This is a genomic window from Succiniclasticum sp., from assembly GCF_056977735.1.
Genome location: NZ_DBMCWA010000015.1, coordinates 1 through 84,947, shown reverse-complemented (window position 1 = coordinate 84,947; position 84,947 = coordinate 1). Strand labels below are relative to the sequence as shown.

General features: G+C 48.5%; 92 protein-coding genes, 2 tRNA genes, 1 other RNA gene and 2 pseudogenes. 20 read left to right on the top strand and 77 right to left on the bottom strand.

From position 1 onward, the window contains the following. From ACZOWY_RS09555 to ACZOWY_RS09540, 4 genes are all read left to right on the top strand, one after another. Positions 1-883, top strand: an 883-nt coding sequence (locus ACZOWY_RS09555) for an SLC13 family permease (protein WP_484396361.1), incomplete at its 5' end; no start/stop codon positions are given. 190 nt (positions 884-1,073) lie between these two features. Continuing rightward, the gene (locus tag ACZOWY_RS09550) at positions 1,074-2,207 is read left to right on the top strand and encodes a sodium ion-translocating decarboxylase subunit beta (protein WP_484396357.1); all 1,134 of its coding nucleotides are present in this window, start codon (positions 1,074-1,076) and stop codon (positions 2,205-2,207) included. Positions 2,208-2,806: 599 nt separating this feature from the next. Next, positions 2,807-4,078 carry an SLC13 family permease gene (locus ACZOWY_RS09545; RefSeq protein ID WP_484396352.1) on the top strand — a complete coding sequence of 424 codons (1,272 nt, stop codon included), beginning with the start codon at positions 2,807-2,809 and terminating at the stop codon, positions 4,076-4,078. A 273-nt stretch (positions 4,079-4,351) separates the two neighbouring features. After that, complete coding sequence (locus tag ACZOWY_RS09540) at positions 4,352-5,485, top strand: sodium ion-translocating decarboxylase subunit beta (RefSeq protein WP_484396347.1); 1,134 nt, start codon at positions 4,352-4,354, stop codon at positions 5,483-5,485. A 451-nt stretch (positions 5,486-5,936) separates the two neighbouring features. On the opposite strand, the gene ACZOWY_RS09535 is transcribed toward ACZOWY_RS09540, so the two are convergent. Continuing rightward, positions 5,937-7,352, bottom strand: coding sequence for an SLC13 family permease (locus tag ACZOWY_RS09535; RefSeq protein WP_484396343.1), 1,416 nt, complete (start codon positions 7,350-7,352; stop codon positions 5,937-5,939). 268 nt (positions 7,353-7,620) lie between these two features. On the opposite strand from ACZOWY_RS09535, the gene ACZOWY_RS09530 reads away from it, so the two are divergent. Beyond that, complete coding sequence (locus ACZOWY_RS09530; protein WP_484396337.1) at positions 7,621-8,025, top strand: CGGC domain-containing protein; 405 nt, start codon at positions 7,621-7,623, stop codon at positions 8,023-8,025. Between the two features lie 53 nt (positions 8,026-8,078). On the opposite strand, the gene ACZOWY_RS09525 is transcribed toward ACZOWY_RS09530, so the two are convergent. Both ACZOWY_RS09525 and ACZOWY_RS09520 read right to left on the bottom strand, forming a co-directional pair. Beyond that, positions 8,079-8,486 (bottom strand): DUF3842 family protein, encoded by a 408-nt coding sequence (locus ACZOWY_RS09525; RefSeq protein ID WP_484396333.1) that lies wholly within the window; start codon positions 8,484-8,486, stop codon positions 8,079-8,081. A gap of 73 nt (positions 8,487-8,559) precedes the next feature. Further along, a complete protein-coding gene (locus tag ACZOWY_RS09520; protein WP_484396388.1) occupies positions 8,560-8,925 on the bottom strand; it encodes a VOC family protein in 366 nt (121 codons plus the stop codon). A 208-nt stretch (positions 8,926-9,133) separates the two neighbouring features. Between ACZOWY_RS09520 and ACZOWY_RS09515 the strand changes: the two genes are divergently transcribed. Both ACZOWY_RS09515 and ACZOWY_RS09510 read left to right on the top strand, forming a co-directional pair. Further along, positions 9,134-9,469: a DUF4298 domain-containing protein gene (locus ACZOWY_RS09515; protein ID WP_484396328.1), complete on the top strand. Its 336-nt coding sequence runs from the start codon at positions 9,134-9,136 to the stop codon at positions 9,467-9,469. Between the two features lie 31 nt (positions 9,470-9,500). Beyond that, positions 9,501-10,370, top strand: a complete 870-nt coding sequence (locus ACZOWY_RS09510; RefSeq protein ID WP_484396323.1) for a YitT family protein — start codon at positions 9,501-9,503, stop codon at positions 10,368-10,370. Between the two features lie 57 nt (positions 10,371-10,427). Here ACZOWY_RS09510 and ACZOWY_RS09505 read toward each other — a convergent pair whose 3' ends face one another. From ACZOWY_RS09505 to ACZOWY_RS09475, 7 genes are all read right to left on the bottom strand, one after another. Then, positions 10,428-10,916: a hypothetical protein gene (locus ACZOWY_RS09505; RefSeq protein WP_484396318.1), complete on the bottom strand. Its 489-nt coding sequence runs from the start codon at positions 10,914-10,916 to the stop codon at positions 10,428-10,430. A 105-nt stretch (positions 10,917-11,021) separates the two neighbouring features. Then, complete coding sequence (gene folK / locus ACZOWY_RS09500) at positions 11,022-11,489, bottom strand: 2-amino-4-hydroxy-6-hydroxymethyldihydropteridine diphosphokinase (RefSeq protein WP_484396313.1); 468 nt, start codon at positions 11,487-11,489, stop codon at positions 11,022-11,024. A gap of 1 nt (position 11,490) precedes the next feature. Next, complete coding sequence (folP, locus tag ACZOWY_RS09495) at positions 11,491-12,687, bottom strand: dihydropteroate synthase (protein ID WP_484396308.1); 1,197 nt, start codon at positions 12,685-12,687, stop codon at positions 11,491-11,493. Beyond that, positions 12,672-13,454 carry a GTP cyclohydrolase FolE2 gene (gene folE2, locus ACZOWY_RS09490; protein ID WP_484396383.1) on the bottom strand — a complete coding sequence of 261 codons (783 nt, stop codon included), beginning with the start codon at positions 13,452-13,454 and terminating at the stop codon, positions 12,672-12,674. Before folE2 ends, folP begins: the two co-directional genes overlap by 16 nt. A 29-nt stretch (positions 13,455-13,483) precedes the next feature. Then, positions 13,484-13,861 (bottom strand): 6-carboxytetrahydropterin synthase QueD, encoded by a 378-nt coding sequence (queD, locus tag ACZOWY_RS09485; RefSeq protein WP_484396303.1) that lies wholly within the window; start codon positions 13,859-13,861, stop codon positions 13,484-13,486. A gap of 76 nt (positions 13,862-13,937) precedes the next feature. Then, complete coding sequence (locus ACZOWY_RS09480; RefSeq protein ID WP_484396299.1) at positions 13,938-14,450, bottom strand: tRNA (cytidine(34)-2'-O)-methyltransferase; 513 nt, start codon at positions 14,448-14,450, stop codon at positions 13,938-13,940. A 12-nt stretch (positions 14,451-14,462) separates the two neighbouring features. Continuing rightward, complete coding sequence (locus ACZOWY_RS09475) at positions 14,463-15,446, bottom strand: glucosaminidase domain-containing protein (protein ID WP_484396295.1); 984 nt, start codon at positions 15,444-15,446, stop codon at positions 14,463-14,465. Positions 15,447-15,670: 224 nt separating this feature from the next. On the opposite strand from ACZOWY_RS09475, the gene ACZOWY_RS09470 reads away from it, so the two are divergent. Beyond that, the gene (locus ACZOWY_RS09470) at positions 15,671-16,345 is read left to right on the top strand and encodes a metal-dependent hydrolase (protein ID WP_484396290.1); all 675 of its coding nucleotides are present in this window, start codon (positions 15,671-15,673) and stop codon (positions 16,343-16,345) included. 202 nt (positions 16,346-16,547) lie between these two features. Here ACZOWY_RS09470 and ACZOWY_RS09465 read toward each other — a convergent pair whose 3' ends face one another. The 14 genes from ACZOWY_RS09465 to ACZOWY_RS09400 form a co-directional block, all read right to left on the bottom strand. Further along, positions 16,548-18,059 (bottom strand): tripartite tricarboxylate transporter permease, encoded by a 1,512-nt coding sequence (locus tag ACZOWY_RS09465; RefSeq protein WP_484396286.1) that lies wholly within the window; start codon positions 18,057-18,059, stop codon positions 16,548-16,550. 18 nt (positions 18,060-18,077) lie between these two features. Beyond that, on the bottom strand, positions 18,078-18,536 hold the full coding sequence (locus tag ACZOWY_RS09460; RefSeq protein WP_484396283.1) for a tripartite tricarboxylate transporter TctB family protein: 459 nt from the start codon (positions 18,534-18,536) through the stop codon (positions 18,078-18,080). Positions 18,537-18,699: 163 nt separating this feature from the next. Further along, a complete protein-coding gene (locus ACZOWY_RS09455; protein WP_484396278.1) occupies positions 18,700-19,698 on the bottom strand; it encodes a tripartite tricarboxylate transporter substrate binding protein in 999 nt (332 codons plus the stop codon). A gap of 313 nt (positions 19,699-20,011) precedes the next feature. Beyond that, positions 20,012-20,782, bottom strand: a complete 771-nt coding sequence (rnc, locus tag ACZOWY_RS09450; protein ID WP_484396274.1) for a ribonuclease III — start codon at positions 20,780-20,782, stop codon at positions 20,012-20,014. Positions 20,783-20,787: 5 nt separating this feature from the next. After that, positions 20,788-22,038 carry a beta-ketoacyl-ACP synthase II gene (gene fabF, locus ACZOWY_RS09445; RefSeq protein ID WP_484396270.1) on the bottom strand — a complete coding sequence of 417 codons (1,251 nt, stop codon included), beginning with the start codon at positions 22,036-22,038 and terminating at the stop codon, positions 20,788-20,790. An 82-nt stretch (positions 22,039-22,120) separates the two neighbouring features. Continuing rightward, a complete protein-coding gene (locus ACZOWY_RS09440; protein ID WP_484396265.1) occupies positions 22,121-23,077 on the bottom strand; it encodes an NAD(P)H-dependent flavin oxidoreductase in 957 nt (318 codons plus the stop codon). A 97-nt stretch (positions 23,078-23,174) separates the two neighbouring features. Next, positions 23,175-23,411: an acyl carrier protein gene (locus tag ACZOWY_RS09435; RefSeq protein WP_093913108.1), complete on the bottom strand. Its 237-nt coding sequence runs from the start codon at positions 23,409-23,411 to the stop codon at positions 23,175-23,177. Between the two features lie 49 nt (positions 23,412-23,460). Further along, positions 23,461-24,207 (bottom strand): 3-oxoacyl-ACP reductase FabG, encoded by a 747-nt coding sequence (gene fabG / locus ACZOWY_RS09430; protein ID WP_484396261.1) that lies wholly within the window; start codon positions 24,205-24,207, stop codon positions 23,461-23,463. A 1-nt stretch (position 24,208) separates the two neighbouring features. Continuing rightward, positions 24,209-25,156 (bottom strand): ACP S-malonyltransferase, encoded by a 948-nt coding sequence (fabD, locus tag ACZOWY_RS09425; RefSeq protein ID WP_484396256.1) that lies wholly within the window; start codon positions 25,154-25,156, stop codon positions 24,209-24,211. A 90-nt stretch (positions 25,157-25,246) separates the two neighbouring features. Beyond that, positions 25,247-26,236, bottom strand: a complete 990-nt coding sequence (locus tag ACZOWY_RS09420; RefSeq protein WP_484396251.1) for a beta-ketoacyl-ACP synthase III — start codon at positions 26,234-26,236, stop codon at positions 25,247-25,249. 36 nt (positions 26,237-26,272) lie between these two features. Further along, positions 26,273-27,304: a phosphate acyltransferase PlsX gene (gene plsX, locus ACZOWY_RS09415; RefSeq protein WP_484396246.1), complete on the bottom strand. Its 1,032-nt coding sequence runs from the start codon at positions 27,302-27,304 to the stop codon at positions 26,273-26,275. Positions 27,305-27,311: 7 nt separating this feature from the next. Beyond that, entirely contained in the window at positions 27,312-27,875 is a 564-nt protein-coding gene (gene fapR, locus ACZOWY_RS09410) for a transcription factor FapR (RefSeq protein ID WP_484396243.1), read from the bottom strand. Positions 27,876-28,106: 231 nt separating this feature from the next. After that, positions 28,107-28,286 (bottom strand): 50S ribosomal protein L32, encoded by a 180-nt coding sequence (gene rpmF, locus ACZOWY_RS09405; RefSeq protein ID WP_093913103.1) that lies wholly within the window; start codon positions 28,284-28,286, stop codon positions 28,107-28,109. Positions 28,287-28,324: 38 nt separating this feature from the next. Then, positions 28,325-28,825, bottom strand: a complete 501-nt coding sequence (locus tag ACZOWY_RS09400; RefSeq protein ID WP_484396240.1) for a YceD family protein — start codon at positions 28,823-28,825, stop codon at positions 28,325-28,327. Positions 28,826-29,014: 189 nt separating this feature from the next. Between ACZOWY_RS09400 and ACZOWY_RS09395 the strand changes: the two genes are divergently transcribed. After that, on the top strand, positions 29,015-30,238 hold the full coding sequence (locus ACZOWY_RS09395; protein WP_484396235.1) for a nucleotidyltransferase family protein: 1,224 nt from the start codon (positions 29,015-29,017) through the stop codon (positions 30,236-30,238). A gap of 120 nt (positions 30,239-30,358) precedes the next feature. On the opposite strand, the gene ACZOWY_RS09390 is transcribed toward ACZOWY_RS09395, so the two are convergent. From ACZOWY_RS09390 to ACZOWY_RS09370, 5 genes are all read right to left on the bottom strand, one after another. Then, positions 30,359-31,003, bottom strand: a complete 645-nt coding sequence (locus ACZOWY_RS09390; protein ID WP_484396230.1) for a hypothetical protein — start codon at positions 31,001-31,003, stop codon at positions 30,359-30,361. 102 nt (positions 31,004-31,105) lie between these two features. Then, entirely contained in the window at positions 31,106-31,597 is a 492-nt protein-coding gene (gene coaD, locus ACZOWY_RS09385) for a pantetheine-phosphate adenylyltransferase (RefSeq protein ID WP_484396226.1), read from the bottom strand. 89 nt (positions 31,598-31,686) lie between these two features. Further along, entirely contained in the window at positions 31,687-32,244 is a 558-nt protein-coding gene (gene rsmD, locus ACZOWY_RS09380; RefSeq protein WP_484396222.1) for a 16S rRNA (guanine(966)-N(2))-methyltransferase RsmD, read from the bottom strand. Positions 32,245-32,482: 238 nt separating this feature from the next. Further along, on the bottom strand, positions 32,483-33,526 hold the full coding sequence (locus ACZOWY_RS09375; RefSeq protein ID WP_484396217.1) for a TPM domain-containing protein: 1,044 nt from the start codon (positions 33,524-33,526) through the stop codon (positions 32,483-32,485). A 60-nt stretch (positions 33,527-33,586) separates the two neighbouring features. Beyond that, a complete protein-coding gene (locus ACZOWY_RS09370) occupies positions 33,587-34,120 on the bottom strand; it encodes a LemA family protein (protein ID WP_484396378.1) in 534 nt (177 codons plus the stop codon). Between the two features lie 268 nt (positions 34,121-34,388). Between ACZOWY_RS09370 and ACZOWY_RS09365 the strand changes: the two genes are divergently transcribed. Next, entirely contained in the window at positions 34,389-35,240 is an 852-nt protein-coding gene (locus tag ACZOWY_RS09365) for a polysaccharide deacetylase family protein (protein ID WP_484396212.1), read from the top strand. A 123-nt stretch (positions 35,241-35,363) separates the two neighbouring features. Then, positions 35,364-35,440 (top strand) — tRNA-Val (locus ACZOWY_RS09360). A 135-nt stretch (positions 35,441-35,575) separates the two neighbouring features. Here ACZOWY_RS09360 and brnQ read toward each other — a convergent pair. Next, positions 35,576-36,880, bottom strand: a complete 1,305-nt coding sequence (gene brnQ, locus ACZOWY_RS09355; protein ID WP_484396207.1) for a branched-chain amino acid transport system II carrier protein — start codon at positions 36,878-36,880, stop codon at positions 35,576-35,578. A 93-nt stretch (positions 36,881-36,973) separates the two neighbouring features. After that, on the bottom strand, positions 36,974-38,194 hold the full coding sequence (gene tyrS, locus ACZOWY_RS09350; RefSeq protein ID WP_484396205.1) for a tyrosine--tRNA ligase: 1,221 nt from the start codon (positions 38,192-38,194) through the stop codon (positions 36,974-36,976). Positions 38,195-38,451: 257 nt separating this feature from the next. Between tyrS and ACZOWY_RS09345 the strand changes: the two genes are divergently transcribed. Beyond that, on the top strand, positions 38,452-38,787 hold the full coding sequence (locus ACZOWY_RS09345) for a hypothetical protein (RefSeq protein WP_484396203.1): 336 nt from the start codon (positions 38,452-38,454) through the stop codon (positions 38,785-38,787). Between the two features lie 59 nt (positions 38,788-38,846). Continuing rightward, positions 38,847-38,923 (top strand) — tRNA-Pro (locus tag ACZOWY_RS09340). Positions 38,924-39,121: 198 nt separating this feature from the next. Here the strand turns inward: ACZOWY_RS09340 and ACZOWY_RS09335 are convergent. The 5 genes and pseudogenes from ACZOWY_RS09335 to ACZOWY_RS09315 all read right to left on the bottom strand — a co-directional run. Then, positions 39,122-39,211: pseudogene (locus ACZOWY_RS09335) on the bottom strand (YjbQ family protein); the annotation flags it as partial. Positions 39,212-39,228: 17 nt separating this feature from the next. Further along, complete coding sequence (locus tag ACZOWY_RS09330; protein ID WP_484396201.1) at positions 39,229-39,642, bottom strand: hypothetical protein; 414 nt, start codon at positions 39,640-39,642, stop codon at positions 39,229-39,231. Between the two features lie 11 nt (positions 39,643-39,653). Then, positions 39,654-39,908, bottom strand: a complete 255-nt coding sequence (locus ACZOWY_RS09325) for a DUF1653 domain-containing protein (protein ID WP_484396199.1) — start codon at positions 39,906-39,908, stop codon at positions 39,654-39,656. Between the two features lie 28 nt (positions 39,909-39,936). After that, the gene (locus tag ACZOWY_RS09320; protein WP_484396194.1) at positions 39,937-40,329 is read right to left on the bottom strand and encodes a hypothetical protein; all 393 of its coding nucleotides are present in this window, start codon (positions 40,327-40,329) and stop codon (positions 39,937-39,939) included. A gap of 15 nt (positions 40,330-40,344) precedes the next feature. After that, positions 40,345-40,800 (bottom strand): hypothetical protein, encoded by a 456-nt coding sequence (locus ACZOWY_RS09315; RefSeq protein ID WP_484396189.1) that lies wholly within the window; start codon positions 40,798-40,800, stop codon positions 40,345-40,347. 455 nt (positions 40,801-41,255) lie between these two features. Here ACZOWY_RS09315 and ACZOWY_RS09310 point away from each other — a divergent pair, with 455 nt between their 5' ends. Continuing rightward, positions 41,256-42,065, top strand: a complete 810-nt coding sequence (locus ACZOWY_RS09310) for a TFIIB-type zinc ribbon-containing protein (RefSeq protein WP_484396185.1) — start codon at positions 41,256-41,258, stop codon at positions 42,063-42,065. Between the two features lie 122 nt (positions 42,066-42,187). Here ACZOWY_RS09310 and ACZOWY_RS09305 read toward each other — a convergent pair whose 3' ends face one another. The 10 genes from ACZOWY_RS09305 to ACZOWY_RS09260 form a co-directional block, all read right to left on the bottom strand. After that, positions 42,188-43,054: an alpha/beta hydrolase gene (locus tag ACZOWY_RS09305; RefSeq protein ID WP_484396180.1), complete on the bottom strand. Its 867-nt coding sequence runs from the start codon at positions 43,052-43,054 to the stop codon at positions 42,188-42,190. 77 nt (positions 43,055-43,131) lie between these two features. After that, positions 43,132-43,548 (bottom strand): MaoC family dehydratase, encoded by a 417-nt coding sequence (locus tag ACZOWY_RS09300; RefSeq protein ID WP_484396175.1) that lies wholly within the window; start codon positions 43,546-43,548, stop codon positions 43,132-43,134. 15 nt (positions 43,549-43,563) lie between these two features. Then, complete coding sequence (locus ACZOWY_RS09295; protein WP_484396170.1) at positions 43,564-43,953, bottom strand: MaoC family dehydratase; 390 nt, start codon at positions 43,951-43,953, stop codon at positions 43,564-43,566. A 15-nt stretch (positions 43,954-43,968) separates the two neighbouring features. After that, positions 43,969-44,814 carry a lecithin retinol acyltransferase family protein gene (locus ACZOWY_RS09290; protein ID WP_484396165.1) on the bottom strand — a complete coding sequence of 282 codons (846 nt, stop codon included), beginning with the start codon at positions 44,812-44,814 and terminating at the stop codon, positions 43,969-43,971. A 79-nt stretch (positions 44,815-44,893) separates the two neighbouring features. Further along, the gene (locus ACZOWY_RS09285; RefSeq protein WP_484396161.1) at positions 44,894-45,766 is read right to left on the bottom strand and encodes a DMT family transporter; all 873 of its coding nucleotides are present in this window, start codon (positions 45,764-45,766) and stop codon (positions 44,894-44,896) included. Positions 45,767-45,773: 7 nt separating this feature from the next. Beyond that, the gene (locus ACZOWY_RS09280) at positions 45,774-46,403 is read right to left on the bottom strand and encodes a flavodoxin family protein (RefSeq protein WP_484396157.1); all 630 of its coding nucleotides are present in this window, start codon (positions 46,401-46,403) and stop codon (positions 45,774-45,776) included. Positions 46,404-46,444: 41 nt separating this feature from the next. Further along, complete coding sequence (locus ACZOWY_RS09275; protein ID WP_484396154.1) at positions 46,445-46,705, bottom strand: hypothetical protein; 261 nt, start codon at positions 46,703-46,705, stop codon at positions 46,445-46,447. Between the two features lie 107 nt (positions 46,706-46,812). Continuing rightward, on the bottom strand, positions 46,813-47,406 hold the full coding sequence (locus ACZOWY_RS09270) for a nitroreductase (protein ID WP_484396374.1): 594 nt from the start codon (positions 47,404-47,406) through the stop codon (positions 46,813-46,815). Between the two features lie 223 nt (positions 47,407-47,629). Next, positions 47,630-48,637, bottom strand: a complete 1,008-nt coding sequence (locus tag ACZOWY_RS09265) for an ABC transporter substrate binding protein (RefSeq protein WP_484396148.1) — start codon at positions 48,635-48,637, stop codon at positions 47,630-47,632. Positions 48,638-48,724: 87 nt separating this feature from the next. After that, positions 48,725-49,405: an HAD family hydrolase gene (locus ACZOWY_RS09260; protein ID WP_484396145.1), complete on the bottom strand. Its 681-nt coding sequence runs from the start codon at positions 49,403-49,405 to the stop codon at positions 48,725-48,727. Positions 49,406-49,623: 218 nt separating this feature from the next. Between ACZOWY_RS09260 and ACZOWY_RS09255 the strand changes: the two genes are divergently transcribed. Then, positions 49,624-50,862, top strand: coding sequence for a 5'-nucleotidase, lipoprotein e(P4) family (locus ACZOWY_RS09255; protein WP_484396143.1), 1,239 nt, complete (start codon positions 49,624-49,626; stop codon positions 50,860-50,862). A gap of 200 nt (positions 50,863-51,062) precedes the next feature. Here ACZOWY_RS09255 and ACZOWY_RS09250 read toward each other — a convergent pair whose 3' ends face one another. From ACZOWY_RS09250 to ACZOWY_RS09240, 3 genes are all read right to left on the bottom strand, one after another. Further along, positions 51,063-51,536 carry a hypothetical protein gene (locus tag ACZOWY_RS09250; protein WP_484396139.1) on the bottom strand — a complete coding sequence of 158 codons (474 nt, stop codon included), beginning with the start codon at positions 51,534-51,536 and terminating at the stop codon, positions 51,063-51,065. Between the two features lie 187 nt (positions 51,537-51,723). Continuing rightward, positions 51,724-52,075, bottom strand: a transfer-messenger RNA (tmRNA) gene (gene ssrA, locus ACZOWY_RS09245). A 254-nt stretch (positions 52,076-52,329) separates the two neighbouring features. Then, positions 52,330-52,914 (bottom strand): SIMPL domain-containing protein, encoded by a 585-nt coding sequence (locus tag ACZOWY_RS09240; RefSeq protein ID WP_484396136.1) that lies wholly within the window; start codon positions 52,912-52,914, stop codon positions 52,330-52,332. Between ACZOWY_RS09240 and ACZOWY_RS09235 the strand changes: the two genes are divergently transcribed. Next, positions 52,913-53,098: a hypothetical protein gene (locus tag ACZOWY_RS09235; protein WP_484396130.1), complete on the top strand. Its 186-nt coding sequence runs from the start codon at positions 52,913-52,915 to the stop codon at positions 53,096-53,098. The genes ACZOWY_RS09240 and ACZOWY_RS09235 overlap by 2 nt on opposite strands. Before the next feature lie 65 nt (positions 53,099-53,163). Here the strand turns inward: ACZOWY_RS09235 and ACZOWY_RS09230 are convergent, their stop codons facing one another. Then, positions 53,164-53,544, bottom strand: a complete 381-nt coding sequence (locus tag ACZOWY_RS09230) for a RidA family protein (protein ID WP_484396125.1) — start codon at positions 53,542-53,544, stop codon at positions 53,164-53,166. A 265-nt stretch (positions 53,545-53,809) separates the two neighbouring features. On the opposite strand from ACZOWY_RS09230, the gene cuyB reads away from it, so the two are divergent. From cuyB to ACZOWY_RS09215, 3 genes are read left to right on the top strand one after another with little or no spacing between them, the layout of a single operon-like run. Then, on the top strand, positions 53,810-54,526 hold the full coding sequence (cuyB, locus tag ACZOWY_RS09225; RefSeq protein ID WP_484396121.1) for a cysteate racemase: 717 nt from the start codon (positions 53,810-53,812) through the stop codon (positions 54,524-54,526). 17 nt (positions 54,527-54,543) lie between these two features. Continuing rightward, complete coding sequence (locus tag ACZOWY_RS09220; RefSeq protein WP_484396116.1) at positions 54,544-55,302, top strand: sulfite exporter TauE/SafE family protein; 759 nt, start codon at positions 54,544-54,546, stop codon at positions 55,300-55,302. 17 nt (positions 55,303-55,319) lie between these two features. Continuing rightward, positions 55,320-56,150 carry a P-loop NTPase gene (locus ACZOWY_RS09215; protein ID WP_484396370.1) on the top strand — a complete coding sequence of 277 codons (831 nt, stop codon included), beginning with the start codon at positions 55,320-55,322 and terminating at the stop codon, positions 56,148-56,150. Between the two features lie 87 nt (positions 56,151-56,237). On the opposite strand, the gene ACZOWY_RS09210 is transcribed toward ACZOWY_RS09215, so the two are convergent. The 16 genes and pseudogenes from ACZOWY_RS09210 to ACZOWY_RS09135 all read right to left on the bottom strand — a co-directional run bounded on the left by ACZOWY_RS09210 (position 56,238) and on the right by ACZOWY_RS09135 (position 70,336). Further along, positions 56,238-57,701, bottom strand: coding sequence for a nicotinate phosphoribosyltransferase (locus ACZOWY_RS09210; RefSeq protein ID WP_484396112.1), 1,464 nt, complete (start codon positions 57,699-57,701; stop codon positions 56,238-56,240). Between the two features lie 41 nt (positions 57,702-57,742). Beyond that, positions 57,743-58,315 carry a hypothetical protein gene (locus ACZOWY_RS09205; RefSeq protein WP_484396110.1) on the bottom strand — a complete coding sequence of 191 codons (573 nt, stop codon included), beginning with the start codon at positions 58,313-58,315 and terminating at the stop codon, positions 57,743-57,745. Positions 58,316-58,422: 107 nt separating this feature from the next. Beyond that, positions 58,423-58,908 (bottom strand): DUF6935 domain-containing protein, encoded by a 486-nt coding sequence (locus tag ACZOWY_RS09200; protein WP_484396107.1) that lies wholly within the window; start codon positions 58,906-58,908, stop codon positions 58,423-58,425. 114 nt (positions 58,909-59,022) lie between these two features. Continuing rightward, complete coding sequence (gene rd / locus ACZOWY_RS09195; protein ID WP_484396103.1) at positions 59,023-59,181, bottom strand: rubredoxin; 159 nt, start codon at positions 59,179-59,181, stop codon at positions 59,023-59,025. A 162-nt stretch (positions 59,182-59,343) separates the two neighbouring features. Next, positions 59,344-60,117 carry a M48 family metallopeptidase gene (locus ACZOWY_RS09190; protein ID WP_484396099.1) on the bottom strand — a complete coding sequence of 258 codons (774 nt, stop codon included), beginning with the start codon at positions 60,115-60,117 and terminating at the stop codon, positions 59,344-59,346. A gap of 105 nt (positions 60,118-60,222) precedes the next feature. Further along, the gene (gene smpB / locus ACZOWY_RS09185; RefSeq protein WP_484396095.1) at positions 60,223-60,693 is read right to left on the bottom strand and encodes an SsrA-binding protein SmpB; all 471 of its coding nucleotides are present in this window, start codon (positions 60,691-60,693) and stop codon (positions 60,223-60,225) included. A gap of 81 nt (positions 60,694-60,774) precedes the next feature. Continuing rightward, entirely contained in the window at positions 60,775-63,297 is a 2,523-nt protein-coding gene (gene rnr / locus ACZOWY_RS09180) for a ribonuclease R (protein ID WP_484396090.1), read from the bottom strand. Between the two features lie 128 nt (positions 63,298-63,425). Further along, the gene (locus ACZOWY_RS09175) at positions 63,426-63,932 is read right to left on the bottom strand and encodes a PaaI family thioesterase (protein WP_484396085.1); all 507 of its coding nucleotides are present in this window, start codon (positions 63,930-63,932) and stop codon (positions 63,426-63,428) included. A 117-nt stretch (positions 63,933-64,049) separates the two neighbouring features. Further along, positions 64,050-64,916, bottom strand: coding sequence for an alpha/beta hydrolase (locus ACZOWY_RS09170; protein ID WP_484396081.1), 867 nt, complete (start codon positions 64,914-64,916; stop codon positions 64,050-64,052). A gap of 26 nt (positions 64,917-64,942) precedes the next feature. Next, entirely contained in the window at positions 64,943-65,731 is a 789-nt protein-coding gene (locus ACZOWY_RS09165; RefSeq protein ID WP_484396075.1) for a zinc ribbon domain-containing protein, read from the bottom strand. Between the two features lie 92 nt (positions 65,732-65,823). Continuing rightward, a complete protein-coding gene (locus tag ACZOWY_RS09160; RefSeq protein ID WP_484396070.1) occupies positions 65,824-66,420 on the bottom strand; it encodes a nucleoside 2-deoxyribosyltransferase in 597 nt (198 codons plus the stop codon). A 100-nt stretch (positions 66,421-66,520) separates the two neighbouring features. Beyond that, positions 66,521-66,748, bottom strand: coding sequence for a restriction endonuclease subunit S (locus tag ACZOWY_RS09155; protein ID WP_484396064.1), 228 nt, complete (start codon positions 66,746-66,748; stop codon positions 66,521-66,523). Positions 66,749-66,764: 16 nt separating this feature from the next. Next, positions 66,765-66,995: pseudogene (locus ACZOWY_RS09150) on the bottom strand (DUF1016 N-terminal domain-containing protein); the annotation flags it as partial. Between the two features lie 18 nt (positions 66,996-67,013). Then, positions 67,014-67,169, bottom strand: a complete 156-nt coding sequence (locus ACZOWY_RS09145; protein WP_484396059.1) for a hypothetical protein — start codon at positions 67,167-67,169, stop codon at positions 67,014-67,016. A 94-nt stretch (positions 67,170-67,263) separates the two neighbouring features. Then, positions 67,264-68,190, bottom strand: coding sequence for an MBL fold metallo-hydrolase (locus tag ACZOWY_RS09140; RefSeq protein WP_484396054.1), 927 nt, complete (start codon positions 68,188-68,190; stop codon positions 67,264-67,266). Positions 68,191-68,881: 691 nt separating this feature from the next. Beyond that, on the bottom strand, positions 68,882-70,336 hold the full coding sequence (locus tag ACZOWY_RS09135) for a hypothetical protein (RefSeq protein ID WP_484396049.1): 1,455 nt from the start codon (positions 70,334-70,336) through the stop codon (positions 68,882-68,884). A 348-nt stretch (positions 70,337-70,684) separates the two neighbouring features. On the opposite strand from ACZOWY_RS09135, the gene ACZOWY_RS09130 reads away from it, so the two are divergent. Beyond that, a complete protein-coding gene (locus ACZOWY_RS09130) occupies positions 70,685-72,130 on the top strand; it encodes an ATP-binding protein (protein ID WP_484396045.1) in 1,446 nt (481 codons plus the stop codon). Between the two features lie 120 nt (positions 72,131-72,250). Here ACZOWY_RS09130 and ACZOWY_RS09125 read toward each other — a convergent pair whose 3' ends face one another. The 11 genes from ACZOWY_RS09125 to ACZOWY_RS09075 all read right to left on the bottom strand — a co-directional run bounded on the left by ACZOWY_RS09125 (position 72,251) and on the right by ACZOWY_RS09075 (position 84,527). After that, on the bottom strand, positions 72,251-72,880 hold the full coding sequence (locus ACZOWY_RS09125; protein WP_484396041.1) for a hypothetical protein: 630 nt from the start codon (positions 72,878-72,880) through the stop codon (positions 72,251-72,253). Positions 72,881-72,945: 65 nt separating this feature from the next. After that, complete coding sequence (locus ACZOWY_RS09120; protein ID WP_484396036.1) at positions 72,946-73,341, bottom strand: hypothetical protein; 396 nt, start codon at positions 73,339-73,341, stop codon at positions 72,946-72,948. Between the two features lie 96 nt (positions 73,342-73,437). Then, positions 73,438-74,208: an alpha/beta hydrolase gene (locus tag ACZOWY_RS09115; protein ID WP_484396032.1), complete on the bottom strand. Its 771-nt coding sequence runs from the start codon at positions 74,206-74,208 to the stop codon at positions 73,438-73,440. A 212-nt stretch (positions 74,209-74,420) separates the two neighbouring features. After that, positions 74,421-76,436 (bottom strand): sodium-translocating pyrophosphatase, encoded by a 2,016-nt coding sequence (locus ACZOWY_RS09110; protein WP_484396365.1) that lies wholly within the window; start codon positions 76,434-76,436, stop codon positions 74,421-74,423. Between the two features lie 90 nt (positions 76,437-76,526). After that, positions 76,527-76,757 carry a preprotein translocase subunit SecG gene (gene secG / locus ACZOWY_RS09105; RefSeq protein WP_484396027.1) on the bottom strand — a complete coding sequence of 77 codons (231 nt, stop codon included), beginning with the start codon at positions 76,755-76,757 and terminating at the stop codon, positions 76,527-76,529. Between the two features lie 302 nt (positions 76,758-77,059). Beyond that, positions 77,060-78,343: a phosphopyruvate hydratase gene (gene eno, locus ACZOWY_RS09100; protein WP_484396022.1), complete on the bottom strand. Its 1,284-nt coding sequence runs from the start codon at positions 78,341-78,343 to the stop codon at positions 77,060-77,062. A 42-nt stretch (positions 78,344-78,385) separates the two neighbouring features. Then, a complete protein-coding gene (gpmI, locus tag ACZOWY_RS09095) occupies positions 78,386-79,933 on the bottom strand; it encodes a 2,3-bisphosphoglycerate-independent phosphoglycerate mutase (RefSeq protein ID WP_484396018.1) in 1,548 nt (515 codons plus the stop codon). A gap of 23 nt (positions 79,934-79,956) precedes the next feature. Continuing rightward, a complete protein-coding gene (gene tpiA, locus ACZOWY_RS09090; RefSeq protein WP_484396013.1) occupies positions 79,957-81,891 on the bottom strand; it encodes a triose-phosphate isomerase in 1,935 nt (644 codons plus the stop codon). A gap of 164 nt (positions 81,892-82,055) precedes the next feature. Next, positions 82,056-83,060 carry a type I glyceraldehyde-3-phosphate dehydrogenase gene (gene gap / locus ACZOWY_RS09085; protein WP_484396009.1) on the bottom strand — a complete coding sequence of 335 codons (1,005 nt, stop codon included), beginning with the start codon at positions 83,058-83,060 and terminating at the stop codon, positions 82,056-82,058. A 351-nt stretch (positions 83,061-83,411) separates the two neighbouring features. Further along, on the bottom strand, positions 83,412-83,909 hold the full coding sequence (gene queF, locus ACZOWY_RS09080; RefSeq protein WP_484396004.1) for a preQ(1) synthase: 498 nt from the start codon (positions 83,907-83,909) through the stop codon (positions 83,412-83,414). 93 nt (positions 83,910-84,002) lie between these two features. Beyond that, on the bottom strand, positions 84,003-84,527 hold the full coding sequence (locus ACZOWY_RS09075) for a QueT transporter family protein (protein WP_484396001.1): 525 nt from the start codon (positions 84,525-84,527) through the stop codon (positions 84,003-84,005). Positions 84,528-84,947: the final 420 nt, after the last annotated feature.

Genomic DNA, 84,947 nt, shown 5'->3' with positions numbered 1-84,947 from the left:
TGCTTCTACCGAATTAATGCCTTTGGCATTTGCCTGCGGTTTAGGCGGCATCATCACCCTGGTAGGTACGCCTCCCAACATCATCGCTTCCGGCGCTCTGGAACAGGCCGGCTACCGCGCTTTCGGATTCTTTGAATTCGCAAAGATCGGTATCCCCCTGACTCTGGCAGGCCTGATTTACATGATGTTCATCGGCAAACATCTGCTCCCGAAACGGGAACTGGATGCTAATCAGGAAATCGAACAGGAAGTAGAAGCGACTTCTACCTCTTCTTCGAAGATGATTGTTTCCGGCGTTATCCTGTTAGCCGTAGTTCTGACCATGGCTCTGGGTATCAAAGGTGTTACCCTGGAAATGGCCGCTATCACCGGCGCTATCATTTCCGTACTGACCGGCTGCTTAACTGAAAAACAGGCGTATGCCTCCATCGACTGGGTAACCATTTTCCTGTTCGCCGGCATGATGCCCGTATCTTCTGCTATGAGCAAAACCGGCGCCGGCAAGGTTATCGCTGAATGGGCAGTAGGTCTGATGGGCGGTTCCCCGTCTCCGATGATCGTGACCGCTGTACTGTTTATCCTGTCCTGCGGCCTGACCCAGTTCATGTCCAACACGGCATCCGCAGCGCTCTTGTGCCCCATCGGTATTGCAATTTCCAAACAGCTGGGCGCTGATCCGGCAGCCGTTCTGATGGCTATCGCCGTTGCAGCATCCTGCGCATTTGCTACCCCGGTAGGCACGCCTCCGAACACCCTGGTATTAGGCCCCGGCAAGTTTACCTTCATGGACTATGTAAAATGCGGCACCGGCCTGGTAATCGTGTGCTTCGTTCTTTCCCTGATTCTGATTCCTATGTTCTGGCCTTTCTTCCCCGGCAAATAATCTGCAGAGGATCTTCCATTACATAAGATATCAAATCATCTCAGCTTTATCCCGGCTGCCGTGGCTCACAGGCGGCAGCCGGGATCTTCCCAAAGTTTTGCAGTTGCACTTTTATTTATCCGGAAAACCTGTAGCGTTTTTCCGGAAGTTACCTGAAACAAAATTTGTTTAAAGAAACGAGGACGTATTTATGGAAGCATTAATTGTTTCTCTCCAGTCCGTATGGAATGACTCCGGCTTCGAAGGCATGACCAGCGGCAACGTAATCATGCTCCTGGTAGGCTTAGTTCTGCTCTACCTGGCTATCGGCAAAGGTTTTGAACCTCTGCTGCTGTCCAACATCGCATTCGGCTGCCTGTTGGGCAACATCCCCAAGACCGGCTTTACCACCGATCCTGGCGTAATGCAGGTAATCCTGTACGGTATCAACCACGAAGTATTCCCTCCGCTGATTTTCATGGGCGTTGGCGCCATGACCGACTTCGGTCCCCTGATCGCCAATCCGAAGACCCTGCTGCTGGGCGCTGCTGCCCAGGGCGGCGTGTTCGTAGCTTTGATCGGCGCCATGCTGCTGGGCTTTGACCTGCGTGAAGCGGCTGCCATCGGTATCATCGGCGGCGCAGACGGCCCGACGGCTATTTACCTGACCGTAAAGATGGCTCCCCATCTGCTGGGCGCTATCGCAGTAGCAGCTTACTCCTACATGTCCCTGGTTCCGCTGATCCAGCCTCCTATCATGACGCTGTGCACCAGCGAAGCGGACCGGAAGATCAAAATGGACCAGCTGCGTACGGTAACCAAGTTTGAACGTATCATTTTCCCGATTTTCTCCACAATTTTCATTTCCCTGTTGCTGCCTCCGGTATGCTCCCTGATCGGTATGCTGATGCTGGGCAACCTGTACAAGGAAGCCGGCTGCCTGGACCGTCTGAGCGACACCGCACAGAACGCTTTGATGAACATCGTAACGATTTTCCTGTCTGTAGGTACCGGTTTAACTATGGAAGCAGACAAATTCCTGAAATATGACACCATCCTGATCATCTGCTTAGGCCTGGTAGCTTTCGCAGCTGGTACCGCAATGGGTTGTATTTTCGGTCAGTTAATGAAGATCGCCTCCGGCGGCAAAGTAAATCCGCTGATCGGTTCCGCGGGTGTATCCGCTGTTCCGATGGCAGCCCGTGTATCCCAGGTAGTAGGCCAGAAAGCCAACCCGGCCAACTTCCTGCTGATGCATGCCATGGGCCCCAACGTAGCAGGCGTTATCGGTACTGCAGTAGCAGCCGGTACCATGCTGGCTATGATTGGACCTGCAGGCAAATAATCCTTCCTGCAAAACAGTAGTAAAACTTGTCTGGCAGCCATGCGCTGCCAGACATTCTAACCATATTCTCAATTATTATCCTGTTGAACAAATAACTCCATAGTATCTTGCTGAACAGAATAATAATTAACAGATTGTTTCCTTTAATAATACTCATGCCGCAGCGGGCGTGAATATTATAAAACTAACTTCACTCCTCCTCTTTCCGCAAGGACGTGAGACACCCTTACGGTATACGGTTGGTTGAGCTTCCGCCGTTAGTGAAGTTAAAAACTATGAAAACACCCTGCTCATTTCCGCTAAAACGGGAGTGCGCAGGGTGTTTGACTTTATGCGCATAGTGACAGCATGAACTCCCGGGAGCCGAAATAACTACTACCTTTAAGCAAAAACAAGTACGAAAGTATTAGAAATTCCATACTTCCGACCGTACTAATCCCTTTCTCCGAAATTATATATCTTAGGAAGTAGCATCCAGCAAGATTCTGCAAACATACTTCCTACTTTCAGCGAATGCGGAATTAGTCCGGACGTGTTAATTTGTTAATGCAACTGTGAGACTCAAAGTATGTGGGACTCAGTAAAAAGGAGGAGTTATTATGGCTCAGTCCACAAAGTGTCTTATTCTTCTTGCAGTAATTGCCTTATTCTTCGTTACCGAAATCATTCCTCTGGCAGTTACCGCTACGGCTGGCGCTATTGCCTGCGGCCTGTTGGGATTTATCCCGGCTAAGCAGGTATTCAGCGGCCTGTCCAACTCCACCGTTGTTCTGTTCGCCGGCATGTTTGTTGTAGGTGCTGCCATGTTCTACACCGGCCTGGCCCAGAAAATCGGTGAAACTGTAGTAAAAATCACCGGCACCGGTGAAAACAGCCTGATGATCGGTATCATGCTGGTTGGCGCGGGGTTATCCTCCGTTCTGTCCAACACCGGTACGGCTGCCTGCTTAATGCCTGTAGTATTGGGCGTGTGCGCAGCAGCAAAGATCCCTGCTTCTACCGAACTGATGCCTCTGGCATTCGCCTGCGGCCTCGGCGGTATCATCACCCTGGTAGGTACGCCTCCCAACATCATCGCTTCCGGCGCATTGGCTCAGGCCGGTTACCGTGCTTTCGGATTCTTCGAATTCGCAAAGATTGGTATTCCCCTGTCCATTGCAGGTCTGGTTTACATGATGTTCTTAGGCAAACACCTGATTCCGAAACGGGAACTGGATGCCGATCAGGAAATCGAACAGGAAATCGAAGCCAATGAAACTTCCAGCTCCAAGATGGTTGTATCCGGCGTTATCCTGTTAGCCGTAGTTCTGACCATGGCTCTGGGTATCAAAGGCGTGACCCTGGAAATGGCTGCCATCACCGGCGCTATCGTTTCCGTACTGACCGGTTGCTTAACTGAAAAACAGGCTTATGCTTCCATCGACTGGGTAACCATTTTCCTGTTTGCCGGTATGATGCCTGTATCCTCTGCTATGGATAAGACAGGTGCCGGTAAAGTTATCGCTGAATGGGCAGTAGGAATCATGGGCGGTTCCCCGTCCCCGATGGTAGTTACTATTGTACTGTTCATCCTGTCCTGCGGTCTGACACAGTTCATGTCCAACACGGCGTCCGCAGCGCTGCTGTGCCCCATCGGCATCGCGATTTCCAAACAGCTGGGTGCTTCCCCGCACGCAGTACTGATGGCAATTGCAGTTGCGGCATCCTGTGCATTTGCCACCCCGGTAGGCACGCCGCCTAACACCCTGGTATTAGGCCCTGGCGGCTACAAATTCATGGACTATGTAAAGGCTGGCACCGGTCTGGTAATCGTCTGCTTCATTCTTTCCGTAATCCTGATTCCTATGTTCTGGCCCTTCTTCCCCGGCTGATAACCCTGCGAAGATGTGCCTGATACAGCAGGTATCAGACCATTTCAGTTTTATCCCGGCTGCCGTGGCTCACAGGCGGCAGCCGGACAATATCTGCAGCCCGGCAGGGCAAGGCGGTACCCATTCAGAAAGCTGCCGCTGCCTTCCGGATGCGGATCCGTGTTTTACAGTTGCACTTATTTTTTAATTTCTGAATGAAACCAATTGTTTTTATCCGGGGATTCGCTAACAACGTTTCCCCCACCATTATTTTAAGAATCGAGGACATATTTTATGGAAGCATTAATTGTTTCTCTCCAGTCCGTATGGAACGACTCCGGCTTTGAAGGGTTGACCAGCGGAAACGTAATCATGCTGCTGGTAGGCTTAGTATTGCTCTACCTGGCTATCGGCAAAGGCTTTGAACCTCTGCTGCTGTCCAACATCGCCTTCGGTTGCCTGTTGGGCAATATTCCCAAGACCGGCTTCGTTGAAGAACCCGGCGTTATGCAGGTCATCCTGTACGGTATCAACCACGAAGTATTCCCTCCGCTGATTTTCATGGGCGTTGGCGCTATGACTGACTTCGGTCCCCTGATCGCCAACCCGAAGACCCTGTTACTGGGCGCTGCTGCCCAGGGCGGTGTGTTCGTAGCCCTGATCGGCGCCATGCTGTTAGGTTTCGACCTGCGTGAAGCTGCAGCCATCGGTATCATCGGTGGTGCTGACGGCCCGACCGCGATTTATCTGACCGTTAAGATGGCTCCCCATCTGCTGGGCGCTATCGCCGTTGCTGCGTATTCTTACATGTCTCTGGTTCCGCTGATCCAGCCTCCTATCATGACGCTGTGCACCAGCAAAGCCGACCGTGCCATTAAGATGGACCAGCTGCGTACGGTAACCAAGTTTGAACGTATCATTTTCCCGATCTTCTCCACGATTTTCATTTCCCTGTTACTGCCTCCGGTATGCGCCCTGATCGGTATGCTTATGTTAGGCAACCTGTATAAGGAAGCCGGCTGCTTAGACCGTCTGAGCGACACCGCACAGAACGCGCTGATGAACATCGTAACCATCTTCCTGTCCGTAGGTACCGGTCTGACCATGGAAGCTGACAAGTTCCTGAAATACGACACCATCCTGATCATCTGCTTAGGTCTGGTTGCTTTCGCAGCCGGTACAGCCATGGGCTGTATCTTCGGTCAGTTGATGAAGGTTGCCTCCGGTGGCAAGGTAAATCCGCTGATCGGTTCCGCGGGTGTATCCGCTGTTCCGATGGCAGCCCGTGTATCCCAGGTTGTAGGTCAGAAAGCCAACCCGGCCAACTTCCTGCTGATGCATGCCATGGGCCCGAACGTAGCAGGCGTTATCGGTACTGCTGTTGCAGCAGGCACCATGCTGGCTATGATTGGACCTGCCGGCAAATAACTGTTGCGGCAATTCTGCATTACAAACATTGTCTGGCAGCCCTGTGCTGCCAGACATCTTGCAAGTATTATTCTGTTGAACAAAGTATCTGGTCTGACTTTGTTGAACAGAACAACTCTTACCATCGATACTCTTTCGATAATAACCACGCCGCAGCGGGCGTGATTATTATAAGGTCAACGTGTAGGACCTGCGCAATACGGTTGTCCCACTCGGTTGTCCTTTAACTTCACTCCTCCTCTTTCCGCAAGGACGTGAGACACCCTTGTGGTATACGGTTGTAGAGCTTCCGCCGTTAGTGAAGTTAAAAACAAAGAACACCCTGTGTGTTTCCGGCAAAACGGAACATGCAGGGTGTTTTGTTTTTATCAGCCGGCTAATTGTCCGTGCGACTTGCCATCAGTTTTTGGCAGGATGGCAACCATAAACACATGGTTTTCCCCGGCAACCGCTACAGTTTTGCAAAAATCGGAATGTAATTCACGCAGATCCAGCCAATAAGCGTTACCAGCAATACATTGAGAACAGTCAGTCGCAGGCCCTGCCGGATCTGCAGCCCTGCGTCCAGCCCGTAAGACACCGGAATCGCCCGGGTAGAAACCGGCAGAACATAGGCACAATTCACCGCTACCACCGTAAGCAGTATATACGGCACCGGATTCAGCCCGATGGCGTGGGTAATGCTGATAACTACCGGCAAGGCAATGGAAGCCGCTGCCGTATTGCTGGACAGTTCGGTAAGAAAACAACCGAAAGCCGCAAACAGCACTATGGTTCCCAGTCCGCCGGAAGGTCCGCTTGCCGCAATCAGGGCCGTCAACTGCTTCACCGCCCCGGTTTCTATGAGCATACGCCCCAAAGCCATGCCGCTGGCAAAGAGGAACATCATGCCCCACATAACATGGCTTTCCGCATATTTCCAATCCAGCATCACTTCACCGTTTTCATCGCGCAGCACAAACATCAGAAGACCTAACGTCAGAAATGAATAGGCAGGCTTCAGTCCGGGTAATATATCCGCATACAGCGGGCGCAGGAATGCCAGCAACGTAGCCAGCACAAATAATATCAGTCCTGTTTTTTCGCCCCGCTTAAGCGGCCCGAACTCTTCACTCAGCTTTTTAAAATAGGATGCAGAACCGTTTAAATCCCGGGTCGTACGATTCGTTTGCCAGAGGAATAACAGATTTAAAAGAAAGACCAGGCACAAGATTGGCACGAATCGAAGCACCCAGTCCACGTACATGAACTCATGTCCCGTAAGCTGTTCCATGTAGGCAATAGCAACCAGATTCGCCGCACCGCCGATGGGAGAGCCAAAACCGCCGATACCGCTGCCCCAGCCAATCGCCAGCAGAATCGGCGCTGCCTGATGAATATCTGCCTCTCCGCCGCCATTCACAAATTTCAGCATGGCTGCCGCGATGGGGCAGAGAATCGCAGCTACCACCACATTGGGCAGAAAGACGGAGAGAATCACCGATGCTCCCAGCCACGCCATAATCTGTTGCCGCATGGAAGTCCCGATACCGCATAGCGCTTTCACCGCCACCCGCCGGTCCAGACCGGTACGGCTCCAGGTCAGACAAATCAGGTCAGCCCCCAGCAGCAGCACTACAATTTCCGAAAAGTAATTACTGATTACATGCCCGCTGGGAATCAGATTCAGTAACGCATTGACGGCAATCGGCAGCAACGCGGTCACCGCGATTCCCACCGGACGGAAGACCCACCAAAGCGCCATCCATGCCGCCATTCCCAATGCACCTGCAGCCGCGCTGCCAAATGATTGCGCCGCGAACCGCAGCAACAAAAACGCCAGCGGCCCGGAAAGTAACGCCAGATTCCGTTTCATGTACGGACTCATAAACTCGCCCCCAACACGATTATAATTTCTTCTTTTTTCAAAGGATTTGTTATAAAAAATAAAAACCGTTGGCTGTTTCTTGCCAACGCTTCCTGTTCATTTTGTTTTTAATATTATATACCCAAAGCGCACAGATTGCAAACCGAAACAAATAAGTACAACAGGCGCACTGTTTGTAATTTAGCGCCTCACTGTAATTCCATCGAAAAATAAAGCTTAATATGATATAATTTATCTACGTCATAGTGATTTACGAGGAGGGATGACCATGTCAAAATTGGCAGTAATCGTACAGTGCGAACTGGTAACCCGACGCTGTTCCGGATATAATTGCATGAAAGCATTCACCCGGCGCAGCGGAAAAATGGAAGGGTATCCGGAAGGAACCCGTTACATGACAATCAACTGCGGGGGTTGCTGCGGAGCGGGCATCGATGTGAAAATAGAAAATCTGGAAAAACGGCTGCTGGCCAACGACGAAAAGAAAGAAGATGTAGTAATCCATCTGTCCACCTGCATCTGCACGGAGAATCATCACCGCCTGCCCTGCCCCTTTAAGAATTACCTGAAAAAGACCATTGCACGCCGGGGCTTCACCGTAATTGAAGGAACCTACATTTCCCAGACAGCAGCCCGCAGAAGAGCGGAAGGAATCTATCAGCCCTTTGAATAAGAAATACCGTCAATCATCGCAGTAATGGTTGACGGTATTTTTTGCGTTTGGGACTATTCCGCTATCTTCCGTATAATGTCCACGGCGTCCTGGAGATAATCCGCAATCTTCTTTTCTTCTACGCCGGCAATGTAAGCCCGGCAGTGATTCATGGGAATCAGCACCACCTTAGCCTTGCTGGAGGAAACTGCCATGGCAATAGCCGGACTGATTTCCCCGTGCAGGGCGTTAGCCATGATGATGCCTGCCGGCCCGACAATCACATCTGCTTCCGCAGCGTTAAATATAATCGCGTTTTCACCGGTAGCCGCAAAAGACGGCCCGCCTTTCAGCATGGTTTCCGTTGCGACGGAATTTGTCCCTGTCGCCCCGACTTCCGCATCCGGGAAATTTTTAACAAGCAGCTCCACTAAAGAACGGCCGATGCCGCCGCCCTGTCCGTCAATTACAAGAATACGCATAATCTGCCTCTCTATGCTTTCAATAATTAAAAATCACCGGTTAATCTGTATTATAAACCAGCATTTGCCTGCCTCACCGTACCGGCAGGATTTCCAGCCAGTACCCGTCCGGGTCATTGATGAAATAGATGCCCATCATTGGATTTTCGTAACAGATGCAGCCCATCTTCTTGTGTTTTTCATGCAGGGCCTCATACTCGTCGGTGACAAAGGCCAGATGGAATTCATTCTCGCCCAGATTGTAGGGCTCTTTACGGTCTTTCAGCCAGGTCAGTTCCAGCGTGTGAGGCGTTTCACCGTTATCGCCTAAATAAACTAACGTAAAATCCGGTTTTTCAACCCGGCGGACTTCTTTCAGGTTTAACGCTTCCTCATAAAACTTCATGCTTTTTTCCAGATCCAACACGTTGAAATTATTGTGGGCAAATTTAATCATGATGCACTTCTCCTTCCGGTTCATTCCGTATATTATTCAGGGAATTTCTGTTTATATTATACCACATCAAATAGCGTATTAATTTTTTCCGATTTATAAAGTTATTCTAAATTTAGAAAATTTCATTCCACGGTCAATTATGTGATAACATTTCTTGTGCTGTTGTGATATAATTTAAAATATAATAACAAAGAAACAAGGAGATTATACGATGCAGAGATCAAGACAGTACGACATAACAAATGAAGATGTAAAAGAAAGTGAAACACAGATTACACGGATTTGCCGGATGGAAGAAATATTCGATAAAAGCTCCAAAGCTGTACGGGATTTACAAGAGGCGCTGGATCGTTACATTGCCCTTGAAGAAGAGATACGCGAACTGGAACTGTATTATACAGGCGGACAATGGCAAAAAGATTTTGCCGACGATGAGGCAGGCAAACTTCCGCGGGATTTAAGACGCGGCGTATTGTCAGAAGACGCCGTGTACGACTTTTTGGCTTTGCGGGATGAACTGATTTCTAAATACAAAGGACTGCTATAAATTTTAATGATTTTGAGGGAGAAGCACTGTCATGAACAAAAGCATCACCAGCAGCATTATTGCAATGTTGCTGGGCAATTTTTCCGTAGCTGCTGCCGTTATCATTTTTATCGCGCCCCAGGGCATCATCCTGGGCGGTTCCACAGGTATCGCACTGGCGCTGACGCATTATATTTCCTTTCCGCTTTCGGCCATGGTATTTGTAATCAACATGCTGTTTTTTGTAACCGGCTACCTCTGTTTGGGGAAAAAATTCGCGCTGACGACTATCGCCAATTCCATTCTCTACCCGCTGGCCATGTCGTTGCTGGAACAGCTGTCCATTGCGGGAAAACCGGTCACCGATAATATCATGCTGGCAGCCGTCTTCGGCGGCGTGCTGATGGGCGGAGGCATCGGGCTTCTGTTACGGGCCGGCGGCTCCTCCGGTGGAACAGACATTCCTGCGCTGATTCTTAATAAATACTTTCATCTTAACGTATCTGTCTTGTTATATATTATCGACGGACTTGTTTTATGCAGCCAGGCATTTTTCTCCAGTATAGAACAAATCCTGTTCGGCATTTTCGTACTGGCGCTTTTCACCATGACTATGAACAAAATCATGCTCCTGGGCAAGTCCCAGATACAGCTGTTTATCATTTCAGATGAAAGCGAGACAATCCGGCAGCAAATCCTCGCGGAAGACGCCGGCGCTACCATGTTTTACGTGGAAAAAGCCTACACAGGCAGGCAGGGAAAATGTATCATGTGCGTAATTCCCCGGCGGAAGCTGTATCCCATCACCCAGCTTATTTCCGCCACTGACCCGGATGCTTTCTTCACTGTTTCCGAAGTCAATGAAGTACGGGGCGCCGGTTTTTCCTATGCCAAACATTATCTGGATAAGACCGGAGATTGAGGGAAATGCTGTTTTTCGCCGATGCACTTACCAATGCTTATTTCGATCTTTTGCTTATCACATGGCTTCGCCTGCTTCAGGCGAAGCCGTTTTTATAAATGTACGAACATTTTTTTCCGGCTTCACTGTGTAATCAGTCCAATACAGGACGTTTTCGTCAAAGCTGTAATACAAAAGTCCCGAACCGTTGCGATACTTCACTTTGTCCTTCACCGTACCGTCTCTCTTCACTTTCCGGATCGCGAGCTGGCAGTTTTCATAATACAGACTTCCGTCTTTCTGATAGTGGGCCCGCATCATGTACACATCCGTTTTGGGAATCCTGTCGCGAACCGTGACAGTTACATCGTACCAGTCCGGTTCATCCGTCGGGGCAACGGACATAAGTAACCGCCCTCCCGCCTTTTCTTCCCAATAACCTTCGTAGCTTTCCGGTGCAATCATTTCATAATCTTTTCTTCCTGTCAGGGGCGCTGAATCAGCGAAAGCCGGCGAACAACATAAAAGCAAAACTAAAGCCAGGCAAACAGCAAATACTTTTTTCATTTTGGGTCTCCCATTCAATTCTGTTATCTTACTCCAAAAATGCGAAAACAGCAGCGTTGTCATTCATCGACACAACCGCTACACAAAACTTTCATTCTATAGCCATTACTCTTTTTCTCTTTCCTGCAATTCGTCCCATAACTGTTCTATCTTTTTCCCCAGTATCGGATGCACCGCTGCGGGTGCAATCTGCGCCAGAGGACGCAATACAAAATCCCGGTTCTGCATGTCCGGATGAGGCACCTTCAGTTCCGGCAGATCAATGACCCTGTTGTCATACAGCAGCAGGTCCAGATCGATGTTCCGTTCCCCCCAGCGTCGCAGCCGCTTCCGCCCCATTTCCTGTTCTGTCTGCAATAAAAGTTCCAGCAATTCTGTCGGGGACTTTTCTGTTCTGATTTCCGCTGCGGCGTTAAGAAAATCCGGCTGATCCGTCACGCCATACGGTTTGGTTGTAATGAAATCAGATACAGTTATAATCTTCAGGCCTTTCTTCTCCATCAGAGCAAGGGCATCCTTCAGGTTTTTCACCGTATCGCCTATATTACTTCCCAACGCAATATAAATCGCCATATCACACGCTCCGTATCGCTTCCAGCATGCGGATCAGCTGCAGGTTTTCCCTCACGTCATGCACCCGTACCATACTGGTTCCTGCATACACAGCAGAGGCTGTAACCGCCAGGGTACCCTCCAGCCGTTCTTCCGGCGGAAGCGGATTATTCTTTATTCCCAATACATTACCTATGGTAGTCTTGCGGGACGCTGCCATCAGTACGGGGTATGCGTTTACAGTAAGGGCATTCAGATTCTGCATCAGGCGCAGATTCTGTTCGTCGTTTTTGGCAAAACCGATGCCCGGGTCCAGAATAATCTTATCTGCACCGATTTTACGCTCCTGCAGAAGATCTGCCCGCTCCAGGAGATATTCCGTCACTTCCTGCACTACGTTATTATAACTGCACTGTTTCTGCATATCTCTGGAGGTTCCCCTGCGATGCATCAGAATGATAGGCGCCTTCGCCTCTGTCACCACATCAATCATAGACTTGTCTGCCGTCATGGCGCTGATATCATTAATGATATCTCCTCCGCACTGCATCGCTTCTTTTGCCAGTGCAGCCCGATACGTATCTACGGAAATGATACTGTCCGGGAACTTCTTTTTGACTGCCGTCACAACAGGCAATACCCGTTCCCTTTCTTCCTCTGCCGTAACCGGTTCGCTGCCGGGACGGGTGGATTCCCCACCGATATCCAACACAGCCGCGCCTTCTGCCAGCATCCGCTCAGCCTGTTCCAGCGCCGTATCTATACTGTTTTTCCGGGAGCCGGCGTAAAAGGAATCAGGTGTCACATTAAGGATACCCATCACCTGCACGGAATCGTAGCGCAGCGTACGTCCGTCAGCCAGCAATGTAGATTTGGCAGCCGGTGTAAGATATTGCTCCAGGTCTTCCACGATGTCCGGTATACCGAAATACGGCATCTGTTTGAGTTTATGGACCAGCGTTCTGTAATGCTTCTGACTGCCCAGCAACAGGATATCCGCATGGGATACCGCACAGGTAATGGTCGTCCCCGGCGTGGCGCAGTCTCCCCCTGCCGCCAGCATCTCCTGTTTGATAATATTAGCCGCCGGTGTCCGTACACGCAGTACTTTCAGCGGGGTGATTTTCCCTTTTCCCAGCATGATGGCAACAGCAGGTTTGTACACGCCCAAATGCTCCATCTCATAACGCAGTGCATCCTGATTTACTTCGTACAGCATTCATTCCACCCTTTTTCCACACAGGCAAACGCATTATGGTTATGGATGCTTTCATAGCTTTTTACCGTGACGCGGTACCAGATAATACGTGAATCCTCTTCCAGCCGCAAAGCAATCTCCCGCACTGCATCCTCCACAAAGCGCGGATTATCATACGCTTCTTCCGTCACAAACTTTTCGTCGGGGCGTTTCAGCAAGCCGTATACCGGGGCGCTGGCTCCCGCATCGGCAATGTCCGCCAGTTCTTCAATCCAGACAAATTCCCTGGCTTTCACTTCCAGCGACGCCGTGGCCCTTTGGTTATGAGCTCCGTAAGAACTGATTTCCTTTGAGCAGGGACATAAAGTCTGAATGGGCACCTGTACTTCCACCTTCTGCATAAACCTTTCGCCTTTTTCCACGGTATAGACACAGTTCAGGTCCATAACAGAAGAGAGCCCGCTCACCGGTGCTTCTTTTTGGATAAAATAGGGAAATTCCAATTTCAGAAAGGCCCGGTCTGCCAGCAGACTTTCTTTCAGATCGTCCAGCACTTCTTCCAGCGCCGACAGATTGACAACGTCCAGTTTCTGCAGGCACTGTACAAAGCGGCTCATATGTGTACCCCGCAGATCCTTGGGCAGATCCACTGCTACAGACACAACAGCTACTGTATGCTGTTCCCCTTTCTGCCGGTCACGCAGCACAAGAGGCCATCGCAAATCGCTGATACCCACATGTTTCAGCGGGATATTGCGGCTGTCCTGTTCCGACTGTACATCCTTCAATATCCGTTTTTTCTGTTCCAAAGACTCATTCAGCATAATTCACCTTCATAGAACTCACCCCGGTAAATGCAGCCGCTGGTCCGGGTCTCCCAGACTTCCACTTCAAACAGCCGGCGGTTTTCCGCATACAAGGGTTTCGCCAGCTGATCCCACACCCAGATTGCAATGTTTTCCGCGCTTGGATTGGGAATTACGTCATTTAACAACCTGTGGTCCAGTTTTCGCAGCACCTTTGTCTGCACGATTTTTTTTAACAGGGAGAAATCCAGCACCATTCCTTCCATATCAGGGACCCCATCAACCTTTACCACCAGTTTATAAGTGTGCCCGTGCAGGCGCTCACATTTCCCATTGTAGCTGGGAAGGTAATGGGCTGCGTCAAATTCAAATTCTTTCAGAACGATCATGGTTCCCTCCTTTGCAGGCAAGCAATCGCCTTGCAATTTCACTTTAACTGCGTTTTCAGGCATCCTTGCAGTTCTGTTATTCATACTGTGAATTCAGTTTTCCGGAATGAAAGGTAGGCGTCAGGCTTAATCCGCCAAAATCCGGTTGCTGGCGGAAGGCTTCATAGGCTACCACCGCCACAGCATTGGACAGGTTCAGGCACCGGGCTTTCGGATCCGGTATCATAGGAATACGCAAACACTGTTCCGGAAATTCTTCGTGGATCCAATCCGGCAACCCGGAAGTTTCCCTTCCGAAGACCAGCAGACTGTCTGTATCATAATGAACTTCGGTATACCCTTTAGCCGCCTTGCTCGTCAGAAAATACTTCGGATTTTCTTTGTAGGTTTCAAATAAATCGCGAATATCATCCCAGTAATCTATATCCAGCAAATGCCAATAATCCAGCCCTGCCCGTTTCAGCTGCCGGTCGTCCGTTGAAAAACCCAGTGGACGAACCAGGTGCAGGTGACAGCCGGTAACGGCACACAGGCGCACCACATTGCCGGTATTGGCCGGGATTTCCGGCTGGTATAATACGATATGCATATTCAGGCCTCTCTATTTTTTGTGTTTTTCATATTTATACTTTTCCAGTTTATTCCGCTCTTTGATTCTTTTCTCGTACAGCTTTTCCAGTTCTTTCTGTTGCTTTTTATGATCAGTCCACATGCCTTCCGGCTCTTTATCCGGACAACGCAACATCAGCTGGTGGGTGTTAACAATCTTCTCCGCATATTCACCACCCATGGCCCAGGTCCAGTTCAGGCCCGACCATTTTGTAATAAGTCCCTTCTCCAGACGCAGATTATGGGCCTTGTCATACCGTGGATCAATCAGTTTGGTCTTAGGCAGATTGTAATCTGAATAGGCCAACAGGTGCTGGATATGGGCCCTAACGCCCTCCTGGGGCGTTTTGAATGCAGCCCCCTGCACACCGCCACCGATGGTTCCCAACCCGCAGTAATTGTGCTGCCAGGGTTCCACACTGCCGCCAAAATTGAAATAACCTGTTTCCAACAGTGCCTGAGACAGGGCCATATCAGGACGGATTCCTTCCCGTTCTGCTTCTTCCCAGTACAGATCTATAATTTCGCCGATGCTGCAACCGATAGGAAGATTCCCATTATTCGCTGCAATCAGCTGGGCCGCCTGTTTTTTGGTAGCCTGAGCCTTTCCTTTGATGGTAATGTCCTTGTAACCTTTCGGCAAAATATAAATCGCATTCAGGTTGCGTTTGGCCGTTGCCGTCTTCTCTGTTTTAGCGCCAGTCTTTACAGCAGATTTGTTTACCGGAGTTGTCTGTACATCAACATTATTTTTTGTTTTCCTTTCGTTGTCTTTTTCCTTTTTACTTTTATTTTTATCGTCCGCTTTCTTATCCTGTTTTACGCCAGGAACGATCGCCCCTGGACGGTCCCCCATACTTATTACGACCGGTTTGGACTCCCGGCCGGCAGAGGATACTCTGGCTGTCTGCCCCGGGGCCGGAAACAGAAACAGTGCAACCACCACGGTGCAGGCAATCTTCTTCATAGTATCCATAGATTTGTTCTCCCCTATTTTCAGTTTTTTCTTATTTCCCGCTTATGTTTATTAATATATAATTATATGACAAACTCTGTTTATCTGTAAACCCTAAACCCATTTCAAAATGCTGTTTTGAAATGTTTCCCGGATATCTGACAGGAAGACTTATATTATGATATAATAGTAATATAAAACCATGTTTTTATGATGTCATTAAAATAATTAAAGGAGGAATCACCATGTCTGCAGAATTCAAATTTATCCACCACGCCTGCTTTACCGTTACCGCTGGCGGCGAGACGCTGATCTGCGATCCGTTTTTGGACGGCAACCCCATCCACGTCTCTATGGAAGACCTGAAGGTAAACTATATCTTCATTTCCCATGCCCACGGCGATCATCTGGGCTGTGCCTATGAACTGGCCAAACAGTGTGATGCCCTGATCATTACTACAGCGGAAATCGCCGGTCAGGCTTCGGAAAACGGATGTAAGGCACATGCCATGCACATTGGTGGCACGTACAAATTCCCCTTTGGAAAGGTACGAATCACCCCTGCCTTCCACGGCAGCGGCATTGCCGGTGGTCACGCCTGCGGGTTCATCATTGATTTTCATGGAACGAAATTCTATTTTGCCGGCGATACTTCTCTGTTTGGCGATATGCAGCTCTTACAGGAGCTGGATCCCTTCAAATATGCTTTGCTTCCTATCGGTGGCAATTTCACCATGGATCCCCACGATGCAGCCAAAGCAGCGGCCTTCTTAAAAGCTCCGGTAGTCATCCCCATCCACTACAACACCTGGCCCGTCATCGCTCAGGATCCTGAAGCCTATAAGACAGATGTGGAACAGAACGTTCCCGGCACACAGGTCGTTCTTGTTGACCCTGGCGACACGTTGGAATGGGATTAACAGATCTGGTGCAAAGAGAAAGTGTCCTTAAACATAATATACTAAGATAAAAAAGTAACGAGGGTTGCTGGTTTCAAAGAAACCGTTGCCCTCGTTTTTATATGTTTTTGTGTCTTGTATTATTTTGCTTTCGATAAAACCGGTTTCAAAAACTAATGCAACGCAGTTTCGTATTAACGGTAACAGCACTGTCACCAGTTCCTTACTTAGCTTCGCCAGCCTTTTCCCGCTTTTTCAAAGCCTTCATGAGAAGCGGCGAGAAAGAAGACAGGATACACAGGGCGATCAGTATCCAGCAGATGGGGGTGCTGAACAGAATACTGATATCGTTACTGGACAGGGTCAGGCTGCGGCGCAGGCCCCGTTCCCCGATAGGCCCTAAAATCAGCGCCAAAACAACTGCCGCTGTATTCAGATCCAGCTTTCGCATCAGATAACCGAAAAAGCCAAACAGGAACATGATCCCCACTTCCACGAAACTGTTGTTGATGGCAAAGGAACCTACCACGCACAGCACAAACACGCAGGGAATCAGGATGGCGTCGGACAGGCGGGCAATATGCGCGAACAGACGGCAGCCGCCCAGGCCGATCAGCAGCATGAAGAACTGCGTGATAACGAAGCCTGCAAAGAAAGTATAGGTCATCTCCGCATATTTGGTGAACAGCTCAGGACCGGGCTGCAGGCCCTGAATGATCAGACCGCCCATCAATACGGCTGTTACGGATTCACCGGGGATGCCCAGGGTCAGCGTAGGAATAAGAGAACCACCGGTAACCGCGTTATTGGCTGCTTCAGATGCCGCTACGCCCTCAATGGAACCCTTGCCAAACTCGTCTTTCCGTTTGGAGAATTTCTTGGCGGTATCGTAGCCCAAAAAGCAGGCAATGGAAGCGCCGGCACCGGGCAGGATACCGATGATGTTACCGATAAGCCAGGAACGGATCACGTGGGGGAAGATCTGGGCAAGCTCTTTCGCTTTCAGGAAAACAGAGTCTTCAAAATCAACGACGTTGCCCCGTTCCTTGATTGCCTTTTCAATCAGAATAAACACCTGTGACATGGAGAACAGACCGATCATGGCGCAGGTTACGTTGATACCGTTATACAGGGCGTCGATACCGAACATATACCTCTCTACACCTTCCATGGGATCCATGCCGATGGTAGACAGCACCAGACCAAAGGCGCCGGACATCAGGCCTTTGACCATAGATCCGGAAGTAACACCCGCAATAATAGTAAGCCCGAATAAGGCCAGCCAGAAATATTCCGGGCTGCCGAATTTCATGGCCAGCTGGGCCAGGGCCGGTGCAAAGAAATACAGGGAAATACAGCTGAACAGACCGCCGAAGAAAGAGGCCGTACAGGCAGTACCCAATGCTTTACCCGCTTTGCCCTTCAGGGTCAGCTGATAACCGTCAATCGCCGTAGCTGCCGAAGCCGGCGTGCCTGGCGTGTGAATCAGGATAGCGGAGATGGATCCGCCAAAAATTGCGCCGCAATAAATAGCACCTAACATGATCAGGCCTGTTTCCGGTTTCATGCCGAAGGTCAGGGGCAGAAGCAGTGCCACACCCATAGCCGCCGACAGACCCGGCATACAGCCCACCACGATACCGATGGTTACACCGAGAATCATCATTCCCATATTCATGGGGGAAAACACATGTAAAAAACCGGCGGCCATCAATCCTAATGTATTTGCATCCATTCGTAACAGCCTCCCGTCTTACAAGAACTCGCCCAATATCTCGCCTTTGGGCAGTGGCACGTTCAGGAACCAGCCAAAGGTGAAATAGGTCAGGGCCAGCATAACAATCAGCACCATGGCCACATATTTCTTAGGGATTCGGAAATAGTGCAGGCAAAACAGGATATAAACCAGAGACGCCAGATAGAATCCGAAGAAATACATCAGCACAAAAAAGCCGAGAAATGCCGCAAACATGGTCCAAAACTGTTTAGGCAGGAAACCTTTAAACGTTTCCGACACATCATTGACAACATGCCTGTCTTTCATATACTGCTTTACCATGTCGTACAGCCGGATGGTCGTAAGCAAAAACAGCAGCCCGATGACAAAATGTGGATAGTGGCGGGCGCCTTCCGGGAATTTCTGCGTCTCGTGCTGGAAAAATGCGCAGAACAGATACATGAAGACGCAAATATAAATATCGGTTCTTTTCATAAAAAGCAACCTCGCGATCAAAAGAATAAACGGCAATGAATAAAACCGGCCTGAAGCAGCCGTCCAACAGGCAGCCGCCTCAGCCGGCTTCAATTTTACAATTACACATCCGGCAGAAGAAAAGCATCCGTAACGGACATCTTTTCAGTTTGCCTGAATCCGATTATTTGTCATATAATTTGCTTACTACGTTCTTGCAGAAATCCATCTGTTCCGCAATCAGAGTGCCCAATGCCTTACTGTCTTTGTAATCGGTAGCCATGCCGGCTTTCTGATGCGCTTCTTTAACCTTAGGATCATCCATGGTCTTTTTCATAGCGGTTTCATAGAATTTAATGATGTTTTCCGGGGTTCCCTTCGGAGCTACCAGAGCACGGGCAGAGCCGTACCACTTGTTATAATAACCCAGTTCGCCCAGGGTCGGAACATCTTTCAGAGCAGGATCGCGTTTTTCAGCAAACAGACCTAATACGCGCAGTTCTGCTTTGTCGCCGTTGATCAGCTTGGCAATATCGGCAACCTTGGCACAGGAGAAATCAACTTCGCCCTGGCGCAGAGCCAGCAGCTGGTCAGCCGTGCCGCCGTAAGGAACCGCCTTGTACTGGAATTTTGCGGACTGCGCCAGCAATTGGGCAGCCGTATGGTTAGAAGCCTTTACGCCGTTAGTAGAAGCTTTTAGTTCGCCGGGTTTCGCCTGTGCGTCAGCGACCAGTTCTTTCAGGGTCTTCCATTTTGCATCTTTCTTAACTACAACAACGCCGGTCTCTGTCAGATGGTTGCAGATGGGAACGATGCTTTTATCATTAAAAGGAGCGTTCGGCTGGATAGCCAGCGTAGTATAGGTCGGGAGGTTGATGAAACCGATGGTATATCCGTCCGGTTTCGCCTTGGTCAGTTCGGTCCAGCCAATTTTTCCGTCAGCACCCGGTTTGTTTTCAATAACCATGGTCTGACCTACATACGGCTTGGCATTGTTCAGCAGCAGACGGGCGCCTGTATCAGTGCCCGAACCCGCCTTATAGGCAATGATGACCTTAACATCCTTTGTGGGTTTCCATTCTTTGTTGGCATCGGCAGCCTTTTTGTCGCCGCCACCGCACCCCGCCATCAGCACAGACGCAGCCAGCATCAGGGACCCTGCAACAGCAAGAATTTTTCTCATGAGTTTCTCCTCCTTCTTTTAATTCAATTTTACAAAATATGCAACCCATCCAAAACGATCCGGATGGGCGCAAATTTTTCTGTACAACCTATATATTAACTATACAACAACTTGAAAAAAGATTCAAGAAATATTTACTCCGCGGACAGCAGCAAAAGCTATACAAAAAGAATTGTCACACAGCCGGAAAAAAGAAAAACACACCCTCTTGCGGCGTTCATTCCGCAAACATGATGTGTTTTACAAGATACCCCGGTAACTGAAAAAATTAAGTCAGACAATTCCCGTCTTTTTCAAAAAACGAAGATGTAATTTATTTCTGCGGGAATTCTTCCCTTTTCAGTCGTTCCAGCGCTTCCCTGGCAGCTTGCTGTTCTGATTCCTTTTTGGTACGGCCCTTTCCGCTGCCATATTCTACGCCATTAATAAAAACTCCGGATGTAAAGATACGGTTATGCTCAGGGCCTTCAAATCCCAACATCTCGTATACTATTTCATATTGGGCTTTATGCTGAAGCCTTTCCTGCAGCATACTTTTATAATCCCCCATCACGAGCTGCCCGTTGCAAACTGCATTGATTTCCTTTTCCAAAAGCCCCAAAAGATACTGTTGCGCCGATGCAAAACCCTGATCCAGATAGTATGCGCCCAACACTGCCTCAAATGCATCTGCCAGAATTGAGGGCCTCTTATTACCGCCTGACGACAATTCTCCGTTCCCCATGCGCAGGTAATTACCCAAATTGATACGTCTTGCACATTGGTACAATGACATTTCACATACCACCTGAGCTCGCAGCTTTGTCATCCGCCCTTCGTCAAAGTGGGGAAAATGCTCATACATATAGGTACTGACTATAAGACCCAGTACGGAATCACCCAGGAACTCCAGCCGTTCATTGTGTTCATTGTGAGGATAATGTAAGGTTTCGTGCGCAAAGGATGTATGCGTCAGAGCCAGATTCAACAGCTCGTACCGTTGCATCGTAATGCCCAGGCTTTCACACAGCTCCTGCAGCTTTTCCCTGCGTTCCTCACTAATACGGGGCAGATCCGTATAATTACTCATGGTCTGTGTATGCATGGCGGTTACTCTTCATATTTTTTAATCACGATAACCGCATTATGTCCGCCAAAGCCGAAATTGCTGGACATGGCAGCCCGGACTTCCTGCTTCCTGGCTTCATTGGGAACATAGTCCAAGTCCATTCCATCCTCTGTATCTACTTCATGATAGTTTATGGTAGGCGGAATGATACCGTTCACAATCGTCAGTGTGGTCGCTACGGCTTCCATACCGCCAGCACCGCCTAACAGGTGGCCAGTCATGGATTTATTGGAACTCATGGGAACCTTGTAGGCCCGTTCTCCGAAAATCTTTTTGGCAGCGATGGTTTCATTCAGGTCATTACGATGGGTAGAAGTGCCATGGGCGTTGATGTAATCAATATCGTCCGGCGTAAGGCCCGCATCTTTGATTGCGGCTTCCATGCAGACAGCCGGCATCACACCTGCCGGATCAGGAGCCGTAATATGATACGCATCCGTATTCATGGCAAAACCTGCCAGTTCCGCATAGATATGGGCGCCTCGCTTTTTCGCATGTTCCAGTTCTTCCAGCACGATTACGCCGCCGCCTTCTCCCATGACAAAGCCGCTGCGAGTCTTATCGAAAGGACGGGACGCCGCCTGCGGATTCTCATTGCTGTCGGTACACAGCGCCTTCATGTTTTCAAAACCGGCAATAGCAATGGGATTTACCGCGGCTTCCACGCCGCCGGCAATCATCACGTCCGCATCGCCGTACTGGATGGTGCGCAACGCATCCCCGATGCAGTTTGTACCGGTAGCACAGGCTGTCACAATCGCCGTGTTAGGGCCTTTCCATCCCAGCGCAATGCCGATATGGGCTGCCGGCATATTAGGTATCTCCATGGGAATAAAGAAAGGGCTGATACGTCCCGGTCCTTTTTCTCCATATTTAAGAGACTGTTCCAAAAAGGTTATGATCCCACCGATACCGGTACCGACACAAACGCCCAGACGCGTAGCATCTTCCTGCGCCACATCGATTCCTGCATCCGCTACGGCCTGTTTGGCTACCGCAACGGCAAAATGAGCCACACGGTCCATTTTGCGGCCTTCCTTTTTATCTACAAACTGGGTATAATCAAAATCCCTGACTTCCCCGGCAATTTTTGTCTTCAATTCAGTTGTATCGAACGCTTTGATCGTATCAATACCGGATTTTCCGGCGATCAGATTGTTCCAGAAAGTCTTTACATCGTTACCGATAGGTGTAACCACGCCTAACCCGGTAATTACAACACGTTTCTTCAAAATTATCACCTCATGATTTCTTGATTGTTGTCCAATAAGCCGGACACACTTCCTTTCCGGCTTATTTTCCTGACTGTTCTTTTCAGTTGTTAATCGCTGCAACTTCTTCCTTGATACGGCGGAAGATTTCTTTAACCGGCAGGATTTCATGAATCTTCCACATATTGGCCCCCGTGAAAATCAGACCCGTTTCCACGTCCCCCTGCTGGGCTCTGGACAGAGCCCGGATAATACAGAACTGATGGGTGCAATGTTTCAGGCATGCGTCGCAGGTAACAGGCAAAGGAGCCTTCCCTTCCAGCGAAAGCTGTGCAAAGGGACTGCGGATTGAACGTCCTTTGTAACCTACCGGACTGTCAATTTGCACAACATCCTCTTTTGACATGCGCAGATACATTTCCTTCAGGAACCGTGCTCCGTTGGACTCCTCACTGGCGGCAAAACGGCTGCCCATCTGCACGCCGTCCGCACCCAGATTCAGCAAATCTACAATATCCTGCCCGCAGGTTGCACCGCCTGCCGCAATCACTGGAATATTCACCGCTTTCACAATATCAGGCAGGATTTCCTTGATAGACTGCTGCGTACCCAGATGGCCTCCGGCCTCGGTACCTTCTACCACAATTGCAGATGCTCCCAGCTTTTCAGAAATCTTCGCAAGTTTGACAGAAGATACAATCGGCACCACTGCTACATTGTATTCCCTGCCGACTGCAAAAATATCTCTTGAAAAACCGGCGCCGGCCACAATCAGGTCCACACCTTCCTGCGCAGCAGTCACAATTAAGTTTTTAAACGCGCGGGCAGCTACCATACAGTTAATACCAATGATACCCTTGCCGTTAGTAAGCTTACGGGCAAGGCGGATTTCCGTCCGTAATTCCTGCTCCTCCATTCCGGAAGCAGCAATCAGGCCGATACCCCCCTCACTGGCTACTGCAGCAGCCAAACGTGCCGTTGATAATCTAATTGCCATGCCACCCTGGATAATCGGGACCTGAGCAACTAAATTTCCTATTTTAAGCACTGGTAATTTCAACAGATATCCCCCATTTCAGGAAACAATTATACGATTCATAAAAATAAAATGGTTTGCAGGGATGCCCTTGCACAGGGCATCCCCAAACCAATCGGCATTAAGCCTCTTTTTCTTCGTCCAACATTTTAACTGCGTCAGCAACAGTACGGATCTTTTCAGCTTTTTCATCCGGAATTTCAACACCGAATTCCTCTTCAAAAGCCATAATCAGTTCAACAATATCCAGAGAATCAGCTCCCAGATCATCGATGAACGCAGATTCCATCTTTACTTCATCAGCGTCAACGCTTAACTGTTCAACAGTAATATCTCTTACTTTTTCGAAAGTGCCCATCACGATTCACCTCCTCTCGCAGACCATTTCACGGTCAGTCTCTTTCTCCTTAATTCATAAACATACCGCCATTAACATGCAAAGTCTGGCCAGTAATATAAGCAGCTTCATCCGATACCAGGAATGCAACCGCCTTCGCAATATCCTCCGGTTCGCCGAGACGCCCCATCGGGATACCTGCTTTCAAACCATCCACTACCTTTTCCGGCAGCACCGCTGTCATATCCGTAGCAATAAACCCGGGCGCCACGGCATTCACCGTAATCCCCCTTGCCGCGACTTCCTTGGCCGTGGCTTTAGTGAAGCCCAGAATACCTGCCTTGGCCGCAGCATAATTTGCCTGGCCGGCATTTCCCATAGCTCCTACTACGGAACTGATGCTGACAATCCGGCCACTGCGGGCTTTCATCATGTATTTAACAGCAGCTTTAGTACAGTTGAACACACTCTTCAGGTTGGTAAGCAATACCGCGTCCCAGTCTGCTTCTTTCATGCGCATCAGTAAACCATCCCGGATGATGCCTGCATTGTTTACCAGGATATCGATCTTACCAAAAGCTTTGACCACTTCGTCGATCATGGCCGCACAGGCTTCTGCATCCGCCACGTCAGTTTTCACCAGGATCGCCTTACGGCCCAGCGCTTCAATTTCCGCTCTGGTCTTCTCGGCTGCTTCCGTATTACCGGCATAGTTTATGGCAATGTCAGCGCCACGGGAAGCCAGCAGCAGAGCGATGCTTCTGCCAATCCCACGGGAAGCACCCGTTACCAGAGCTACTTTTCCTTCTAACTGCATTTTAGCGAACCTCCTTAAAATAAGCAAGTGTTTTTTCTAAACTTGCCATATCTTCAACATTTAATGCGGTCATTTCGCGGTCAATTTTACGGGTAAAACCGGTCAGGACTTTACCCGGGCCCACTTCAACAAAGGTATCGAATCCGTCTTTGATCATATTCCGCATGGACATTTCCCATTTTACAGGGCTGGCGGCCTGTTTTACCAGCAACGCACGGATTTCTTCAGCTTTGACAACCGGTTCGGCGGTTACATTGGCAACCACCGGGAATTTCGCATCGCGGAATTCGATTCTGTCCAGCACTTCCTTCAACCGGTCCGCAGCCGGTTTCATCAGGGTACTGTGGAATGGAGCGCTGACCGGCAGCGGAATTGCCCGTTTGGCTCCTGCCGCTTTTAAGGCTTCCGTTGCTTTATCTACTGCTTTTGTCGCCCCTGCGATAACCACCTGACCGGGGCAGTTAAAGTTTACAGCCTGCACCGCTTCGCCGCATTCATTTTCAACCTGCTTACAGATCGTCACGATTTCATCAGGCGTCAGCCCCATTACGGCCGCCATGGCACCTTCCCCTACCGGAACAGCTTCCTGCATGAACTGTCCACGCTTGTTGACAGCAACCACGGCATCCCGCAGATTAATCACATCTGCGGCAACCAGTGCGGAATATTCACCAAGGCTGTGCCCGCCGGCGATCTCACATTCCAGTCCGTGTTCTCGCATCACAGCCAGTGCTGCCACGCTGCAGGTCAGGATGGCAGGCTGGGTGAATTTTGTCAGACGCAACTCTTCTTCCGGTCCTTCAAAACACAGCTTTGTAATGGAAAAGCCAAGCGCTTCGTCTGCCTCATCAAACACCTTTTTCGCGCAGGCGTAATTATCGTAAAAATCCTTGCACATTCCAACTTTCTGTGAACCCTGTCCCGGGAATACAAATGCTACTTTTGCCAACGGAATCAACCTCGCTTTCATTTTTTTGAACTATCTTTTTTATCTGTAATCGAATCTGCAATCTAAAAAAACAAAGGGGGATTCTGAAAATCACTTTACCCATTTCACTAAAGCGCCGGCCCAGGTCAGTCCGGCGCCAAAGGCTACCATTATTACATTGTCGCCTTTTTTTAACCGTCCCGCTTTCCGCGCTTCTGTCAGGCAGACCGGAATGCAGGCAGCCGACATGTTGCCATGTTTGTCAATGTTGATCCAGACTTTTTCCCTGTCAATTTTCAAACGGCTTATGGCATTGTCGATAATGCGCATGTTGGCCTGATGGGGCACCAGTAATGCAATGTCATGAATGGTCATCCCTGCTTTTTCTAATACTTTTTTACAGGCTGCCGGCATCTTCCGAGCTGCAAATTTAAACACATCCTGCCCGTCCATATGGATCGTGTGGTCGTGTGCATCTACCGTCGCATGAGTCGCCGGTTTTCGGCTTCCGCCGCCGGGCTGGATCAGGTGCATACCACCGGTGCCGTCCGCCCCCAGGTCAATACTCAGCACCCCGTAGCCTTCTTCTACCCGGCCCAATACAGCAGCACCTGCGCCGTCACCAAACAGCACGCAGGTATTGCGGTCTGTCCAGTCCGTAATACGGGAAAGGGTTTCCGCTCCTACCAGCAGGATTTTATTATACAAACCGCTGATAATGCTCTGACTCCCGATACCAAGGCCATATACAAACCCGCTGCATCCTGCAGACAGGTCAAAGCAGGCTGCGTTCTTCGCCCCCAGCTTTGCCTGTAGAAGACAAGCCGTAGAGGGATATTTATAATCCGGCGTTTCCGTGGCCACGATAATCAGATCCAGTTCTTCCGGCTTTGTCTCCGCATCCGCCAGGGCACGCAGCGATGCCTCGTAGGCCAGATCGCTGGTAGCCTGTTCCGGTGCGGCAATGTGCCGGGTCCGGATCCCTGTCCGTTCTGTAATCCAGGCATCAGAGGTGTCAACCATCTTCTCCAGATCCTGGTTTGTCAATATCTTTTCAGGCAGGTAACAGCCTGTCCCGATAATTCCAGCGGCATATTTCACTGCTTTACTCCTACTATACACTTTTTGTCCGTTCGTTTATCGCAAGGTACCTACTACTTTGTCCGCTTTGGTCTGCCTTGCTATGTCTTCGGCAATACGGCTGCAGATGTTGCGTTCTACCCCATCTACCGCAGCACCGATAGCGTTTTTAATTGCCTTTGCCTTGGAAGAACCGTGGCAGATAAAGAAAGGAGCCCGCACCCCAAGCAGCAACGCACCGCCGTAGGCTTCCGGATCCAGTCGCTTTTTCAATCCGCCCAGGGCCGGTTTGATCAGAAGTCCGCCAATCTTAGCCAGAAAACCTCCGCTCAGGATGGCTTCTTTCACCATGGTCAGGATAGCTGTAGCCAGCCCTTCTGCCGCTTTCAGCACCACGTTGCCCACAAAGCCGTCACAGACCACCACGTCTACATTGCCTTTATTGATGTCCCGGCCTTCCACGTTGCCGATAAAATGAATCAGCTTCTCTTCCTTCAGCAGAGGATAGGTGGCCAGCGTCTGTTCGTTACCCTTGATTTCCTCTTCACCAATATTTAACAGTCCCACCCGGGGATTTTTAATATTCAGCATCAGTTCCGCATAAATGGAGCCCATGATAGCGTTTTGAAGCATGTGCTCCGGCTTGGCATCCACTTTGGCCCCGCTGTCCAACAGCACCGTGGTACCTGTCAGACTGGGAATCGGTGTAGCAATTGCAGGCCGGCCCACACCGCGAATCCGCCCCAGATGGAACAGTGCCGATGCCACAGCCGCACCCGTACTGCCGGAAGATACCAGTGCGTCACACTCTTTGTTACGCAACAAGTCCGTCGCTACCACAATGGAAGCATCCTTCTTTGTCTTTACCGCAATCCCCGGGTGTTCATGCATCCCAATCACTTCTGATGCATGCCGGACGGTAAGATGCGGGTCACTGTCCGCTCCGTATGTTTTTAACAATTCCTTAATGGTAGGTTCATCACCCACCAACACAACATCACATTTATATTCTTTCACCGCCATTACGGCCCCCAGAACCAATTCCTTCGGACCGTAATCAGTGCCCATCACATCCAGCGCAATTTTCATGCGTTCCTCAGCTTCCTTTCCTGACCGCAGCAATAATAAACTTAGCCCGGAACACTTCCGTATTTTCCTTTTTAATGATGACCCTGATATAATATCTGTCATCTTTGATGTTCGTCACATCTGCTTTTGCAACCAATCTGTCGCCAGGATATACCGGCACCTTATATTTTACATTGCTGACTGCTGTCAGAGCAAATTCCGTATCTACCAACGCCAGGGCCAGTGTATCAGCCATAGCGAACATGAAATAGCCTCGTCCCACACCGGTTTTTCCCAGCACCATCTCATGGGTGATGGTCATCGTGGAAATTGCGGACCGGTTTAGTTCCAGATCAATCAGTTCGCCTACAATATCCTTCTGGTCAATCGCTTTCAGACGGGTGCTGGCCGTACTTGCCATCAACCGGATCCGCTCCCGCAGTTCCGGTATATTCAAAGCCAGACGGTCCAGCCGAACCGTAGGCACACTGACCTTCAAAGTCTTTGCCAGCTGTTCGTCGGTTAAAAATGGATCCTTCTGAACCAGCTTCTGTAATTTTTCATGGCGAACCAGCTTTTTCGAAGAATTCATTTTATCACCTCACTTTTAACACCTGGTTATAACACCTGCTTGTATGCATTATACTCTTTTTTGCATTTCCATGCAAGTCCTTTGTGGTAAAAAACGAAAAAAAGTACAATATGTTGGGCTTTTTTCCCTATACATTACACAAATTGCTAAAACACGGTTCAAAACGAATTGCATTGTAAAAAGAAAAACCCCTGAAGACTTACGTCCTCAGGGCCAATTCTCAGTATGGAATTATTCCTCGGTCTTAATAACTTCTTTCCCGTTATAGTAACCACATTCCGGACACACGCGGTGCGGCATCTTCATTTCGTGGCACTGCGGGCATTCAACCAGGCCCGGAGCGGTCAGCTTCCAGTTCGCACGGCGGGAGTCGCGGCGTGCTTTGGTCATTTTTCTCTTCGGTACTGCCATTTCCCATACACCTCCTAAACAAAAATGGTATTTAAAATTTATTTGATGAACTGCTTTAATGCCGCAAGTCTTGGATCGACAGTGTCAGTATCGCAACTGCAAGGACAGACGTTCCGGTCTGTACCGCAAACAGGGCAGATTCCCAGACAATCCTCTTTGCACAAGACTTTCAGAGGTTCTGCCAACAGCAGGCCCTCACGCAGCGGCTCTGTTATATCAACTACATCCGCTTCGTAGACATAAGCATCATTTTCAACGCCCGAACTTCCTGACGGGTAATACTTCTCTACAACGTCCGCAACGGATTCTGCCTCAAACTCCTTCAGACAACGGGAACAAACACGGTTCACCGTTGCGCCGACCTGAGCTTTCAGCAGAAGCACATCCCCCACATTAGATATTTCCCCTTCAATCCGGACCTTGCCCGTAATTGACAACTCCGTTTCAATAATATCCAATTCAGCGGGTTCCGCTTCAAATTGCAGAAGTTTCTTTCCTGTCAGGTGTTTTCGTATCTCAGCGACATTTATTTTAATCATGTTTCACCAATCGTTACAATTATAGCCATACATAAAACCTTTGTCAAGAAAAAATCAGCAGAAGAAATAATCCGCCTCCCGGTTTTTGTGATAAAATAACCAAAGAAAGAACTTTTAGAAAAATCCGGAGAATTGTCTTCCTGAAACGATTGTATAACATGCTGAAAAATAATGCAAGAGGAGCTTTTTATGATTAAAAAGACCATCGGGATCACTGCAGAATATAACCCCTTCCACAATGGACATCTGTGGCAACTTAAGACATTGCGAAAAAAATTTGGCAACATACCTGTCATCGCATGTATGAGCGGCTGCTTCGTGCAGCGGGGTGAAATTGCACTGACAGACCCATGGACACGGGCTACCACAGCCGTCCGCTCCGGTGTTGACCTGGTATTGCTGCTGCCTGCCTGGTACAGCCTCCACAGCGCGGACTACTTTGCCGCAGGGGCAGTAAAAACACTGGCTGCTACCGGTATGGTAAGTTCACTGGTTTGCGGAGCGGAACATACTGCCAGCCATACTCTGGAAGAGACCGCTGCATGGGCATTGCAATCAGAAACAGAACAACAAATCAAATCATTTCTGCAGCAAGGCCTTTCTTACGGCGCTGCGTGGGAGACTGCCGCTGCCGAAAATCATGTAGATACCGGTTGGTTCAAAGGAGCAAACAATCAGCTTGCCCTTGCCTATCAGAAATCCATATTACGAAATCATCTGCCGGTTAAAATGTTGATATTGCCACGTAAAGGCAACAGTTACAATGACACAGAACTGACATCTCCGTATGCTTCGGCAACTGCAATCCGGACAGCCTTGCGCAACGGACATGCCCTCACATCCCTCACTTCTGTTCTTCCGGAAGCCTCCGCAACTTTATTAAATACAGGAGATATTGACTTTCCTGATCTCTTTACACGGCAGGAAGAAGCCCTTACTCTGCTGCTGAGCAACCTGCTTTCCCAGCACAGCAGCCAGGACTTATTCGAACATTGCAGTGCCAGCAGAAATTTATGCGATCGCTTTTATAATGCACGACAGGATTTACAACATGGTTATACCTCATTCTGTCTGAAAATCGCCAATAAGCGGGACCCTCTGCCCTCTGTCCGGCGCCTTGCCCTGCAGTTATTGCTGCAAAGAACCCGGGATTTTTGGACGGAAACACCGGCGCCCTCTTATCTCCGGGTATTGGCCTTCAATGACCGGGGACGAAGCCTTTTAAAACATATGAAAGAAACGGCGGTGCTTCCCATTATAACCAAGGCAGGCAGTGAAAAGCAGTATGTAAAGACACCCATGTACCCTCTGTTGCAACTGGACTCCGCTGCTGCTGATCTTTTTCAGCTGCTGAATGGAAACACAGGGATGTTCGGAATGTATTTTACCACATCGCCGGCATACATAAGATAAATACGCAAAGACTCCTTATGCACGATAATACCGCACATAAGGAGTCTTTTTATTTGAAAGAATCCAAAAATGAAATATAACACTCAAATAACAATACAGTAAAAAAGCACTGATTAGCTGTTATTCTTCAACAGGCTCTGTTTCTTCAGTTTCTGCAGATACCGGCGCAGTAATCTCTGCCTGGGGAGCCATATGCTGTACACGGGCAGCAATAACATCTGCCAGTCCTTTACGTTCCTCGTTCACACTGTTACGATTGTCTTCAATAGCCCGTAATGCTGACTGCAGGCTGTTTCCGAGATACCCCAGCATATCGTCTGCATACTGCAGAGAGTCGGTCTTAACCTGATCCGCGTACTGATCCGCGCCTTGCTTCACTTCATCCTCATACCGCTGGGCAGAGGCTTTGATATCCTTGGAAAGCATTTCCGCCTGCCGTACGATTTCTTCCTGACGGACCAGACGTTCCGCTTCTTCCTTGGCTGCTGTAATAATATGCTCCGCTTCCGCATTGGCCTTTTCCACAGTAGCCGCCGCTTCTTCCCGGGCAGAGTTCAGGATGTTTTTAGAATCCTCTAATACTTTTCCCGCATTTTTTACTTCCTTGGGGATTGCTTCTTTCAGGTCATCCAGAATCGCTGACAGATCGCTTTCCTCCACGATAATCTTATCCGTAAGGGGAATGCGGTTCGCTTCAGAAATCAGATTGTATAAGTCGTCAAAAATCTGATCTAACGTCACGTTTGTACTAAGTCTTTCCAGCATATCGTTATCCTCTTTCCTTTCACATTTGGCAGCCCTGCCGCCATCGATTTTATATTATTGCTGCGTTCGCATCGCCCCGGCCCGCACCGGGTTGCAACGCAATCATTTTACCTTACGTCTTTGATATTTGTGGATCAGCTCTTCCACCGACGCAGGTACCAGCTGCCCGATGTCACCGCCAAAGGCCAGCAATTCCCTCACGCCGGATGAACTGATGTAAGAATAATTGGCATTGGTCATAATGAAAACCGTTTCCAATGTCTCATTAATCTTTTTCAGCAGCAATGCCCGTTGGAATTCATATTCAAAATCAGTGAAGGCACGCAGTCCCCTTACAATAAACGATGCCTTTTCCTTTTCACAAAACTCGTTTAAAAGACCGCTGCAACTGGTTACCCGTACATTCGGCAGATGGGATGTGGCTGCTTTTAGCATCTCCACCCGTTCCTTCGGTGTAAACAGGGATGTTCCTTTTCCCGGATTGTAAAAAACACAGACTATGATTTCGTCAAACATCCGGCTGGCACGCTCGATAATATCGATATGCCCCCTGGTCACCGGGTCAAAACTGCCTGAACACACAGCCTTGCGCATGGTAGCTCCCCCTTGTGGACAAATTTGAAACATACTTAATTTAGATATGTTTCGACACAGCTTGCTAAAAACCTTTTACTTACTATGTATTATTTGGAAATTTTTATAAAGGTCAATACTGTTTCCCCATACTGCTGGCTCCGGAAAATCTCATAGCCCTCAGGCACAGCCCCGGCAACATCATCGTGTGCGGAATGTTCCGCCACCAGCCAGCCTTCCGCTGCCAAAAGCGGACTTTTTGCCAGCCTGCCCAAAATTTTCTGTACCCAGCCTTTATTATAGGGCGGATCCACAAACACCAGATCAAATCGCTGTCCCTGTCTGTACAGCAGGTCCACCGCCGCCTCTGCGTCGTACTTTAACACCCTGCAGTCCGCTTCCGCGCGACACTTTTGTATATTGCTGTCTGTCAGCTTCAGAGACGTCCGGCTATTATCCACAAACTGCACAATCTTCGCCCCGCGACTCCAGGACTCCAGTCCCAGATTGCCGCTTCCGGCGAACAGGTCCAACACCGCCGCGTCCACAACCTTGCTGCCGATAATATTAAACAGTGATTCCTTTACCCGGTCCGCCGTAGGACGCACGTCGTAATTTTTCGGCACGTTCAGGCGCAACCCCCGTGCCTTTCCGGTAATAATTCGCATTGTGTTTCAGGCCGTGCCTTTCTGTCGGTTGCTTCTGACTTCTCCCGAAAACATTATACCTGCAACTCTTCCTTTTCGAAATCCTGCAGGACATTAATTTTCTTATTTATCATACAACAAAACTGCCGTTTTGTCACTTTCCGATTGCTAAATATTGTAACAAATCTGTGAAATGCACAAAATATTGTGCTTTCTTCTCTGAAAACCATCTGCTTGCCACATCCATTGAAAAAACACCTTACCAGCTTCGGGACGAACCACCGCCCCCGCCGGAACCGCCGCCAAACCCACCGCCAGAGCTGCCGCCACCATATCCACCGCCACTGTATCCGCCGCCGGAACCACCGCCCCCGCTGAAGAAGAACGCCAGGATCCGAAAAAGCAGACGGGTCAGCACGCCATGGAGAAACATAATGTCGAGGAATATCAGGATCAACAGGAGGGGAACCCAGCCAACAGTATCAACCAGCATCTCACCTTTCATCAGCAGGAAGCCCAGAACACCCAATACTCCTGCCGCGAGGGAAGAATCTGCTCCGGAGAGACCGGGATCCCCTTCAGCAGAAGTCACATTTTTCTCTGTAACACCGGAGTTTTGATGACCTTCAGCCGGATAGGTCTGCGCAACATTTTCCTTATTCCCGTTCTGTTCCGTCATTGCCTTTTCAAACAGCTCCTCAGTGGACTGTCCTTCGGATCCTGCCCTCACCGTACCCGGTGAATGATTATTATAACCGGAAACCGCCAACTGCACATTATACTCTTTCGCAATACGAAGGGCCAGCGCCTCATAACCGTAAGCAATGCCCGGTTCATATGTGCCCTTGCGGAAATAGGGGATCATATACTGGTCCTGGATTTTCCCCGTCAGACTGTCCGTCAGGGCACCTTCCAGCCCGTAGCCTACTTCCACCCGGGATTTACGGTCTCCGGTGGAGATCAGTAGCAGGACACCGTTGTTTTTTTCCTTGTTGCCAATGCCCCAGTTGCGGAGCAGTTTCAGCGAATAGTCCTCCAAAGGGGCGCCGTCCAGACTTTTCACCGTCACTACAACCAGCTGGGCCGTGGTCTTCTGTTCCAGCTGCTGTCCCAGATCCTGCAGATAACCGCGGACAGGTGCAGAAATAATCCCCGCATAATCCTGCACATAAATGCCGGAGGATGCAGACGGTTTAGGAGGAATCTGCACGGTGTCCCCGTCAGGCACGTCATCTACACCGAACCAGATGCCGGCCAGCAAAGCAAAAACAGCCAATAAGAGTAGTCTGAACAAGTATTTCATGTTTTAAATATTCCTGCAAATGACTTTTCCCGCAACCGTTTACCCAACAACGTCATTACGTTAAAACTGTACCTTCGGAACCGTTTTGGCCGTTTCCTCCACTTTGAAATAGTCCCGGGCCGTGAAGCCTAATGCCCTGGAAAACAGGGAATACGGTAACGATTTGATTTTTGTATTATAACTCTGTACTGCGTCATTGTAATCCTTCCGGGCTACCGCAATACGGTTTTCGGTGCCGGATAATTCGTCTTGCAACTGCCGGAAGTTTTGATCCGCTTTTAACTGGGGATAGTTCTCCGCTACCGCCAGTAAACGGGACAGGGCACTGTTCAACTCCGTATTGGCCGCCATCTTGTCCCCGGCAGTCTTAGCGCCTGCCATTTTTGCCCGGGCATCGGACACTGCCTGGAACACTTCCTTCTCATGGGACGCATAACCCTTCACCGTATTTACCAGATTGGGAATCAGGTCGCTGCGGCGCTGGAGCTGATTATCTACCTGGGACCACTTGCTGTCCACATTTTCCCGCGAAGAGACCATGCCGTTATAAAACCCGAACATGGAGCCTACTGCCAGAACAACGACTAGTAACATACTTATTAAAGTGCTCACGAAAATACCCCCTGTCGTAACATGTCAATTGCCGGATACATATGTATTGATCAACAGACATCAATGTATAATTAATTATATCATATTTTCCCGCGCTTCGATGCCCGATTTAAAGTTACCCGCAGTAAATTATTATGTAAAAGAATTACGATCCCTGTCGATTGTTTATCTTAACAAGGTTGAATTTGAGAAAAAGGTATTGTACAATAGATAAAGCTTATTATCAAATGATTGCGGAGAAGGTATTACAGTGCGCTCTAAAGGGTTTAAACCGCTTATTATAATTGCAGGGTTTATTTGTTTAAGCATCTGTTCTTTTTCTTTAGCTCATTACCTGGGCTGGCTTGCGCAGGATTCCGGTTTGCTGCCTGCAATTGCCCGAGCCGTTTACGGACCAGATGTACGGCAGGAAATGACTCGCCTTAAGCGTGCAAAAGAACTCTCTCCTGAGATCCCGGTAATTACAGTCCTTTGCTATCATGAAGTGACACCCGACCGGGAAGATGATTGTATGAATGTAAAGCCGGAAGTATTCCGCCAGCATATCCGGGAATTTAAAGAAGCCGGATACTCGTTTATCGATGTAGGCGATTTGCGGCGCTATGCCAAAAGTCCTGTATCGTTCCCTGAAAAGACCTTGCTGATTACTTTCGATGATGGGTATGCAGACAACTATAAGTACGCCTATCCGATTTTACGGGAGGAACAGGTACCGGGTACGTTCTTCGTCGTGAGCAGTACTATCAACAAAGACAACCGGCTAACCGCTGACCAATTGCGCGAGATGCTGTCAAATGGTATGAAAGTCGGCTCCCATACTGTAAATCACGAAATCTTAACGAATATGAATACAGAAGAGGTTGATTTCGAATTACGGGAGTCCAAAAAATCTTTGGAAAAAATTTTGGGGGATCCGGTTTATGCTTTGGCCTATCCCACCGGTAAAACAAATGAAGCAGTGCTAAACAAGACTAAAAAGTATTACGACATGGCATTTCTGGCTACAGTTTCGGCAAATCAAAAACAGACTTTGTTCACATTACAGCGCTATGGCGTATTTAGCTGGAATAAACATATAGAATCTATTTTTAAAAACAGATAGCGTCCAAAAGGCGATACCCAATTATGTGTACTTTATAAATTGAATATAATTTTTTTAAGTTTTTCAAAAAAAACTGGTAATTCTTTAGAAACAGGTGTATAATAGCATACGTAAATTACATTTGCTCGGATAGCTCAGTTGGTTAGAGTGCTGCCCTCACATGGCAGAGGTCCAGGGTTCGAGCCCCTGTCCGAGTACCATGAAAAACTTATCCCGGAAACGCAGTCCATGCGTTTCCGGGTTTTTGTTGTACGAACATATTACGATAGATATATTGTTGGATGGTCCATTACCGCTGATCCGCAGGCACTTACGAATCCCGCACACAGACCACTTCAGCTTTTCACTTTATCCCAAATAACACCCACCGCAGCACCCATCACTGCCACGGTAAACCAGCCAAATCCTTCCTTATACAGGGGCACCGATGCCAGTATGCTTTCCATGGGAACCGGAATCGCTGCAGCCTTCAGGCCTTCCACGATGGCAAACAGGGTGACGATCCACATGGTGCAACGGAACACGCGTTTATTACCGCCGAAGCCAAACACATTCAGCATGGCCAGCGCAATCATTACCGGATATAAGAAACAGAGGATGGGGATTGCCATCTTGATGATCATATCAAGTCCGAAATTGGAAAGGGTAAAGCTAATCAATGCAATCAAAATACCTAATGTTTGTTTGGAAAGTCTTCCGTTAAAAAGAATATGGAAATAGTCGGAAATGGCTGCTATCAAACCGATACTGGTAGTAAGGCAGGCCAAAATAATGATAGCCGCCAAAATACCTGTACCGCCTGCGCCCAAATATTCATGGGCTGTTGCCACCAGAATACCGGCACCGTTAGAAAATTCCCCTGACAGATAACGGTGCGCTTCTGCCCCCGCATAGCCCAAAAAGTAATAAATTAAAGCCAACAGTCCGGCAGTGATCAATCCTGCCAGAAGGCAGATCCTGATCAGTTCTTTTTTCCCCTGAATACCGAAAGTTTTAATAGTTGTCAGTGTAGCCGCACCAAAAAGGAAAGAAGCCAGAAGATCCATGGTATTGTAACCTTCCTGAAAACCTTTCAGGAAGGGGGCCTGCAGATATTCCCCCTGGGGGGCGTCCGGTATAAAGGTCGGAGCCAACATCACTTTTACAAAAAGAATGCCCAGACAGACCAGAAGCGCCGGAGTCAGCACCTTTCCCAGCCAGTTCAACACTTTGGATGGATTGTTGGCCACATAATAACTAAACGCAAAGTAAAGCGCCGAATACATTGCCATCTGCCATGGTTCAGTTGTGCCGAACAGCGGCTTGATGCCGATTTCATAACTGAAGGCAGCCGTACGGGGAATGGCAAACAGAGGCCCGATGGACATGCTGGAAAGAAACATGATAATTTTCGCATAAGCAATATTGACCGGAGCTGCCACTTCTGTCAGGTCTGTACCGCCTGTCATAGCAATAGCCAGCACGCCCAGGATGGGAAGGCCCACGCCCGTAATGCAAAAGCCCAGCGTAGCAATATTCAGATTGCTGCCGGACAAATAGCCGAACAGCGGCGGAAACAGTAAATTGCCTGCACCGAAAAATGAAGAAAATAACACCAGGCTGACGGGAATCAGTTTACTTAACGAAAGAGAGTTGGTCATAATGTTTCACCTGCTATTATAACGAAAACGCACAAAATGTGCGTTTTCATGTAATACTATTAAGCATATCAGAGAACCTGAAACAAGAAAAAATTATTTAACAATCAGACGGTAATACTTCTTCTTACCTTTGCGGATCAGTACGCCTCCATCTTCTGTAAACAGTTCCGGTGTCAGGGCAAATTCTGCATCTTCCACAGCCGCGTTGTTCAGGTACAGTCCCCGCTGGGCAATCATCTGCCTGGCTTCCCGCTTGCTGCTGAACACCTTCTGTGCTGTCAGTACATCAACCAGCTTCGCAGTTTTATCTGCTTCTGCAATTTCCAGCGTCGGTACATGTTCCAGATTCGCGCCACCGCCAAACAGGGCTTCCGTGGCTTTCACCGCTTTGTCCGCTTCTTCCTGGCCGTGGATCAGCTTGGTCACTTCATAAGCCAGCACTTTTTTCGCTTCATTGATCTTTTCATCCTTATATGCACCCAAACGGCGTACTTCTTCCATAGGCAGGAACGTTAACAGGGCCAGACATTTTTCTACGTCAGCATCGTCCACGTTGCGCCAGTACTGGTAGAAATCGTATGGAGAACACTTTTCCGGATCCAGCCACAGGGCACCTTTTTCCGTCTTGCCCATCTTGCGGCCGTCACTGGTAGTGAGCAGCTTACAAGTAATGCAGAACGCAGGTTTCTGGTCCTTGCGGCGGATCAGCTCCACGCCGGCCAGCATATTGGACCACTGGTCGTCGCCGCCCATTTCCAATACGCAGTTATAGTTTTTATGCAGCGTATAAAAATCATACGCCTGCATAATCATATAATTGAATTCAAAAAAGGTCAGGCCCTTGTCCCATCGTTTCTTATAACACTCTGCCGCCAGCATGTGGTTGACAGTAAAATGGGTTCCCACTTCCCGCAGCAGGTTCACATAATTCAGGCTCAGCAACCAGTCACCGTTGTTCACCATCAGCGCCTTGCCATCGGAAAAATCAATGAACTTGCTCATCTGCTTCTTGAAGCATTCGATATTATGGTTAATAAATTCCGGCGTCAGCATCTTACGCATGTCATCCTTACCGCTGGGGTCGCCGATCATACCAGTGCCACCGCCCAGCAGGGCGATAGGACGGTGCCCGGCCCGCTGCATATGAGCCATAGCCATCAGTGCAATAAAGTGACCTACATGCAGACTGTCTGCCGTGGGATCAAAACCAATATAGAACGTGACTTTTTCCTTTTCCAGCATCTCACGGATCTCTTCTTCATGAGAAACCTGCGCAATAAAACCACGTTCCTGTAATACATCAAAAACCGACATTGATCTTACTTCCTCCTGAAACTTTAACCAAAAATTTGAACACACCCCACAGCACAGGGGAGTGTCCATGCGTAGATACAAATCTCAATTGTATCCGTAGTTATAAGTATATAATATTGTAACTCATTTTCCTTATTACTGCAAGGAATGTTTTCTTGACGCGGCCGCCGGAATTACATATAATATTCATATGCAAAAAAAACGTATTGCATAAGTAAGTGTGAAAAAGCAAGATGAAGATACAGGAGGATGTTAAAATGAGACCCGATTTAGTTGTTCCGGGCGAGAATGAAGAGAATTTTGTCGTGGCCCGCGATGCACGTGTTGTAACCGTACCCTTTTCCCCGATTGAAAAGAGGTTTGCCAAAGAAAAGCCCCAGCTGATGCCAGGTTTAAAGGCATTACGCGAAGAATTGGGCGATGCTGAGTTTGAACGGCTGATCACCCGTATCCACAATATCAATGTGTCCGGAGAACGCTGTCTGATCGTTGCGGAGAGCGAACTGCATCGCACCTTTATTTTACGGGATGCACTGCCTGCCATTTCCAAGGCGTTTAACGTAAGCAATATCCGCGTAGTAACCCAGGGATAAAACTATTTTTATTTTCCAGTTGACAAATCGTAATGAATCATCTATAATAAGCATGTTGTCGGGGCGTGGCGCAGTTTGGTAGCGCGCTTGTTTCGGGTACAAGAGGCCGTGAGTTCGAATCTCGCCGCCCCGACCAAAATTAAACACTCAGGAACCGCATGGTTGTGCGGTTCCTTTTATTTTTCCCCAAATAAAAAACTTTAGTTTGCGAAAGTGAAAAAAGGCAAAATCGCGATTTTTTTGCCCCACGAAAATTAATGTATTTACATTATTCGTGATATTGAACGAAATAAAATGACTAAACTGAACAAAATCAGTACATTAAACAATTAATTCAGCCCTGTATTATTTTAACATATACTTTGCGGTGCCTCGGCCTGTCATACTCGCAGAAATAGATTCCCTGCCAGGTTCCCAAAACGAGCATGCAGATTCCGTCTTTCACACTTCAGCCAGTCTCTCACCGCAGCAGCATTGATGCGCCGGTCGTTCCACTGTCAGACTGATGCCGGAGATACAGGAAGGCAGCGCATCGTAACCGGTATGTATCATCCAATACTTCTTCCCGCCTTCCGTAAAGGCAACAGCATATGAGGAATTGCCTGCATGGTTCTGCAGGTACACATCCGCGCCCGCCCGGTCATCCACAAACTCTTTCTTTTTATCGAAATACACGTTTGCGGCTATGGCTTCCACTACAGCTGTCGACAGGCAGCCCGTATGGCCGGACGGGAACTTCTCAGCCAGATCAGCCTTTACCACCGCGCGGACATACTCACAAACCGTACTTTCATCTGTTTCATACGGGTACACGGACTTGACCGTCTCATGTACCCTGCTTTCATCGTCCAGCATGCTATAACTCCTTACTCATTTTTGCTCATATCAACTTTTTCAAAGCGCCATTTCTGTTTCACGTCCGGATATTTCCCGTGATCCACTTCACTCATAAACATATCCAGCGGGCGTACGCAATCGGAATAGTCACCATACAGATGTTTATACACAACATGGGGTTCCCCGGTTTCGGAATGGCTCGCAACGGTAATGATAAGGTACAGTTTCCCTTTGAAATGACGGTACACTTCGTTAGGTTTTGGAACAGGTCTTTCCTCAATCATTTCTTCACATCTTTCTGTTACACATATATTAATTCCTTTTATCCATGGCCTCTTTCCATGCCATGTATTCGTTCTTATCCAGTTCTACAGCAAAACGCCAGCCATTGTTCAGTTCACAGAGAACCACATGTTTTTCCTGCGCAGGGTTTCCACTCAGTGCAGCACCGATGATCCCCCACACCGGGCCACCCGCAAGATACCCAGCCAATGCGCCAGTTGCCGTCCGATTGGGGGAAGAATGGATCTCGGCACTTACCTCTTCATATTTTACAATAGATTTCGCGATATCCATCTCTTGGACCTGCAACGTATCAAGTTTGTAATCGTAGTACTGTATATCAAAACCCGATGAGAAAAAATGCTGGGATATGCCTGTAATCTCAACAGTTGGATCTTCGATCCCGCCTAAATATTTCGCCATGGTACCTCCTTGATGTCAGATTGCCACATCAATCTTGGCGCTTACGCCTACTCCCTGAACACGCGTGCAATGAGAGGGGTCCACCGAATCTACCGGTATCAGCGCTTGTACCCGGAACGTCCGGTTCATGAAATCCCCTTCGAGTGCCAACGCACCTTTACATTTATCCACCATGGCCCGTGGTCCGCTGATCTGCGCCGCCCCTACGTAACCTTTGCTTCCAACCGCAATAATAGGCACTACTTTAGTTGCATATGAATCAGAAACAGGGTATTTCGCAGTCAGCTTGTTGATAAAGGTATTCAGTTCATTTCCATACCTGTCTACCAACCAGACAATACCGCCTGTTTTGACCGCTTTGCCTAATCCGCCCAATATGCCTCCTGCGTCTGCCTTTGGAACAGATACCATATTGCCTGCCATAAAACCTACAATTGTTGCAATAATGATTGCCTTATTCCCTTTCAACATCGTTTTCACCTCCGATAATTCCTACCTGATCATTCTACGATTATTGTATTGGTTTCCTTTAAACAATACTTTATATATTTATTATATCAAAAATAAATAACCTATAAACAGTCCTCTCGGTTTATTTTTTCTGTTTTTATGAAGTCCCCCCGGACGGTTTTACATTATTCTGGATTTTAGCTTATTGTTTATCAAATTACTTCCCCCAATTATCTTGTTGTTTCATTTTTCCTTATTGTATTACCGCGGTTCGGCCTGGAAATCGGGGAAATATATACAAATTTAACGATAAATGTATTGGCTTATTGACCTTTCAATAATATAATTGGTTAAAGACCGGAGATGTTAAAATGCCAACGTTAACAAGTGCAATTATAAATACGGTACCGATAACACAATTCAGCCGAGGTTTCGCGAGTAAAATCTTTAAAATTCAAGAAAGGCGGTGCCCTGTTTTGAAAATTTATAATCTGAAGTGCCCTAACTGCGGTGCTACGCTGGCAACAGACGTAAAGAACAATTATGCCCGTTGCGAATACTGCGGTAACGAGTTTTATATATCCGAAGATACAGAGAACGAAGCGAATCAAGCTGACCTCAGCAATGAGGGAGACGCTGACAAATATAAAGCAAAGCCGTTGCCGGGACAAGTTTCCGGGAAAGCCTCCGCCGATCCGGAAAAGCGCAAAAAATCCCGCGTCAGGGATTTTGTTATCATCTTCGTTTTTGTGATTATTGGAACTGCCCTTTCCCTGCTCCTGGACAAGGAAAAACCGCAGGATATCGTTCCCAAAACGGACCTGCACCGTTTTTTCACGGAACTGCGTCTGGACTGTACGCCGCAAAGCATAGAAAAATTAACACAAAAACACAAATTGCACTTTTTCCGGACGGAGAAGGCAGTCAATGCCACTTCTTCCAATATCCTGTATTACAAAGTTGCCAAAACCATGGAGACCGCGCTGGATAAACAGGGCGAACACGGTGAAACGGTAGAAATCGAATTCGATTCGGAAAAGAAAAATACGTTCCGGCTTGCCGTCTATTCCGACCCAGATCACATCGTCGGCCGCGCTCTTCTCTTTAACTATGGAACCTATTACAGCCTTTCCGCTGATAACGCAAATGCGAAAAACCTGACAGGATATTATTATTACAATAACTCACTGCGCAGTGCCGCCGGTGAACAAAAAACGCATCCGCCCTATCTGAAATGTGCCGATGCAACGGAAGCGCTTAAAATGATTTATACGTATAAAAAATAAGCCAAGGTACCAGACGGACATACACATGATCCATTTTCCCCCATCGGAAAAAGCTACCACGCATACGCAAAAAGCAGCCAGCGATTCATTTCGACCGGCTGCTTTTCTATGCCCACCAGGAGTTACTCTTCCTTCAATACCCGCATGGTCTCCTCATAATCTTCCCGTGCTTCCGGGAAAAAAACTGTCGTGCAGTAGCAATGAGGCATACCCGGCGCCATTTTCAAATGATGCGGAACCCCCGCTTTGGCCAGCATTTCATCATAAGCTTCTGCTTTGGCAGAAAGAACTTCCGAAGTTCCGTAATAAATCCATGTTTCAGGAAAGTTTGAAAAATCCGCACCGTCACAGCTCTGCATCCATTTCGGCACCGTTGTGTTGCCGTGAGCCAGTAATGGCTGTATCGTTTTCATGTACTGCGCAGACAACATTACGTCCCGGCTGTTCAACTCCTGCATCTTCGTCCACTCTTTTTCTGTAGAAGGTATTCCTCCCGGGGATATAAGCACCATTTTTTTCGGCATGGGCAGGGAGCTTTTCCTTTCATTCAGGTAGGCTCCTAACAGTAACAACAGCGCCCCGCCGGATGAATATCCGTACCAGCGCACGTCTTCGTATTCCCGGGACATGGCAGTATACACTTCGTACAGCATACGGACGCTGTCCCGTATGGTATACTCATCACACAGCGGATAATAGGGAAACCACACATCCGCCCCTGTATTGGCCGCCATCTTTTTGGCAAAGCCTATAAACATCCGGGGCGGCGCCAGCAGTAACCCCCCTCCGTACACACACAGGACAGCCCGTTTCGATTGCTCTTTATGACAGATTGCCAGACAATGGAACTCGGCGGAACATCCGCTCAACGCATCTGCTGCCCCGTCCAGATTATCAACGCGCACCTTTTTATCACGATAAACAAATTTTCCGTCACCCGGGATAAAAAACTTGTTCAGTTTATTGCGCCGGTGTATCTGTTTCAGCATCCTGTCCTTTGGCAGTCCTGTAATCCGCTTGCTTCCCGAAAGCCGAACCAGAAATTTTGTGATTATAAACTGTATGCTCATGAAACCGTTACTTCCGTCGTGCCTTTGATTACTTTTTCCATCTTATCGTTAAAGCAAAGTACCTGCATCCGCACCTGCAACTTATTTTCCTCTTCTTGCACCGGCACGACCTTCATTACTTTTGCCTCCGCCGTAACAGACTCGCCAGGACGTACCGGCTCCATAAAGCTTACTTCTATCACGCCGCTTTCTATCCAGTCTTTGCCGAACGTACGGACCATCAGTTCCTGAATAAACGCCAGACTTAGCATACCATGAGCAATAGTGCCGCCATACCTCGTAGTTTTGGCAAACTCCGGATCCACATGCAACGGATTGTGATCCTCTGCTGCATCTGCATAACGACTGATCATTCCCTGCGTCACATTTTTTGCAGGCAGTGTATATACATCACCTTTATTGATTACTTTCATACTTCTTTCTCCTATCTACGCCGGTAAAAGAATGGTAATCTCACTTATCACCGCCAGTTCCCCGGCTTCGTTAAAGGCTTTCACTTCCTGAATTACAAATTTTAAGCCACGTTTTTCCAATTTTTCTTTTACCTGTCCCCGGAGGGTCAGTGTTTCTCCCCAATGTAACGGTTTCAGATAACGAAACCCCTGCTTGGCATGAACGGTTCCGTCTTCCAGCTTTTCACCGGTCAGCGCTTCCCAACGGGTGTAGACTGCCGCATATGCAGGCGGCACCAGCCGTTTCTCCGTATACAGCAGCGTATCGTCATTCACTGTAGCCAGATATGCTTTTACCGCTTCTTCCTTGATGGTAAATTTCTTCTCAGGATAAGGCACTCCTACTTGTACTTCTGAAAATTTCATACTCATCACCTTCTCTTAGACCGAATCCCTTCCCTGTTTTATCTGTTCTTTTTCCCGTTCTTCCATATGTTTTTTTACATCCCCGGCAAAATCCACTGCAGCCTCAAGGCCTGCCTGCAGCCCTTCCCGGATCTGGCGGCCTGTCTCTGCCAAGGCGCTCATAAGATCTTCAATCTGATGTGATTCGGAGATCCCTGTTTTGCACCAGATGGCAAAATGCTCGCAGTTGTTTGTCCACAGGCTGTACTGCGTCTCCCCGATCCGTTCCCGGGCGCGGATCACCGTTTCTTCCGGCGTATACAGATGATAATTGCTGATCTTCAGTACATCCCACAATGTCTGCGCATTTTCCGGATGGGCAAACTTTTTCCGGAACTCCGCAAACGGAATCTCTTCCGTAGGACGCCCGTACACCTTTGGGAATTCACAGACACTGTAAACCAGGCTTCCATTCAGAAATTCTGCCATCGGCGCCTGATGAATGCAAATCTTGTAATGATCGGAAGGATCGATATCGTAATGAATTACCTTATCGTTGCCCACATAGATGCCGTAATGTTCAAAGCCGATGCGGTGAACACAGATCACATCGCCATATTCCGGTTCTTCCAGCAGACCCGGATCTGTTTCCAGATCCAGCGCCTGACGCACATTACTGGACAACTTATTAGCCGCCACAAAGATCGGATTGATCCGGCTTCCGATTTCGCTGCGGATTTCATTCAGTTTGTTTTCTATTCTGTTTTCTATATTATCAGGCAGTCGTTCATCAGATTCCTGCCCGTCTTTCATTCCGTCTGTTTCGTTTATGTCAAGCACGGATTTATCAAACTCCGCCATATTTTTACTATTACCTTTCATTTTGAAACTTTCTGATTCCGTCAGTCGGTCAGCCGGTTACTGTCTTGCGCTTCCTGACAATAGTTCTTCACTATGTAATTCACTGCTTTTTTCTGAAATAAATCCACAAACCTCCTAAAATAAAGAGCATTCCCAGCCCCTGCTGCAGCGTAATATTTTCACCGAAGATCAGGAACGCAAAGATAATCGTTCCCACGGGTTCACCTAAAATCCCCATGGTGACAGCGGTAGCCGGCAGATACTTCAGCAACAGGTTAAACACGCATTGCCCGCCTACGGTGGCAAACAGGGCAAGGCCCCAAAAACATCCCCATGTCTGGAAAGAGTAGCCGGTAAACGGCTGCCCCGTAACCAGTACATATGCGGCAAGACACAGGGTACTGGCTGAATAGCAGACCGTCGTATAAGGCAGCACATCCATTTCTTTTCGCAACAGCTGACCAAAAAGGAAATGCAGACTGATCACACCGGCAGATGCAAAAGAAAGCATGTCGCCCCAAAACGCCGCACCGCTGACCCGGAAATCACCCCAGCCAATGATAACGGAACCGGCGATTGCCAGAAACACGCCCATCATTCCCTGCCGGGTAACTTTTTCATGAAGTAACAGCCCGCCCCATAAAATGGCAAACAAAGGCTGCAGGGACACCAGCACGGTAGAGCTGGCAACCGACGTATACCGCAGTGATTCAAACCACATCACCCAGTGTATGGCTAAAAGAGCGCCGGATACAACAGCCAGCCTGAGTTGCCGTCTGTTAAGCTGAAGCATCTGTTCCCATTCCTTTTTCCGACACAGTAAGGCCGGAACCAGAAAACATAACGTAAACAGCAGACGGTAGAACGCAATGATTCCGGAAGGCGCTTCCGCTAATTTAACAAAGATGGCAGAGGTAGACAGGAACAGTACGCCTAACCCCAGTGAACCGTACAGAAAAAACGTTGATTGCATCGCTCACTTATTTTCCGTCAGCAAAATTGGTAAACACGTCTGCCTCTACTTTGGGAAGACCGTATTTTTCTTTTGCGTCAGCTATGGCTTTGATCATGAACGCCATATTCCGCGCCAGATTGCGCATGCACTGCAGACCTTCCAGATCCTTTTTCACATCTTCCGCCGTAAAGCCGTGCACCTGGTTCCAATAGGTGCTGGTCGCAATGGGCATGCCGCTGATGGAAAAGTATTTGTTCAAAACATCAAAGGATGCCGTATTGCCGCCTCGTCTGGCGCTGACCACAGCCGCGCCTACCTTCATATGTTTGGGAAAAGATGTGCTGAACATCAGCCGGTCCATAAACGACAACAGAGTTCCGTTGGGGGAAGCATAATACACCGGACTGCCAATAACCAGGCCGTCCGCTTCCTTCAGTTTGAGCGCCGCCTCATTCACAGGATCATTATTGAAAACACACTTGCCGTGTTCCCGGCAATATCCGCAGGCAACGCATCCGCGGATATCTTTATTGCCTACATGGATCAGTTCCGTTTCAATTCCTTCTTCTTTAAACGTGCGAATCATTTCGTCCAGCGCAGTAGCAGTACATTCGTTTGCCCGCGGGCTCCCGTTGATCAGTAAAACTTTTGCCACGATGTTCCTCCTGATATTTTTTCTAAATTATAAAGATTTATTTACAAATGGTCGATGGAGCCGCGAATGTGGGTGTATACCACTTTGGCCCCGGTCAGCGGCACAACAATCGGCTCCAGCTCACGCAGATCTTCCACGCGCCAGCCTTCGTTGCGCTCTTCCAGCAATTGCAGTGCTTCCTCCAGGGTTTCCGCTTCTACAATCGCCAGCGCGTCCAGATAGAATTCGTTCACCACGCAGGGTTCGTTGATCATGCTGTGGCTGTGATACGTCTTGTTATGACGCCAGATGAATAAGTTCACAGTGCGGCCTCCTTGTACTGAAACGATCGATACTACTTGTCCATAGCATTTGCAGTTTCCAGGCAGTTCCTGCAACATTCTTATACAGAGCGCAAGTTAATGCAGATCTATCCTATAAACGTTACCGGATTTCCCTTTCGCTCTACAACACGCCGAAGCGGCAGACTGTCCTGCGAATCAGGATAACCTAACGCCATACTTACGTACACCGTTTCCCCGTCCTGCATTCCCAGCGTTTTTAAATATGACACCATGACAGGATTCTCATTCAGCCAGTTGATCTGGTTGATCCAGCAGCTCCCCAGATCCAATGCGTTGGCCATCAGCATCATGTTCTCCACTGCGCAGCTGCAATCCGCCATGTTGTTTCCATAGCCGATGCGGTTAGCGGTCAGCACCAGTACCGGTGCGTTGTAATGAAACACATACGTTCCCTTCTTGCTGAGTTTGATAGCTGTTGCCAGCGACGCATAGGTGTCCGGCGTCAGCTCCATCTTGGCGAATTCCTCCCGGGCGATACGGGCCAGTTCTGCCAGCACGGTCTTATCCTGAATCACAAGGAAATGTGTAGTCTGGTTATTGCCGCCGCTGGGCGCAAACCTTCCTGCCTCAATGACCTGCTCCAGTTTTTCCCTTTCTACGGGTTTCTGTAAAAATTTACGCGTACTGTGGCGGGTTTTTATCAATGTCAATGCGTCCATACGTCCCCCCTTTTCTTCAAACATTTCATTCCGTCCATTTCAAAAGCTTTTAATGTATCTTTCTTCTATACATTCTATTATACACTACAAAAATAAAAAATAATAATACTATGCAGCATATTTTTTGAAAAGAAAATCCCGATTCACTGAACCGGGATTTTTCTCTGCACTTTCATTTTGAATTATCTATTGTAAATCAGTGTTACATTGCGTCTTTATGCTTTTATTTTGTAAACTTCGCCAGATCTTCGGGAATCTTCATGCCCAGTTTTTCAGCCTGTGCTTTATTAATGCTGGGGGTAAATTCTTTCTGGAAGGCAATCGGCATGTCCTGGGGTTTTGCTTTACCGTTCAGGATATCTGCCGCCATTTCACCGCTGATGACGCCTAACTGGAAGAATTCAATGTTCACACTGGCAGTGGCACCGTTCTTTAACAGAATGGCATCGGCTGCAATCACCGGAACCTTGGCTTCGTTGGTAATGGCTACCAGCGCAGGCGTAGCGGAAGCGATTACGTTATCAGTAGGAACATAGATGAAATCAACGCCTTTGCTTACAAGACCGCGGGCAATCTCCTGAATGTCGTTCACCGTGTTCACACTGCCTTCTTCATATGCAACACCTGCTTTTTTCAAATGATCTTCCGCCATTTTGATCTGCACATAGGAGTTCATTTCACTGGAAGTGAACATCAGCCCAACCTTCTTCGTACCAGGTTTCAGTTTCAGGCCCAGATCCAGCTGCGCAGCTACCGGCGCCATGTCGCTGGTACCCGTCACATTGGTTTCCGGCTTTTTGTCAGACTTCACCAGTTTTGCGCTTTCATAACTGGTAATCGCGCTGCCAACGATGGGAATCGTTTTTGTGGCATTGGCCATGGTCTGTGCAGAAGGCGTTGCAATAGCACAGATTAAATCCACCTTATTATTTACAAATCGCTGCGCAATCGTCTGCAGGTTGGACTGATCCGCCTGGGCATTCTGCACATCGTATTTTACGTTTTTTCCTTCTTCAAAGCCTTTTTTCTTCATGCCCTCGATAAAACCCTTACGGGAGTCATCCAGTGCCTGATGCTCTACCAGCTGTACGATGCCGACATTATATACTTTTGCAGCTTCCTTTTTCGGAGCTTCCGCTTTCTTGTCGCCACCGCCACAGCCTGCCACAGCAAAAGCCATCATGGACAGCAGCATGCCTACTGCCAAAATTTTTTTGCTTTTAAAAAACATTAACATAACCTTCTTTCTTTAATATAGTTACATAAATAAATGATACAAAATCAAATTGCTAAAGTCAACCGGAAATTTAAGAATAAACTACTTTGCGGACGCCTCCCGCATTTTTGCCTGCAGATATACCAGCGCGGCCGGAAGATGCTCCTTAATTACCTCTGCCAGTTCATGCATTTCTTCCGTGGGCTGCTGCATATCCGGAACCATAATGGGATGCATACCGGCCCGGGATGCTGCGCGGATGCCATTGTGAGAATCCTCCAGCACGTAACAGCCGGCAGGGTCAGCCTGCAATGCTTTTGCCGCTGCCAGGAAAATATCCGGTTCCGGCTTGCTCCGCGACACCATGTCCCCACCTAAGACCGCATCAAAATATTGCAGCAGATGCGCTTCTTCCAATTCAATTCTCACAATATCCGAGCGGGTAGAAGAAGCCACCGCCAACGGAATGCCAGCCTTCTGCAGTGCATGTAGTATCTCAACAACACCTGGTTTTAAGGGCAGACGCCCTTCCCCGTACCGCTCGCGGAACAATGCAGTAACTTCCTTTTTATACGTTTCATAGGGAAAATCGTTCCCGTATTTTTCCAGGAACCGCTTCCCCGTCTCTACCCTGTTGTTTCCCTGCACCCGCATGCATATCTCCACAATGTCAGGAATGTTATGTTTTTCGGCAATGACCTTCCAACATTCGATCACCAGCCGTTCCGAATCAAAAATGACGCCGTCCATATCAAAGATGACAGCCTGTACCTGTTTTTCCATGTTAAAAATCCCTTTGACAGTTTACCTGAATTAAGAAAACGCCTGATTAAGCAGTGCTTTCGTAAGATATTATAACACATTCCTGCCAACTGTATCTGTTTTAATGTTATAATAGTTTATCAAAAGCACTGCCCCATCCCACAAAAGACGGACACAATCCATGGTCCAAAGGAGAAATAAATATAATGAAGACGTTACAACGCATATGTTTATGCGGAATGGCAACCGGAATGCTCCTGTTCCTTCCCTTTCATCAAATCTATGCCGACAGTCCAGCCCTGAAATCTTCACCGGCAGCTAATACGAATTTTGCCACTCCGGCTTCGCAGCCTGTACCGCCAGCTCATGCGGCAGCCCCCCTGCAGGAAGAAATGCAATACCGCACCGCGTCCCAACTGGCAGAAGAAGAGAACCTGATGGCTATTTTATGGGTGCAGCGTTCCGCTGAATTCCGCGGTTTATGCTACCAGGCCTACAACCTGGCGGCCATGGAAACAGAAAAAGCCATTGCACAGCGCAACAAAAAGGAAAATGCATTGCGAAAAGCTGAAAAAAAGCAAAACGACACGGCACAATCCGACAGCATGAAGGCAAGCGGACCGGAACGCAACATGACAGAAAAAATCCCAGAAAAGAAGAAGGTACAGCAGGAACCTCTCCTTCCTCTGGCTGTCGTTCTGGATATCGACGATACCATTGTCTGCCATGCGCTCCTGCAGGCATATTACACCGAACATCCCGAAGCCAAAGCTGATTACAATGCATGGGAACAGTGGATCGCACAACACAAAACGCTCCTGCCCGGTGCCAGAGAATTTCTGCAATACGCGGACCAACACGGTGTACAGATTTTCTACGTTACAGGCCGCGGTCCTAAGGACAGATCCGTCACATCACGCTTTTTGCAGAAAGCAGGTCTCCCCTTTACGGATGAAACTCACCTGCTTATGAACGACCGCAGCGGCAGCAAAATGAACCACTTTGCAAAACTGGCGCGCCGTTACGATATCATCTGTTACCTGGGCGATAATGCCGGTGATTTTCCCATCAGCGCAATAAGGGAAGAAAACAGTATCATCTACAAGAAGAAAGCCGACGACAACAGAACCGACAGCAAAACCAGGGCAAGCGAAAACAGAACAGAACCAGGCAACGCGATTCGCACAGATTGCAGCGCCGCCAATCAATCTGAAACAGAAACCGGAAAACGCAAAACGGAAATGCCGCTGGACATCCCGGCCATGCTGAAACATGATAAAAACCCGGTACGCAATAAGACAGTAGATATACACAGAGAATCTTTTGGTACAAAATTTATCCTGCTGCCCAACCCCATGTACGGCGACTGGGAATACAACCTGGCGCAAAACTATCGCAGACTGCCCGCAGAACAGCGGATTGCTTTGCGAAAAGCTGCATTGAAATGTTTTACGTATATTCCACACACAGAACCATAGTCATTCCCGGTGCAGTTTCAGTTCCTATGCGTATATGGTAAAAGCCATGAAAAAATAATCCCCTGAAGCCTTAGCATGATAGTTATGCAGACTTCAGGGGCGTTTTTATTTATATAACATCTTTCTTACTTAAAAAACCCGTATAAAATTGTAATGCCGAAAAAACGATTGCGTTACCCTGCGGCTCCGAATGCTATGCGTCAGTCAAACGTAACACCTTTTACAGCAGGATTTTTCGTAGTCGTCAGGTTATGGGTACTGGGGAGAACAACGTTACGCAGAAGGACAGGTTCAAAACCGACCTTGAAAATAACTATGTTGCAGCCCTGCTGCGTATACTCAACTTCCACAACGCCCTTATCACTGGTCATACCGCCCATACTGCTTTTACTGATCACATGGCATTTCCCGTTTTCAATGCGATACTCAATGCCCGGTCCGATATAAGCACTGGCGTACTGAAGAGGCGCGCCGTCACAAGTTACAGTAATCGTAGCTTTCCCACCCTGTTTCACCGGTGCGGCAGGATTAACCTTTCCGGCAGAAGGCTTTTCGGTCTTTACAACCGGTTTTCCCTTTAATACGTTCCCGACATTAAACCCTGCCTCTGCAGACATCGGCAGTGCAATGGACAGCGCACAGAAAACAGCTATCAGCACAGAGAATTTCTTCATGATTTTCATCTCCTTTTTTCCCTTACGGTATTTTGGTAACTGTAATCTACTAAATGAGATGAAGAAATCTTCTCTCATTTCCTAAGATTATTATACCATCCGTTCCGTTTTCTGTATAGAAAAAAGATGTCAGCTTCCCGCTGGCATCTTCACTGTATGTTAACCTGTAAAAAATCAGGTGTCACTCTGGTGGAGGTGGAGGGAGTCGAACCCTCGTCCGAACATATTGTCATACAACTTTCTCCGAGCGCAGACAGCATACTTTATTTCGCTCCGGCACCGCCTGCCGACCGGCTGTACCTTCACTAGTTCGTAAGTTTTAATCCGGAGCTACGAACCTTGCTCTCAGACGATCCCGCCAAGTGACGTTCTTACCGCTCCTGCGGGAGCCGGATTGGCAGAACGGGTTGCTTTAATTAAGCAGCCAGTGCTAATTCGTTATCTGCGTTTAAGTTTAAACGTCCACCGTTTAACGTGCTGATGGAACCACGGCTCGCTTATCGTACACCACCTATACCCGTCGAAGCCTTTACACCCCCGGTTAAAGGCCCCTGCCCATGGCAGGAAAGAGTAACAGCGGAACGCCGGATTTTGATCCGATGCGCCACGCTGTCAGAACAGGCTGCAACTGCAACACTGTTTCCGCAGATTCTGTGCATATGAATTGTAGCACAAGTCAGTTATAAAGTCAATCAAATTAAATACGAATTTTTTATCTTTTTCTTTTTACATTTTTTGGTTTTATTTTTGGATGAATCTTTATTTTACAATTTAAAATCCATATAGTGCCGCATCATTCCAGTGCGAACTCAAGGTTCACGTTCACATCTACGGTCATGATGCCGGGATCCAGCTCTGTTGACGCGGATTCAGCCGCATCCAGACTGGCTGCTTTTGCCATCATCATGTTCCGGTTCAGGGAACGGGTCGCGTTACTGGCTGTATGGAAGCTGGCATGGACCAGATTGCCCAACGTACGTCCGCCTGCCCGGGCAACCACGGCAGCTTTGCTTCTGGCGTTGGACACTGCTTCTTCCAGCAGACGGTTCTCAAACAGGGATCGGTTATTCAGTCCGAATTCCACCCGGTCCACCGTAAAGTTGCAGCCAATGGACCTGTCAATCACCGGGCCCAGTTTTTCCAGGCTTTTGATTTTCACTTTGTAATCCGCCCTGGCAACATAACCGGTCAGTCTGCGTTTGTTCTTTTCGTAACTGTATTCGGGCTGCAGCATATAATGTACCGTCTGGATGTCTTGTCCGGCAATCATCTGTCCCAGCAGAACACGTTTAAACGCTGCCATTTCTTTTGCCAGGTTTTCCCTGGCCGTTTCTGCAACAGCAGCCCGTTTTTCCAGATTTCCGTACAGTATCGCCATGTCCGGTGAAACTTCTGCACTGGCGTTCCCGCTAACAGAAACGCTGTCCCTTTCTGCAGCAAATGCGCCACAGCAGAAACAGGAAAACACTGCCGCCATGACAAATAACAAAACGATAATCCTACGCCTCATACAAACCTCGCTTTCTGCCGCCATACCCTCACCACACAAAGCAAAAATATAAAACCGCAATTCACAAACGGTACGCACCGTTTTACAGCGCGTCAAATCGTCTCCCAGTTTGTTACGTTATGCTTCCGCAATCACTTCAATCTCTACCAGTCCGTCTTTTGGAAGAGCTGCCACTTGCACAGCAGAGCGGGCCGGGCACTCCATTTTGAAAAATTCGGCATACACTGCATTCATCGCTGCAAAGTCTTTCATGTCTTTTAAAAAGACAGTAACCTTCACCACTTTTTTCAGACACGAACCCGCAGCTTCCAGCACATTCTTTACATTAACCAGGGACTGGCGGGTCTGTCCCGTCACACCGCCTTCGGCAAACTCCCCGGTCTCCGGAACCAGTCCCAGCTGGCCGGACGCAAATACAAAACCATTTGCCTTAATTCCCTGGGAGTAAGGCCCGATTGCTCCCGGTGCGTTCGCTGTCGCTACGATTGTTCTTGCCATGTTTGTTACCTCCTCGTTACAGAATACAAAAACTTTGTGTCAGATTTATGGAAGTTTCCTTTTTCTTTTTACTTCGTTGTTTATATTATATCACACCCGGCGCACAGGTATTTCAAATTGCATAAAACTTCATCTGTTTTTATAGAAACGCTTCTTCTTTCTCTGCATTTTATGATATAATTATATTTACAGTATTTCCATACCCGTTTTATATTTTTTGCAACACACTGCGCCGTCCCAACAGCGGCAGAACGGAGAGTATTTTATGAAAACCATTGGCATTATGGGGGGCATGGGTCCCATGGCAACCGTTGACCTGATGCAGAAGGTCATCGTAGCAACGAAAGCCATTAAAGATCAGGAACATATCCATACGGTCATCGACAACAATACCAACATCCCGGACCGTTCCGAATGCATCTTCGGCAAAGGGCCGAGCCCGGTACCGGAAATGGTAAAATCAGCGGAACGTCTCACCGCCATGGGCGCGGACGTGATCATCATCGGCTGCAACACGGCCCATTTCTTTTTGCCGGAAGTGCAGAAACTGGTGAAGACACCGTTCATCAACATGATTGAGGAAACAGCAAAATTCTGCGCCGGGGAGGGCTACCGCACCCTGGGGCTTTTAGCCTCGGCGGGCACCTGCGCCTCCGGCATTTACAAAAAGGAATTTGAAAAGCTGGGCATGACCCTGCTTCACCCGGAAGAAGCGGAACAGGAAATCATCCACGAAATGATCTACGACGGCGTAAAGGCTACAAATTACAATTACGATGCCACCCCTGCCCAGAACGTACTGCGTGCCATGGAGCAGCGGGGCGTGGAAGCTTTCATTTTAGGCTGCACCGAAGTACCGGTTGCGGTACAGATGTACAAGTTGCAGGGCTGCTTTGTAGACGCCACGGAAGTGTTGGCGGAAAAAGCCGTGGCCTGGGCCGGCGGCGAAGTGATCAGCAGCCTGCCGCATAAAGAGAAATAACATTGTAACGAATTATCATGGATTCATACACTCAGTATTTAATTATCTGCCCGCTGTTATTTCTGGGCGGGTTCGTGGACTCTATCGCCGGAGGAGGCGGCCTCATTACCCTTCCCGCTTACCTTCTGGCAGGCCTGCCCCCTCATCTGGCACTGGGTACTAATAAATTCAGCTCCGCCATGGGCACCACCATTTCTACGGCGCGGCTGGCCCTGAACGGGTTCATCAAGCTGCGCCCGGCACTGATCTGTATTGCAGGCGCCTTTATCGGCTCCTCCATCGGGTCGCGGCTGGCGCTCTTACTCAGCGATGAAATTTTTAACAAACTGCTGATTGTCGTGCTGCCCATTGCCGCTTTTTACGTAATGCGCAACAAAGGGCTCAGCGAAGACCCCAGCTCCTACGTAGACAAGACGGACAACAAAACGCCGCTGCGCATCGCCGTCATTGCGTTTTTCATCGGCGGTTACGACGGATTTTACGGTCCCGGGGCCGGAACCTTCCTGCTGCTGGCGTTAACCGGCTGGGCCATGCTGGACGTGCGCAACGCCGCCGGACTGACAAAGGCTGCCAACCTGACTTCCAACATCGCCGCGCTGATCACTTTCATCCTCAGCAGTAACGTTGACTATCAGTTGGGACTGGCCGGTGCCGTATGCAACATCGCCGGCGCGTACATCGGGGCCGGCATGGTACTCACCAAAGCGAATAAAATCGTCAAACCGCTGATTATCGTAGTGCTGGTGTTGTTGTTTATCAAAATTATTACAAAATAAATTCCGGGAGATGACTCATCATGGCAAACTGTAATCACGACTGCGGAAGCTGCAGCGCCAGCTGTGGCGAACGGCAGGATCCGGCCTCCTTCAAAAAGCCGGCCCATAAAGAAAGTCATATTAAAAAAGTAATCGGTATCGTCAGCGGCAAAGGCGGCGTAGGCAAATCCATGGTCACGTCCCTTTTGGCCATGGCGCTGCGTCGCGCGGGCAAACAGGTGGCTATTCTGGACGCGGACGTAACAGGCCCTTCCATTCCCAAAACCTTTGGCCTCCACGGACAGGCGTTGATGAATGACCGGGGAATATTCCCAACGGAAACCCGTATGGGCATCAAGGTCATGTCCATCAATTTGTTGTTACAAAATGAAACGGACCCCGTCGTCTGGCGAGGTCCGGTTATTGCCGGCGCCATCCAGCAGTTCTGGACTGACGTCATCTACGGCGATGTAGATTTTATGTTAGTGGACATGCCTCCGGGAACCGGAGACGTGCCTCTCACCGTATTCCAGACCATGCCAGTGGATGGCATCATCGTCGTGGCCTCCCCTCAGGAGCTGGTTGGCATGATCGTGGAAAAAGCATGCAACATGGCCAAGATGATGGATATTCCGGTTCTTTCCATCGTGGAAAACTTCAGTTATTTCAAATGCCCGGACTGCGGCAAAGAGCATTCTCTTTTTGGCAAAAGCCGGTTGGACGAAACCGCTGCCGCCCACGGCGTCACCTGCCAGGACAGGCTGCCGGTCGACCCCGCGCTGGCCGAAGCAGTAGATAACGGAAAACTGGAAGAAGCCAACGTGCCTGCCCTGCCGCAAACGACAGAGCTTCTCTTAAAGATGCTATAATGAAAAAAACAAGTGCGCAGGGTTGAGCAAACACGTACGGTTTTGTGAAATCCTGTGCACTTGCTTTTTATTTTTAGATTTTTAGTTTTATATTCCTTTCTTCCCTGCCGCCGATAGCATATCGTGCTTCAGCGTCCACAGCTTTTTGGACAGGTCCACATTGTACTTGTGGGGATTTTCAAACCGTTTCACTTCGTCCCACAGACCGGCCACTTCCTTCGCGCAGTATTCCTGCAGCTCTTTCAGGCCCGGTTGCTTGTACACCAGCTTGCCCTTTTTGAAAACAGGTACCTGCAGTTCCCGGATCGTAAAGTCTTGCAGCGTCCGCTGTTTCCAGGTGGCTTCCGGATCAAAGATGGTATGGGGCAGCGCTTCGGACACAATTTCATCGCGCAGGCAGATTTCATCCGCGATAGCCTTGCCCGTTTTCTTATCGTAAAAACGGTACACCTTTTTAAAACCGGGGTTGGTAATCTTGGCGGTGTTCTCAGAAATTTTGATTTTGGGAACGATAGTCCCGTCATCCTTTTCTACCGCCACCAGTTTATATACGCCGCCGAACACCGGGCTGCTCTTGCTGGTGATCAGGCGCTCGCCTACGCCGAAGGAGTCGATTTTCGCACCCTGCTGCAGCAGGTCCCGGATCAGATATTCATCCAGCGAATTGGAAACCACAATTTTAGCATCGGCCAGTCCCGCTTCATCCAACATGAGGCGGGCTTTTTTCGTTAAATAGGCCAGGTCTCCGGAATCTAGCCGGATGCCGAAGTTGCCAAACTTTCTTCCTGTAGCCAGGTATTCTTTAAATACTTTAATCGCATTGGGAATGCCGCTCTTCAACGTATTGTAAGTATCTACCAGCAGCACTGCGTTGTTGGGATAGGTTTCTGCGTAAAACTTAAAAGCTTCATATTCCGTATCAAACATCTGCACCCAGGAGTGGGCCATGGTACCCGCTGCCGGAACGCTGTACAGCGCATCCGTCAGTGTACAGGCCGTGGCAACGCAGCCGCCGATATAAGCAGCCCGGGCTCCGATCACTGCGCCGGAGACACCCTGGGCCCGGCGGGAACCGAATTCCATCACCGGCCGGCCCGCAGCTGCCCGCACGATGCGGTTTGCTTTGGTAGCAATACAGGACTGGTGGTTGATGCACAGCAGAATGAACGTTTCCATCAGCTGCGCTTCCGCCGCCGGCGCTTTTACCGTAATAATGGGCTCATAGGGAAAGACCGGCGTGCCTTCCGGCACCGCGTAGATATCTCCCGTAAATTTAAACTTACGCAGATAGTTCAGAAACTTTTCATCAAAGATGCCCTTACTGCGCAAAAACGCAATATCCGCATCACTGAAATGCAGATTCTTTACATATTCAATGATGTCCGTCAGCCCACAGGCAATTGCAAAGCCCCCGTTATCGGGAACACTGCGGTAAAACACATCAAAATAAGTTTGTTTTTTATAAAATCCGTTCAGGAAATATCCGTTCCCCATTGTCAGTTCATAAAAGTCTGTCAACAGGGTCAGATTCTGTTCAGCAACTGTCGGCATTTTTTCTCCTTCACCTCTTTTAAAATATTTAAACGAAAACGTTACTCTTCAGCCTTTATAATTTCTCCGTCATGCCTGATCTGGGTTGTAATATCCTTCAGGAAGCGTTGCTTCCGTTCTGAAATCACCATACCGCCGGGCTGTCCGTTTTCCTGCAGCTCTTCCGCTTCCGGAATAAAATTAACCAACTGGATACCATGGCCGTTGCGAACCAGCATATCTATCACCGCATCCCCTTTATTGCAGAACAGCACCAGGGAACGTCCTTCAAACACTCCTTTTAATGCACCTTCCTCTTTGCGCGTTGCCGCCTTCAACACCGTCATGCGGGTCCTGGCAAAATGCGGGATAATTAAAAAGGCCTGTTCCTTTCCGGCCCGAATAATGCGATAATTCTTAAGTTCTTTCGGAATGACGACCGCATCCAGTTTATCATATACTTTCAGGTTAGCCACAGCGGCCATCACATTCTGATCGGTCATTTCCAGCGTTGCCTTATCGCCGCCCAGCATCGCCTGATAGTCCTGTGCAACTTCGGACATATCGGCATCTGCAGCTAAAACCGGAGAGCTGAACGCCAATAACATCAACAATACTGTCAGAAATTTTTTCATACCTGATTTGCCTCCTTTAAAACAAGGGCTGCGGCGACACACCGCAACCCTGATCGTTGTTTTCCGGTATCCTAAGACATTATTTCTGCACATTAAAACATATTATCTCATCTCCACGGATCGTCTTTCGCAGGGATCCGGATCCCTGCCAGCAATCCCTCGTAATCCCACAAATACCACTCGCCGGTGGACGGTTTCAACCGCATCGTAATAAAGCGCGGATTGTCCGCTCCGCCGCTCTTCAGCAGCAGACGGGCATAGCCTTCATTCTGGTATGTATAGGGATTCTCAGAAACAGTCAGCGTATACGGCAGGAATGGCGTGTAATTATTGCCGGGATTCGCCCCGTCAAAATACGACCTGGCAGTATACTCTTTTCCACGCAGCTGATCCCGCAGGAACTGTTTGTTGAAATTATTCAGGGGACGGGGACCGCGTAATACGTCCAACATGGCAATGCCGGCTTCTGCGTCTTCCGTGTAACGCACCAGTGCAGCAATAGCATAGGCAGCGGTCTGCTGCGGCGTACTTGCCGGTTTGATCTCTGCTGCCGATTTCGGCAGCGAGTTAAGAACTACTTTTTTGCTTTCCATCGCATTGACCGCCTTCCCTGAAACACATGAAAACAAAAACGTTAAAAGTAAAACGCTTAACAGGAGTTTTTTCATTTTCATGGTAACACCTCTGCTTTACAAATATCTGTCAGATCATTCTTCCGAGAAATCTTCTTTCGGAGCAGCACACAACGGGCAAACCCATTCTGCCGGAACGTCTTCCCAGGCAGTGCCTGCCGCCACGCCGTTGTCCGGATCGCCTTCTGCCGGATCATACACATAACCGCACACGTTACATACATATTTTTTCATTTGCTTACCCCTTTCTGTATTCATCTCTGATACTAATTTTAAACGAAACAACTTGTTAATTGTATTATATCATAGAAATGAACGATGGAAAATGTACTGTTCCGATTTTTACACAACAGATTGCGCTCTTTTCTTTATAATTCTGATTATCCATTTTAGTAGTTACAACATGTAGGCCAGTTTGATAATTTCCTGACGCCGTTCCCGCCACTGGGGATAATACAGATCCATCCGTGTCTTGAACGCTTCGCCATGCCCCTTTTCCCACAGATGGGTCAGTTCATGAATTACGATATAACTCAGATACTCCGGCGGAAGATGTCCCAGATTCAAATTAATGCAGATGCGTCCTGTTCTGATATTACAGGTTCCCCAGCGCGTTTTCATCTTGCGCACGTACCAGCTGGATTCCCGCTTGCCCACTAACGAACCGCAGCCCTGGAAGATAGCAGGTAAAAAAGCTTCCATCTGGCGTTTCAGCCAAAGATCCAGGCATTGTTCCCGCTTTGCTTCATCATAACCGGCAGGACAAGCCAGCAGGAGTTTCGAGTTCTCCAGCTTCACGGAAGCCATGTTATGTTTCAGCAAGGCATCCGCCGCTTCTTCCCCGCACAGTTGCCGCACCATATCCGGATCCGTAAGCACTAACAGTTCGTAAGCCTTGCCCCAGACGTATACCTGCTCCCCGGTCACGTACCGGCGGACCTGCTTCTGCTGCAACTGCCCCAGTTTATTCCGCTGCCGTTGGATCCACACAAGGTTGCTGCCGATAAAACGCTCCACCTCGTCCATCGTCGTGTGATACGGCGCTGTCACAAACACTCTCGCATCCGGCGCCTTCAGCCGCAAATACATACGACGGATTCGTTTATACTGCAGCAGATATTCAATTTCACCGATTTGATGTTCTTCTACTTCACTAGGCTTGAGTCTCAATGCTTTACCGGTCCTGTCTGAACCTTTCCCTGCAATATGTCCTGCATTTGTTTTGCTTATTTTCCCCGCTGTGCCCTGTCTGTTTTTACCGTTCTTACAACCTGACTACAGTTTATTCCGTTCCTTGATCACCCGCTGCATTTCCCGTTTTGCATCCCTGTCCGCCATGTCGCGGCGTTTGTCATAAATCTTCTTGCCGGTACAAAGCGCCAGTTCCATTTTCACAAACCCCCGCTTGAAATACAGCTTCAGGGGAATCAGGGAATAACCTTTTTCCTTCACTTTACCCAACAGCCTGTCGATCTCCCTGCGGTGCATCAGCAAACGCCGGGTACGCAACGGGTCGTGATTATTGTAATTACCGAAATCGTAGGGACTGATATGCATGTTCATCACCACCAGCTCCCCTTGTTTGGTGATCCGCACAAAACTGTCTTTTAAATTCACCTTGCCGGCCCGCAGCGACTTCACTTCCGTGCCGACCAGCTCCATACCGGCTTCCATGGCTTCCACAATGTTGTAATCGTGGCGGGCTTTCCGGTTTTCCGTAATGATTTTTATTTTTGTTTCCGTCATGGTATCTCCTGAAAAGCAACGTCAATATATACTAAAATCCTGCTGTCGGTAAAAGAATTCGCCAAAACCTCAATAATTCCTTCATCTGCGTCTCCGTTTTTTCTTATTAGTACTGTTCGCATATTTGTTGCCGCCGATGCCGCCCTTGCCCCGTTTGGCATAGGGGCGCATCACCCCGTTGACCTGCTCGTGGCTTCCGTGACGACGCTTGTTCTTTTTGCGTCCGCTGCCGGTAGCCTGGGCTTCGTCCTGGCGGATTTCTTCCAATAATACGGCCACGCTGCTGTGTCCGGATTTATATGTTTTCCCGGTTCCGTCTGTTTTTTGTCCCGCGCTTCCTCCGTATTTTTTCATTTTACCGCTTCCACGGCGGGCGATTCCGCCCCGCTGGGTTCTGCCATGATCGCCGGACCCGCTCAGTTGCGTCTTAATATAGTCGCGCATGGCGTCGTTTTCCCCGGCAATGATGAAATCGATGCTGCGGTCTTCCATGTTCACCTGCAGCACTTCAATCTTCACCGTATCGCCTAACCGGTAGGTGTTGCCGGTGTGGGTTCCCGTCAGGCAATACCGGTCTTCAATAAATTCATAGTAATCGTCCGTCAGGCTGGACATGTGGACAAGACCTTCCACCCCGTTGGGCAGTTCCACAAACATGCCAAAGGATGTTACACCGGAGATGACGCCTTCAAACTCTTCCCCGATATGGTCCAGCATGTATTCGGCTTTCTTTAAATCCACCGTCTCCCGCTCCGCTTCCGCCGCGTTGCGCTCCTGCACGGACGAATGCTCCGCCATACTTTCCAGACGGTCTTCCGAAAGGGCAGCCAGGCTGTGGGTAACATCCGGATCCTTCAGCCAGGCGTGCAATATACGGTGCACCAGCAAATCGGGATACCGTCGGATGGGCGACGTAAAGTGGCAATAATATTCCGCTGCCAGCCCGAAATGCCCGATATTCTCTGTCTGGTACACTGCCTGCCGCATACAGCGCAGGGCCACCGTGTTCACCAGCCGCTCTTCCGGACGTTCCTTCATCTCTGCCAACGCTGCCTGCACATCCTTAGGGCGCACTTCCCCGTTTTTCGGAATCCGCAGCTTCACATTGAAGCTTTGCAGCAGTTTGGCCAGTCCTTCCATCTTGTCTTCCGCCGGTGTCTCATGGACACGGTACACGCAGGGCCACTGCAGCATGGCCAGATGCCGCGCCACGGTTTCGTTGGCCGCCAGCATAAACTCTTCAATGATGGATTCCGGCAGACCATGGATGCGCTGTTTGATTTCCAACGGTTTCCCTGCGTCATCCAGAATCACTTTCTGTTCCGGCAAATCAAACTCAATGGCGCCGCGCCGGGCCCTCTTCTTTTGCAAAATGCGGCACAGTTCCCGCATTTCTTCCAGCATAGGCACGATGTCCGCGTAATCTTCTCTGGTTTTCTTGTCGCCTTCTTCCAGAATGGCACGCACCAGATTATAGCTGAGCCGGTGATGGGAATGGATTACCGCCGGGAAGATTTTGTATTTTGCGACCCGGCCCGTCTCCGCTTCGATTTCCATTTCACAGCTCATGACAAGACGGTCGACCCCTTCGTTCAGGCTGCAGATGCCGTTGCTTAACCGTTGGGGCAGCATGGGCAGTACACGATCCACCAGGTACACGCTGGTCCCGCGTTCCTGCGCCTCCTGATCCAGCAGCGTTTTTGCTTTTACATAATAACTCACATCAGCAATATATACGCCCAACAGGTAACGCCCGTTATCCAGACGACGTACATATACCGCGTCGTCCAAATCTCTGGCGTCTTCGCTGTCTACCGTCACGACAGGATAGTCCCGCCGGTCTTCCCGACCCTGCCAGTCTTTTTCCCGTATCTCATCCGGCACCCGGGCCGCCGCCCGTTTCACGTTATCGGGAAAATCCAGCGGCAGATCGTGCTGCTTGATGATAGACAGAATCTCCAGCCCCGGGTCGCCTACGTAACCCAGCACTTCTACCACCCGGCCTTCCGCGCTGCGGCGTTCCGCGTTATGTTCCTCCGTAGGCCATTCCGTAATTTCCACAACTACTTTCTGATTGTTGGCCGCGCCGCCGAAATTTTTACGCAAAATGTAAATATCGCTGCCGATCCGTTTGTCGTCAGGAATGACAAATGCAAAATCCATTGTGCGCTTGAACACGCCCACGACTCTTATATTAGCTCTTTGGATGATGCGGATGATCTCCCCTTCGGGCCGCCGCCCTGCTGTGTGGCTGTCGATACGGGCCATGACTCTGTCGTTGTTCATGGCGCCGTGCAGCTTGCGGGGCGGGATGAACACATCCGGCTTTGTTCCCTTGTTATCGGGAATGAGAAAACCGAACCCTTTGCTGCTTAACTGGAACCGTCCGGCCACCAGCCCCATCTTTTCCGGCAGGCCGTAGGTATCAAAGCGAGTTTTTACCACATAACCGTCTTTTTCCAGTTCCATGATGGCGTCCCAGAACTCGTGCATAGGCTCTTCCTTGACGGGAATGGCGAAGATCATCTCTTCCGCCGTCATGGGCGCATAGCTTTCCCGCTGCATGAATGCCATAATTTTATCTTTCAGTGAGAGTGTAGTCATAATCAATAATCCTTTTGTTGGTTTTTTGTATTCTCAACTTGTTTTATATTCTTAACTATATATTTGTTTTCTTTGCGGCAAAACGCAGACAAAAGTATGAAACGTAATCAATAACGTTCCATCCTGATTTATCTTTCCAGCATCATCGTGCTGGTCGCTTCCGCTGCAATGCTGCCGTCCGGGTTGGTGATGATGCCTTCCATAATTACAAGACGACCCTTCCGTTTCACTTCATGGCCTTCGCAGCGAATGGTACTGCCGATCAGTACCGGCGTACGGAAACGCAGATCGATGCGGGCCGTATAGGCGGGCACGCCTTCCTTTTTAAAAATGTAGTTCCCCATAATCTCGTCCAGCAGTACGGTAATCAGACCGCCATGCATCCGTCCATCGTAACTCTGGTGTTCCTGTCTCGGCGTAAAAAACGCCAGCACTCCGTTGGGAATCCAGAAAAAGTGCAAATGCAGCCCGATGGGATTTTGTTCCCCGCAGGCAAAACACATTCTGTATTTTTGGTCCTTAGACATTTCCACCAGTTTCTCGCCGTACTTTTCCTCTTCCGCCGCCAGGAGTTTTTTCTCTGTTTCATTCATCTGCAAGTGCTGCGGCGAAGCTGTATTCTGTAAATTTTCCATACCGGGTTCCCCCTCCGTAATTTATCCTCTGTTCTATCTTTTATGCAAAATATTTGTGACGTCATTTCGACTTTGTTCTTGCGTCATTTAGTTTGTTCAGATTTTAAATTCGTTCTATCAGATATTTTTCTCCAGCCAGTTTTTCACCAGCTCGTTTGCCTCTTGGAAGCACAAATCCAGGTGATGGTTGTCGCCTTTCATGTAATGCAGCTCCTTTTCGCCCCCGGAAATTTCAAAATTTTCCTTTGCCTGTTCCGGTGTTACGGTGGTATCTTTTTCCCCATGGATGATCAGCAAGGGATCCTGCTGCCATTTTTTTAACAGTTCCGCCACATCATATTGTAACAAATCCGCGACAAACGTTGCCGGAATTTCATCGCGCCCCCGTTCGTCATCCAACACAATGGTCTTTCCATGCAACGCTGCCTGAAACGCATCTTCCCCCAGCACCTGGACAAATGTTTTCTTCAGACTGTTGGGCGCGGACCACAACACCATGCCATTGGGACGGTACGTTTTTCTTTCCCACCAGCCAGCCTTGTCACTATTATCACAACTATTTTCCTTCGCATCATCTGCTGCAACTTCTTCGCCTTCACTACCTGACAGTATTCCTGCATCAACAGCGGTAGCAAAACTCTCTTCCCCGCAGGCCGTTACGATACAGGTTGCCCCGCCGAAACTCCGGCCCAGCAAGAACAACCTTTCCGGTTTTAACGTTTCGCGGACAAAATCCAACACGGCTTTCAGCTCTGCGATCTGGTTGCTCAGCATGGTGCACCAGCTGAAATTAAAACGCACCACCGAGCAGACAGAGTCACCGAGTTCATCCGCCAGCGCGGCGGCCCGTCCGCTGCCCTCCATGGAACCCCGGAAACCGTGAGCCATCACCAGCACGTTACACCGTTTCGACTCCACTTCACACAAATTAATCACGCCGCTTAACTTGCCAAACGGCCCTGCAATGGAAAATTTCTGTCTCATACCAATCGTCTCCGTTATCTTTCATTTCATCTTCCCTTATATCGGAAAATATTTTTCCCAAACGCGCCGGACAGGTTGCGGAAGAAATCAATGAACCATTCTTCATTATAATATCGGTTATAAGGCGGATTTTTCGGCGGCAGGCCGGTTGCCGCGATGCGCTCGCCGCCCGCATACTGCACCAGCAGGTCCATATGGTTGGCGGCACCAAAAGAATGTACGGAATAACCGTCCAGCTGCGCTACGTCATGCTCCTTCAGCAACGCATCTAGCCGGACCAGGGCAAAGGTGTCTGCATCAAACACATCTTCCCAGTTTTTACTATAGCTGTGGAACTCGATACGACAGCGGGCGCCTTTAGATGTACGGATCAGATGGAAACCGTAGTCCCCGTTCGGATACCATTTCATCTTTTCTTCATCATCAAAAAGCGGGGAAAAATAAGAACATCGGAAATTGAAAACATCAATTTCCGTGGATTTGATCACCACCGGTCCTTCGTGTTTAATTGAAACATCCTCAATCTTTGGCTGGAACACGGGCGGCCGAAAGTCAGGATTATTCAAATCACGGGGATCCATCCCGCCCCGTGCCGGCATCCCGTCCGACATCAGCGGAACATAGCCGGGCGGGTATTTCACATCCGGCAACAGTTCAGAAGCCCTGAGCCTCATCTTTTCATCCACGTTGACGGGTTCGATGTTCACTTCCTGCGTCTGATTCGAGCCGCAATATGTACAGAACTTGTCTTCCGGTTTTATCCGCTGCCCGCACTCCTTACAAAAAATAGCTGTGTTTGAAAAGTTTTCTTCCATACTGATCCGCTCCTGTCAACTTTTCTTTAAAAGATGTTACTTTTGGGCATTCAAATTCCTCCTGATAGAAGAAAGTCTGATTTGAAGTCTGCTTAAAGTTTGTTTTCGGATAAATATCGTTTGAGTTCCTCTATCATTCTTTCACCGTCAAAATTTTTAAAAATTTTGATCATGCAGCCGCTTATCATCGGATTCATATCAAGTCCCATTTCTACTGAATGCGCGTCTGTTTTAAAACCGTAGCAGCGTTTGCCGATACCGTAAGCGATACCGAGTTCTACGCAGGCACCTTCATCGGGCACCCGTCCGTCTATATTCATAAAAATAATATCAGCATTTTTTACTTGTCCGGCATCCAGTTCAAAAATCATCTTGATGAGTTCTTCTTCCGTCTTGCCCTCTAACCTCGCGGCTTCGATACCGTCCCGTTGCGGTAAAAAGACTTTATAACCGTACTCTTCAAGGACTTTTGTTATTTTTAAATTGTAATCCTTTTCGGCCTGATTAAACATCGGTCCTGCAAAATAAACCTTGTTCCCGTGCCCGATATTCTTCATAATCTTTGCTTTATATGCATCTTCGGTAAAAGCATTGTTAACATCACTACCGCCGTTCGCAAAAGCGGCAAATGAAAACAGCATAGCTGCACACAATACTAACGCACCTATCATGCCTGTCACTTTCTTCATGAACAAGAACCTCCTTTGTTGAATTTATTGATTTTTGCGTACAATAATCTCAGCCGGAACACTCTTGCAGAACAAATAATAAAAGCCCTGCCAAGAAAAATCATTGCTTTTGAGCAGATAAAGTATAAACTATCTTTGCTGAACAATTGTAAGAATGATAATAACCTAACGGAGTCATACTATTCTGATAAACAGGATACTCTCCGTCCGCAGATAATTGACTTCTTACAACTCTAACACCTCTTTCAATTGTTGCAACATCTTTGAGCTTTTTATATTCCACCCCGTCAGGGCACAATTCCGCAATCAACTGATTTAATTTGCTCATGCACCTTGCCCTCCGGCTAACTCTGCTTCAATTTCCTCAACGGTAGGAAGGAAACAGGCTGTTTCGTAATTTCAGTTGCTCCTAATTGCGAAACAACTTGTTTCGTAATTTCCGTTTCCTTCAGCTGTACGCCAGAAAACAGCTTAAAAAACTGATGCATATACAACAAGTTTCTTGGAGAAAACGATTTAACTTCCGGTAACACTTTTATTAAATCTTTACTAATCTGTGAATAGAAGTGGCTTCCCCAAACATATTTGTTTTTTTAAGCATCCATATCACGCCCAAGATGCCAGTAAAAGCGTAACATTTCATCATTTACTTTAACGGCTGCCTTGATCTGGCTTTGCCGGAATCTCTTACTGACTTCTTGTATCCAATTTCGGTATGAATCATCTTGTTTTATCTGATTACTGCTCATGTACTTTACTCCCCTTCAATCTCCGCAATGATTTTATCTATCTCATCGCGTATCACAAGTTAGAATGCGCGTCAGTTGTTCTATGCTGTTCATGTTAAACGCCTCTCCCGTTCAATTCCTTACAGTTGTCTGCTTCCAGCTGCAGACCAACACCCACTTCCGCAATGGGAAGCGCTTTCATCATCTCATACTTTGCCGCGAGGGACACACAGTGACAGGGGTACAGCGTACCTTTCGTATTTTGTTTAAGAAAATGAATCGTTTCCTCTAACTGTCGGTTTTGCTCCAGCAAATGGAAGCCGCCAATGATTCCGGTAACCGATTTCTCGCTGCCATATGTATCTTTGTTGTCTTTATCAATACTGACTTCATGCGCATTGCTTTCATGCCCAGCGCTTTTGTTTCTTCTACAACATTTATCACTGCAATTAATCGCATGCATCACGATATTACAAATTCCGCTGTGGGAACAGCCGGTAATGATAAATAATCCTTCGTTTCCTTCATAAGAAATAGCAGAGTCGTCCAACACAAAATCTTCCGGCCCAGTCTCTCCCAATATGCCGATGGGTACTTTTGCTTCAAAGCCAGTCACCCTTGGAATTTCACCCAGAAACGTCAGACGTTCCGTAATTTTTACAGGCTTGCTTCCGTCAATTAATTGCAACCCGCGGGCAAGACAGTCCTCTCTTGTAAAAGGCGCGCCAACATCCAGGCCCATGTACCGCTTTGGCGAAAACACCCCTGGATGCGCAACCAGTTTTACCTTTTTCAGATTGTACCGTTCCCACAAAAAAGGCAGTCCCCGGGTGTGATCGTTATGTCCGTGGGAAAGCACGATGTACGTCAGCCTGCTTAAATCAATTTGCATTGCTTCCGCATTTTTAATAAACGCATCGGAATAACCGGTGTCAAAAAGAATCCTTTCCTTCCCGTCTTCGATATAAATGCTGAGAGCCGGTTCGCCCAGATAATACTGATCGATATAGGTGTTGTTGTCCACAAGAACCGTGAGTTTCATTTTATTTTTTCTCCAAACAATTGCAGTAGAAGACCATCATATATTTTTGACAAACCCTGTATCATTTATCATTTTATTTTATCATATTCTGCTTGTCACTGCATTATTATTACATATTATTATTTTTAATTAAGTATTAAAAATTTCCCGCGTATATCATTGCAATGATTCCGTACCTGCCTGTAAAAAATACCCGCCATCACTGGCGGGCATTACGGAAAAATCGTTTGGTGTTATATATATTACTATATCTCCACTATTCGTTTTTTCATCATGCAATCGCTGCAACTTCACTTTCAGAAAGCCCGGTCACTTTGGCAATGAAAGCATTATCCATACCTTCGGCGCGCATTTTCCCTGCCAACCCGGTTGTAAAGCGGGCTGACAGGGTGTATGTGTTTCCCGGTTTGTAATTTTGTCAAGGTTGAACCGTTAAGAATGTATCTTTCGCCATTATATTTAAAATTCATTAAATAATAGGGGTTTTCTTCTTCTTTTCTCTCACCCTGGTCGTAAAAACGACCAACTTCGAAACGAAAACACGCATGGATACTGGAGTTTGGTCCCCTATACTCTTATGTTTTTAAAGGTAAAACCTTATTGGAAGCACCTGACAGCAATCATCGGCTGTCAGTACATTCAAACTGCCTGAGAGTGGAGGTTTTACGTTTGCCCCAACTATGCTCCGCCGTCAGTCCTGCTCCCCTGCCGACATTCCTGTTGCTTCCGTCCCCATTTCCCGCTTCTCCAGCGCTTTTGCCTGAAAATCCCGCAGCAGCTTCCGCATCCGTTTGTTAGGTATCCACACATAGACCGGTTTGTCCGAATCCGCCACCCGCACATTGGAGCGCCAGATGAATTGCAGCAGCTCCGACAAAGCGTAGCTGTCATTATCAAACTTCAGCCGGGGATTGTTAGTCTCCTTTGCCCGCTGGGCCAGGAAGTTTGTGCAGTTTACATCAAAAATGCGGTTGCACAGATAGGCTACGCCGGTACAGTTGCTGTAGTCATTGGTGGCCTTGGCGTTGCAGGGCAAAAACCGTTTCAGGGTTGGAAAGTGACGCCCGTCGCCTTGCAGCAGGTCTTTATAGGCGGTAAAAGTGGTAAACAGGAACGTGTTGCTGCGTACGCCGCGCTGTTTCATAAAGGAATAGGCGCTGCGGAAGCAGTTCTTCAGTTCTTTCAGCCCTTCCGCGTTCTTGCCATTGTGCGCTGTCTTATACCATTCCTTGGACAGGCTGGCGTCCGTGTTGAAGCGTTTTTCCTCCAGTATCACGATCCGCTCGATCCCCTCCGGGAATGTTTCCCTGTACTTCCCCTCCGGGTTGCGTTTGATAAACCCCTTCTCGATATGGTAATACTCCATGCTGATGTTATGCATGGCGCAATACTGGGAGAGCATGCTGTTCTGTGTCCGGTACGAGAAGAACCAGCACTGGTCAAAGCAGGCAAACAGCTCCCGTTTCATAAACGCGATAATGGAAGTAAAACGCCCTTTCTTATCCCCATAAGGATACAGGTTGCAGCTGCGGCCCAGATTTTTTACCGCGTCAAATACTTTTTGGGAAGAGCTTTGTTTGTCATACTCGGATTGGGGATTGTATACCAGCTGCTCCCCCTTCCGGATGACTATTTCATCCTGCTGCATCAGCAGTACGTCTCCCGTGCCAAAGCGGGCGATGACCCCGCCGTCCTTTTTCTGTTTCGTTCCCACAACCTCCCGGAACAAGGGAGGGATTTCATCAAAATACGCGGTGTAAGGATACCGGCTCTGTCGGAATGCCTTGATCGTATCTTCGTTAAAAAAGCCCCAGAGGGACTGGGTGGTCACAATGTTTTCCCCGTTGCGGATCAGTTCCAGGATACTTTGGTTGTAGGGCGGCTGCTCGGGCCGTTTTGCTTTCAGTCCCCGCAAAAAACGCTCATCCCGTTCCTTCACTGTGGAAACAAAAATGATAAAGCGTTTGTGTTCCAGACCGTCGAAAAGGCCGGTGCGCTTAAGGGAATCCACAAACTCGTCTTCCTTATAAGACGGGTTAAAACAGATATACCGCATCAGGGAAGCGCTTTTACCTATGCCCATGGGGGAATCCACAATACGAAAGGTCAATCGTTTTTGCTCTTTGGTGTTTTCCGTAAAACTCATCCTCCTGTGTTGCGCCGACATCTAAGGGAACGCAGAATTAATCAGTAAACGATCCCAGCATCGCTTCCCCATTCGCCGGCAAATAAAAAGGGAGGGCAACATGCCGAGGCATCGTTGACTCCCAAACGAGTGCTATTATACAGCAAATCTCAATAAAACGCAACGTTACAGGGTTAATCCCAAAAGAATCATTGAGCTTTTTCGAAAAATATTTTATAATATTATAAAGGATTCGCAGAATCAATCAATTCATCAAGTTCCAATTTATTTTTAAAATAATTTATTTGCTTTTCAAATTTTATAGTAAGCGAGGTCATCATGAAACTTTCGTTACAACTGCAATCAAAAATGCAAAATATTTTAATCACAGATGAACACAGCGCGCGTCTGCCCGTAGTGCGAATCACAAAGATCGTGTTGCAGGATTTCAAGAACGTGGAGTACGGCGAGATTGATTTCTACTGCGGCAAGTATCCTGTGCCTTACGGAACCAAAGCCGACATCCTGGGTCTGTATGGACAGAACGGTTCCGGCAAGACAGCGCTGATCGATGCGCTGTATATTTTAAAACAGCTGCTGCGGGGCAGCAAGGTGCAGAATCTGTTTTCCGAATGTATCGCCAAAGGTAAAGATTTTGCCAGACTGACGTTCCAGTTCGAGCTGCAATACGAGGACGGCCGAATGCGTAAGGCCATGTATGATTTCTGCATGAAAGCGGTTCCTGTTACAACGGACACGGAAGCAGGAATGGAAGTTTCGCCGGATCTCAGTGCCCTTCCGTTTTCTAACAAAAGAGTCTGCATCTTTAACGAAATCCTGAGCATGTCCGGCCCCTTCCACGGCAGCGACCAGCGTATGAACCCGGTCATCGACACCAGCGGCGAAGAGCTTCCGTTTGGCCCCAAGTCACGGCACAAATATCTGATAGGCCCCGATAAAAACAACCGCAAGGCCTTGCAGCTGGAAGTAAATAAGCGCCTGGCCAGCGAACGCTCCCAGTCTTTTATCTTTATGCCAAAAACACTGGATTTTTTGACAAATTGCGCCAATTACTCCGAATACCTGCAGGTAATCCTGGAACTGAATTTTTACGGGCTAAATTATTTCTTCGTGGTCAACACCCGTTCTTCCGGCCTGATCCGCCTGAATCTGGCGCTGCTGCTGCACACGCCCATGGGGTCCTTCCCCATCCAGACAGACCGTCCCACCGCTATGCCGCAGGATGTGTTTGCATTTGTCGACCAGTACATTCCAAAAGTGAATACTGTGATCCAGCAGCTGGTTCCGGGCCTTTCCATTGAGTTGCACACCATCGCCCAACAGGTTATGAAAGACGGGTCTAAAGGTCATCTGGTGGAAGTGATGGCCAACCGTAACGGAACGGAACTGCCCCTGCGGGACGAATCCGACGGGATCCGCCGCCTGATTTCTATTCTGAGCCTGCTGACTGCCGCGTACAACGATCCTTCCTTCACGCTTGCCGTCGACGAGTTCGATGCGGGCATCTTTGAATACATCTGGGGTGAGATGCTGGAGATCTTTGAGGACAGCGGCGTGGGCCAGCTGATCTTTACCGCCCACAACCTGCGTCCTCTGGAGATTATCAGCAAAAAGTTCCTGTTCTTCACCAGCACCGATCCGAAGGACCGCTACGTGCAGCTGAAAAGTATCGCCCGCACCAACAACATGCGCAATGTGTACTTCCGCCAGATCGAAAACGGGAACGAGGAAAAAGTGTACAACGAAACGAAGCGTGAGGCAATTAAACAAGCCTTGCGGAGTGTGAAAGAATAAAGAATAAGTGTCAACCGCAAGAAAAATGAAGCCTTCGCTGTCCGTCACGACAGCGAAGGCTTTTTGTTTTTTATATATCATTCAGGTCGTCTTTTTCCATACGGACATTACGGATTTCCGTTACTGCTCCAGCCAGTCCACCAGTACCTGGCGGTCCGGATCCGACGGCGAACGGATCACTGTAAACATATACCGGCCGATGAGTTCCGGCACATCTGCCGGCTCCTCCTTTTTCCATTCCTCTACGGTACCATGCGTATTGCCGGCAAAACCGGAGGATGCAGTGTATATATTGGCAATGCCGGTCCAAACGCCGTCGCCTGCGGTGTTCCACTCGGCCACCTGCGCAAAACGGATCGCTTCCCCGCCTGCTTTCGGCACTATATATAAATTATTGGTCAGTTTATACTGCCGGGAGGAAACCGCGGTGATGCGCCGTCCGAAATATTTATACACAGCTGCTTCCACCGCTTCCTTCTTCACACCCCAGGAATCTGCTTCTTTCACATCGACCAGATCATAGTGACGGTTGAGAAGGTTATGCTGCACACCGAAATCAATGAACATGTCCATTGGCAGTTCATTGTTGATTACAAAACTCCCTACATGGGCTTCTGCAAAATTGCTGAAAAATGTATCCAGCCTGTCACGTTCCGCGGTGCTCAGTTCTGCCCTGCTTGCAGCTCCTGCAGGCAATGCGGACATAATAACCAACAGCGATGCCAGAATAAATAATACCAGCTTTTTCATACGCAATCCCCCTTTTCGTTTTCACATTTGTTTCAGGTACGAAAAACTGATTTAATCATCGTTTCCTAAAACCAGTACAGCAACAAGCTGACCAGTACACTGCACACATTCACCAGCACAAGAGTCTTGAACAGTTTCTTCCGGTCACCCTGGATGAAATAACAGCACAGGCAAAACTCCAACAGAACCACTGCGATTTCTCCCAGAACAACAGCCACCCAATACCAGTCAAACGGATCCTGTTCCAAAAATTCATTCAGCAGCAGGTTACTGATTATATTAACAACCGCAAATCCTGCCAGTTCTTTTGGCTTGCGATACCCGCAAAAATAAAACAGCGGGACTTCGATCAATACCGTAAGCAGCGCCACAATCAGAAATGTTTCTTCTATTTCCGCCCAGTCAACAAAAATCCGGGTTCCGGGTATCAGCGGCGTAGGGGCAATTAAATCAAAAAACATAGAGTGCCTCGCATGCAATCAAATACAGAGACTTCATCAATCCATTCATTTCCATTTCGACGGGTGAATCGGTGTTTAACTAACAATTTTTATTTTTCAAAAGCTCTTTTTAAAAAACGCCAAACAACTTTCATATACGGTTTCCCGCGCGTCGTCCAGGGTCACCACATGTCTCGCTTCCGGCAGCCAGAGGATTTCTTTCTGCTCTTCGGGAACACGTTTTAGCTTTTCGTAAATGTATGCGGCGCTTTTCGGTTTCACGGTGTGATCCGCCTTCCCCTGCACAATCAGGGTGGGAATTTCTATTTTTTCCAGATATTCTGTTTTGCAAAGCCCGATCAGTTCCAGCAAACTTGACACCGGCTTCGTGGGCATCTCAGGATATCCCTGCATATATTCATCCGGCACATGGTAGCTGCGCTGTCCGGTGTGCAAGCGCGGAATAAAGAAGCGTAACAGTTTTACGAAAGGTACGCGCCAGTCCTGTAAAAAAACAGGAGTCGCCAGCAGTACCAGTTTTTCTATAAAGCAAGAGCAGTTTCCTGCCGCTGCTTTAATGGCCAGCAGACCGCCCATGGACTGCCCTGCTATGTAGATGTGACGGCAATGACCGTGCAATTCTTTCACACCATCTTCCACTGCTTCATACCAGTCCGGCCAGGTAGTCTGTTCCAGTTCTTCCACCGTTGCACAATGCCCGGCCAGGCAGACGCCCAACACGGTATAGCCGCCTTTTTCATGTAAGTAATCACCCAACATCCGCATTTCCGCCGGCGCGCCGGTATAACCATGAACCAGCAGTACGCCAATGTCTTTACCGCCTGTAAGAAAAAAGCCGCCTGTATTTTGGCGATTCTGTTCATCCATGGTCTGCCTCCGTGTGATTTGAACTCGTTCTATTCAAATTCATCACGCATAAATATGAGTGAAGTCTTTTCTAAATCATATTATACCACAAACCTGATGTTAGCCGAAACACAAAACAGGACTGCCGGTTAAGCAGTCCTGTCCTTTTTTCAGATATGGTACATCTGATTATTTTATTGTTTGGCTGAAACTGTTCTAATGAAGCATTTCGCTTATTTGAACATGCCCAGCAGAATGCCGCCGTGAGCAGCCAGCACCGGAGCGAATACCAGGGAAACGATGGTCATCAGCTTCAGCAGGATGTTCATAGCCGGTCCGGACGTATCTTTGAAGGGGTCGCCTACGGTGTCGCCGGTAACCGCCGCTTTGTGCGGGTCGGAACCTTTGCCGCCGTGTACGCCGGATTCAATGTACTTCTTCGCATTATCCCATGCGCCGCCCGCATTAGCCATCATGATGGCCAGCAGTACGCCGGCAGCCAGCGCGCCGCCGATCATTCCGCCCAGTGCAGCCGGTCCTAACAGCATGCCGATGATGATCGGGAATGCGATGGCGATGACACCGGGGGCAATCATTTTGTTCAGCGCTGCAGCGGTAGAGATATCTACGCAACGGCGATAGTCGCCGCGGGCTTTGCCTTCCAGCAGGCCGGGGATTTCATGGAACTGACGACGGACTTCGACTACCATTTCGTTAGCCGCTTCACCAACGGATTCCATGGTCATAGCGCCGAATACGAAAGGCAGGGTTGCGCCGATGAATACGCCGATCAGAACGACGGGATCCAGCAGGTCGATGGCTTTCAGTTTTACAACCTGAGAGTAAGCAGAGAACAGAGCCAGTGCTGTCAGTGCAGCGGAACCGATAGCAAACCCTTTGCCGATAGCAGCGGTGGTGTTACCAACGGAATCCAGGGTATCGGTGATTTCACGAACGCTTTCCGGCAGTTCAGCCATTTCCGCGATACCGCCTGCGTTATCGGAGATCGGGCCGTATGCGTCAACCGCAACGGTGATACCGGTGGTTGCCAGCATGCCGACTGCGGACAGGGCAATACCGTAAATGCCCAGTTCCGGATTAGCAACGCCGCCCATTACGAAGAACGCAATGAATACTGCGATGCAGATGAATACGATGGGCAGGAAGGTGGAATACATACCTACTGCCAGACCTGCGATGATTACGGTTGCATGACCGGTTTCTGCCTGGTCGGCAATTCTCTTAACGGAGCTGTAATCAGCAGAGGTGTACACTTCGGTAATCTTACCAATCAACAGGCCTACAACCTGGCCGGCAGCAATCGCCCAAAACGCATTCATGTTGCCGAACAGGGAATTGGAGAGATACGCAGCAGCGCCGATAGTCAGGATACCGGCGATGTAGGTACCGGTGTTCAGCGCACCCTGCGGATTGGTGGATTTGCTGTGACGTACATACAGAATACCAATGATGGAAGAAATGATACCGGCAAGAGCCAGCAAGAACGGATACTGAACGCCTTCGCCGCCTTTGAAGGCAACTGCGCCCAGAGTCAGTGCGGAGATGATAGCGCCTACATAGGATTCAAACAGGTCAGCACCCATACCGGCAACGTCGCCTACGTTATCGCCTACGTTATCAGCGATGGTAGCAGGGTTACGGGGATCGTCTTCCGGAATACCGGCTTCTACTTTACCTACCAGGTCAGCGCCTACGTCAGCCGCTTTGGTGTAAATACCGCCGCCTACACGGGCAAACAGTGCGATGGAGCTTGCGCCCAGACCAAAACCGGTTACGATGTCCATGTTCGCGCCGTTTTCACCGAACAGGGCAAAAGCCAGCGCAACGCCGGTGATACCCAGGCCGACTACGCCCAGGCCCATTACGGAACCGCCGGAAAAGGCAATCTGCAGCGCCTGGGGCATGCCATGTTCTGCAGCCGCCGTGGTACGAACGTTAGCTTTGGTAGCTACGTTCATGCCGCAGTAACCGGCCAGGATGGAGAAGATGGCACCGGCCACAAAGCAGACCGCGGTCATGGGAGCCAGGAAAATACCGATGATAATTGCAACAACAACAATGAATACAGCCAGCGCTTTGTATTCACGGTACAGGAATGCCATCGCACCCTCATGGATGTGGCCGGAAATTTCCTGCATCAGTTCGTTACCGGCTTCCGCCTTCATGATGGAGCTGCTCAGCATGGCAGCGATCAGAAGCGCAAGGATACCGGCGCCAATGGAACACATGATAAAACTACTCAAGATGTAATTCCCCTTTCGACAAAAAATAAATTTAAAAATTTTAAAGGACAGAGTCCTTGGTTAACAAAACTATGCTCATGCATTGAGTTTGGCAAGAGCTAACGTAATGACACCGAAAGCAGTCCCCAACGCAATTGTCGCCTTAGATAAAACCGTATCCAGATCATTTCCCTTACCAAAAAAGGAGCCATCGCCGCCACCGAAGGAACTGGACAGGCCTGCGCCTCTGCCGGTCTGCATCAGCACAGCCGCAATCAGGGCAACGCAGACGATGAAGTCCACTACCATCAAGACAGTCTCCAACATTTACTTACCTCCTTTTTCTATAATAAATAATTATTTTCCTGTGTCAGTACCACAGTATTTTACCACACCTTTACCTGCGTGGCAATAATAAATGTCAAAAATTTTTCACAGAGTTTTCCCAGATGTGATGCATCCACCATTGCCAGTCCAATTTTAATTACACTAACGTACGATCCAGGTCCGTCTTTATAAAAAAAGGAGAACTGCTTTTACACAGTTCCCCGTTTGTTTACATCGTTGATTTACGATTTTGCTTATAAACGATTGCGCAACTTCATTTATATCACGCTTGTTTACAGATTTTATTTCAGATTATAGAACACATCCATGCCGCCGTAGGTTGCTGCCGGGCCCAGGTCTTCTTCGATGCGCAGCAGCTGGTTGTATTTTGCTACGCGGTCGGTACGGGCCGGCGCGCCCGATTTGATCTGGCCGGCGTTCAGCGCTACCGCAATGTCAGCCATGGTGGTGTCTTCCGTTTCGCCGCTGCGGTGGGATACGATGGCGGTATAGCCGTGACGTTTGGCCAGTTCCACAGCCCGGAAGGTTTCAGTCAGGGTCCCGATCTGGTTTACTTTGATCAGGATGGCATTAGCCACACCTTTATCGATACCCATCTGCAGACGTTCCGCATTGGTTACGAACAAATCGTCGCCTACCAGCTGTACTTTTCCACCCAGCTTTTTGGTGAGGGCAGCCCAGCCCTTCCAGTCGTCTTCTGCCAAGCCGTCTTCAATGGAGATGATCGGATATTTTTCCACCAGGTCTGCCAGATAGTTTACCATCTGGGTGCTGGTCTTGGGAGCGCCTTCTGCCAGCATATGATACTTGCCGTCTTTGTAGAACTCGCTGGCTGCTACGTCCATGGCCAGTTTAATATCTTTACCCGGTTTGTAGCCGGCTTTTTCAATGGCTTCCATGATTACGTCCAGCGCTTCCGCATTGGTTTCCAGGTTCGGAGCAAAGCCGCCTTCATCGCCCAGGCCGGTGCTGAGGCCTTTGGCTTTCAGAATGCCTTTCAGGGCATGGTAAATTTCCACGTTCATACGCAGGCATTCGCTGAAGCTCTTGGCGCCTACGGGCATGATCATGAATTCCTGGATATCCACATTGTTGTCCGCATGCTGACCGCCGTTCAGGATATTCATCATAGGAACGGGCATTTCATGGGCATTGGTACCGCCCAGATACTGGTACAGGGGCAGGCCGCAATAGTTGGCAGCCGCTTTGGCAACCGCCATGGATACGCCCAGAATTGCGTTAGCGCCTAATTTTGCTTTGTTCGGAGTCTCATCCAGACGGATCAGCAGTTCGTCAATTTCAATCTGGCGGGTAGCGTCCAGACCGATCAGTGCTTCTGCGATGATGTCGTTTACGTTTTCCACCGCTTTCATGACGCCTTTGCCAACATAACGCTTTTTGTCGCCGTCACGCAGCTCAACTGCTTCATGTACGCCGGTAGATGCGCCGGAGGGAACCGCAGCGCGGCCCATGGTACCGTCTTCCAGTACCACTTCCACTTCAACCGTCGGATTGCCGCGGGAATCCAGAATTTCGCGGGCATAGACCTGAGTAATAATAGACATGATGAATCACCTTATCCTTTCTCTTTTTGATTTTTATATAAATTATTCCAGCAAGCTCTTTCCTGTCATGGCTTTTGGCTGCTTGATCTTTAAAAATTGCAGCAACGTAGGCGCTATATCAGCCAAGCGGCCTTCGTGCAGCTTATACGTTTCTTTGCTGATAACAATGAACGGAACTTTGTTCGTAGTATGAGCCGTGCAGGGCGTCCCGTCTTCGTTCTGCATCTTTTCCAGATTGCCGTGATCTGCCGTAATACAGATAACGCCATCCAGAGACTGGATTTTTTCTACGATTTTCCCCGCACAGGCATCAATGGTTTCCATAGCCTTGACCGCTGCTTCCATGATACCGGTATGGCCAACCATATCCGGATTGGCAAAGTTCAGGATCACTACGTCATATTTATCTTCTTCCAGCGCCTTCAACAACGCTTCCGTAACCTCCGGGGCGCTCATCTCCGGTTGCAGATCGTAGGTCGCCACTTTCGGCGATGGAATCAGGATGCGGTCTTCCCCGGCATTGGGTTCTTCTACGCCGCCGTTAAAGAAGAAGGTTACGTGAGCGTATTTTTCCGTTTCTGCAATGCGCAGTTGCTGCAAACCGTTCTTCGCCAGCACTTCGCCCAGCGTATCCTCATAATGTTCCGGCGGATACGCAGTAGGAATGTCGATGGTAGCATCATACTGGGTCATACCGGCCATGTATACCGGCCTGGCAGCTGCCGGACGCGCAAAATACGGGAACTCTTCATCATGCAGCGCACGGGTAATTTCCCTGGCCCGGTCCGGACGGAAATTATAGAAGATTACACCGTCGTCCTTCCGGATACAGGCTGCAGATTTTTCTCCTGCATCCGCTGTCTCGCCTTTCTGCGCTACGCAGAAAGGCACCACAAATTCGTCATTCACGCCGGCTGCATAGGAAGCCCGGATTCCTTCTTCCGCAGAAGTAAAGACAGCCCCGTCCCGCAGCACCATGTTGCGGTAGGCCTTTTCCAGACGCTCCCAGCGTTTATCCCGGTCCATGGCGTAATAACGGCCACTGACCGTGGCAAAACATCCGACACCCTTTTCCTGCATATACGCTTCCAGATCCTGCACGTAAGGAATGGCGCTCTGAGGCGGCACATCCCTCCCGTCCAGGAACGCGTGGACAAAAACCTTCTGCAGTCCGGCTTCCTTCGCCATATCCAACAGTGCTTTTAAATGATCGATATGACTGTGGACGCCGCCGTCGCTGAACAGACCCATCAGGTGCAGGGAACTGTTCTTTTCTTTCGCGTGCTGCAATGTATCCAGCAACACTTTGTTTTTAAAAAAACTGCCTTCTTTGATAGCATGGGAAATCAGGGACAGATCCTGATAGATAATCCGTCCCGACCCGATATTCAGGTGCCCTACTTCCGAATTACCGATCTGCCCTGCCGGCAGCCCTACATCTTCCCCGCTGGCTTCCAGTTTTGTATTGGGATAGTTCGCAAAGTAGCTGTCAAGGTGCGGGGTGCGTGCCATGGCCGCCGCATTGTAAGGACCGGCCGGGGCAATGCCCCAGCCGTCCAGAATCATTAACATTACAGGCTTTTTTGCCATTTGTTCTCCTTCAGACCTCTTGATTAAAAACTGCGTACAATTTTGGCAAAGCTTTCCACTTTCAGGCTGGCGCCGCCTACCAAAACGCCGTCGATACCGTCAATGCAGAACTGGGACGCGTTGGTGTCTTTTACACTGCCGCCGTACAAAATACGGATATGCCTTGCCGCGTCTTCACCAACAATTGTGTTCAGCTGTCTGCGGATAAACTGGCAGACTTCCTGTGCATCCTGCGCCGTTGCGGTATTGCCGGTGCCGATAGCCCAGATGGGTTCATAGGCAACGGTCAGCAGCTTCGCCTGCTCTTCCGTTACGCCGTCCAGTGCAGACCGGAGCTGCCCTTCAATTTTTGCATTGGTAGCGCCCTGCTTCCGTTCCGCTTCCGTTTCGCCTACGCACAGCACCGGTTTCAGTTGGTTACGGTACGCAGCTTTTATCTTTTTCGCAATCACTTTATTGTCTTCTTTGAAAATCTCGCGGCGCTCACTGTGACCTACCAACACGTATTCACAGCCAATGTCTGCTATCTGGGAACCGGACACAGCGCCGGTAAATGCGCCTTCATCCTCCCAGCACAGATCCTGTGCGCCATAGCCCACCGATTTACCGTCAATGGCTTCCGCTACACTTTCCAACGCTGTAAATGGCGGGAAAATCACGACTTCATTGACAGTACCGTTTGTTTCGGTAACCAGATCCTGGGCCAGTTCGACCGCTTCGCCTACGGTCTTGTACATTTTCCAGTTACCGGCCACAAAAGGGCGCCGCACCTCATCCAGCGCCTCAACACCCGGCAGCGCCTTACCTTCCAGATATTCCAGGGAAGCACCGCCGCCGGTGGAAATATGACTGATCTTATCTTCCAGTCCAATCTTCTTGATAGCCGCCACGCTGTCACCGCCGCCTACGATGCTGACTGCGTTACTGTCCGCAACAGCTTTGGCAACCGCTTCTGTGCCTTTGCAGAACGCATCCATTTCGAATACGCCCATAGGCCCGTTCCAGACTACCAATTTGGCATCTTTTACCGCATCTGCATACAGTTTGCAGGTTTCCGGGCCGATATCCAGGGCCATGTAATCCTGGTTCAAATCGTCCAGTACAGATACTTCATACACGGAATCCGGTTTAAACTCTGCTGCCATCACCAGATCTACCGGCAGCAGGATTTTTACATTCTTCACAGAAGCTTCCGCCATGATGCGCTTCGCTTCTTCTATCTTGTCTTCTTCCACCAGGGATTTACCCATGGGGATGCCTCTGGCCGCCAGGAACGTATTGGCCATACCACCGCCGATGAGCAACGTATCCACTTTGCCCAGCAGGTTGACGATTACGCCGATTTTATCCGAAACCTTTGCACCACCGATAATTGCGGTAAACGGATGCTCCGGATTGTTGACAGCATCGCCGATAAAACGGATTTCCTTTTCCAGCAGGAAACCTGCCGCACTGGGCAGGAAACGGGTTACACCTTCCACGGACGCATGGGCCCGGTGGGATACGCCGAAACCGTCATTTACGTACAAGTCTGCCAGAGAAGCCAGCTTCTCTGCAAATTCCAGATTATTTTTCTCTTCTTCTTTATGATAGCGAAGGTTCTCCAGCAACAATACAGAACCGGTCTCCAGCTTCTTTGCCGCTTCTTCCGCCGCCGGCCCGATGCAGTCTTCCGCAAAAGCAACCGGTTTCCCCAGCAGCTCTTCCAGATGTTTTGCAATCGGTTTCAATGTGTATTTGGGATTAGGCTCTCCTTTCGGACGGCCCAGATGGCTCATTAAAATTACAGCCGCTTCATGGTCCAGCAGATACTGGATAGTAGGCAACGCCGCCACCATACGGTTATCATCCGTAATGTTGCCCTCGGCATCCTGAGGTACATTAAAATCTACCCGCACCAGGACCTTTTTGCCGGCAACATCCAAATCGGAAAGGATTTTTTTATCCAAAGAAATCATGCTCCTCTCAAAACCTGCTATGTTTTGGCAGATTTATATTTAATCAATAAAAGTTTTACACCTGCAACAGAGCGAATTTTCGCTTTAAAAATGAATTAAACAACGCTTATCCTAAAATGCAAACAAAGCCGACGCCCTGCAGAAGGGCGCCGACTTGCTGTCAATTATAAACCTTTTTTGCCAACGTAAAGAGCAAGGTCAACCAGACGGCAGGAATAACCCCATTCGTTGTCGTACCAGGCAACTACTTTCGCCAGACGTTTGCCAATCATCATGGTAGACTGGCCGTCAATGACAGAGGAAACTTCACAGCCGATAAAGTCACTGGATACCAGCGGCAGATCCGTATAACCCAGGATGCCTTTCAGTTCGCCTTCTGCCGCTTCCTTTAACGCGGCATTGATTTCTTCCACAGTAGCGTCTTTCGACAGGTTCACTGTCAGGTCGGTCAGAGATACGTCCGGCGTGGGAACGCGCAGGGCAAAGCCATTCAGTTTGCCTTTCAGTTCAGGCAATACGAGAGCAACCGCTTTTGCAGCGCCGGTGGTGGTAGGAATAATGGACATGGCAGCAGCACGGGCGCGGCGCAGATCTTTGTGGCTTACGTCCAGAATCTTCTGGTCATTGGTATAGGAATGAACGGTTGTCATCAGACCGCTTTCGATACCAAATTTTTCCAACAGTACTTTGGTAAAGGGAGCCAGACAGTTGGTGGTGCAGGAAGCATTGGAAATGATATGGTGTTTTGCCGGATCGTACTTGTCCTCATTTACACCCATAACAATGGTAATATCTTCATTTTTGCCGGGAGCGGAAATAATAACTTTCTTTGCACCATTATCAATATGTGCCTGGGCTTCTTTCGAATCTTTGAATTTACCGGTGCATTCCAGCACAATATCCGCGCCATATTTGCCCCAGGGGATCTTGGTGATATCCGTCTCGCTGATAACCGGAATCTTTTTGCCGTCAATCACAAGGAACCCGTCTTCCCATGCAACATCTTCCTTCATTGTCCCATGAACGGAATCATATTTTAACAGATGCGCCATGATTTCGCCGACTGTCCGGTTGTTAATAGCTACAACCTCTGCATCAGGAAGGGTCAGGATCCTTCTCAATGCCAGACGACCAATACGACCAAAACCGCTGATACCAATTCTTACCATGCTAAACTCCTCCTTAAAATAATAAATTTAGATAATTTGTTGCCAACATTCAAAACACAGTCGTTTAATACTGTGATAAATGCAGTATTTATTGACGTTTATCAGTTTTCTTCCCATTTGCAGCAATCTTTTTATAAATCACAGAAATCTGCCGCAAATAAAAAGAAAATTTACTCTTCCCTAAAGGATATTGTAACATAGCCCCCTGCAAAAGTGAAGAGTAAATTTCGTCATTAACGTATCATTAATTCTGTAAATTTATATTAAACGTATTCAGTTTCTGATTCTGTCCGGTTTTCAAGCATCAATTCAGAACAATTAATGCTTTACATTAGACAGGTTCCAAACCCATTAACGATTTTGAACCGTCTCCGGACTCATGTCATGATAGTGCAGCCGTTGATGAGCCGTTTTTTCCCAGTCGGTTCCCTTTTTTCCATAATTAGCGTAAGGATCAATGGACAAACCGCCGCGGGGTAAAAATTTTCCCCATACCTCTATGTACTTGGGATCCAACAACCGTATCAGGTCCTTCATTATAATATTCACGCAATCTTCATGAAAATCCCCATGATTACGGAAGCTGAAGAGATACAGTTTCAGCGATTTGCTTTCCACCAGCTTCTGATCCGGAACATACGAAATATAAATTGTCGCAAAATCCGGCTGGCCGGTTTTGGGGCACAGGCTGGTAAATTCCGGACAGTTGAATTTCACAAAGTAATCATTTTCCGGATGCTTATTAGGAAAACACTCCAACACGTCCGGAGCATAATCATCTTTGTATTTTGTCTTATTACCCAACAGGCTTACGCCTTGTAAATCTTTTTCTGTTCTTCCCGCTGACATTTAATTCACCTGTTAAGATCCTTACGGCTTATTACCGTTTCTTCCAAAATCATAAATTTATAAATATTAATGTTTTATGCTTAAAATTTCCTGTCAAGTTTTATTTCGTTCTGCTCTGAAAAGCAGATTCGCAACATCTGCTTTAACCAGCGCTTTAATCAACATCATGCCAGTAATACCGGAAATAAACTGCCCTACCAATAGGCTTGCTGCTAAAATGCCATAGGGTATTTTTAATAAATAGGATAGCCATACAGGTACTCCGAGACCGGGGAGCAGTGTAACAAAGAGCGCAACGATCCAACAGCCAAATCCTTTTTGTCTGCCCCAGGCAATGGCTCCACTGGTCAGCAATCCCATAATAAAACCGCCAATGGCATCAATCGGCCCCAATCCTCCCATAAAAATATTGCTGGCAATATTGGCAATTCCAAAAGGAACTACTAAAAACGGGAAAATATAGGATAACCCATATAATGCCGTAGCAATACGGACCTGATATTGCCCAAAAGCAAAACTCTGTGTGCAAAGCATCACAACAAGGTATAAAGCAATGCAAACAGCACTGATGGTTATTTTTTGTGTCCTGGTGTATTCCTGATTCATGTTATTCTCCATTCCGCCGCCTTTAGCTGGCAGCACAGACAGTGATAAAAGTATTCGTCACACTGTCCCCTCTTCAATATTAGTATTAAACAGTACCAGGACGTAACCATAAACAACATAAAAAAATCCTATAAACTATAGGCGTAATATTCAATGCAACAAACCGATTTATGTTAAAGACGTTAACAATTTCTGTTTGGTGCGCCCGTAGTTTTATTTAAAGACAGGATGGTCACGAACTGTCTGTTATAGAGTTGTAATGCAGAATCATTATACATAATCAAATGATATTTGTAAAGTACTTTTCCGGCTTTCTTTCAAAAGAATAGTTAAAAGCCCCCGCACGTGTTGTGCGGGGGCTTCGTCTTAACCGGCAACAATCTATCCTCCCGGGCCGCTTCCAGCCAAGTACTTTCGACGCGTGAGAGCTTA

What these genes read in the sequence shown, in the direction of transcription:
- ACZOWY_RS09465 (WP_484396286.1), bottom strand. Translation starts at nt 18,059, where the DNA reads ATGGATGCAAATACATTAGGATTGATGGCCGCCGGTTTTTTACATGTG.
- ACZOWY_RS09470 (WP_484396290.1), top strand. Translation starts at nt 15,671, where the DNA reads ATGTCTGCAGAATTCAAATTTATCCACCACGCCTGCTTTACCGTTACC.
- ACZOWY_RS09395 (WP_484396235.1), top strand. Translation starts at nt 29,015, where the DNA reads ATGATTAAAAAGACCATCGGGATCACTGCAGAATATAACCCCTTCCAC.
- ACZOWY_RS09265 (WP_484396148.1), bottom strand. Translation starts at nt 48,637, where the DNA reads ATGTTTTTTAAAAGCAAAAAAATTTTGGCAGTAGGCATGCTGCTGTCC.
- ACZOWY_RS09165 (WP_484396075.1), bottom strand. Translation starts at nt 65,731, where the DNA reads ATGGAAGAAAACTTTTCAAACACAGCTATTTTTTGTAAGGAGTGCGGG.
- ACZOWY_RS09550 (WP_484396357.1), top strand. Translation starts at nt 1,074, where the DNA reads ATGGAAGCATTAATTGTTTCTCTCCAGTCCGTATGGAATGACTCCGGC.
- ACZOWY_RS09235 (WP_484396130.1), top strand. Translation starts at nt 52,913, where the DNA reads ATGTCCGGTGAAACTTCTGCACTGGCGTTCCCGCTAACAGAAACGCTG.
- ACZOWY_RS09505 (WP_484396318.1), bottom strand. Translation starts at nt 10,916, where the DNA reads ATGAAAAAAGTATTTGCTGTTTGCCTGGCTTTAGTTTTGCTTTTATGT.
- rpmF (WP_093913103.1), bottom strand. Translation starts at nt 28,286, where the DNA reads ATGGCAGTACCGAAGAGAAAAATGACCAAAGCACGCCGCGACTCCCGC.
- ACZOWY_RS09295 (WP_484396170.1), bottom strand. Translation starts at nt 43,953, where the DNA reads ATGAAATTTTCAGAAGTACAAGTAGGAGTGCCTTATCCTGAGAAGAAA.
- ACZOWY_RS09455 (WP_484396278.1), bottom strand. Translation starts at nt 19,698, where the DNA reads ATGAGAAAAATTCTTGCTGTTGCAGGGTCCCTGATGCTGGCTGCGTCT.
- gpmI (WP_484396018.1), bottom strand. Translation starts at nt 79,933, where the DNA reads ATGGCAAAAAAGCCTGTAATGTTAATGATTCTGGACGGCTGGGGCATT.
- folK (WP_484396313.1), bottom strand. Translation starts at nt 11,489, where the DNA reads ATGGCGATTTATATTGCGTTGGGAAGTAATATAGGCGATACGGTGAAA.
- tpiA (WP_484396013.1), bottom strand. Translation starts at nt 81,891, where the DNA reads ATGATTTCTTTGGATAAAAAAATCCTTTCCGATTTGGATGTTGCCGGC.
- ACZOWY_RS09075 (WP_484396001.1), bottom strand. Translation starts at nt 84,527, where the DNA reads ATGGAGAATAACATGAATCAGGAATACACCAGGACACAAAAAATAACC.
- queF (WP_484396004.1), bottom strand. Translation starts at nt 83,909, where the DNA reads ATGTCAGCGGGAAGAACAGAAAAAGATTTACAAGGCGTAAGCCTGTTG.
- brnQ (WP_484396207.1), bottom strand. Translation starts at nt 36,880, where the DNA reads ATGACCAACTCTCTTTCGTTAAGTAAACTGATTCCCGTCAGCCTGGTG.
- ACZOWY_RS09240 (WP_484396136.1), bottom strand. Translation starts at nt 52,914, where the DNA reads ATGGCGATACTGTACGGAAATCTGGAAAAACGGGCTGCTGTTGCAGAA.
- ACZOWY_RS09115 (WP_484396032.1), bottom strand. Translation starts at nt 74,208, where the DNA reads ATGGATGAACAGAATCGCCAAAATACAGGCGGCTTTTTTCTTACAGGC.
- queD (WP_484396303.1), bottom strand. Translation starts at nt 13,861, where the DNA reads ATGATCGTTCTGAAAGAATTTGAATTTGACGCAGCCCATTACCTTCCC.
- ACZOWY_RS09255 (WP_484396143.1), top strand. Translation starts at nt 49,624, where the DNA reads ATGGCAACCGGAATGCTCCTGTTCCTTCCCTTTCATCAAATCTATGCC.
- eno (WP_484396022.1), bottom strand. Translation starts at nt 78,343, where the DNA reads ATGTCTATTATTACTCAGGTCTATGCCCGCGAAATTCTGGATTCCCGC.
- plsX (WP_484396246.1), bottom strand. Translation starts at nt 27,304, where the DNA reads ATGAAAATTGCGCTGGATGTGATGGGCACTGATTACGGTCCGAAGGAA.
- ACZOWY_RS09460 (WP_484396283.1), bottom strand. Translation starts at nt 18,536, where the DNA reads ATGAAAAGAACCGATATTTATATTTGCGTCTTCATGTATCTGTTCTGC.
- ACZOWY_RS09305 (WP_484396180.1), bottom strand. Translation starts at nt 43,054, where the DNA reads ATGCTGAAACAGATACACCGGCGCAATAAACTGAACAAGTTTTTTATC.
- ACZOWY_RS09290 (WP_484396165.1), bottom strand. Translation starts at nt 44,814, where the DNA reads ATGAAAGGTAATAGTAAAAATATGGCGGAGTTTGATAAATCCGTGCTT.
- ACZOWY_RS09330 (WP_484396201.1), bottom strand. Translation starts at nt 39,642, where the DNA reads ATGCTGGACGATGAAAGCAGGGTACATGAGACGGTCAAGTCCGTGTAC.
- ACZOWY_RS09160 (WP_484396070.1), bottom strand. Translation starts at nt 66,420, where the DNA reads ATGAAGAAAGTGACAGGCATGATAGGTGCGTTAGTATTGTGTGCAGCT.
- coaD (WP_484396226.1), bottom strand. Translation starts at nt 31,597, where the DNA reads ATGCGCAAGGCTGTGTGTTCAGGCAGTTTTGACCCGGTGACCAGGGGG.
- ACZOWY_RS09130 (WP_484396045.1), top strand. Translation starts at nt 70,685, where the DNA reads ATGCAAAATATTTTAATCACAGATGAACACAGCGCGCGTCTGCCCGTA.
- ACZOWY_RS09475 (WP_484396295.1), bottom strand. Translation starts at nt 15,446, where the DNA reads ATGGATACTATGAAGAAGATTGCCTGCACCGTGGTGGTTGCACTGTTT.
- ACZOWY_RS09315 (WP_484396189.1), bottom strand. Translation starts at nt 40,800, where the DNA reads ATGTTGAAAGGGAATAAGGCAATCATTATTGCAACAATTGTAGGTTTT.
- rd (WP_484396103.1), bottom strand. Translation starts at nt 59,181, where the DNA reads ATGAAAAAATATGTATGTAACGTGTGCGGTTATGTGTATGATCCGGCA.
- tyrS (WP_484396205.1), bottom strand. Translation starts at nt 38,194, where the DNA reads ATGTCGGTTTTTGATGTATTACAGGAACGTGGTTTTATTGCGCAGGTT.
- ACZOWY_RS09200 (WP_484396107.1), bottom strand. Translation starts at nt 58,908, where the DNA reads ATGGAAAGCAAAAAAGTAGTTCTTAACTCGCTGCCGAAATCGGCAGCA.
- ACZOWY_RS09145 (WP_484396059.1), bottom strand. Translation starts at nt 67,169, where the DNA reads ATGAGCAGTAATCAGATAAAACAAGATGATTCATACCGAAATTGGATA.
- ACZOWY_RS09535 (WP_484396343.1), bottom strand. Translation starts at nt 7,352, where the DNA reads ATGAGTCCGTACATGAAACGGAATCTGGCGTTACTTTCCGGGCCGCTG.
- folP (WP_484396308.1), bottom strand. Translation starts at nt 12,687, where the DNA reads ATGCTGTACGAAGTAAATCAGGATGCACTGCGTTATGAGATGGAGCAT.
- rnc (WP_484396274.1), bottom strand. Translation starts at nt 20,782, where the DNA reads ATGCATACACAGACCATGAGTAATTATACGGATCTGCCCCGTATTAGT.
- ACZOWY_RS09140 (WP_484396054.1), bottom strand. Translation starts at nt 68,190, where the DNA reads ATGAAACTCACGGTTCTTGTGGACAACAACACCTATATCGATCAGTAT.
- ACZOWY_RS09320 (WP_484396194.1), bottom strand. Translation starts at nt 40,329, where the DNA reads ATGGCGAAATATTTAGGCGGGATCGAAGATCCAACTGTTGAGATTACA.
- ACZOWY_RS09525 (WP_484396333.1), bottom strand. Translation starts at nt 8,486, where the DNA reads ATGCGTATTCTTGTAATTGACGGACAGGGCGGCGGCATCGGCCGTTCT.
- rnr (WP_484396090.1), bottom strand. Translation starts at nt 63,297, where the DNA reads ATGACTACACTCTCACTGAAAGATAAAATTATGGCATTCATGCAGCGG.
- ACZOWY_RS09300 (WP_484396175.1), bottom strand. Translation starts at nt 43,548, where the DNA reads ATGAAAGTAATCAATAAAGGTGATGTATATACACTGCCTGCAAAAAAT.
- ACZOWY_RS09155 (WP_484396064.1), bottom strand. Translation starts at nt 66,748, where the DNA reads ATGAGCAAATTAAATCAGTTGATTGCGGAATTGTGCCCTGACGGGGTG.
- ACZOWY_RS09435 (WP_093913108.1), bottom strand. Translation starts at nt 23,411, where the DNA reads ATGGGCACTTTCGAAAAAGTAAGAGATATTACTGTTGAACAGTTAAGC.
- ACZOWY_RS09270 (WP_484396374.1), bottom strand. Translation starts at nt 47,406, where the DNA reads ATGGACGCATTGACATTGATAAAAACCCGCCACAGTACGCGTAAATTT.
- rsmD (WP_484396222.1), bottom strand. Translation starts at nt 32,244, where the DNA reads ATGCGAATTATTACCGGAAAGGCACGGGGGTTGCGCCTGAACGTGCCG.
- ACZOWY_RS09390 (WP_484396230.1), bottom strand. Translation starts at nt 31,003, where the DNA reads ATGCTGGAAAGACTTAGTACAAACGTGACGTTAGATCAGATTTTTGAC.
- ACZOWY_RS09510 (WP_484396323.1), top strand. Translation starts at nt 9,501, where the DNA reads ATGAACAAAAGCATCACCAGCAGCATTATTGCAATGTTGCTGGGCAAT.
- ACZOWY_RS09285 (WP_484396161.1), bottom strand. Translation starts at nt 45,766, where the DNA reads ATGCAATCAACGTTTTTTCTGTACGGTTCACTGGGGTTAGGCGTACTG.
- ACZOWY_RS09375 (WP_484396217.1), bottom strand. Translation starts at nt 33,526, where the DNA reads ATGAAATACTTGTTCAGACTACTCTTATTGGCTGTTTTTGCTTTGCTG.
- smpB (WP_484396095.1), bottom strand. Translation starts at nt 60,693, where the DNA reads ATGACGGAAACAAAAATAAAAATCATTACGGAAAACCGGAAAGCCCGC.
- ACZOWY_RS09545 (WP_484396352.1), top strand. Translation starts at nt 2,807, where the DNA reads ATGGCTCAGTCCACAAAGTGTCTTATTCTTCTTGCAGTAATTGCCTTA.
- ACZOWY_RS09135 (WP_484396049.1), bottom strand. Translation starts at nt 70,336, where the DNA reads ATGAGTTTTACGGAAAACACCAAAGAGCAAAAACGATTGACCTTTCGT.
- ACZOWY_RS09125 (WP_484396041.1), bottom strand. Translation starts at nt 72,880, where the DNA reads ATGAAAAAGCTGGTATTATTTATTCTGGCATCGCTGTTGGTTATTATG.
- ACZOWY_RS09370 (WP_484396378.1), bottom strand. Translation starts at nt 34,120, where the DNA reads ATGTTACTAGTCGTTGTTCTGGCAGTAGGCTCCATGTTCGGGTTTTAT.
- cuyB (WP_484396121.1), top strand. Translation starts at nt 53,810, where the DNA reads ATGAAAACCATTGGCATTATGGGGGGCATGGGTCCCATGGCAACCGTT.
- secG (WP_484396027.1), bottom strand. Translation starts at nt 76,757, where the DNA reads ATGTTGGAGACTGTCTTGATGGTAGTGGACTTCATCGTCTGCGTTGCC.
- ACZOWY_RS09170 (WP_484396081.1), bottom strand. Translation starts at nt 64,916, where the DNA reads ATGAGACAGAAATTTTCCATTGCAGGGCCGTTTGGCAAGTTAAGCGGC.
- ACZOWY_RS09515 (WP_484396328.1), top strand. Translation starts at nt 9,134, where the DNA reads ATGCAGAGATCAAGACAGTACGACATAACAAATGAAGATGTAAAAGAA.
- ACZOWY_RS09325 (WP_484396199.1), bottom strand. Translation starts at nt 39,908, where the DNA reads ATGATTGAGGAAAGACCTGTTCCAAAACCTAACGAAGTGTACCGTCAT.
- ACZOWY_RS09400 (WP_484396240.1), bottom strand. Translation starts at nt 28,825, where the DNA reads ATGATTAAAATAAATGTCGCTGAGATACGAAAACACCTGACAGGAAAG.
- ACZOWY_RS09480 (WP_484396299.1), bottom strand. Translation starts at nt 14,450, where the DNA reads ATGCATATCGTATTATACCAGCCGGAAATCCCGGCCAATACCGGCAAT.
- ACZOWY_RS09530 (WP_484396337.1), top strand. Translation starts at nt 7,621, where the DNA reads ATGTCAAAATTGGCAGTAATCGTACAGTGCGAACTGGTAACCCGACGC.
- ACZOWY_RS09210 (WP_484396112.1), bottom strand. Translation starts at nt 57,701, where the DNA reads ATGCCGACAGTTGCTGAACAGAATCTGACCCTGTTGACAGACTTTTAT.
- ACZOWY_RS09250 (WP_484396139.1), bottom strand. Translation starts at nt 51,536, where the DNA reads ATGAAGAAATTCTCTGTGCTGATAGCTGTTTTCTGTGCGCTGTCCATT.
- ACZOWY_RS09230 (WP_484396125.1), bottom strand. Translation starts at nt 53,544, where the DNA reads ATGGCAAGAACAATCGTAGCGACAGCGAACGCACCGGGAGCAATCGGG.
- ACZOWY_RS09540 (WP_484396347.1), top strand. Translation starts at nt 4,352, where the DNA reads ATGGAAGCATTAATTGTTTCTCTCCAGTCCGTATGGAACGACTCCGGC.
- fapR (WP_484396243.1), bottom strand. Translation starts at nt 27,875, where the DNA reads ATGAATTCTTCGAAAAAGCTGGTTCGCCATGAAAAATTACAGAAGCTG.
- ACZOWY_RS09175 (WP_484396085.1), bottom strand. Translation starts at nt 63,932, where the DNA reads ATGGAAAATTTACAGAATACAGCTTCGCCGCAGCACTTGCAGATGAAT.
- ACZOWY_RS09110 (WP_484396365.1), bottom strand. Translation starts at nt 76,436, where the DNA reads ATGTGTTCCATTGGCGCCGGTATCCTTGCGCTTCTGATCGCTGCCATG.
- ACZOWY_RS09345 (WP_484396203.1), top strand. Translation starts at nt 38,452, where the DNA reads ATGAGACCCGATTTAGTTGTTCCGGGCGAGAATGAAGAGAATTTTGTC.
- fabG (WP_484396261.1), bottom strand. Translation starts at nt 24,207, where the DNA reads ATGCAGTTAGAAGGAAAAGTAGCTCTGGTAACGGGTGCTTCCCGTGGG.
- ACZOWY_RS09120 (WP_484396036.1), bottom strand. Translation starts at nt 73,341, where the DNA reads ATGTTTTTTGATTTAATTGCCCCTACGCCGCTGATACCCGGAACCCGG.
- gap (WP_484396009.1), bottom strand. Translation starts at nt 83,060, where the DNA reads ATGGTAAGAATTGGTATCAGCGGTTTTGGTCGTATTGGTCGTCTGGCA.
- ACZOWY_RS09220 (WP_484396116.1), top strand. Translation starts at nt 54,544, where the DNA reads ATGGATTCATACACTCAGTATTTAATTATCTGCCCGCTGTTATTTCTG.
- ACZOWY_RS09205 (WP_484396110.1), bottom strand. Translation starts at nt 58,315, where the DNA reads ATGAAAAAATTTCTGACAGTATTGTTGATGTTATTGGCGTTCAGCTCT.
- ACZOWY_RS09260 (WP_484396145.1), bottom strand. Translation starts at nt 49,405, where the DNA reads ATGGAAAAACAGGTACAGGCTGTCATCTTTGATATGGACGGCGTCATT.